The organism is Chryseobacterium pennipullorum (assembly GCF_003384725.1).
In the GTDB taxonomy this organism is placed as follows: domain Bacteria; phylum Bacteroidota; class Bacteroidia; order Flavobacteriales; family Weeksellaceae; genus Chryseobacterium; species Chryseobacterium pennipullorum.
This window is the reverse complement of record NZ_QNVV01000006.1, coordinates 1-115,343: the sequence shown is the minus strand read 5'-3', so window position 1 is coordinate 115,343 and position 115,343 is coordinate 1. Positions and strand designations below refer to the sequence as shown.

Sequence of the window (115,343 nt, the reverse complement as noted above, 5' to 3'; positions counted from 1 at the left end):
TGCATACACTGCCATAATCCCGGCAAGGAAATAGCCCAGATACCGGTGTGTAATTCTCATGAAACTCCTGGTGTCTTTAATCTTATCCATATTTTATTTTTGTTTTTTTTACTATCAAAAGCAGAAACTGCTGAAATGCCTCTAGGGTTTTCTTGCCATAGCCATTTAATTGCTGATAAAACAGGACTCCATATCTTGTTTCGTAGCTGATCAACCACAATGAGTAGAATATAACCAGTAACTTGGAATTAACCTTAGATGATCAGAATATCCTTGGTTTATCAGAGCATTTCTGTACTATTTATATAGAATAGGCGCAAATGTAAGTAATTGACCACGATAAACATAAATGTATGACTTTTGTCATGCTCTTAAAAGCTGACTGATGGATTGTTTCTATACTTCCTGTGAAAGGGAAATGGACCGGATTTTATGAATATATTTGTTGAAAATATAAAGTATGCAATTGGTAAAAACAGGACTTTGTGCCTTTGGGATGAGTGGGAAAGTATTTCACGCTCCCTTTTTAAAAGAACATCCGGGCTTTTATATTTCTGCTATCGTGGAAAGAAGTAAGGAGGAATCTAAGGAAAAATATCCTGAAGCGACCATTTATCGCAGTGTAGAAGATATGCTTCAGGACGCAGACATAGAGCTGGTTATCATCAACACTCCTGTACAAACTCACTATGAATATGCAAAAAAAGCTTTGGAGGCAGGAAAAAATATTATTGTTGAAAAACCGTTTACAGTGAATGTTTCAGAAGCTGAAGAACTGGTGAAGCTTGCTGACGAAAAAGGCTTGTTTGTAAGTGTCTACCAGAACAGGAGATTTGACCGTGATTTTTTACAGGTGCAGAAAGTATTGCAGGATGGAAAATTGGGAAATATCAAAGAAGTGGAAATCCGCTTCGACAGATTTCGTACAACACCCAGTGGAAAGCCACATAAAGAAAATCCGGACCAAGAAGGATCAGGATCGCTTCATGATCTGGGAGCTCATCTCGTAGACCAGGCACTCTATAGTTTCGGTTATCCGGAAAAGCTGTTTGCCGATGTGTTTTCTATGAAAGGGGCAGAGTTTGCCAACGACTACTTTGAAATTCTTCTTTTTATAAAGATCATTTAAGAGTACGGCTGAAATCCTCGGTTTTCAGCAAAGAAGCCCATTATGCATATCAGCTTTACGGAGATAAAGGAAGTTTTTTACAGGAAAGGACAGACAGTCAGGAAACTGAATTGGTGGCCGGAACTATTCCGGTTTATGGAAAAGAATGGACCAAGCCGCTAAATGAACCGGATGGAATTCTCAACTTTCTGAATGAAAATGGAGACACGGAAAGAATCTTCACTTCCAGTGACTCCGGAAATTATATGGACTATTACCAGCAGATTTATGAGTACATCGTTTTCGGGTATGCTTTACCCTCGCCCGGAGAAGAAGTTATCCAGAATATGAAAATCATTGATGCTTCCATGGTAAGTTCGAATGAAAGGAAGGTGATTGATTTATAAAATATCAGTGATGAATTATGCATTGAAGGGCATAACAGTTTTGGGGTGATAAAATTCCTGTCAAATGCAAAACCTTGTTTTTAAAAGCAATGCATAATTCATACCTTTATATTATATGACTACAGTATTTCCTGCAGCTCCAGCCATCTCATTTCATGGTTTTCCAGCTTTTCCGAAATTGTTTCAAGCGCTGCAGAAAGCCTGGCAATCTTTTCATAATCTGCTTCATTATTCAGCTGATCTAAAATTTTTGCACGTTCCTTTTCAAGTTCAGGCATCTCCTTTTCAATCGTTTCCAATTCCCTTTGTTCTTTAAAGGTGAGTTTTCTTTTTTTAGTATTGCTTTCCGCAAGAGCCTCGGGTTCCTTTACCGGTTCCTGTTTTATTACAGTGTTCTTTTCTAAAGTCTCTTCGCGGCTTTTGGCTTCTCTGTATTCTGAGAAAGTTCCTACAAAATCTCTGATCTTTCCATTTCCTTCAAATGCCAGCACATGGCCTACAATTCTGTCCATGAAGTACCTGTCGTGGGAAACGATAATCAATGATCCCTGAAATTGCTGCAGGAAGTTTTCAAGAACTGTTAATGTAGGAAGGTCAAGGTCATTCGTTGGCTCATCAAAAATCAAAAAATTAGGGTTCTGATAGAGAATATACATCAGATGCAGCCTTCTTTTTTCACCGCCCGAAAGCTTTGAAATAGGTGAGTACTGGGTCTGATCATCAAATAAGAATAGTCTTAAAAACTGCGATGCAGAAAGACTTCTTCCATTTGCTAAAGGATAAAACTCTGCAATTTCCTTAATAAAATCGATCACACGTTCGTCCTCTTTATAAGCAAGTCCTTTCTGGGAAAAATAACCGAAAGAAATCGTTTCTCCGATTTCAATTTCTCCTTTGTCAGCTTTTTCAAGTCCCTGGATAATGTTCAGTAAAGTAGATTTCCCAGCTCCGTTCTTACCCACAATCCCTACTTTCTCTCCTCTTTGAAACTGGTAGCTGAAATCCTTCAGAAGGAGCTTGTTTCCAAAGCTTTTATCAATATGCTTTAGCTCAAGAACTTTGTTGCCAAGGCGTTTCATTTCAAAATCAAGTTCCAGACCATCTTTTCGGGTATCGGTTTTCGCTACTTTTTCCGTTTCGTAGAAAGCATCGATCCTGCTTTTGGATTTAGTGGTTCGTGCCTTCGGTTGTCTGCGCATCCATTCCAGTTCTTTTCTGTAAAGATTGTTGGCCTTATCAATGGTAGCATTAAGGTTTTCCTCACGGATCATTTTATTTTCCAGATAGGTTGCATAAGAGCCATTGTGAACATACAGATTCTGATCCTCCATTTCCCAGATAATGTCGCATACACTGTCCAGGAAGTAACGGTCGTGGGTAACCAGCAGTAGCGTGATTTTTGCTTTGTTCAGATAATTTTCAAGCCATTCCACCATATCCACATCCAGGTGGTTGGTAGGTTCGTCCATGATGAGCAGAGTATGTCTGTGTTCTGCCCTTGTCTCTGTGAGCAGCTTGGCCAGCGCCACACGTTTGATCTGTCCTCCCGACAGAGTCCCCATCTTCGCTTCAAGATCCGTGATTTTGAGCTGTGAAAGAATCTGCTTCATTTCATTTTCAAGATCCCAGGCCTTATGAAGTTCCATGTCAGCAAGTGCCTGTTCTATGAAGACGGAGTCTGTAGAAAGAAGAGACTTATGGTAGTTTTTCAGAGCAAGGATCGGTTTAGAATCCAAAGTCATCATAAATTCGTCAATGGTAAGGTTGGGATCATAGTCGATTTCCTGATCGAAAAGAACAACCTGGATATCTTTATTAATGATCGCGTTCCCGCTATCTGCTATTTCTTTACCCATTAATATTTTCAGAAGGGTAGATTTTCCGCTTCCGTTTTTGGCAACGATGGCAATTTTGTTCCCTTCATTGATATGGAAAGAAATATTTTTGAACAAAACTTTGATGCCGTAAGATTTGGTAAGATTTTCTACAGAAACGTAATTCATTGGAATTATGGTTTGATTTTATTGTTGAATTGAACGGCAAAAGTACAAAAATGTAACCACAAAATTTCTTGCAGTAGCTTTTATAAAAATGAATATTTATAATTTTTTAATAGACTGTGTCCGTTGGGTGAAAGAACTATTCATTAATTTTGATATAATTAAAATAATAATGAAAAACCGATTGAAGCAATGAAAAAAGTAATCGTAGATATGGACGGGGTTATGGCAGATGTATACCATCAGCTGATACAGTTTGAGAAGAGAGATACGGGAAGAGAAGTAGAAATCAATGATGTGGTGGGCCGGCCGGAAATAGAAGCTTTTCCCAACGGTAAAAAACACGTCAACGAAGTCGGCTTTTTCAGAACACTGCCGGTAATGAAAGGGAGCAGGGAAGCGATGGAATACCTTAACAGTAAATATGAACTTTATATCGTGTCTGCCGGAATGGAGTTCCCGAACAGCTTAAGAGAAAAATATGACTGGCTGGAGGAGCATTTTCCATTTATCACCTGGGAACAAATTGTTCTTTGCGGGAGTAAAAGAGTTGTTTCGGGAGATATAATGATTGACGATTATCCGAAAAATTTAAATCACTTTTCAGGACAGCGATTGATTTTTACCCAGCCTCATAATGAGCTTGTAGAAGATGATACCTATGAGAGAGTAGATTCATGGGAGGAAATTATGAACATTCTATAGAAGAGCATTATTAAATTTTTTAGAATTAGCGCTAAATCACAAATAATTAGAATAATTTTAACTGAAAAGGCATTAAATTTAATAAGACCTTATGAATAATGATCGTTCTAAATAGATAAGTTTGCAGCAAACTTTTAACATGAAAAAAATTAGCGTTTTCTTCTTTCTGATGGCAGTATCTGCCTTTAAAGCACAAACGATTTCCGGAACTATTATTTCTAAAAATGAAAACCAGCCCGTTCCTTATGTAAAAATTGGAGTAGAAAAGAAAACTACCGGAACAATTTCTGATGGAAAAGGAAAATTTTCAATAGACCTTTCCGGTCTGGATCCACAACAGAAGGTGAAAATCGCAGTGCCGGGGTATGAAGTATACGAAGAAACCGTCCAGGATTTTAAAATGCATAACCTGCAAAAAATATTTTTAATTGAGAAAACTAAAAATATTAAGGCCATCGCAATAAAGCCTAAAAAATTGGTAGATAAAAACTGGGGTGTTAATACTAAAACCAAAAATGTTTTATATTCAGTAAATCCTGCAGTACATCAAAATAATTTTCTGGGAGAAACAGCATTAGCATTTAATGCAAAGAAAAGATCTAAAATCAAAAATATCAACCTGAATATTGCTCACTTCACTTCTACAGAACCGGTTTTGATGCGATATAGTATTTATAGTGAGAAAGGCGGTTTTCCGGATAAAAATATTTTGGATGAAGAAATTACTGTTCAGCTTACTGAAGATATGATCAAAGACGGAACTTATACACTTGATGTCAATGATCGTGACATCTGGATTAATGGAAAGTTCTTTGTTGGAATTCAATTTTTAAAAGCATTTAACGGAAATATTAAGATTAGTGCGGCGTTATTGAAAACAGGGTTTATAAGAGAGTTTTATGGCGACTGGAAAAAAATGACGATTGCAGCACCTGCTATTAATATTGATGTGAAAATGGATAAAAACGGAAAAGAGACTAAGGACGATAATGGCTTTGCAGATGATGATGTTCCTCAGGGTTGGATAGCGGACAACTCAAACAATATACAGGAAGCAGATCAATCGATATACGGGAAAAATGAATCTGCAGGGAAGTATATGAAACTGAAGGATACAGATCTTTATTATGAAGTATATGGTGAAGGCGAACCTTTGGTATTGCTTCACGGTAATTCGGGAAGCATAAAAGATTATTATCAGCAGATCCCGGTGCTTTCTAAACAGTATAAAGTAATTGCAGTAGATACAAGAGGGCAGGGAAAAAGTAAAGATATTTCCAAAAGAGATTTTAGTTATCAATTATTTGCAGATGATATAAAAGCGTTGTTAGATCATCTGAAGCTTGATAAAATCAATATTGTCGGTTGGAGTGATGGCGGAAACACAGGACTCGAATTTGCCTTGAAATACCCCGATCATCTTAATAAACTGGTAGCGATTGGAGCTAACGCCTTTCCTGAAGGTGTAGAAAATAAACTTATTGAACATTTCACCAGTCAAATGACACAGCTGAATCAATTGGGTTCTGCTGAAACCATCAATGAACGTAGGCTCTTAAAAATCATGATTACGGAACCTAACATCAGTAAAGCTGATTTAAATACAATAAAAAGTCCGGTTCTGATTATTGCAGGAGACAGAGATGTTATAAAACAAGACCATACCGAGTTTATTTCTAAAGAAATTCCTAATGCAGAAATGAAAATATATAAGGATACTACACATATGGTTCCTTTTGAAAAACCGGATCAGCTTAATGCGGATATTCTCAATTTTCTGGGAAAGAAGTAAAGCAGGAAGTTTAAAAATTTCCTTTTAATCTCAACATTGAAATTAAAAGGAGCTTTTTTTGAGTCATTAGAAAATAAATGTAAAGTTGGTGTTTGGGATTTAGGAAACTTTCCTCTCCCGGCATCCATCTTCCAGCCTTATTAATCTAATGTAAGTCTTTTCAGAGACCACGAATTACCATTATAAATATTAAGATCAATCTTGGTATTGATGCCATAAACAATCCCGTTTTCCGTGAACTGCCAAAAATCCCAGTCATCGTTGGGAGATGGAGCGGGAACATCATTGTAATTAGCCAGCCAAAGCGGATATTCTTCAAATTCACCTTTCAGAAAATCTTTATAATAATGGTAGTACGTGTAAATAATGGGTTTCTCACCGTAGGTTTCCTCTACAATTTTACACCATATTTTAAGATCTTCAATCAGTTTTTTATTGGTTTTACGTTTAGGTATTTTTTCGATATCCAACACAGGGGGGAGGTCTCCGCTTTCTAGTTTTACATTCGCCAGAAAATTATTCGCCTGAATAATGGGATCTTCATCCGCCCTGTAGAAATGATAAGCACCGCGGATAAGGTTGTGCTTTTTTGCTTTTTCCCAAAATTCAGCAAAGTGTTTATCAGCACTCCTGTTTCCCATGGTAGCCCGCATGACAACAAATTCCAGTGGAATGGTTTTGTTTCCAATGCTCAGGCTGTCCCATTTGATATCTTCTTTGTTTTGATAATGGGAAATGTCAAAGCCGTAGGTCTTGTCGAGATTGCCGGAAAGAATTCTCTGAATCCTTAACGTTTCTTTTTCGCTGTTATGAAGTTTTTTGTGGGTGAACTTATTAAAGTACAGCGCATAATAATAACTGACAGATTGTTTCAGGTAAAAACCGGTCCCTATCAAAGCGATAATCAGAATAACCAATATGACCTTTCTGCGGAAAAAATAATTGTTCCGTCGGTGTTTATGGACTCGTTTGGCAGTTTTTTTGGTGTACTTTTTTGGTGTCATAAAGTTTTGCAAAACTAACTTTTTTCACTGCTAAATGCTAAATAAAATCAGTAAATTTGTGTATTATGGAAACACGCGAAAAAATCATCATTATAGGAGGAGGATTTGCGGGGCTGCAGCTTGCAAAAACATTGAATAATAAGAACAAAAAAGTTATTGTTCTGGATCGGATGAATCATCATATGTTTCAACCGCTTTTTTATCAGGTTGCCTCAGGAAGGATAGAACCTTCCAATATTTCTTTTCCCTTCAGAAAGATTTTTCAGCAGTCCAGAAATACACAGTTCCGGATGACCGATGTAAGGGAGATTGATCCTGTCAACAATAAAGTGATTACGGATGAAGCCGAATTTACCTATGATAAACTGATCATTGCAACAGGTTGTAAAACTAATTTTTTCGGTAATAAAGAGCTCGAAGGAAAAGCCTTCGGAATGAAAAATACCCAGGAAGCTATCAGTATCAGAAATCATGTGCTGATGACGTTTGAGAAACTCATCATTGAGAAAAGCCGCAGCGACGACGGAAACTGGAATATCGTTATTGTAGGAAGCGGACCCACGGGAGTTGAGCTGGCGGGTGCTTTTGCTGAAATGAAAAAAGATATCCTTCCCAGAGATTATCCTTATATGAACTTTGACCAGCTGAAGATAATACTGGTAAGCTCTACCGAAAAACCCCTTGCCGTAATGAGCAGTGAAGCCCAGGAAAAATCCGAAAAATATTTGAAAGATCTTGGTGTTACTTTTCTGAGCGGAGAGGTAGTGACAGATTATGATGGCGATAAGGTGCACTTGAAAAGCGGCCGCGCGATTCCGTCTAATAATGTGATTTGGGCAGCCGGAGTAACCGGGAATGTCATAGCTGGTTTTCCTGAAGAAAAACTGGTCAGGAACCGATATATAGTAGATCGATACAACAAAATAAAGGGTTACGATACTATTTATGCAATTGGAGATATTGCCTACATGGAAACCCCAAAATATCCACAGGGACATCCACAGGTAGCCAACGTAGCTATTAATCAGGCCAAAAATTTAGGTAAAAATCTTTTAAAGAAAAATACAGAGGAGTGGAAGGAGTATGAATACGACGACAAAGGCTCCCTGGCAACAATTGGAAAACACAGAGCCGTTGTTGATCTGCCGTTTATAAAGTTTCAGGGATTCCTGGCTTGGTATTTCTGGATGTTTCTCCACTTAATGCTCATTTTGAGCGTTCGAAATAAGCTTGCCATATTCTTCAACTGGATGTGGAGCTATATCAACAAAGATTCTTCTTTAAGATTAATTATATTACCTAGTAAGAAAAACGAAACATTACAATGAGAATTGATATCATAAGCGTACTTCCGGAACTGATGGAAAGTCCGTTTACAACTTCTATTTTGAAGAGAGCAATGGATAAAGGTTTGGCAGAAGTGCACTTTCACCACCTCAGAGACTGGGCTGTCAATAAGCACAGACAGATTGATGATGAACCTTATGGAGGCGGTGCGGGAATGGTCATGATGGTGGAGCCTCTGGACAAATGTATTTCTGAACTTAAGTCTCAGAGAAATTATGATGAGATCATCTATCTGACTCCTGATGGGGTCACCCTTAATCAGAAAATAGCCAATTCTTTATCTATTAAAAATAACCTGATATTTCTTTGCGGACACTATAAAGGAATAGATCAGCGGGTGAGAGATCTTCATATTACCAAAGAAATTTCAATAGGCGATTATGTCCTTACCGGAGGAGAGTTGGCAGCGTGTGTTCTTGCTGATTCCATTATCCGTTTGCTTCCTGGAGTTCTGAATGATGAACAAAGTGCATTGACTGATAGTTTTCAGGATGACCTTCTTTCTCCACCCATTTACACAAGACCGGAGACGTATAAAGGACTGGAAGTTCCCAAGGTTCTGCTAAGCGGAAATTTTGGGAAAATTGAAGAATGGAGACATGATGAAGCCGTAAGAATTACAAAAGAAAAACGTCCGGATCTGCTTTAAAACTAACGAAAATAATTTTTGCTTCAAACACATATTCCATCAGGCTTTTTGTCGAATGGAATAATATTTGTTGCATGACTATAAAATACGGAAAAAATCGTGTGATTTTGCTTGTTTTTGAAATTTTATTTTAAATATTTTATTTTTCATGATATTTTATTTGATTTCAATATTTACGGTATATTTTTGAAATAATTGAATATTTAATTCATGGTCATTGGTATTATTGATATTTTTTAATATATTTGAATTGTTTATTACTGGAAATTGATTTTAGTATATATTAGGCCCTCAATGAGATTTGAAAAAAAATAATAAATTTACATTTTAAGGAAAAGAACATAATAAATTAAAGTATAGAAATTTGTGCTGATGGAGTTGTTCTCTTTTTATAATGTCGAAAATTTATTTTTACCAGATCCAAAACCTATCCATAAACTTGATCCTACAAAGTCAGGTTTGAGAAACTGGGACGAGAGAAGATATAAAAACAAGCTTTTTAAAATTTCTCACGTTTTTCAATTAATGAAGGAGGATAATGGTACACTGCCATTCATCATAGGATTATCTGAAGTTTCCGGAAGGAAAGTTTTAGAAGATCTTGTCATGATGGACCCTTTTAATTCTGAATATGGAATTGTACATTACAATTCTATGGATGAGAGAAAGGTAGATGTAGCCATGTTATATAATAAAAATAAAGTAGAGGTGATCGATTCTGAAACCATTACTTTCTTTTTTGAGATAATAAATAAAAACACAGGAAATTACGACACAACCAGAGACGTACTTTTTTCAAAAATAAAATATAAAGGGGAAATTATTAATGTCTTTATCGCCCATCTTCCCTCTAAGCGCGAGAAAGATATCAATAAACCAAAAAGAGCCTTTATATTGAGTGAGATTCGTGAACGAATCATGAAAATAGTAGATGATGATAAAGAACATGTGATATTGTGTGGTGATTTTAACGAAAACCCGGATGATGAAAATTTAGTACAAATTCTCTATGACAATGATCATGAGAAGGTTTTGATGAACCCTTTTCAGGAATTGTTTTCTACAAGAAATTATTCTACTTTTCATTATAAATCTGGACTGCTTTATGATCAGATTATGATGTCGAGATCCCTTCTCGATAATAGTGTTCTGTCTTTTCAGAGTGCTCATATTTTTAATTCTGAAAAAATCAGCAGCAGGGTCAGAAATTTTGAAGGACGTCCCTTCCGAACATATGCCGGTACGCGGTATTTGGGCGGATACAGCGACCATTTTCCGGTTTTTGTTAAATTTAAAAGTTTACGATAAAAAACATAGATAATAAAAAAGTAGAAAATGAAAAATTCGAGTAACACAAGCTATCATTTAGATTCGATTGACAAAGAAATCATCTACATGCTGATGGACAATGCTAAAACTTCTTTAGCTCACATTTCAAAAAATGTAGGAATTTCCACTACAGCTGTACATCAACGAATCAAAAAATTGGAACACGCCGGAGTCATTGAAAACTCAATCTCATTCCTTAATCCCAAAAAAATCGGGTACAAGGTCATCTCCTATATTGGCGTATTTCTGGACCAGCCCAGTCACTATCCGGATGTAGTAAAATCTCTGCATGACATCAATGAAGTAGTGGAAGCCCACTATACTACAGGAAATTATACCATATTTCTAAAGGTGCTATGCAAAGACAATGATCATCTGATGCAGATTCTCAGCAAAATTCAGAAATTAAAAGGAGTAACAAGAACAGAAACCTTTATATCTTTAGAACAAGGTATTTACAGACAATTGAAAGTATAATTATTATGAACGTAGCCCACTATTTGGATTCCACATATCTGAAGACACCACAACAGTCAGGTATTTCAAACGAAGAAACTCTTCAAAAAGATAAAGAACTTGCTCAGGAAGCGATTGATCATGGCATTTTTGCTGTAATGATCCGCCCGGACTATGTAAAGGAGATCAGGAAATATATCCAGGAAAGAAATTCAAATGTTGTAGTGGGGACTGTAATTGGCTTTCACGAAGGAACTTATTCAGTGGACGAGAAGCTTACAGAAGCCTCAAAAGCCATTGAAGACGGAGCAGATGAACTGGATTTTGTTATTAATTATAGTGCCTATCTTGAAGGAGATACCGCATTGGTAAAAGATGAATTTATACAATGTACACAGCTATCCCTTAACCATCATAAAGTTGTAAAATGGATTATTGAAATTGCTGCTTTAACTGATGATCAGATTGCTGATCTTACCCAAAAGATTTCCACCTGGGCAACAGAGAATTTTTCAGAAAGTGATCTGTCCAGAATCTTTGTAAAATCTTCAACGGGATTTTATGAAACCACGGGTGGAAAACCGAACGGAGCAACCTTTGAAGGGATAAAAATCATGCTCGACAATGCCGGGAAACTTCCTGTAAAGGCTGCCGGAGGGGTAAGAACCCCTGAAGATGCTGAGAAAATGATCCGTATGGGTGTACAAAGAATTGGTACCTCATCAGCACTTGCATTAATAAAGAACCAGACCTCGTCAGAAGGATACTAAATTCTATTAAAAGGAAAAAAAAACCATCAATTCAATTGATGGTTTTTTTGTTTATACCTGTTCCTGATATTCTTCGTAAAACTGTTGAGTCTCTTTAATTAAGCTGTCCATTTCCACTAGAGTGAAAACTTCAAGGAATTTTTTCCTAAACTCTTTGAAATGTGGAATTCCTCTGAAATAATTGCTGTAATGCTGTCTCATTTCTACCAATCCCAATCTCTCGCCTTTCCATTCTGCACTCCATTCCGCATGTTGGCGCACAGCTAGCAGACGGTCAGCAATGGTGGGAGCGGCCAGGTGTTCTCCGGTTTTAAAGAAATGCTTGATTTCATTAAAAATCCATGGATATCCGATGGCAGCTCGTCCGATCATAATTCCGTCACAAGCGTATTTCTGTTTGTATTCCAAAGCCTTTTCTGGAGAATCTATATCACCATTACCAAAAATTGGAATTTCAATATTAGGATTCTGTTTGATTCTTGAGATGTGTTCCCAGTCTGCTTCCCCTTTGTACATTTGTGCACGGGTTCTGGCATGTATCGTTAATGCTTTGATGCCTGTTTCCTGAAGACGTTCCGCTACCTCATCGATGTTAATGGAGGTGCTGTCCCAGCCCAAACGGGTTTTAACGGTCACAGGAAGATGAGTAGAACTCACCACTGCTTTAGTAAGGCGAACCATCAGATCAATATCTTTTAAAACGCCGGCACCGGCACCTTTGCAGACAACTTTTTTTACCGGACATCCAAAATTAATATCAACCAGGTCCGGATTTACGGTTTCTACAATCCTGGCGGACATAGCCATTGCTTCCTCATCCCCACCAAAAATCTGTATGCCAACCGGTCGTTCATAATCAAAGATATCCAGTTTTTTACGGCTTTTGATCGCATCGCGAATTAAGCCTTCAGAAGAAATAAATTCTGAATACATTAAATCTGCACCATGCATTTTGCACAAACGTCTGAACGGAGGATCACTTACATCTTCCATTGGGGCTAGCAAAAGCGGAAATTCCGGCAGTTCTATGTTGCCTATTTTTATCATGGTGCAAATTTACAAAATTCTAATTATAAGAAAATATGATAATATCTATCAGTATGATGTAGAGTCTGGTGTACGATGAATGAAAGAAGCTAGACTTAAAAATGTTGTGGTGTGAGAGTAAGTTGTTAGAAGCTTGCCTTTACCTGCATGCTGCCAATATGGATGGTTCTGTCCCCTGAATTTCGACCTTCATAATTCAGATTAAGCTGAATAAAAGAGTTGATGGCTTGCTGAATGAATACACTCCATACCTGGTTTTTTCCAGGCTTAAGACCATCCAGCATCTGGTTTCCTACGATACTGAAGTTATTTCCGGTGAAATTATTGCTGATGAAGGAAAAATTACCCCGGATGGAAGTTTTTCTGCGTTCCCACTGTACGGTTCCTGTAATGTCGAATGCCTTTAACAGCTCTTCCCCGTCTAACCTCTCCTTCTGACGGAAGGCAGAAGAAAGTTCGGCCTGGATGGCATCGGTGAATTTATAGGTTGCTTTGGGCTTGGTTTCAAAATTATTTAACCGGTAATCCCTTGTTGTAAACAATTGGGATGAATTTTTAATATCATGTACCGAATTCTCCCAGTCGATTCTGAATTCTTTATTGAACCAGTAGCCGATATTCAGGAAATGAGAGGTCTGCTCGCGTTCCTCATTACTGAAGTTGGCATTGATCAGATTGTCATTGGAAATAAACCGGTAGTTTCCGTTCCAGCCGGATTGATCTGTGGGATTAAACTGTACTGAGGTCAGAATGTTCTGGTTCTTAAGAATCTGATCACTGTTTTTTTCAAACGGATTCAGCACCAGGACTTTATCTTTTTTATAGAATGAGTTCTGTGAATTTAATGAAATATTAAAGTTCCATCGCTTCAAAAATGCATTTTCAGAATTGAAAACAATCGCCGGATTGACAAATAAGGCCAACTGGAGTTTATTTTTATTGGACGGAATATAGCGTACGGAATTGGTGTACACACGGATATACTGAGCAAGGTCGGAATACTCAGCAATTTCAAATTCATCCAGCTGCTGAATACCGTCACCATTATAATCGGTCCATTTATATACACCTTGTCCATCTGTCACTTTAAGGTATTGGAATTCCCGCTGCGCTTCCTGCCCGTTCCCAAGTTCATAAAAAGCCTGAAGGCGCATCCCGTTTCTGAAAAGCTGTTGATTATAAAGAATATTTCCAACCACGAAGTCATTGTTTCGTATGACATCAGATTCGGCACCGGAATAGAAAAATTTTCTGTAATGAATCAATGCATTTAAAGTCGTTCGCTCAGTCTTGATGATCTGGCTTTCAGCCATGATTCCCAGGATATTATTCATGTTCTGGAGCCTGTTATCCCGTACGGAATCATTATCACGCATATACACTTTTGCCAATAGCTTTGTCCGGGTACTGTCCCCGATTTTCTTCTGTACAAAAAGTTCTTTCCAGCTGAAGCTCGTCACATCCATGAGTTGGGTATCGTTGTACTTTTTTTCATTATGCTCCATGCTTCCTCCTATCGCCCAGCTTCCTTTTTTACCGGTAAACTCCGTAGAAACACCACCGCGGATGAATTTGGTATCTTGTAACGTTGCGGTTGTATTCAGGTAAGACAAGTTTCCTTTTGTGAAGAACTTTCCTGTGATCCAGCCAAAATCCAGATCATTTTTAATGCCCTTATAAGAATCCTGCTCATTCAGATAGTTGACACGGTAGTTGATTGTGGATTTATTATTCCATTTGTTCAGGAAACTGAAAATAAATCTGTTTTGCGTTCTTTTGTTGAATTCCTGGGCAAGGTTAAAATCCCTGGAGAATTCCACATCATTGATACGATCCAGGATATGAAATTGTCTGTCGATATATTGATATTCAAAACTCGGCGTTCCTTTCCATGCATTTTTTGTAAAAGTTTTATTTCCAAAAACCCTCCATGCATACCCGATATTCTGATCCGCATCTTTCGATGAAAATAAATTGACATCATAATTGCTTAATGAGATATCTGTACCGATTTTTCCGTCGTTCAGCAGATATTCGGAATTTAAGGTGTAGACCTGCGATTTTTGGGGTGAAGGTAATTTTCTTACAGCGCGGTAATCACCGGCATTCTGACCTACATACTCAAAGACACGGCCATTATTTGTAGTCTGAGAAGTTTTATAATCTCCCTTGTTTGCCCCAAAATAGGTAAAAGAAACCTGGTAAAGCGTATCATTCTGATCCGTTGAGAATTCATAAAAATTTCCGGCAGGATTAAGACGGTATAAAATTTTATTAACGTCATATTCAGTAATCACGCCAGAGGGTGCATACATCAAATTAGGATCATTACCTGCATCAGCTAAGATCTGTTCATCTTCTTTGGATAAGTTTAATGAGAGGGGCGCATTTTTGTTATCATTTTCCATGAACCAATTCAGGCCCACTTTAAACCGCTCTCTCTGATGCTCAAGCTTTCCCGTAAACAGGTACCTCGAATAATTCCTGTTGGCGTAATTATAAGAAATGGTAATAAAGTTCTGTTGGAAGATAGGGCGGAAACTGGTAAAAGTCACTTCTCCCGTATTGTAGTTGATGACATAATCCTGGTTTTCTCCTCTTTTCATCAGGATTCCATCGATGAAAACCTGTTCAGAGCCTGAGATCAGGGTGATAAACTGTTCACCGTTTTTACCGGTAAGACGGTATGGCCCCTGGTTCCCTTCCACCCCCTGGAAACGGATCCTGTGAAATTCACTTCGTGCAACTCCTGCAGAGACATCAATAAGAGTTTTGTTTTCTTTCCCCAATATAGTCTGGAACTGGATTCCCATACTTCTCCGCTGATATTTGGCAAAGTAATTCTTGGCCTCTACAAGATCAAGGTGACCTGCCCTCAAAATAGATTTATCTTTTATATTGAGCTGCATATAGATCTTGTCAAATTCCTCTAAAGTCTGGGTATAACCATCAGCCTGAATAGGCAGGTTGTGATCCGAAATACTGGCCAGAATTGTGACATCCTTTGAAAGTCTTCCGGAAATCTGGAGATCCATAGAACTTTGTACGGACTGACCCTGGTTGTTCCCAAAAGTAATTCCCCTGATAATAGACCCTTTGGAATTAAGTTCTCCCAGAAACCTCTTTTTGTCATTTTTTGCGAGCACCGCCTCGTCAATAATGATCTTATTATTGGTTCTGATGAAGTCCAGAGTATCTTTGGCGAAGATATCCTGCTCAAGTCTGGCCGCTAAAATACTGTCCTTTTTTATGCTGTCTTCGGGAACGTTGGGATTCTTCCATGAAAAAACCTGGGCATTTCCTGAAAATATGCCTAGGAAGAATAACATGAATAGAATAATACAATTCCGCAAGTCCTTAAAATAATTCGTAAAAATAATTAAAAAATGTTAACAGTAAGGGATCAACTATTATTAACAGAAATTTAATTCAAATATTGTGAGGGCTTTAGAGGTAAGAGTCATGTTAATCCTGAAATTATAAATAATACAAGGTAAGATCTTGAAAATTTTAAGCAGATGTAATTGACAGGAGGTTCGCATACGGAGTACAAATAGGGTAGTATGTGTAAGGTAACTTAAACTGTAAAAATTTCAGCTGACTGTGATTTTTCGATGGTGGAATTGCAAAAAAAATCTACTAAATGGGATTTATTTCGTTACTGTGAACGCCTATGATTAAGCCATCTCTGAGAAATCTGTAACAGGCTACTTTAATTAATTGTTAAATATACAATGCTACTTTCGGTGCCTATCGGTTTTTTTGTATTTTTACTTTAGAACTTAAAAAAAAATTATTTATGAAAAAGATCTTTACTATTTTAGGAATTGTAGCTGCTACAGCTTTTGTAAGCGCACAAAATTTAGTTAACAACCCTGGTTTTGAAAACGGAACCACAGGTTGGACAGCAACTAACCCAGGCTCTGGCACAGCATACTATTTGCCAACTATAACAACAACTGATCCGCATGGCGGAATAAATTCTGTGCAGTATACTGGTGCAACTGCCACAACTGGATTTGAGCAGGAAATAGCGGTAAACCCTGGCTCCACATATACAATATCTTTTTGGTATAAGGCTAGTGGGGACAATACAGATGCAAGAATATGGGCGAATTATTTAGATGCGGCAAATGGAGCAATATATCAGGGTGCTACTGCAGCTACAGACCCTCTTAGAGGACCAAATAACGGTTATTTACCAACCAGTACCACCTGGACTCAGTATTCTGTTACAGTAACAGCTCCAGCCAATGTTGTTAAATTACGTTTACAGGTACGTGCTTACAATAATTCTACGCTTGTTGCATTTGATGATTTCTCTGTAACTACAGGAACTTTAGCAGTTGGCGAAGTTTTGGCTTCAAAATACAGAATGGTTAAAAATACTTTCGTTACAAACAATGAAATTGCTTTCGGGGCTGATGTTAAAGATGTGAAAGTATTTAACATGTTTGGACAGATTGTAAAAGAAGCTTCTGTAAAACAAAATGGAACCCTAAACGTTGCTGAGCTGGCAAAAGGGAATTATATCGTTACAGGTACAGTAAATAAAGAAGCAGTATCTCAAAAAATTCTAAAAAACTAATCTAGATTGAGATCAATTATAAAAAGTCCGGCCATTTCGAAGAAATAGCCGGACTTTTTATATTAAGGACCTTGTTTTTGTGGATTATTATATAGCCTATTTGTGATGTTTTTTTTGTAAATTTCCCAAGGCCGTGGTACCGTTTTTGATGTTTTTACCACAGCTTAGTTCTAAAATTATTTAAATGAAAAAAATTTTTACTATTGCCGGTTTAATAATGATGGCTGCCTTTACAAACGCCCAGATTATCATCAGTGAGATCTATGGGGGCACCGAAAATGCCAGTACATTACCAAAGAACAGTTATATTATTCTCAGGAATACCGGGACCAATTTTGTTTCGTTAACGGGAGCCAGTATACAATATGCTCCGGCAGTAGGAGCTTTTACCCAATATCATACTTTGCCCGATCTTACTTTGGGACCCGATCAGACTTATCTTATTCAGGAAGCTGCAATTGCCAATGGGGTTGTAGACCTGCCGACACCGGATTTTATTGCCACTGTTGTCAACAATTTTGACGGTACACCCAATTCTTTATCAGGAATACAGTTTTCAGGTACATCCGGTAAAATTGCTCTTGCAGGAAATATTGTCCAGGTAACAGGGCCTACAGCTCCCAATGTACTTGACTTTATTGGATATGGCCCCAATGCAGATCAGTATAAAGGAAATAAGCCTGCACCATCTCCCACCATAACGACCATTATCAGGAGAGCAGAAAGTACTGATCAATTGGCAGACCTTCTTGAGGGAGCAGTACTGTCGGGTTTCGTACAGAACCCTTTTGTTAAAGATGGAAGAATTATTTTCGGAACTGATGTTCAGAATATAAAAGTATTTGATTCCTACCGGCAAATTGTCAAAAAATCACCTACAAAGTTTGCGTCTTTTCTGGATATTGAAGAACTTCCAAAAGGAACTTATATAGTGACGGGAACTATAAATAACGTTCCGATTTCACAGAAAATCGTTAAAGATTAGTTTTAATAATAGGATAATAGATGGAGAACAGCTGGCACAGCTGTTCTTTTGCTTTCACTAATACCAGCCTCTCCGGGCAGCATTGATGATAGAACCAAGATTCAGAACGAGTGTGTACCTGATCCGTTTTGCATAGTCTTTAAATGCCGGCTCGAATCCTAATGATGATTGTATCGGGAAATAAACCTCCAGAAAATCCGGAATAATTCGTACTTTAATACCACTGTCCCATATAAACTTAGCGGGCATATCTTTATTTTTATAGATTCCTGCATCAGCATACACATGGAAGATTTTCCATACACTGGAATCCACATTCATAGAGGTGATCCATTGATTGACCGTTCCAGGGATAAAAGATTTAAAACCACCGTCAGCCAGAATAAACTGTTGTGAAAGAAGTCCGCTGCTGGCACTTTCACCTAACAGACTGTAAGAGAAGGCATAGTTTGAAACTCTTGAAATTCCGTAATTAAAAAGGTTGTTTCTGGTGTCGTTTCGAAGAAAATAGCCCGCAAACAAACGAAGGCTCAGTTTTTGTCTTGGGGCAAATTCCCATCTGTAAAAACCTTCTGCGGTTACTTTATTGAAATCCTCCATTCCCTGAGTACTGAGGCTTAGACTTTTTTCATGAATCATCTGGCTATCGCTGTACCCGTAACCTGCACTCCACAGATTATATTTACTGTAATCGTTATTGGCAATCATTTTTGCACTCAGATCTCTTTCAAAATAATTATAGGAAATTCCGATGCTTCTGCTTACCGTGCTTCTCGGGTCTTTTCTGAAACTGAGTGTGGAAGCAATTGATGCCTTTCTGTAGGCCAGACCATAATCATAATGGAAATAGGCTCCCGAAACTCCAAAAGTAAGGCTTCGGATAAAACTTTCTGCCGGAAGAAAAGAGTAGGAGACTGCTCCGGAACCGGTCAGTTTTCCTGTTCCTGTACTGTAGGTAGGTGTGACCGAGTACAAAAACTTCTGATCAAATAAAGATTGATTTTTTAAGTTGACGCCCAGAAGAAATTTATCGTATGTATTGTTGAACCGTACCCTTGGGCTTACATAGATCTCATTGTATTCCGGATTAGGGATATCCTTTATTAATTTAAACTTTATTTTTTTAGCATTTGAGAATAATCCTTTGGCATAAAGAAAATTGTCCCTGTAACTCGATTCAGGAAAAATATAGCCGCTGTTTAGGGTTACCTTATAAATATTATCCGAAGCAGGAACAGATAGGCTGGTCATACGCTTATCTTCCTCTGTATCTATCCAATATACTTTTTTTTCTCCTTCTCTGGTTTCAGTTTCCAGTTTTACAGGTATGGAAGCATTGGTGTTTTTTGCAATTCTGATCTGTAGGGAATCGTTTTCTTTGTCAATGTGTTTTAACCTGAAATTTACCCTGTTTTTCTGTTTAAAAAAATCTGTCAGATAGCTTGTCGAGGTATCTTTTTGCGAAAGATCTTTGAGGAAGTCTTCAGGATGAGTTCTTTTACCTGAATTGCGGGAGACATAGTTTTTTACGATCTCATTAAAACTGTCACTTCCCATTTTTTCAGCAGAATAGCTGAACAGACTTCCCGTTTCAAAGCCGCTGATGGCCATATCATTAAAGTTACTCAATGCGCTGAAGTCTTCACCGATTTTCTGATCCAGATTCTGCAGCATGATATACTGATATGCCAGTCCGTAGCGGTCCAGAAGTTTTACTTTGGAGGCATGAAATAATTTTAAAGGCTTTAATCCAAAAATTCTGGTTTCCGGCAAATTTCCCAGAATCTTTGTGTCTCTGTAGAATTTTTTCAGATATTGGATTTCAAGATAAGATTTTAACCCGTTTTTAAACCAATGGTCCTTTTCCTTATCGGCAATGATGTTTTGATCAAGGACTTTCTTGGTGATGATCCCAAAGTAGTCAAGATCGGTTTTCTCAGCATCTGTAAACAGCCTGAATCTGAATTTCCAGAAAGTGATATCATTGTTACCGAAAAAATCCTCATTATTTCTGAACTTATCTGAAATGAAAATTCTTCCAGGAAGGGCTCCTGTTTTTTCCTTTAGAAACTTCAGATGAAGCGGAAGATAGAATTCAAGATTTTGTTTTTCTTCCGGTTTTAATGTGTAACCAAACTTAATCTCGGTATCTATCCCTTCATTGTTAATTTTTATGGAGGGATATTGGGTTTGTGAAATTAAAAATTCGGGATCAGAATCCAGGTAGCCTTTAAAAGAATTCATCTGGATTTGGGGTAAATTACCTTCAATAAAATGGTTGACCGGGATGTCAAAATTGATAGTCCAGTACGTGTTGAAGCTTACCGACTCTTCGATATCATTGTAACTTCTTGGAGATATATTGTCCGGATCAAAATGATCCGGAACAATAAAGAAATATTTTAAAGCAGTATTCTGTCCGGAAGTTCCGTACCCTGTAAATCTTTTATCAGGGAGCTGCATCGTGTATTGTAACTGTAAAGTAATACTTTCACCAGGTTTTACCACCTTTTTCAGAGGAAGGAAAAGATTTTCATCAGCTAAGGTATTGAGAGGGATATTCTCATTTTCTGAATTTGTGATGTTCAGTTCCAGAAGTTTTCCCACTTGGTCGCCTTTTGCAAAATGCAAATCATTATTTCTATCTTCCAGTTTTCTGTAGACCAAAGACGTTCCACGTCTGTTGTATGCAGAAACCCAATTCAGAAGCTTTACTGTATTGAGGTCTTTGTCAGAATAATTGTAATAAACAATTTTCTGATTGACTTCAAGTATTTTTCGGTCTGCAGAAAGTTTAGCTTCAATATGAATACTGTCTTTCTGTGCAGAAACCTGTAAGGTTCCCCAAAATAAAATAAGGCAAATGCTGATCTTTTTCAAATAGTGGTGATAAAGGCTCAAATATAACTTATTTTGTAAACACTTTAGAGAGTTTTAATTCTTAATCTCCTTTTTTTCCAAAGAATTAATATACGCGTTCCAGCCTTCAGTTTTATAAGTTACTGCAGAAGCTTCAGGATCCTGTGATTTGTAGATTCCCCTTCCTACAATAATAAAATCGGTATGCAGTGTTTTGAAGACATGCCCGGGGGTATTATACTGCTGTCCTTTTCCATCTCCCGAATCTGCCAGGTTTACACCGGGTGTGAATAACAATAGATCTTCAGGAATTTTATTCTGGGACACTCCGCCGATTACGTTAGGATGAGACAGTGCTATTTTTAAAGCTTCTTCACGGTAGCTGGCAGTAGTAAGCGTGCCTTTGGATGACATACCTACAATGGCTACCACCCCTACATTGCTGAAGCAGTCCAGAGACTCGAATCCACCAATGACCTGTGAAGTTACAAAATCTGCCCAATTGGTAATTTTGAAAACACCACTGGTAAACTGTAGCTCCTGAGTATTTCCGATATCTGCAAATTTTCTGTCTTCCATCAGTAAAAACTGATGTCTTGCCGCAATTTCTTTTAAAGGAGTGATTGTATTTTCGTAATTGAAGTCTGAGATAATATCGATATGGGTTTTTAAAGCGATGATATGCGGGCCTACTTTTTCAGCAAGATCCAACAGCTCCTGTGTTGTTGTAACATCAGCAGAGGCAATCAGATTGGATTGTTTTGCGAGAGCGGTTTCCAGTAATTTTTTTGAAACCGAATGCTGGGCATTTTGAAGTTTTTGCTCATAAGAAAGTCTGATTTCCTCTTCAAACTGAATATGGTTACCCTGAAGGAAATCCTGAATTCTTGCCACCTCCTCATCAGATAATTCTCCGTTCTCCTGAAGAATTCCACAGACTTCAGAAATATTGAAAAGAGTGTGTACTCTGTATCCTTTGCTTTCCAATAATTGTTTTCCGCCCTGTTCTCTGTCCAGTACGACCACAATATCCGAAACTTTAAGGTCTTCCTGCTCCACTTCGGCAATGGTTTCTACCAACGATTTCCCCGAAGTGATCACATCTTCTACCAACAGGCAGTTCTGTCCCTTCTGGTAAATCCCTTCAATTAGCTTTTTGGTTCCGTAGTTCTTCGCTTCTTTTCTTTTAATAATTAATGGAATATAGCTTTCCAGTGACATTGCTGTCGCCATAGGAAGAGCAGCATAAGGAACTCCACAGATTAGATCAAAATTATCCAGCGGAAGCATCTCCAACAGATAATTAGCAAGATTTTTTAAAATTTTAGGATCTGAGGCCAAAGGTCTCAGGTCTACATAGAACGGGCTTTCAATTCCACTTTTTAATGTAAATCTCCCGAATTTAATGATCCCCAGCTTGTAACACTCTAAGAAGAACTCTTTTTTACTTTCCATTATTTTTTATTAGATTTTGCAAATTTAAGAATTTGAAATAAGGCTTAAAAATTTATCACTCATTTGTAAATAAAAAAACCACCCCGGATCTCACGGGATGGCTTGATACTATATAAATTATTATTTTACGATTTCGGCATCAATAACCTGGGTGCCCTTATATTTCAGTTCGGCTTCCCATAGCAGAAATTTGTCTACTTCTTTTACCAGTTTAGGGATGGTAAGCGACAATACTGCCAGGTCATCCATGACACCGAGTACCGGTATGGCAAACTCGGGAAGAAGGTCTATTGGAGAGATCACGTACAAAACTCCCAGTAAAGGAAGAATGATGTCAATAGATCTCATAGGATAAATTCCTTTTCTCCACATTTTGACCATTCTGAAAATATCAGGGATCTTTTTTATAAAGCCCTTGTGACTGATAGCTTCTTTTGCAAGATTTAATTTTGAATATTTCATTTTGTGTTTGGATTAAATAAATTTTTCAATGCTATAAATTTCGCAAATCCTGTACCAACAAATTATAAAATAAGTTAAAAAATTATTTTATGATGTTGTCAATGAACTGATGCACAGTCTCTGTATCCCAATCCTTTGATGCATCCTCCTTGATCATGATCCTTCCTGTTTTGTCCAGCAGGAAAGTGGTAGGAAAAACTTTCGGGAGAATTTTTTCAGAAATGGGGCTTTGGGCAATATACACCGGGACGGTATAATTGTTTTCTTTTAAAAACTTTCTTACATCTTCCTCCTTATCATTCATGGCGATGAGCACAAAATCTACATTCCCTTTTCTGGAATCATACAGTTTCTGAATGCTTGGCCATTCTTTTCGACATGGTGGACACCAGGTCCCCCAGAAGTTCAGAAAAACGGCTTTATTCCCCTTAAAATTTTTGAGATTGGTGCTGGGTGCATTGATTCCTTTCAGGTCTACATCGTAGTCCTCTTCATTTACATGTACAGCATTTTCAATAGTTGCAATTGGGAAGAACTGCTCCCTCAGAAAATCTTTTACGCCCGGTATAAAGGCTATAACACCGATAATGAGGATCAGTACAATATAAATAAGGCTCTTTTTCATATTCTTTTTTTATAGCAGATCTAAAATTTCCTGAACTGCATCCTTACCTCTGTTTTTAGCATAATAGATTTGCAGGTCATTATAAAAGCTGTCTTTCGGGTACCCCTCAGGATCAGCCTTGTACTTCATAAGAAGCTCATACCCATATCTCGGGCGAGGTCCCCATGTATTTTTTACGGTGAAGTCCTTATCCAGAATAAGAACTTTAGGAATAGACTCTGTTCCGTTAGTCAAAAACTGATTGATAAGGCTTTTATCACTGTCTCTCAAAAAGACGCGCACTTTATTATGGCCTTCAAAAAAGCGGAAGAGTGCAGGTACTGTTGCACTTGCATCACCACACCATGCTTCGGAAATAATTAAAATTTTTCCGTCAAAGTTTTTGGCAGCCAGTTCTTTTAGCTGTTCTTCATCGGGAACATACTTCTTTACAGTTCTGTCCATTCGCTGAAGTCCCAGCTCGTAATATTGTTTATATTCAGATTCTTGCGGGTTGGCAGGATGCTCTAATCTCTCTTTTGCTATCTGAAGGTATTTCTCAAATGAAATCCCCTGATCCCAGTAATTTTTCATTACCAAAATATATTTATGTTAAAAATTATTGATGTTTCTTGTTTTATTAATCAGGAAGAGGTCTGCCAGTACAAATGCTGCAAGGCTTTCCACTACGGGCACTGCTCTTGGAACTACACAAGGGTCATGACGGCCTTTTCCTTCTACAGTGACAGGATTTCCTTCCTTATCTATGCTGTCCTGCGGTCTTAAGATGGTGGCTACAGGCTTGAAGGCCACACGGAAATAAATATCCATTCCATTGGAAATACCTCCCTGAATACCTCCGGAAAGATTGGATTTTGTCGTAAAATCTGTGTTGAAGGCATCGTTATGCTCTTTTCCGGTCATTTTTGCACCACAGAAACCGCTTCCATACTCAAATCCTTTACAGGCATTGATATTAAGCATTGCCTTAGCCAGTTCGGCCTGAAGTTTCGAGAAAATAGGCTCTCCAATTCCTACAGGAACATTTTTGATGACACAGGTAATGGTTCCGCCGATGGTATTGCCTTCTTTTTTGATCTCTTTGATTCTGGCAATCATTTTTTCTGCGGTTTCAGCATCAGGGCAACGAACATCATTCGTTTCTGTTTTAGAAAAATCTAAGGCCTGATACGGCTTTTCACAAAAAATATCACCTACCGAAGAAACGTAGGCATTGATCTGAATATCCGGTAACAGCTGTTTTGCCAATGCACCGGCTACCACCCAGTTCATTGTTTCTCTTGCGGAAGATTTTCCACCCCCACGATGATCCCTGAAACCGAATTTCTGATCGTAAGTGAAATCAGCATGGCTGGGACGGTATGCTCCAGCAATATGGTCATAATCCTTTGATTTCTGATTTTCGTTTTCAATGATAAAACCGATGGGAGTTCCCGTGGTTTTTCCGTCAAAGATTCCTGAAAGAAACTTTACAGTATCACTTTCTTTCCTTTGGGTAACGATTGCTGACTGACCCGGTTTTCTCCGGTTCAGTTCGTACTGAACCTGATCCAGATCTACCGTTAAGCCCGCTGGGAAATTATTGATGATACCGCCATAAGCCACTCCGTGACTTTCTCCAAATGTTGTAAGACTAAGAAGATTACCTAATGTGTTGAACATAATACAAAATTACCTTTTTTTCTCCACATAATAAAGTTTGAGGATTTGTTCTATTTATCATCCTTTTTTATAGTATAGATCACCTTTTCAGCTTCCTTTTTTTCTTCTGGCGTCATTTTTTTCCAGATAAATCCTTTTTTTATGTCATTTTTATCCAAAAGCTGAGGGAAAATTCCTGCTTTTACATCATCGGAAATATATTCAGGAGAAATAGAAGGAACAGGGGTGTCAAAGTTATAGGGATAATTTTTAGAGACATTAAAGTATAGATTTCCGGTTTTAAAAGAGTTGAATTTTAAATATTTATATGTTAGTGGCTTGTAAAACTGCTCTTTTTTTATCCCAGCCAAAAAGCTTCCCAGTCTGAAACTTGGAATATACTGCCTGATCATAACAGGGAAAGAGAGTGCTGAAATAAAACATACACTCAATACGGTAAAAGCTGCAATGGATGTTCTACGGTTGAAATACTCGTAGAACAGAATAAAGAATATGACAAAAAACACATCGATAAAAAATCTGTACTGTGCTGAAAAGATCAGAACGATGATGCTTTTTATGAATATAGAAATACAGATAAGATAAATGAGCTTTCTTTTTTTTATCCATGCAAACAGAGAAAAAACAAGTAAACTCAGAATAAATAAAATATTAATTTTAGATTTAATACCATCTAAAAAAAGCCAGTTTCTGATTGATTGAAATGTTGAAAATTTTTGAATTTCTTCGTAAGAATACTGCATATCATAGGTCTTCTGAACAGCATACTGCGACGATATTTTTAAAACTTCTGGATTGGGCTTCCAGGATAATTCCAGATCTCCTGTGGCAACCGGAAAAACAGGATACCCAAATGTCCAGAGATTCTTGATAAAGAATAAAAGGAGAATGAGAATTCCAAAATACAGTTTTTTATAATCTGATTTTAAAATCAATACAGCCCATAAGAAAACAAGAAGCGGAAGCCAGATCATTGTAGGTTTTATGGCAAAAACGAATACTGAAAATGCAAAAAGAAGAAACGTATTTTTATTTTCAGACAGAATTTCATTGACAATAATTAATGCAAAGACAATCACCGGAAGATCAGGGCTTGGTGATTGTGAAAACATGAATAATACAGGAAGAAAAAAAAGGTGAATCCAGTGTTTCTTTTCGATACTGTATAAGGTATATATTATCAGGAGTACGGTATTGATCCTTAAAAAAGGATCTGAGAAATGAGAAAAGCCTGCCTGAAAGATATGCCAGACCGACATTTGCCCCAGAGTGAGGTCCAGATTGGAAATTCCTTTTATTAATCCATATTCTGTAAGCCATTTAATGGTAGGTACATAATAACCGAAATGGTCCAGGATATAAGGATAAAATGAGCCTGCCAGAAGAATAACCATTGAAATTCCAGCGAAGAGCAGAGAATCATTTTTAGTCAACAGATAAAGATCCATGTAGAGTTTACTCCTGAAGAAGAAAAACAGCCCCAGCAGAAGGGTTGGAATTTCTATATAAATATTGAGGGGAAAAAAAAAAGAGATTACCGTCCATAGCAGGCTGATTGCCAGGATTCCGGACAATACTTTTCCACTGATCCCTTCAAATAAAATCCCGAAAACAGGCTCCACGAGTTTTCCCCAGCCTATAAGAACCGGAATAATAAAAACTGAGGAAATCAGAAGTAATACCATAAAAAAAGATTGCTTAAAAATAAGCAATCTTATAATATGTTCCTGTTAAAATATATTAGCGGGGTTGTACTCTTCCGTCTTTTCTATCCTGGGATCTACCGATGGTATATCCTGTGGCTCCTCCTACAACGCCACCAATCACAGCACCGAGTCCTCTGTTTTTCTTAGCAATAATAGCACCTGCTGCTGCACCACCTACCGTACCGATAATAGTTCCTTTAGCGGCCTTACTCATTCCTTTTTTCTGAGTGGTTCCCTGTGAAGTGCCACTTCCGTTGTTCGCGTAATTTCCATTGCTGCTACTTCCGGAATTCGAGTTCGATCTTCGGTCTCTATATACCGTTCTGGTTTCTCTTATCACTTGTGGTCTTGAATTATTTTCAGCAGTCGCTTTTGTTTTTCTTTCCGCAATGCTGTCTGCTTTTTTCTGGGCTTCATACACCAGCTTTTCTTTTTCAATAGCCAGTTTTTGTTTTTCTATTTCAAGCTGTCTGGCCTGAAACTCAAGCTTTTGTTGTTCCAGAGATTTTTCAGCAGTTCGGTCATCTTTTTTGCAGGCCGTCATTAAAAAAACGGATAAAAAACCTGCCAATACAATCTTTTTCATAACTCAAATTTTAATAAGCTTAAGCCATTCGACTTAGTTTTAGTTTTATTTTCAATTATGAAGCCAAGTTTAGTTAAAGACTGTTAAAGTTGAAATTTATGATTTCAAAATATATATTCTCCATGATCAGAATGAGCAGGTATGCTCTGAAACACTTTGTTTTTATCAAGCGCGTTTACGGCCAATTCTGGAATTATTCAATGTAATTTTTTGTTAATCAATTATTTTCATTCAATTCATATAAGTTAGCTATATTTGAAATATCAAGTTATCTTAATATGAAAAAAGTAATTTTTACAGCATCAGCGGTTATAGGACTGCTGACTGTTACAACATCGTTTTCCTCCGGGAATTTAGTAGAAGGAAAATCTGATACCCGTTCAGAAGTATCAGATAAGCAAGTGAAAACCCAGACGTTTAAAGTTCGTTATGGATTGCTTTCACAGACTGGAACAAAAATTCTTTCAGGTTCCGGATATGATTTGGGTGGTTTTGTCGCAGAAAATACGGTTACTGGCGAAACTTATTACAGCAATGGTTATAACAGATCACTTCCACAGTATTCAGAAGAAGATATCCCTGCAGGAACCTATTCTTTCTCCGGGATACAGGGGCAAGGCGGCTGGGTAGGTTATGGAACGGTAATTGCTACTGTTTCTGAAGCCAATGTGGACGCGGATGGGTATATTACGATCTATGTTCCTATTGCATGGGAAGAATAACTTTGTGAAAACAAAATATTTCCTTACATTTACAAATCCTCAGCACGGGGATTTTTTATTAGACGTCGTCATAAATCAAAAACTGACTATATCCGGTTAGCGTGACAGCAGCCGATTAAGATACTCTGTTTGGATTTTTCTAAATAGATTTTTTTCATCATTTGTGTTTTTTAGGCCTCCGTAAGGAGGCCGTTTCTTTTCTGTTACCTGAAAATGTATACAGATTATGATTCCGCTCATATAACAACGGTAAAATTTGATCTACTTTTGATATAAGAATCTGATAGACTTGTTCAGTATTCTTATCCATATATGCATCCAGATGATTAAAAACTCCTCAAAAATTGGGGAGTTTTGCGATTATAGGTGTTAAGCAGTTTATATTGTATTACATAGATATTGTAATGGGTGTAGGATATTTTAAGTATAAACTGTTATATTTTGTATTATTTTATATATAATAGTGCTTTTGTAAAATAATCATACCAATAATTATTTATGAAAATAAAATTAATTTATGATTCTACTCATAAACTAATTAAATACATGAATATAACTTTGAGGAAGAATTAAACGATTAATTTATTTCTGATATAAAATTTTTTTTTCATCATTTGTGTTTTTTGAGGCCTCCTTCTTGGAGGCTTTTTTATTCTTCAAATATGATCCTTCCATCGAATGGCTGATCCCAAATGATGAATATGCTATCATTGGATCTGGTGATCTGTGCCTGAATTGTTTCATATTCATGTTTTTCATTCAGTCTTTCTACAATAAGGTTGATTCCTTCACCTACCAGCTGTTTTTTAAATTCAATCTGATATTGCTTTTCGTTGTTTTGTACGAAATCTTCTTTTCTAAAATTTTTATGGGCCATGATATTAGATTTATACATTTCTGTAATAGCAGAATAAATTATGCCAAATTGCTCATTCTATACTTTTCTTTTAACTCCGAATCACGCTGGAATATTTTATGAGTATAGATCGTTCAACTTTAGTTCATTTTAAATTATTGATTTTTTAACAATACAGCCTTAATTTGTTTTTATTTTGTAATCAGTATCATTACCTATTGTACGATTTATTTTAATATATGTTAATTTAAGACTAATATCTCAAACTAAAATTATCAAAAAATGAAAAAAAATTGATTTTTTTTCATAAAAATGAAATTCTTGGCACGATTTTTCAATATACAAATGCAACTCATGTTTAATTTGAGTTTTCATGGTTATTAGTTTTTATCCTCGGAATTTCCGAGGATTTTTTTTTACCCTGATATGATGCTACTCATAAAATTGGTGGCGGATCACGTTTTATCTTTGGTATAAATAATTTTCAATCCATCATTACTTTTTGCATTATCTATCAGCTCTTCTATAAAGGAAGAGCTTTGTTTGATTTTTGAATGTAAGCCACATAGTTTGTTGCTTCTACAATTTTACGATCTCTTTATACTCGTGAATGCTTTTTCTTTAAGAGAGAAGCGGATAAAGTCATCTGTTGATAAACCGGGGAAATAGGCATGAAAATTATGACGCTGAAAAACAGGAGAAAAGCGAAATTGAGGACCTTGGAAAGAAAGAAATTGCGTAAAAACTTTTGTTCATAAAGAATTTTTATTATATTTGCACACCTCAAAAATGGTAAGACATGGTACTTTGGCCGAGCGGCTAGGCAGTGGTCTGCAACACCATCTACAGCGGTTCGAATCCGCTAGGTACCTCAAAAACCTCTAATTCAATTAGAGGTTTTTTTATTGATTTATCTGAAAATAGTAATAGGATCAGATTCAACCTATGAGACCGCCAAATGGTAAGTCCCAAGGTTGGTTTCTTATTACTACTGAAGTAGAAGGAAGAAGTCTTGAATCCGTTATAACGTATTATCAGGCAGGGCTATATTCATCATACTTTTCATTTATAACCTTTATTTAATTTAAAATCCGTTGACGATCAGCTTTAATTGGGCATTCGTGTCGATGACAGCTGTAATCCCTGTGCTGTTCAGAAGAATTTTGCTCGGTTTAAGATTGAATACTTTTCCACTCATTTTTAATCCTTTATAATATTCTTTGTTGAAAGCATCTTCAATACTTTTTCTGGAGGCTTCTTCGAGCTCCTGGGTGGGAATACCATATTCTTCTTCAATCATCTTGACGATCTTTCCCTGAAAAAGAACGGATGCAGTCTTCTGAAGAATATTGACGGTTTTAAGTTTGAATTTGGTATCAGACAAAACAATTTTCCTCTTGGCTTCATCATAAACCGGAATTCCTGAAATAATGGCAGTCCCCTTTAAATATCCATCGGTCTGTGCTTCGATGACAATTCTGTTGTCAACGCCATAGACTCTGATGTCTGTCACTTTCACTTTGGAATCCCTGATATCAAATTCCTTGTTTAAGAACGTTTTTCTTGCCATACCGCTCGCTTCTGTAAAGGGAATATTGGCTGTAGTCTGTAAAAGAAATTTATCTGCTACGGTTGGAGAGAAGTTGAAATTGGCGGCTGTACTTACCGGTAAAGACGCTGCTGGTTTACTTCCTGTGAAGGTTTCCGAATATATATCTATTCCCAGGGTTGTATTAATCTGGTTTCCGTAGAATTTTAGGGGTGTAATATTCACTCCAACCGGGCTTATTTTCAGCCAGGTATTGTATTCTTCGGAAATATTGAAAGGCTGCAGAAAAGTATTCCAGGCCATCAGGGCATACTGCTGAAAGTTCAGTTGCGTAGTCATCTGCTGATCTATGGTTTTAGAAAACTTTTCCTGCTGTTCCCGCAGGCTTTTCTCTACAATAGAGGTGATGGGGATCTGTATTTTCCCATAATCGAGAACAGGCTTGGTGACCCATCTGAAGCCGTTCGGCCGGGTAGTGGTTGTAATGGTCCAGTTATTTTTAAAATTGACGGTCGTATTAAAAGACATCACCGTTTCAAAAGTTGTATTCTGATACGTATAAACGCCTAATGTTCCAATACCTTTTTCTGCCCAGATTTTCAAAGGAACTTCAATCAGGAGATTCTGACTGGTACCTCCTACGAGGCGGATGGGCCTTGTTTTCCAGACCTTAACTTTAAACTGGTCGTTATTATTATCTGTGTAAGAGTCATCCTGATAAACCAGATCTTTTACGGAAGCATTAATCATATTGCTTATTTCCGATAGAGGAATGGTCACGGGCATAGTAATACTAGACCTTATCTTAGGAAAATTGTAATTTATCAATTGATTGTCAGCATCCGTCTGACCGAAGGCATTGACGAATAGTATCAAAAATAGTAGGTTAGCGAGTTTCAATTTTTTATGTTTTTGATCAACGAAAATAAGAATTTTAATTTTCCGGTTTGAAGCCTTTTTCCAGTTCTATGCTGGCGCCTTTCATTTCTCCCTGCATGGGTGGGGCGGTCTTTGTTATTTTAAGCTTCATATAATCGATCTGTGGAAAACGGTCATGGATTTTTGTGATAATTCTTCCGGCAACATGTTCCAAAAGCTTGGATTTGATCTTCATTTCATGATGAAGAATATCGTTAATATCTGCATAACTTATGGTATCATTCAGATCATCAGATTCTGAAGCTTTCCATAGATCGGTATGAAGCTCTGCATTTAAAATATAATAGGTACCGATCGTATTTTCTTCAGGCAGAACCCCGTGATAGGCATATATTTTTACGTCTTCAAGATATATTTTGCTCATTGTTTCAATTTTTATGAAGCAAAAATCGTTTTAATTCTTCGAAATCTGAATTTATTTCAACAGTTTTTTTCTCCTTTTTCATCAGGGCTCTTAATGATTCTGGGATTTCAACCTGTATGGCAGTCGATTTTTCTACCGCATCAGGGAATTTCACAGGATGTGCGGTTCCCAGAATAAATCCTTTTTTGTCCTGGTTTTTCTGAAGATAGAGGTTCAAGGAGGCAAATGCAACGGCACTATGAGGCTCAAGCATATACCCGTACTTATTGTATACTTCCGTAATGGTTTCCATGGTTTGGGAATCGTCAATTGAGAACCCTGAAATTTTCTTCTGTAAAAGGGTAAACTGATGTCCGAAAAGTTCCAGAATTCTTACAAAATTACTTGGGTCTCCCACATCCATTGCGTTGGACAAGGTAGATACAGATTTTCTGGGTTTAAAATCTTGAGTCTGCAGGTAATCCGGTACGGGATCATTCTGATTACAGGCGGCTATAAAATGTTCTGCAGGAAGCCCTCTGAAATGGGCGAGCAGTCCTGCACAGATATTTCCGAAATTACCGCTGGGTACTGCAATTACAGGATCTGAGCTTTCAGACTGCTGCCATTGCTTTAAAGCTAATAAATAGTAGATCTGCTGAGGAAGCCATCTCGCGACATTGATGGAATTGGCTGATGTTAAAAATAGACTTTTATTAATTTCCATATCTGAAAATGCCTGTTTAACCAAGTCCTGGCAATCATCAAAACTTCCGTTGACTTCCAGGGCGGAAATATTTCCGCCAAGTGCGGTAAGCTGCTTTTCCTGCACAGGACTTACTCTGCTTTTGGGATAAAGGATGACCACGTCAATTCCTGGGAGGTTATAAAAGCCATGAGCAACAGCCCCACCAGTGTCCCCAGAAGTGGCTACAAGAACGGTGACATTTTGATGTTGGTCTTTAAGAAAATAGGATAGGCAACGGCTCATAAACCGCGCCCCGATATCTTTGAAAGCGAGGGTAGGGCCGTGAAAAAGCTCCAGGATAGAAATTCTATCACTGATCTTTTTCAGAGGGATTTCGAAACTGATCGTTTCCTGTACAATCTCCTGCAGTATCTCCGGAGGAATTTCACTGGATGTGAAATCTTTCATGCACCTGTAGGCAATCTCATGGTCGGAATACTGACTTAGGTTATTGATAAACTCCTGTTCAAAATGAGGAATGTGATCCGGAAAGAATAATCCTTTTTCCTTCCCCTGTCCTTTTATGGTGGCAGCTGCAAAATCAACTTTTTCACTGCTGTCTTTTAAATTATAATATTTCATCTTTTTTCTGTTAACAATTTTACGACTCTTCTACAACTTGAATACCTGCCGGATTTATTTTTGAAACATATACAAAGCTTTCCACTTCAATTTCGTCATACACCGATTTCATCATCTGTGCTATTTTTTTTGCGGTTTCCTTTTCTGCAGCCAGCATGAAAACCGACGGCCCCGATCCGGAAATACCTCCACCTAATGCTCCGATTTGTAAGCTCTTCATTTTGACCTCATCAAATTTCGGAATCAAAATACTGCGGACAGGTTCTACAATGACATCATTGAGGCTCCTGCCGATCAAAGCGAAATCATTTTTCTGAATTCCTGCTACGAGTCCGGCAATATTTCCCCATTGCTCCACTGCGCTCTTCATGGAAATATTTTTCTTTAAAATCTGTCTTGAATCCGAGGTTTTTACTTCAACCTGGGGATGAACTGCGATTACAAAAAGGTCAGGAGCATTCAGGGGAATAATATCAATAGGATGGGTAGATTTTACCAACGTAATTCCGCCATAAATACAAGGGGCAATATTATCTGCATGCCGGACTCCGGAGGCAAGTTCCTCACCAAACATGGCAAAATGGATCATCTCCTCCCGGGACAGGATGTTTCCCAGTAATGCGTTGGCTCCAAAGGCGGCTCCTGCGGCACTTGCCGCACTGGAGCCGAGCCCGCTGCCCGGTTTGATATGTTTACGGATGATGACCTCAAAACCATGGGTAAGCTGAAAATGCTCCTTGATTTTCATAAGCACAATGCCCGCAACATTTTCAGAGGCTTTCTCAGGAAGCCCGAATGGGTCTTCATGTTGTATCGTGATCTCCGGACCTTTGGAAATTGTAATCTCCATTTCGTCATAAGGCTCATGTACAGCCATTCCTAATATATCAAATCCGCACACCAGGTTGGCTACGGTAGCAGGTACTTTTAATTTTATTTTTTTCATATTGAAGTGTTTAGATAGAACGTATGATATCAGCAAATACACCACTTGCTGTGACCTCTGCACCGGCACCGGCGCCTTTCACCACCAGCGGCTGTTCAGAATATCTCAATGTTTTGAAAATAACAATATTATCTTTACCATACAGATGGAACAGGTCGCTGCCAGGTGCGATATGCTGCAAACCGACTTTTGCTTTTCCATCTTTAAATTCTGCGGTATATTTTAATATTTTGCCATCACTTTGAGCGCTTTGTAATAAGTTTTTAAAATGACTTTCATGCTCGGTAAGTTTTGCATAAAAATTTTCGACGGTTCCCAACATGCAATCCTCAGGGAGGAATCCCGTGTTTTCAATTTCTTCAAACTGCAGGGGATAGCCTGCTTCCCGTGCTAAAATTAAAATTTTTCTTGCTACGTCCGTCCCGGACAGGTCAAGCCTGGGGTCCGGTTCGGTATATCCTTCTTCCTGGGCCTGCGCAACGACTTCAGAGAAAGTCCGGCTTCCGTCATAATTATTAAAGACAAAATTCAGTGTTCCGCTTAATACAGCCTGTATAGAAGTGATCCGGTCACCACTTTTTATCAGATCACTGATGGTTCCTATGACAGGAAGTCCAGCCCCTACGTTGGTTTCAAAGAAGAAACTACAGTTGTGATTTCTAGCTGTATTTTTTAATGTCCGATACTTTTCATAGTCTGAAGAAGCCGCAATTTTATTGCAGGCAACGATATCAATGCTTCTTCTCAGTAAACTTTCATAAACCTTTGGAAGGTCCCGGCTTGCTGTAATGTCAACAAAAATGGAGTTCCTTAAGTTGCGGGTGATCATTTCTTCTGCAAAATTCTCCGGTGATGCTTCTGTTCCCATTTTCTGCCAGTTCAGATAGTCTTCTTCAGAAATTCCCCGATCTGAAAATATCATTTTGCGACTGTTTGAGAGTCCGGAAATCCTGATATTCACGAAAAGATGTTCTCTCAGATAAGGATTTTGTGCATAGATCTGTTGGATCAGCTTTGTGCCTACATTGCCAGTTCCACAGATGTAAAGGTGAACCTGCTTGACCTCTGATTCAAAAAACTCTTCATGAAGGACATTAACGGCTTTTTTGGTGTCATTTTCGGAGATCACAATGCTTATATTTCGTTCTGATGAGCCCTGGGCAATGGCTCTGATATTAATTCCATTATTTCCCAGACATCCAAACATCTTAGCGCTTACACCACTCCTGCTTTTCATATTTTCTCCAACAATGGCAACAATGGAAAGAGCAGTTTCAATTTTTACATTCGAGACCCTTTCCAGGTTGATATCATCTGCAAAAGCAAAATTTATTGCGTGTTCTGCATGAACAGCCTCTTTTTCATCAATTGCAATCGTGATGGAATGTTCTGATGATCCTTGGGTAATTAAAATAACATTGATCTTTTCATGACTCAGACATTGGAATAATTTTGCAGAAATGCCGGGAATCCCTACCATACCACTTCCTTCCAGTGTTAGAAGGGCAATGTTGCTCATGTTTGAAATTCCTACGGCAACCTGTGATTTTTCCTGCTCTGAATTGTTCAGATTGTGGGTCACCACAGTTCCTTGTGCTTCAGGATCAAAAGTATTTTTTATGATCAGATCAATATTCTTGACCATGACCGGCTGAATGGAAGGTGGATACAGAACTTTAGCGCCGAAATGAGAAAGTTCCATAGCTTCGTGGTAAGAAATTTCTGAAATGGGTTTTGCATAAGAAGCAAGCCTCGGATCTGCAGTCATCATTCCGCTTACGTCAGTCCATATCTGCAGCTCCCTGGCATCGAGCGCTGCCGCTATGATTGATGCTGTATAGTCTGACCCACCTCTGCCTAAAGTAGTTGTGTTTTTTTTCTCATCACGGGCTACGAAACCGGGACCAACAGTGATTCGGTTCTGATGCGCTTTGAAATAATTTTTAAAATTGTTTTCAGTACGTTCAAATTCTACCTTGGCATGTGTGAAATTACTGTCTGTTCTGATAAGATCAGCAGAATCCATCCAAAGACAATCAAGGCCTTCATACTGAAATCTGGCAGCAATAATGTTTGAAGACAAAAATTCACCATAACCGGCAATCCTGTCTTTTATTTTATCGGTAAACTCACCCAGTACAAAAATACTGTTGTAAAGATCTTCCAGATCGTTGAAGTGTTTTTTTACAAAGCTAAGCCATGAGCTTTGTTCTAAAAGCGGAATAAGTTCTTTGACAAGATTAAGATGCTTTTCTTCAAGCTTTTTTACAATCTGCACGTAGGTGTCGTCCTTTCGGGATGCACATTCTGCAGCCTGAATAAGACTGTCTGTAACCCCGTGAAGGGCTGATAGAATGACAACAACTCTGTCCTGTGAAGATTGCTTTTTTATGATATTTTCTGCCAGCAGGATATTCTGGGCGTTGGCGACGGATGTACCGCCAAATTTTAAAACTTTCATCAATTATTTTTTTGAGTTAGGGTAAAATGAAACAGTTACTCTTTAAAAAAAGAGTACGGGTACCGGAAAATAATATGTGAAAATTTACCCCGTTATGGGGTTGACGTTGTAGTTGTAAAAGTAGAAACAGCAGATAGGCCCGAAATAGGTAATTTCAGGTCAGAGATATCTGATATGTTTCTTAGAAAACTCATTGTTGTGAGGCAAATGTACAAATTATTTTGAATTAGCAAAATGTATATCAGCTTTTTCTTAATTCAATTTTTGGAGATGTAATTGTTAAAGTTCTTGGATTAACTGGTTAAAAATCTTACATTTAGCTTCTTAACTAAAACCTACTTAATATGAAAAAATCAAAAAAACTACAAAGGCAGAATCTAAAATCAATTCATGGAGGTATAGGTCCATGCTATGAATATTGCCACCCCGGACCATATGGCCCCAACCAGCCTAAATCATGCGCAGATTATGATGCTTTACCGGAATGCTGTAAAAAAATGGTACTGGTAAGTTTTGAATGTTCCGGCCCATACTAATAAAAAAAGAAGAGTATAAAAGAATTCTTCTACATTTCTAATATTAAAAAATAACCATTATGAAAACAATTAAAAAATTATCACCTGAGGAAAAAAAAATGATCAGTGGGGGTATTACACAATATCAGATTGATGCATGCGGTGGAGAACAGTTTGTATGCTTTATGGGTGGTGGCAGATGGGGATGCTGGCTAAAACCTGGTGGGAAATGTTACATGCCTATGTATTAAACTTAATTTTAACCGTGACAAATCTATAACCATGAAAAAGATCCCAAGAGCAAAACTGAAAACTGTTACAGGAGCTGTTGCATCCATCTGCAACGGATGTCCCACTCAAAATCATTATGGCCCCGGACCTGAATACGACGGAACGTGCGAAAATTATTTTGCGTTACCAGATTACTGCAGAACCAGGAACTGTATTGGTGTAAGCAGGTTGTGTTTCGGAGATGTATAAAAATCTTTTCGTAAAAAATACACCTATCAAAAACTATATGAAAAAATTATCGAGAATCAATTTAAAAGATATTCAAGGTAAAGGAGTACAGGGCTGCATCGGATGTCCTACCGGAGGTAACTACGGAGATGGCCCGGAATATACCCATACCTGCTGGAACTATTGGAGTTTGTCTGAAAGCTGCAGAAATTGTGTAGATGTGAGTGCAGACTGTTATGGTCCGGATTATTCGGACTTTTATAAGTAAAAAAAGCACTGTGCAAACAGTGCTTTTTTACATTTTAAGAAAGATACTATTCCCTCTTGAAATAAATAGGGTCTAAGATATTTTGTTTTCTTTGATTTAGTGATCAAGAAAACGTTATTTAATACTTTTTGAAAGATCAAGCATCGCTTCGATAGGTTTAAGTGCCTTCAATCGTAATTCTTCGTCAATGAGAATTTCCGGAAGCTCATACTTCATGCACAAATACAGTTTTTCCATGGTATTACGCTTCATATAGAAACATTCCGAACAGTTACAGCTTTCATCGAAAACCAACGCTGGAATAAGTTCTTTGTGGGGAGCACGTTTTCTCATCTCATGCAGAATTCCTTCTTCGGTGGCAATGATGAATTTCTGACAGTCATCTTTTTCCACAAAATTTAGCAGGGCAGAGGTAGAACCAATAAAATGGGCAAGCTTTAAAACGGCTTCTTCACTTTCAGGGTGGGCAATAAGTTTTGCATCAGGGTTATCTGCCAGCTGCTGGGCAATTCTCTCCATGGAGAATGCTTCGTGAACTACACAGCTTCCGTCCCACAGGATCATATCGCGACCCGTTTTTTTAGACAGATACCTTCCCAGGTTTTTGTCAGGCGCAAAAATGATGGGTCTGTCTTTTGGCAGAGCCTCAATTACTGTTTCTGCATTGGAGCTTGTTACGATAATATCACTTTCTGCTTTAGTTTCCGCATTACAGTTGATGTAAGTGGCAATTAATGCATTGGGATGCTGTTCGCGCATTTTTCTTAGCCCTTCTCCTGAACACCCGTCTGCCAGAGAGCATCCTGCCATAGTATCTGGAAGAACTACTTTTTTAGTTGGGTTTAGAATTTTAGCTGCCTCTGCCATAAAATGTACTCCACAGAATACAATCATGTCAGCATTCGTATCTTTGGCCTGTCTTGCCAACTGAAGAGAATCTCCAAGGAAATCTGCAATATCCTGAATCTCTCCCGGCTGGTAATAATGCGCAAGAATGATTGCGTTCTTTTCTTCTTTCAGTTTCAGAATAGCTTTCACTAATTCTTCTCCTTGAGGAATTGCTATATCTCTGATATCCAGAAATCCTTTTACAGGAATTGCAGATTTAGCTTTTTCTAATGTTTCGGTACTCATATCAACCTCAATTTTTTATTTTATAGAAGTTAGAGATTAGATATTAGAGGTTAGTGTAAAACAAGGATAATTTTCCTGAACTTTAAACTAACTTCTAATTTCTTTCTATAAAACTTTTTATTAAACTTTCTATTTCTATTTTTGCTTTATTCAGATCACTGTTAATAACCACTCTGTCAAATCCTTTTGCGTAGGTCATTTCTTCCTCTGCCTTGGCAACACGGGTTTTAATAGTTTCAGCATCATCTGTATTTCTTGAAATCAATCTTCGTTCCAGTTCTTCAATAGATGGCGGTTCTATAAAAATAGACAATGCTTTTTCTCCAAAATATTTTTTTAAAGAAATACCTCCTTTTACATCCACATCAAAAATAACAACTTTTCCCTGATTCCAGATTTTTTCCACTTCAGATTTCAAAGTACCATAATATTTATCAGTATATACTTCTTCATATTCTACAAAGGCATCTTCTGAAATTTTCTGTCTGAACTCGTCAGGAGATAAGAAGTGATAATCCACAGCATGTACTTCACTTCCTCTGGGCTGTCTGGTTGTACAGGAAATTGAAAATTCCAGTTCAGGAAATACTTGCAGTGAATGTCTTACCAATGTAGTTTTTCCGCTCCCCGATGGTGCTGAAAATATAATTACTTTATCCATGTTTTTGGGTTTCAAATTTCGGGTTCAAGACATGGGTTCACTTTTATAAGATGTGATTACCCTGCATTTTGTATCCCTTGCTACAATACGTTTAACGTTTGTTCTTTTATTTTTTCTAGATCATCTTTCATTTTGACCACCAGTTTCTGAATTTCAGCATGGTTGGCTTTCGAACCTAATGTATTGATCTCTCTTCCGATTTCCTGGGAAATAAAGCCTAGTTTTTTTCCATTATAATCTTCATTATCCATTACTTCTTTATAGTACTTCAGGTGTTGGGTAAGCCTTACTTTTTCCTCAGAAATATCAAGCTTTTCAGTGAAGTATGCCATTTCCTGATAGAAGCGGGTTTCGTCTACATTTTCAAATTCTTTAAGGGATTTCTGATAACGTTCTTTCACACTGACGATCCTTTCTTCCTCAAATGGAAGGACCTCACCCAGATATTGATCAATATTCTTAATGTTGCGGTCTAATTCTTCGTGCAAAATCCGGCCTTCTGTTTTTCTGAAGTCCTCGAAACGGTCTACTGCAGCATTAACGATTTTTGCCAAAGCTTCCCATTCACCTTCTGTCAGTTCATCTGGTCTTGAGGTAATGGCGTCAGGAAGTCTCACTGCCATTTTCAGATATTCGAAATCGGGACCATCTGATGCAATATTTTTAAGTTCATTGACGTAAGAATCAATTAAACTTTTATTGATTTTCACATCATTAGATTCTTCTAGATTCTCCAGATTGATGTAGCAGTCTACTTTTCCACGGATAATTCTATCATTAAGAATTTTTCTGATTTCAAATTCTTTTTCTTTGTAACGTAAAGGAATTTTAATATTCAAATCAAAGCTCTTGCTGTTCAATGATTTAATATCGATTGTAATTTTCTTTCCTTCAAAAACATTTTCGGCTCTACCAAAGCCGGTCATTGATAAAATCATAGTTTTTTATTGTTCTACAAAGATAAGCATTTAAGTGTATAATGCAGTAAGATGAAACTTTAACGTAAAACGATCTGATTATTCATTCTAAAGTTATTTTCGAACCATTAAGAAGATGTAAGCCGTTAAGTTTAATTAAGAAAAATCTAATAGATTTTGATAAGCGTTATACTAAAAGCGAAGCTCATCTTACTATTCTCAATTTCTTCATAAAATCTTAATGGTTCAAAATAACAGCAGCTTTCTTTTGCAGAAGAAAAATTCAAATGAATGCATTTTCGTAAATTAGCGCTGTGAAAAAGAAAAATTTGATTTCTGTAGTAGGCCCCACCGGAATTGGTAAAACAAGATTGGCCATTGATCTTGCTCAGCACTTCAATACGGAAATTGTTTCCTGTGATTCCAGACAGTTTTTTAAAGAAATGAAAATCGGAACGGCATCGCCATCTCAAGATGAATTGGCAGCAGCTCCTCATCATTTTATCGGAAATTTATCCGTAGAAGAATATTATTCAATAGGGCAGTACGAAGAAGATGCTCTGGAAAAACTCAATGAACTTTTTAGCATGCATGATACTGTTATTTTAGTAGGGGGCAGTATGATGTATGAAAAAGCAGTGATTGAGGGGCTTCATGATTTGCCTGAAGCTGATGCCGGAAATCAGGAAAAACTTCAGAACATTCTGGATCAGGAAGGTATAGAAAAACTTCAGGAGATTTTGAAAGATCTTGATCCGGATTATTATGAGGTAGTAGATATCCATAATCACCGAAGACTGCTAAGGGCCATAGACATTATCTGGCAGACGGGTAGAAAATATTCTGAGCATATTGCTGTTTCTCAGGACGGCAGAGATTTCAATGTGATCCGTATCGGAATTGAAGCATCAAGAGAAGAACTCTACGACAGAATCAACCGTAGGGTAGACCTTATGATGGAGAATGGGCTTTTGGATGAGGTGAAAAGTCTGGAAAAATTCAAAGGTCTTACCGCGTTGAATACGGTTGGCTATTCTGAATTATTCAAATATTTTGATGACGAATGGGATCTTGATTTTGCTGTTTCTGAAATTAAAAAGAACAGCCGGAGATATGCAAAACGTCAGCTGACCTGGTACAGAAAAGCGGATGACATTCATTATTTACAGCTTGGGTATTCTCAAAATGATTTTGAAGATTTGCTGAAATGGATTGGAGAGCAATTTCAGTGATAAATTTTACCTGAATCATTTTAAACCATGAAGAAGCTATTAAGGGGTTAAGAATATTAAGAAAGCTTCGCCTATGAAGTATTCTTAAAAAATCTATTTGATTTTTCTTAATTAAACTTAACAACTTACCTATTCTTAATGGTTAAATGATCATTTATTTCAGCAATAAAAATCGTAAAAAATGCGGCTCTGAAAAGAACCGCATCTTAAAACAAATATAATTTAATTTACTACTTCCAACCGCCGCCTAAAGCTCTGTATAGATCTACTATACTGCTTAATCTCTGTCTCTTAATGGAAGCAAGATTCAGTTCTGCCTGAAGAGAATTCCCCTGAGCGGTGATTACTTCCAGGTAATTGGCTGAACCTCCTTTGTAAAGAAGCTGTGCACTTTTAATTCCGTCTTTCAAAGTCGTAGCCTGTTCAGCTGCTTTTTGTTCCTGCGCTTTTAAGTTCTCGTTGGATACCAATGCATCAGAAACTTCACCTACTGCATTTAATACCGACTGGCGAAATGCAAGAACATTTTTCTCCCGTTGAATTTTAGCTACTTCCAGGTCTGTTTTTAATTGTCTTTTCTGAAAAATAGGCTGAGTAAGCCCTCCCAGTACAGATCCGAATAACGAAGCCGGAATCTGAAACCAGTTGTCAAACTTAAAGGAGTTGACACCTCCATTGGCCGTAATTTTTAATGCCGGGTACATATTGGCCTGGGCAATCCCTACGACCGCATTTGATTCCAGCAAAACAAGTTCCTGCTGTCGCACGTCCGGTCTTCTGCTTACCATGGCGGCAGGGAGCCCTGCAACGACATTCTGAGGTAGAGAGGTGTCAGACATTTCAATCGTTCGGTTTACTTTATCTGGCATTTCACCCACAAGAATGCTTAAAGCGTTTTCCTGAATGGCAATATTCTGTTCCAGCTGAGTGATCAGAAGTTCTGTTGCCTGTTTCTGAGCTGCAGCTTGCTGTACCCCTAAAGAGGTGTTGTCCCCACTTTCCCACATTTTTTGGGTAATGAGTAATGTGTTACTGCTCAGCTCCAGATTAGATTTTGCAATACCAAGCTGTTTATCGAGCATAAGTAGATTGTAATATCCCTGCGCAATGGCTGCCACTACCTGGGTTTGAATCGCTTTCGATCCTTCATAAGTCTGCAGATACTGCATTCTTGAAACTTCCTGCTGGTTTTTAATTTTCCCCCAAATGTCAGCTTCCCATGAAAGGTTGAAGGCGGCATTGTAATCTTCAACATGGCTTTGTCCTAAAAATGAATTTAAGCTTTTTCCGTTCATGCTGTTTTCAGAAGGTTTTGAAATTTGTGCAGAAACAGCAAATCCTACGTCCGGATATTGCATATATTTTGCCTGTTTCAATTTTTCCTGTGATGCGGCAACCTGTTTCAGGGCGATCTGAAGATCTAAATTATTTTTAATTCCTTTTTCTATCAGTGCCTGTAAAATAGGATCGCTGAAAAACTGTTTCCATTCCAGATTGGCAATACTGGCGGTATCAGCAGTTGCGGTGTACTGGAATTTTTCCGGAAGCGCAAGATCAGGCTCTGCGTATGCAAGCTTAGACACGCACGAAACAGATCCTATAGCGATCGCAAATGTTAATATAATATTTTTTACTCTTTTCATAGTTGTAATAGACTTTTAATTGAATACAAAACTCAGAGAGGTTTCGTTCAGGCAAAATTGTCTTTAGTAGGAGAAAATATTTAGCTTGTAAAACCATTAAGAACAATAAGAGAATAGTTAAATCTTTGGTGGTCTTAAAATTTTCTCTAAGTTTTTGTTATTCATTTTTTATTAATGAGCAGCCCCTAAAAGCTCTTCTTCCATCTGCTTTTTCAGAAGTCTTTTCTTTTTTCTGCTCGGCATTTTTTCATGCAGGTACTGGAAAATCACATACATTACCGGAATGATAAAAATTCCGAATACTACTCCTGTCAGCATTCCTCCTACCGTACTGTATCCGATGGAGTGGTTTCCTTTTGCGGAAGCCCCCTGTGTCCATACCAGTGGAAGCATTCCCACGATAAAAGCAAATGAGGTCATCAGGATCGGTCTCAAACGTAGTCTTGATGCCTGGAGTGCTGATTCTATCAATGATTTACCGGCTTTTCTTCTCTGTACAGCGAACTCCACGATCAGAATGGCATTTTTTGCCAGAAGCCCAACAAGCATGATAAGCCCGACCTGTACATAGATATTATTGTCTATCCCCGCTAATCCTGTAAAAGCGAATACTCCGAATACTCCCGTAGGAATAGTAAGGATGATGGCAAACGGTAGAATATAACTTTCATATTGTGCTGCCAGCAGGAAGTATACGAACAGAATACTTAGCAGAAAGATAAATACGGTTTGTCCTCCTGTCTTGATCTCCTCACGGGTAATCCCTGTCCATTCATATCCATACCCTCTTGGAAGTGATTGCTGGGCTACTTCTTCCACTGCTTTGATGGCATCTCCGGTACTGTATCCCGGTTTTGGTGTTCCGTTAATTGTTACTGCATTGAAAAGGTTATTTCTGGTTACCGTTTCAGGTCCGAAAGATCTTTTGAGCGTTACCAGTGTTTTCGCAGGAACCATTTCTCCCGATTTGTTTTTGACGTAAATTCCTTCGAGAGAATTGACATCGGTGCGGTACGGAATATCAGCCTGCGCCATCACACGATAATATTTTCCAAACCTGTTGAAGTCTGATACGAAGCTGCTTCCGAAATAGATCTGCATAGTCTGCATCAGCTCTGTTACCGAAACTCCCAGCTGGTTGGCTTTATCAGTATCTACATCAATAGTATACTGAGGGTTTCCTGCAGCATAAGTAGTAAAGGCAAATGCAATTTCCGGACGTTTCATCAATTCACCAATGAACTGCTGAGTGGTTGTTCCCAACTGTTCAAAAGAACCATTCGTTTTATCCTGAAGCATGAATTCAAATCCGGAGACGTTACCGAATCCCTGAACAGTAGGGAAGTTGAAGAAAAATGCATTGGCGTCTTTCACCTGGCTTACCTTTCCTGTTAAAGTTCCCGCAATCTGATCCGGATCTTTCATTTCGCCACGCTTGTCATAATCTTTAAGTTTAATGAAGCCGGCAGAATACGGAGAAGCATTAGCATTACTGATGAAGTTCATCCCATCGGCTACCCAAAGGTGATTGGTGGCTTTCTCACTGTTGATAATTTTATCAATTTGTGCTGTTGCTCTGTGTGTTCTTTCCAATGAACTTCCCGGAGGAGTATTCACGGCATACAATACAAATCCCTGGTCTTCCGTAGGAATGAATCCTGACGGTGCTTTTTTGATCAGAAAGACACTTACTGCTGTAATGACTACAAGACCTCCTACAGCAACCCATTTGTTTTTAATTAAAAACTTAAGGCTGTAAATATACTTTCTGGTCATGGTATTGAAGCTTGCATTAAATGCATTGAAAAATCTCGCTCCAAAACCTTTTTTGTGGCCATGCTCACCATGTTCTCCCTGAGGATCATTTAAGAACATTGCACATAATGCAGGACTCAATGTCAATGCATTAACAGCTGAGATTAAAATTGCAATGGCCAATGTGAAAGCAAACTGTCTGTAGAATACCCCTGCAGGTCCCTGCATAAAGCCCACCGGGATAAACACGGCACACATTACCAGGGTGATGGATATAATGGCTCCAGAGATTTCACTCATGGAGTTCATCGTAGCATTTTCCACAGGCATTCCCGTCTGTTCCATTTTGGAATGGACGGCTTCCACCACCACAATTGCATCATCCACTACAATACCAATGGCCAGAACCAGTGCAAACAGCGTAAGCATGTTAATACTGAAACCAAACAGCTGAAGGAAGAAGAATGTTCCGATGATCGCCACCGGTACCGCAATAGCAGGGATTAACGTGGATCTGAAATCCTGGAGGAAAATATATACTACAATAAATACCAGGATAAAGGCAATGACAAGTGTTTCCACAACCTGATGAATAGAGGCATCCAGGAAGTCTTTGGAATTATACATGATGATGGGTTTAACCCCTTTTGGAAGAGTGGTTTCCATCACTTTAACCTGATTCTCTATTTCAGTAAGAATTTCATTGGCATTAGAACCGGCGGTCTGCAAAATAGCAAATCCGGCAACCGGTTTCCCGTCTACTCTGTTGGTGGCGGTATACGTATAAGAACCAAATTCTACTCTTGCCACATCCTTTAATCGTAAGAATGAACCGTCACTATTCGCTTTAATAGCAATGTTTTCATAGTCTTCATTCTTATTCAGTTTTCCTTTGTATTTAAGGATATATTCATACGTTTCCTTGCTTCCCTGTCCCAAACGTCCCGGAGCTGCTTCGAGGTTATGATCTTTAATAGCTCCAAGAACCTCCTGTGGAGACAAATTATTGGCAGCCAGCCGGTCCGGTTTCAGCCAGATTCTCATAGAGTAATCCCTTGTACCAAATACCTGAGCCTGTGCTACTCCCGGAATACGCTGTATCTGAGGAATAACATTGATCTTCAGGTAGTTTTGAAGGAATAATTCATCGTATTGTTTTTCATTTTCACTGGTCAGACCCATGAACATGATCATACTGTTCTGCACTTTCTGTGTTGAAATACCGGCCTGTACCACCTCCTGGGGTAATTGGCTCATCGCTTTCGATACACGGTTTTGTACGTTTACTGCTGCATTATCAGCATCAGCGCCCTGTTTGAAGAAGACACTCAGTGTCATTGTACCGTCGTTACTGGAATTTGAGGTCATATACGTCATGTTCTCAACCCCGTTCACGGCTTCCTCAATCGGGGTAGCCACCGAACGTGCTACCACTTCTGCGTTGGCTCCCGGATAGAATGCTGTTACCTGTACACTCGGTGGAGCGATGTCCGGAAAGAGGGCAATCGGTAAATTAAAGAGAGACAGGGCTCCCAATAATAAGAGTATTATGGAGATGACCGTTGAAAGGACCGGTCTTTCTATAAATTGTTTTAACATAAGAAGTTTATTTTTTTAAGTCTTCTGTATTCAGGATATTCCTATAATGGTTTTGCTCTTAAGAGACTGTCAGAAGAAATGGCTTTCGGTTGTATGGAAGCTCCGTCTTTAAGGTTCCCAAGGCCGGTGAATACGATTTTTTCTCCTCGTGAAAGGCCTTCGGAAATAAAGTAGTAACCGTCTGTTTTTCCGGAGATCTTCACCGGTCTTCCCGTTACTTTCCGGTCTTTGCCCATCACATATACGTAGGTTTTGTCCTGAATTTCAAATGTAGATTCCTGAGGGATCACCAATGCTTCTGAGATCAGCTGCGGCATGCGCACTCTTCCTGTATTTCCGGTTCTTAAAGTTCCGCCCGCATTAGGGAAAACGGCACGTACACTGATGGCTCCGGTAGTTTTGTCAAACTGTCCGTCCACAATGCTCAGCTTTCCCTTTTCAGGATAAGTGCTGTTGTCAGCAATTACCAGCTCTACCATCGGCATATTTTTCAGTTTTTCCTCTAAAGTAGCTCCGGGATATTTGTTCTGGAAAGCAATGAAGTCCAGTTCGCTCAAAGAAAAATAAGCATAAATCTCGCTGATGTCCGATAATAAGGTCAACGGATTAGGGTCTGTTCTTGAGATCAGGCTTCCTTTCTTATAAGGAATTCTTCCAATATAGCCACTTACCGGTGCTGTAATCGTGGTAAATCCTACATTGATTCTTGCATTTCCTACGGATGCTCTTGCCTGTGAGGCAGCTGCAACAGCTGCTTCATAATTGGCTTTTGCAGTTTTAAGCTGTACATCAGAAACTACCTTTGCAGCAACGAGGGGCTGAAGCCTGTCGACTTCTACTTTTGCCTTCTGTATATTGGCGTTGGCAACCTGAAGATTGGCCTGAGCCATATTCATCTGTTCACCATAGCTTCTGGAGTCTATCTTAAATAATGGCTGTCCGGCTCTTACATAAGCCCCTTCTTCTACATAGATCCTATCCAGATATCCATCTACCTGGGATCTTATTTCCACATTGTTTTTTCCCTCCAATGCGGTAGGGAATTCCTGATAAGTGGTAGCAGGAGAGGTGATAACGGTATAAACCGGAAGTTCAGGAGCTGGCGGAGCGGCATTGGATCCTTCTGCTGCTTTGGTGCAGCTCTGTAAAAAAATGATACTTGAAATAAGTACAATTAACCTTGTTTTTCCAGGTATTTTCATTTTAGTTAATTTTTTTAATGAAGTGTTAGATTTAAGTAAAGTTTCTTTTAATAATTGCTGTTTTTTTTCCTAACAGTGTTAATATTTGTTCAAAAAAAATTACAGAATTTTTAATGTCCGATCAGATCGATTGTTTCCATAAATGAAAATTGTTTTTAATGTATTTATATATAAAGGTGTGATATAATGTCTGTTATTTTTACTAACAGTGTTAATTGTAAGAGAAAATTAAGTACCTTTGGTAATTGAATGGATGGAATTGTACATAAATGGTTTTTGTTTTTTTTAAGGTTAACATGAATTATTAATATTAATTCAGTGTTAATTTTCCTAACGGTGTTAATTTTTAATTCAAAAAAAATCATAAAGACTTAATAAAAGCCGAAACAGTTTCGTCTAAAGTCGTTTTATTCATGGTAGCCGGAATATCTGCAGTACGCATCATCATAATGGAGATCATTCCGTGAACAGCTGAAAATAAAGCATGAGACATATGACAGGCATTATCCGGATTGGATCCGTTTTTCTTAATAATGTCATAGGTACATTCATAAATCATTTCCTGGAACGAGGAAAATTCTTTTTTCATCTGCCCCTTTCCACAACACTGCATTCCTAAACCAAACATCAGCTGGTAATATTCTTTATTCTTAAAAGCGAAGTTCCAGTAGGCATCCACAATAGCAACAAGCTGATCTTCCGGGCTGTCATGTTTCTTCTGTGCTTTTAATAGTTCTATATGTAAATTGTGAAAGCCGTCTAATGAGATTTCAAATAAAATAGCTTCCTTGTTTTCAAAGTAATCATATACTACCGGTGCGCTGTATTCAATAGCATCTGCTATTTTCCGCATGGAGAGTGATGCCCATCCTTCCGTTTTAGCCAAAGTAAAAGCCGCCTGCAAGATATTTGCACGGATAGATTCTTTTTCTCTTTGACGACGTTCATGTAAGCCCATGATGTAATTTCTAACAGTGTTAGCAAAACTACAAACTTTTTAATATAACTTCCAAAGAATATTATGAATTTTATAGATATGTCAGCAGTTTAAAGTAAAGTAAATTGAGAAGGAAAGCTGGAAGGATACCAGCTGGAAGTAATTTTTAGGGTTGAATAATGCAATAATAGAATTTGACTATAACTATTTTGGAGGGTCTAATATCTTCGCTCTCTAGATTCCTTGCCCGACTAAAAAATAGAAATCTCTTCTTCCTAATTAATAAAAGAAATTTTTATCTTTGTGAACAAAGTTAAAAGGATATGAATACTCCCTCAAATATGCTGGCATTAGGAACGAAAGCTCCGTTTTTTGAACTTCCTAATCCGTCAAAAACCAATGAAATTCAATCTCTGGAAGAACTGAAAGGAGAAAAAGGAACATTGGTGATCTTTATGTGCAACCATTGTCCGTTTGTTCTTCATGTAATTGACAAGATCAATGAATTGTACGAAGACTATAATGACAAAGGAATCGAATTTATTGCGATCAATGCTAATGATATTGAGAAATATCCGGCTGATTCTCCAGAAAAAATGATTGAGTTCCAGATCGAAAGAAATTTTGATTTTCCCTATTTATTTGATGAAAGCCAGGCAGTAGCCAAAGCTTACGATGCAGCTTGTACACCGGATTTTTATTTCTTTGATGATAAACTGGATCTTATCTACAGAGGCCAGATGGATGACTCAAGACCAGGTAATAATAAAGATGTTACAGGTGAAGATCTGATTATTGCTTTTGAAAATCTTTTGGCCGGGGAGGCTCAGGAAGAAATTCAAAGACCAAGTATGGGATGTAATATCAAATGGAAATAATTACTAATCAGTTGCCGGTTATTTAGCTGCTGGTTTCCTATAATAATACAAAGCTACTCTTTTTTGAGTGGCTTTTTGTTTAGGATATTTAACTGTGCATGACTATGGAAAGACAATACGAAAGTATGATCTGTACATAACTTTTTCACTCCGCAGGTGGCTGATCATGATTTATTTGTTAAAAAGTTACCTTAGATTTTGCCTCTTTCTCGAACTTCAAATCTATATTGACTTTATTATGAGAATGATTTCTGATAAATTCTGAAGGCGTTTTCCCTGTATATTTTTTAAACATTCTATTGAAATAGGTGACATTATTGAACCCGCATTGATAGCTGCATTCTGAAATAGACTTATCCTGTGCCATCAGCAGGCATGCCTTATTGATTCTGTACCTATTGACAAATTCTGTAAAGGTGATCTGGGTAGCTTTTTTAAAGAAATTGCAGAAAGCCGGTAAAGTGAGATTGGCCAGTTTAGCAACGTCTTCAATATCTATTTCCTTATCGTAATGATGTTCTACATAGGTGAAGATATTTTCGAGCCTGGCTTTATTCTTTGAAATAATGGTATACGGCATGATCTCTTTATTCAGAAGATTATAATCTTCACATTTTGAAAGTTCGAAAAGAATCTCAAGCAACAGTAAATATCTTTTGTAACCTTCACATTCCAGCATAAGCTTAAGTTTGGGAAGCATTGCATTTTTCACTTTGTTATGGAATTGAATCCCATATTTTGAGAGTTCCAGCAAATTTTTAATAGATCGGGCTTCCACTTCCTGTTCGGGAAACTGAAGAATTTCCTCTTTGAACTGAAGGACAATTTCTTCGTGCGGATCAATGGAATTCAATCCGAACCCTGAATGTGGGATATTGGATCCGATCAATACCAGATCTCCATTCGTATAGTTACTTTTATGATAGCCCACATGGCGTGTTCCACTCCCTGAAATGACACATACCAGCTCAATTTCCGGATGGTAATGGTATTCCCATTTGAATTCTGAAATCGGGGAATTGTTGTGAATTGTCCGGAACGAGCTTTTCTCATTTGGAACGACTCTTTCAAAAGTGACTTTCATTTAATTAATCATATTTATCCATTAAAAATACTAATTATATTAATATTGTTCAAATATTGATTTACTGTGTTAAATTATCGTTAACGGAAATGCCTCTATCTTAGCCAGCAAGAAATGATCTGCATGAAAAATTTCAACATAAAGGCTGTTTTATTTTTGAACTATTTTGTTTTCGCTATTCTTTTGAATTCTGTGGGGACGGTAATCCTGCAGGTTCAGCAGAATTTTGGGATATCAAAATCTTCTGCCAGTGTGCTGGAAGGATTTAAAGATCTTCCTATTGCTATATGTTCATTCATTCTGGCCTCATTTCTTCCAAAGATCGGGATCAAAAACTCAATGCTGATCGCCTTATTTTTAGTGGGCTGTATGTGTTTTATCATGCCGTTCGCTGATGGTTTCTGGTTCTTTAAACTGTTATTTGCGATTGTCGGAGTTTCTTTTGCGTTGATTAAAATATCAGTTTTTACGTCGATCGGTCTGGTGACCAATACCGATAAGGAACATTCCAGCTTCATGGGGTTTCTTGAAGGATTTTTCATGATCGGAGTATTGGCTGGAAATCTGTTATTCAGTCTCTATATTGATGATCATAATCCGAAATCTACCCGTTGGCTGAATGTTTATTGGGTGTTGGGAGGGCTCTCTGCTCTGTCATTCTTATTTTTATTCTTTTCAAAACTCAATGAGAAAGAAGCTAAAAGTGAAAAAACCGATTTGCTGGGTGATTTGAAAAACAGTGTCAGCCTATTCAGCTATAAGAAAGTATTGTGTTTTTTGTTGTGTGCTTTTCTTTTTGTATTGGTAGAGCAAAGCTTTCAGACCTGGACCCCTACTTTTTATAAAGAGATTTTGAAATTACCGACCTCGATGAGTATTCAGGCCGGAGCGGTTCTGGCCGGAGCTTTTGCGTTGGGAAGATTTTTATCAGGCTTTTTCTCGAAAAAGTTCAGCTGGATATATGTCGTTTCCTTTTGTGTGATTGGCTTTGCCATAAGTTTGATTTTAGTGTTGCCATTAACTCATCATATTCACATTGATGCGGATACGGGATGGCTGAACGCGCCTCTTGTGGTGTATTTGTTTCCTTTGATGGGAGGATTGCTGGCTCCGATCTATCCAAGTATCAATTCTGTGATCCTGGCCTCAATTCCTAAATATTTACATAGCGCAATGTCTGGGCTGATTGTGGTTTTTTCAGCAATCGGAGGAACGATTGGTTCTGTTATCACGGGTTTTGTCTTTCAGGAATTCAGTGGGCAGCAGGCATTTTATCTGTCGCTGATTCCTCTTTCATTGCTGATTATTTCAGCTGTTTTCATGAACAAATTAAAAATAAATCCTAAGAAATAAATGAATAATTCCCTTTACATCAGCGAAATTCAAGCCCTCTTTGATGACGTACAAAAGTCGAAAATTTTTGAAGATCAGAAGATGATGACTGATGCTGTTCCCCTGATTCCGATTTCAGAAATCAATTCGAAATATGAAGAGGAGAGGAATACAGACGGCTTTAATCTGAAAACTTTTGTGATGGATCATTTTGACTTTCTTGGAGCAAAAATCTCTATTCAGAGAGAAGATCAGCTTCCTATTCAGGAGCATATTGAAAAGTTGTGGGACGAGCTTACCCGAACTGCATATGAAGAAAAAGGAACCCTGTTGAAATTACCTAAACCCTATATTGTTCCGGGAGGACGTTTCAATGAGTTTTTTTATTGGGACAGCTATTTTATTATGTTGGGATTACAGGTCTCCGGAAGAGTGGAAATGATGGAAAATATTGTTGAAAACTGTTCTTACCTGATTCATACAGTTGGTTTTGTACCGAATGCGAGCAGAACGCATTTCCTGAGCCGTTCGCAGCCGCCTTACTTTTCACTGATGCTGGATCTTCTGGCAGAAACAACAGATAGTAAAGACTTCTATATAAAATATTATGACAGCCTGGAAAAGGAATATGCTTTTTGGATGGATGGAGAAGAGAGGCTGGTAGATGGCTCCAGTGAAAAAAGAGTGGTCAAAACAGCATCAGGAGATATTCTGAACCGATACTATGACGAGGAAAATACGCCCCGCCCTGAGAGTTATCTTATTGATATCGAGGATTGCGAAAATGCTTCAGGGAATGAATTTTACCGAAACATAAGAAGTGCCTGTGAATCCGGCTGGGATTTCTCCAGCAGATGGTTTGCAGATGAGAAAAATATACAGACCATAGAAACACTGAATCTTGCACAGGTGGATCTCAACTGCCTTTTATGGCATCTGGAATCTACCCTGGCCAAATCTTCAGCACTTCAGGGTCTGAGTGAAAAAGAAAATTATTTTGCTGAAAGAGCAGCTAATCGAAGACAAAGGATAAACCAATACTTCTGGGATGAAAATACAAAGTTGTATAAAGATTATCACCTTAAAAAAAACACAAACACAATGTCTGAACACATAGCTGCTCTTTACCCTTTATATCTTGAAATTGCAGACAGAAAACAGGCAGAGGCCATCGCTGAAGCACTTGCTGAAAAGTTTCTCTATCAGGGAGGGCTGGTGACGACCACCGAAAACTCGGGCCAGCAATGGGACTTACCCAATGCCTGGGCACCTTATCAATGGCTAGGTTACAAGGCAATGAAGAATTATGGCTTTCATGAACTCGCAGAAAAAATTAAGGATAATTGGTGTTCCAATGTGGAAAGAGTCTACAACAACACTGGAAAACTGATGGAAAAATACAATGCATTAGACACAGAAACAATAGCAGGCGGCGGGGAATACCCTAATCAGGACGGATTCGGATGGACGAATGGAGTGTATTTAAAATTACAACAAAACTGAAACTAACAATAAAAAATAGGGCTATGAAAAAAAGATCGATATTTTTAATCGCTGCTACAGCTACATTGTATTTCAATAATGCGTATGCTCAGGAAACGCCACAGGACTCTGTGAAGGTTTCCTCTATCGACCAGATTGTGATTACAGGGAACTCCAATCCGAAGAAAAAAATAGAATCCAGTACCGCTATTTCCACTTTTAATGCCAAAGAGATTCAGAAGCAGAATCCTATCAGTGCTGCGGCTTTACTGCAGAGAGTTCCAGGGTTTGCCGTGGAAACATCCGGTGGGGAAGTGGGAAACAATCTTTTCGCCAGAGGAATTCCTTCTGCCGGAGCTTATGAATTTGTGCAGGTACAGGAAGACGGGCTGCCGGTTTTTGAAGACGGGGCGCTACAATTTGCCAATGCTGATAATTTCTTTCGCGTAGACAACAGTGTAAGCCGTCTGGAAGCCTTGAGAGGAGGGTCAGGATCTATTTATGCCAATAATTCTCCCGGAGGTCTTATCAACTTTATTACCAAAGAAGGAACAAATGATTTTAAGGGAACTGCTAAAATAGAGACCGGTACCTATGGCCTGATGCGTGCGGATCTAAATTTGGGCGGAGCTTTGGTGAAAGATCAGTTGTTTTTTAATGTAGGCGGTTTTTACAGAACAGATGACGGAATAAGAAAAACTGGCTTTAAGGCTAACAATGGAGGTCAGATCCGGATGAATCTTAAGTATGTCTTTGATAAAGGGTATGCAAAAGTATACTATAAAAAACTGGACGACAGAAATACATTTTTCCTTCCTATTCCGTTGGTGCAGAACGGAGATGACTTAAAAGGATTTCCCAATTTTGACCCTAACTACGGAACGTACAGTTACCGGGCAATCAGTCAGTTGAATATACCACAGGCGGGAGGCGGCTTTTTCAGCAGAAATCTGGAAGATGGAATTCATCCGAAGGTGGATGTGCTGGGTGCGGAGTTCAAATACGATCTCGGCAGTAATTTCAGCGTGCTGAATAAAACGAGGTATACCAATATCAATATGAATTATACAGGGATTTTCCCGGCTGGCGGCCCTCAGACCTCTGGCGACTTTGCAAAGGTTAACGGGATTTCTGGAAATACCTATCAGTATTCATTGGTAAGCAATGGTGCGGTGATCAATCCTGATCATGTTCAGGAATTAGGATTTTGGGCTATCGATAAGCAGATGAATAATTTTGTGAATGATTTGCAGTTCAATTACAAATTTGACAACGGAAATGTAACAGCAGGTTTTTATAAATCAACATGGAAGTCTCATCAATATTGGAACTGGAGTAATATCCTGACAACAGCTACAGACAGACCCCAGCTGCTGAATCTTGTAGACACCGCTTTGAATCCTTCGGATGTTGGGTATTCCAAAACCTATAATGGGGTAACGGATATGACATTTTTACAGCGGGATACCCAGACCCAGGGAAGTTTAAATAATGTATATGTTAATCTGGATTATAATATCACCGATGCGTGGAGTGTGAACGGAGGTCTCCGTTACAGCCGTGATTATTATAAAGGGAACTTTGCCAATACAACCACTGCCAACTTAAATAATTCGGGACTGACAACAGATGGTACACACGGTTTCGAAACCACCACAGCGGATGATAATATGAGTGTGCTGGGGAACAAATTTACCTATTGGAACTACAATATTGATAAGGTTTCTTTTACCTTGGCTACCAACTACAAGATCAACAGAGAAAATGCAGTGTATGCCCGTTTCTCCAATGGATTCAGGTCTCCAAACGAAGAGGCTTACTATAATTATTTCTCCAATCCAAATCCTGATAAGCCTTTAAAATCAGTGTCAACGAACCAGTTGGAGGTAGGGTATAAATATTACTCCCGTACTTTTGATGTGGCAGTGATTCCGTTTTATTCATCATTAAAGAATCTTTCGTTTACCGATATTTTTTCCAGCGGAAAATCAGAAAATACTTTTGCCAATACAGAGAATTATGGAGTAGAGCTTGAAGGATATGCCCGTTTGTTCAACAATTTGCTGGAAGTTACCTTCAATGGAACAGTGCAGAATCCTAAATATAAAGACCTTGAAGAAGGAAGTCTTCTGGAGGGAAATACCGTACGAAGAATGCCGAAATTCTACTTCAATATTGCTCCTGCAGTGAATATTACAAAATCATGGAGAGCATATGTCAGCATGAACTATTACGGAAAACGTTTCCAGGATGAGCTGAATGTACAGACATTGCCTTCTTTCACAGAATTTGGGGCAGGAATGTCCTATCAGCTTGGCAAAATACGTTTTGCTGTTGACGGAACCAACATCTTTAATACCATTGGAATTACTGAAGGAGATCCAAGAGCCGGATCACCGACAGGAGATGGTACGATCATGGCACGGCCTATTATGGGAGCTGCTGCCAGGGCTTCTATCACTTTAGATTTCTAAACTCTATTTCTTTATAACTTGAAACCGCCAGGATGAATTTTCCTGGCGGTTTTTTTATGTATATATCGATAAACCTAAATAATCTGGCAGAAAAAAATTCTTTTGTATAGGTTGATAAACCTTGACAGATGCATAAAATCTGCGTTATCTGCCAGATCAGCAACGAAACAAATATCCTTTACTTTCAAACTTGAATCCCTATTTAAAAAATGGGTTATACTGCTTCTCAAAACCAATACTTGTAGGATTTCCATGGCCGGAGAAAACCTGGGTATCAGGATCTAAAATGAAAAGTTTTTTGGCAATTCCGTCAATCAGCTGTTCATAGTTTCCTTTATACAGATCTGTTCTGCCGATGCTTCCTTCAAAAAGAACATCACCGGAAATCATGAATTTCTGGTTTTCGTTATGATAAACAACACTTCCGGGAGAATGTCCGGGAACATGATAGATCTTAAATTTTTCCCCATCCAGATCCAGTCCGTCTCCTTCCTTTATATATTCAATATCTACTTTTGCAGGATCAAGCTTCATCCCGAATCTTACCCCACTGGCCTGCAGCATATCCAATACGTCCTGATCTTCCTGATGCATCGTAACGGGAACCTTAAATTTGTCAAAAGCCCATTGCAGCCCAAGAACGTGGTCTATATGTGCATGGGTTAAAAGAATCTTTGTAATCTTTAAATCATTTTTGGTAATAAAATCATCGATAGCCTGGGTTTCCCGCTCATTCATATTTCCCGGATCAATCAACCATGCATTTTTATTTTCATTATAGATGATGTATGTATTTTCGCTCGCAAAATTAAATACGAAGCCTTGAATCTGAAGCATATCCGAATATTTTTTATTTCAAAAATACGATATTATTAAGAAAATGGCTATTTTTCGTTATCTTCGTCATAATGAAAACTTTGCGAATACTCTTACTCTCTCTGGGCGGACTGGTTTATGGACAAAATATCCAGAGTATCCAGTTATTTAACCCGCAGACGAATGACGAAACACCGGTCATTAAAATGGGTGAACAACTGGTATTAAGCTTCGATGATCTTACCAATGGCAGTGAGATTTATCGTTATACCATTAAACATTATGACCGGAACTGGAATGATGATAACCTGTTTTTTACAGAGTTTGCTACGGGAAATAAGAATGCTCTTCTGGATCAGTTCCAGTATTCTTTCAATACCCTCCAGGCCTACACCCACTATAAACTGGTTTTTCCGAATGATAAGATACAGCCGAAGATCTCAGGAAATTATGAGCTGATCGTCTATAAGGATTCTGTAGAGAAGCCTCTTTTCAAAAGAAGATTCTACCTGGTAGAAAATGCAGCTTCGCTGGCATTGAATATTTCAAGATTTGCAGATGCAAAAAAACCTGATCTCAATCAAAGGGTTGAGGTGAAGGCAGTCTCGGCAGGAGGAGATCTTTCTTCCAATGTGAATTCCATGAGCCTTTATGTGATGCAGAATAACAACCCCAACATGATTATTCCTAATCAGAAACCCAGTGCAACTTTAGGTAATCAGCTGCTTTTTCAGCAGATGAATCTTGTTTTTCCGGGAGACAACGAATTTTATTACTTTGACAATAAAAATATGAATATGGCCGCCGATATGGTTCGTGCCACTGAACTGAAAGACGATGTGAACCAGACGTACCTGCATCCGGTATGGGCATTTCCTTTGAATTATCAGTACCAGCCTGATGTCAACGGAGCGTGGTATTACAGAAGAAATGATTTAGGAAGAGAAAGGGATGCGGAAAGAGAAGCTGATTATGCGTGGGTACATTTTTATCTAGAATCAGATCCTGTAGATAAGGAAATTTATGTGCTGGGTGGATTCAATAATTTTAAGCCAAGCAAAGAAAATCAGATGCAGTATGATCCTGCCACAAAGCAGTATGTAGGGCGGATCTATCTGAAACAGGGTTTTTATAACTACGTTTTAGCAACAAAACAAGGCGATGGACCTCTTAATTTTGGAGAAGTGAATGGTAATTTCTGGCAGACAGAAAATTTATACCAGGCATTTTTATATTATGCTCCTTTTGGAAGAAATTATGATGGATTGATGGGATACGGCGAATTTAGAACGCCCATAAGCAAATAGCAAATACTGTGTATCAGCATAGAATGAGAGAAGGTTGTCTTGATAAAGACAGCCTTTATTTTTTTATAAATATGCGTTATGACTGGTGCAAATTTTTGTAAATCGCAATATTAATAAAAAATAATTCACAAAATATTGATTTTTATTTATATTTTTAGTTTAAAGTTGTGTTGTTTGTAATATTATTATTGATTATTTCCTTTCTTTTTAAAATCATCATTATGGTTTGTTTAATGATTTATAATATCAATTGAATTTTATACAATAATTAATCCCTTTTATGTGAAAAAATTATAAATTCGTTTGACACATTTAACAGATATAATTATGAAAACAAAATTTATTCTGGCGGTAAGTATTGCTGCCTTCTCATTGTCTTATGGGCAAAACGCTCCTGACAAACTCAACCCGGGAAAAAATGGATTACACGCAGATTTCATGCGTTTTGAAAAAAACGGACCAGCCTTCAAGGGAAATCCTGTGTTGTTCGATGAAACCTCACAGAGATTCATTGAGGCCAAGGGCCTTAAACTGGGTGTAGAAAAAGACCAACTTGGATTTGTAACCCACAGGTTCCAGCAGACTGTCAATGATATTCCGGTAGAATATGGAATGATGGCCGTACAGACCAAAGATGGAAAAATTGTTGGAGAATCAGGCAAATGGGTGCTTCAGGTTCCTTCAGGAATAGAGAAGAAAGCGAATATTTCTGAAAGCATTGCCTTGCAGAATGCCCTGTCTTTTGTAGGAGCAGCTTCTTATAAATGGGAAAACAGGGCAGAAGAGGAGTTTATCAAAAAAGACATGAACGATCCCAACGCCAGTTTTGCTCCTAAAGGCGAGCTGGTCTACTATTCGGACCCGTCAGATGAGAGGCTGACCCAATTACAGCTGGCCTACAAATTTGATATTTATTCAGAAAAACCATTGGGAAGACAGCATGTATTTGTGGATGCCAAGAATGGGAAGGTTTTGGGAGTGAATGCGCTGATTCATGATGTGAATACTCCCGGAACGGCGGTTACAGCTTATAGCGGGACACGCAGTATTATGACGGATTCTTATAACGGAAGCTATAGACTCAGGGAAACAGGAAGAAGCGGAGGAACAGCAGTAGAAACCTATAATCTGAAAAAAGGAACCAGTTATGCTTCAGCAGTAGATTTTACTGATACGGATAATAACTGGAATAATGTAAATGCAAACAAGGACCAATATGCTACGGATGCCCATTGGGGCGCAGAAATGACTGTAGACTATTTGTATACTAAATTTGGAAGAAAAAGTATTGACAATAACAATTTTGCCATAAAATCCTACGTTCACTATTCAACTAACTTTTTTAATGCATTTTGGGATGGATCAAGGATGACGTATGGGGATGGAAGTTCAGGGACTAATGGAGGGAAGCCTTTAACGGCTCTGGATGTCTGTGGCCATGAGATCACCCACGGGATGACTACAAAGACAGCAAACCTTGTCTACCAGAGAGAGCCGGGAGCCTTAAATGAGGGATTCTCAGACATCTTCGGAAATACCATTGAGCGATGGGCAAGACCAACACAGGCAAGCTGGACATTGGGTGAAGATTTCAGTTATGTTATCAGAAATATGGCTAATCCTAATGCCTACAGTCAGCCGGATACCTATATGGGAACCTACTGGAAAGCAACAACACCCTCAGGTTGTTCCACCCCAAGTCAGGCTAATGACTATTGTGGTGTACATACCAATTCGGGAGTTCTTAATTTCTGGTATTACTTACTGGTAACGGGAGGATCAGGAACCAATGATAAAGGCTTTGCCTACAATGTGTCCGGAATCGGGCTGGATAATGCGGCGGCTATTTCTTACAGAACACTGACTACTTATCTTACCTCTACGTCCACCTATGCCAACGCAAGAACCTATTCTCTTCAGGCAGCAACGGATTTGTATGGGGCCGGCAGTAATGAAGTAACTCAGGTAACCAATGCCTGGAACGCAGTAGGTGTTGGCGGCGGTACTTCTCCAGCAGGAAAAGCTACCGTAGTAGATACACCGGTTTATACCATAAGCCCTAATCCGGCTAAAGACAGATTTACAATAATGTTCGAAGGGAAAGCGGGAAATGGAACTGTAGAAGTGATCAGCCTGACAGGGAAAAGAGAAATCTCAGAGAAAATCGAAACCTCGGAAGGAGTGAACAAACTAGAGATCCAGCTTCCGGCTAGCATGCTTTCAGGAGTATATATTGTAATGGTCAACGGCCTGAAAGCAGGAAACCTGATCAAAAAATAACTTACTTTAATATATTTTTCATAGGAAGGCCACAGGAAAAACTCCTGTGGCCTTTTTATGTATTATTTTGATTACAGCAGGCTAAACCAGATAAAAATCATCCAGCTTTTCTTCGCAGAGTGTTTTTACGACTTCAATCCATCGGTCCTCATCATTCAGGCACGGGATATAGTGGAATGTTTTACCTCCACCATGCATAAATTGCTCCTTTCCTTCCACAGAAATTTCTTCCAATGTTTCAAGACAATCAGAAACGAATGCCGGACATACAATGGCAAGGTTTTTAACTCCTTTTTCAGGAATGGTTTCCAGTGTTTCATCGGTATAAGGCTCGATCCATTTATCTTTCCCCAGTCTTGACTGGAAAGAAACAATGGTTTTTTCTTTGGGCAGTCCCATTCTGGCAATAACAGCCTCTGTGGTTGCATAACACTGGTGTCTGTAACAGTAGGCATTGTGAGTATCCACCTGACTGTGGATACAATTCGCCTCATCAATTTTACAGGTCTTGGAAGGGTCTGTTTTATAAATATGCCTTTCCGGAACACCATGATAAGAAAACTGCAGGGCATCAAAATTTTCAGGAAGCTTTTCCTTAATGCTTTCTGCCAGACAGTTGATATAAATATCCCTGTTATAAAAAGGCTGAATATAATTGATCTTTACTTTCGGGAATTTCTTTTTTCTTACTTCCTCTGCTTTTTCGATTACAGTTTCTGTAGTACTCATTGCATATTGAGGATACAAAGGAAAAAGAACAATCTCTGATACTCCTTGATCCACCAGCTTCTGGATTCCGGTTTCAATGCTCGGTTCTGCATAGCGCATACCAATTTCAACCGGTACATCCACCAGCTTTTGAAGTTTCTTCTGAATCTTCTCAGTAATCACAACGAGTGGTGAGCCCTCCTCAGTCCAAACCGTTTTATAAGCTTCAGCAGATTTTGCAGGTCTTGTTTTTAAGATAATTCCACGGACAAGAAGAGCACGGAAGATCCAACGATAATCGATCACTCTCTCATCCATTAAAAACTCATCAAGATACTCTTTTACATCATTTACCGCAGTTGATCTTGGTGATCCAAGGTTTACCAGTAAAATTCCTTTCTTATTCAATATTCTAATTTTTAATGATGAACAGAAGTTGTAAAATCTGTTACTAATTTTGATACTTTAGCAAAGGTATTACTTTCCAGTAAGCCATTACTATCAAATTTGCCTTTTATCCCTTTTATTAATGCCTGATGTTTATCATCTGCTGCAGCCCCCAGAGTCTTTAAAATTAATAATAAATCTTCATGGCCTTTTTCTCCACTGGCAGAGGCGGTAATTACAGCAACAGGCTTTTCAGAAAAAACGGTTGTGGAGACGCACCATTCCAGAAGATTTTTCAACCTGCCCGGAACACTGAAAATATATTCCGGAGTTGAAAATATTACCCCCGACGAATTTTCAATATCTTCTCTTACGTTCAGAACTTCTTCCGGAGTATTGCAGTCAGTTAAAGCGGTATCAAAATGAGGAATAACAGAAAGGTCTTCATATACCTTAAAATCTATGTTATTTATCTTTTGAAGTACTTGCTCTATCAGTTTCTGGTTGCTGGAATTCTTTGAAGCACTTCCAATAATGACAATCACTTTTTTACGGGGAGGCATCTCAATTGTTTTATCCGTTTACAGCTTCCACTCTTTCTACTAAATCGGGAACGAATTGCTTTAAAATATTTTCGATTCCGTTTTTCAAAGTAGCGGTAGAGCTTGGGCATCCCGAACATGCTCCCTGTAAAAGCATTTTTGCTGTTTTGTTGGCCTCATCATACTCCATAAGAGAAATTTTTCCACCATCATTTTCCACAGCAGGTGCAACATACTCGTTAAGGATGTCGGAGATCTTCTGCTCAACTTCTGTGTAATCTCTGTTGATAATCTTTTCAACAGGATTTTCATGTTTCTGAGGTTCTACTTTTGAGATTTCACCACCATTCTGAAGGTACTCAGCAATAAGTGCCCGAACGGCCATCATTACCTGATGCCATTCTACTGAATTGTCTCTGGTCACGGCAACGAAATTATCAGAGATAAAAACTTCCGTAGCAAAATCAAACTCTTTGTATATGGCCTGCGCTAAAGGAACTTCTTCCGCAGCTTCTCTGGATTTTACTTCCACGAAGCCTTCCATAAGCAGTTTGTTCGAAACAAACTTCATGACATTCGGGTTAGGAGTCATTTCTGCATAGATCTGATACATTTCTTTTTTCTTCTGAAGATAAATTCTGGGATTGGCCAGTAATTCATCTTCAATGACGTTTTTCAGACTTTCAGCTACATGTTCCCACTCGATGGTATCCTGCTTGGCAACCGCTACAAAATTAGCTGTAATGAAGATTCTCTCTACAAAAGGATAATTAAAAAGCTCCTGAGCCAAAGGGATTTCCGATATATCTGAATTTCTGTCCAGCTCTAAAGACCCCGGAATCAAATTGTAATCGGTTACAAATTTCATCACTTTTGGGTTTTCGGTTGGTTCTATAAGTACGGTACGCATTTTTTCGTTAAATTTGAGAATACAAAAATACGCATTAGAAGTTAGAAGCTGGAATTTGGAAGTTAGATTTTTGCTATCACTGTAATTTAGAACTTAGATACCTGAAAAGATAGTATAACATAATTTTCAAACGGGCACATTTTCAAATTTTCAAATTAATATTATGGCACTTGTAAAAGAACTTTTAGGAAAGATTCCACAGATAGGAGAAAATACCTTTTTAGCTGAAACAGCTACGATTATCGGAGACGTTACCATGGGAAGAGACTGCAGTGTTTGGTACAATGCAGTAATCAGGGGAGATGTACATTATATCAAAATGGGTGATAAAGTGAATGTACAGGACAACGCAATGCTCCACTGTACCTATCAGAAGCACCCTCTGAACATTGGAAACAACGTATCTATAGGCCACAATGCCATCGTTCATGGATGTACAATTAAAGATAATGTCCTGATTGGGATGGGAGCAATTGTAATGGATGATTGCCTGGTGGAAGAAAACTCCATTGTAGGGGCTGGTTCGGTAGTAACCCAGGGCACACATATCAAATCCGGAGAAGTATGGGGCGGGGTTCCTGCGAAAAAAATAAAAGATATCAATGCACAGCTTCTTGAAGGAGAAGTCAACAGAATTGCAGATAATTATGTGAAATACTCCTCCTGGTATAAAGAAAACGTAAAGGATTATGAACTGTAGATGAAAGTCTGATTTGTAACCCGAAACGGGTAAATAAATACAAAAAGCTATGTTTACGGACATAGCTTTTTTCGATTTGATTAAAAACCTTTGCTTTATTTTTCTGTGTCATCATTAGTGATGAGCCGTATTTTTCCTTTAATACATTTAAGCGCAACGGGTGGCATTACCATCATACAATCCGAGACAATATTATATTTTTCATTAAACACCCTTACCTTATCGTTATAATCAGTGATTCTCTGCAGAAAAGCAGTCTCTATTTTTTTGGGATAGGCAATATATTGCTGAGGTCCGCCGCAGGCTTTTACTCCCATGGGTGCAAATTTCCATTCGCTGGCATCAGTACACTTTTCTCCGGAAACTTCCGATTCAATAGAGGCTTTTAATTTATCCAGTTGAGCCTGATCGTATTTCTGGCTGTCTTCATCTGCGGGCCTGTCTGCAATATCCACAGGAAGATTGTTGTTAGCATTTTTTGATGTATTACAGGAAATCAGGCTAAAAAGAGTACACAATACGACCAACGGAATAGGTATGAAAAATTTTTTCATCATAAACTTAGTTTTTTTAAGAATTTTCAAAACTTATGCCAAGGTAAGAAATTCAATTCATTTCCGTATTTTTGACAACGATGAACAATCATTTTTTTGACTTAATAGAGTACACGAACAGAAGCGTATTCCTGACCGGAAAAGCGGGAACAGGAAAAACGACCTTTCTTAATGATTTTGTAAGACGGACAAAGAAAAAACATATTGTAATAGCTCCTACGGGAATTGCAGCCATTAATGCAGGCGGGGTTACTATTCATTCTATGTTCGGATTACCGTTGAGAACTTTTCTGCCTACGACAGATAGAATAGACACCAGCCTGGCCAATAATATTGCCGATCTGATGCCGCATTTCAAATACCGTAAAGATAAACTCAAACTTTTAAGAGAGGTGGAAATCATCATTATTGATGAGGTTTCGATGTTGAGAGCTGATGTCCTGGATATGATGGATTTTTCACTTCGTTTCATAAGAAGGAATAATCAGAGGTTCGGTGGGGTGCAGATGTTGTTTATCGGTGATTTGTACCAGCTTCCACCGGTGGTAAGGGATGAGCATATTCTGAAAATGTACTATCATTCCCCATTCTTTTTTGACAGCCACGCCATTAAAGAAATTCCTTTGGTTACTATCGAACTGACGAAAGTATACCGACAGTCTGATGAAAAATTTCTTGAAATTCTGAATGCAATCCGGGACGGTGATGTAGCGAATATTGACTTTGGTCTGCTGGATGACAGATATGATCCTGCTTTCGATATGGGTAAGGAATCTTATGTATATCTCTGTTCGCACAATAGAATGGCGGATGAGATCAACCAGGAGAAGCTGAAAGAAATAAAAGTAGATGCCCAAACGTATGAAGCAAAGCTTATTGGTGATTTTAAAGAAAATCAGTTTCCCAATGAACAGTTTCTGGAATTGAAAATCGGGGCCCAGATCATGTTTATCAGAAATGATGTTTCCGGAGAAAAAAAATACTTCAACGGGAAGTTGGGAGAAATTATCGGTCTTGATGAAAATGAGATCCGGGTGGTTCTGGACGAAAGCGAAAGAGAAATCGTTGTGAAAAGAGAAGTCTGGGAACAGAAAAAATATTTTCTGGATTCTGATAAAAATATCAAAGAAGAGGTGCTGGGAAGCTTTGAACAGTTTCCGATAAAACTTGCCTGGGCGGTAACCATTCATAAAAGTCAGGGGCTAACCTTTGATAAAGTGATTATTGATGCCGGAAAGAGTTTTACTGCAGGTCAGGTGTATGTTGCCTTGTCACGTTGCAGAACCTTGGAAGGGATTGTATTAAAATCAAAGATTACCCCTGAAGTTATTTTTAAAGATAACAGAATCCTCAGTTTTCATACGGATACAGTAGCTAACGATCATGTAGAAGCGATTCTGAACCAGGAAAAGTACGACTACAGTATCAGGAAGGTTCTCAGGACACTGGATTGTGTATGGTTTCTGAAAGAGGTGGAACAATGGAATAATCTTTCTATTGTTACCAGAAATATCGATCACGTTAAAACGAATCAGCTTTATCTTCAGTTGAAGCACGAAGCCGTTACGCTTGGGAAAATCTTTGAAAAGCTGGAGCGGGTCATTTCTCAAAAGGTGAATAATTTTATTGAGCAGAAGGAGGAATGGTCAGAAATTGAAAGTAAGACGAAAGGGGCGGTTAATTTCTTTTTTACCGAAACCCGGAATAAGATTTTTGATCCTTTAAAAGAGTTTTATGCTGAAATTAAAGGAGCCAAGGGACTTAAGCAGTATAATGAAGAATTCAGAAACTGGCTGGAAGATATGGAAGAATACCTGAACAGTCTAAAGGAAATTCATCTTCTTGAAACCAAACTTCTGGATGACAAAAATGATAAAGAAATCAGTCTGAAAATAGCTAAAGTGCCGTCACAGGTCCTAACTTTTCAATTGTTTGAACAGGGGAAAACGATCGGAGAAATTGCTCTTGAACGGGGATTAGTGAAAGAAACGGTCATAGGACATCTTGCGAAGTTTGCAGAGCAGGGATTGCTGGATATTGCCAGAGTGATCACTACCGATAAGATCAAAGCTTTTGAAACGGAATTTTATAAAAATCCCCACGAAACTTTGACGGAGTGGAAAAGTGCATTGCCTGCCGACTTTGAGTTTAATGAAATCAGGATTTTAATTAACCACTATAATTATAAAAAGGAAAAGAATTCGTAGAGAATTCTTTTCCTTTTTTTTAATGATGGCGCTATGAGGTTCAGAATTATGGATACATAGCATTGATGGTATTGATATCTCCTGTTGTAAAGCCTGTTCTGTTATAGGTAAAGTTCGTGTTATCCGCTCTTTTAATGGTAGGCTGTCCGTTTTTAGAATACGAATTTGGCCAATACATCATCACCGAGTTGATATTGAATGGGCCGATATCTGTTCCGGAAGTATACATATTAAAATTATAAGCCTGTCCGTTCTGAATGTTATTCCACTGGATGCTGAGGTACTGATCTCTGTCTTTACGGGAATGCTCGTGGTAAAGTCCCACCGTATGCCCCATTTCATGAATGACAGATCCTACAGAAATATACTGGTCCAGAGAAACAGTCTGTCTTCCACCCTGATATCCGATATGAGCCCATCCGTCTGATCCGGATGAACTTCCGAAAATAAACTCTACATAATTACTCTGATTCGTACGGGGAATCCATTGGGTATTGGTTTTGGCGTTGTACTCATTGACAGCAGTCGTAATTTTATTCGCATTTATTGATCCCATATTGCTGGCGACGGTATAATAAATTTTGCCGCCTGGCCATCTTGAAAAACTGGCACCCCCCTTAGAGGCTGTGCCTCCTTCGGCAAGTTGCTGATCAGACAAAACAATATCCCCCTGGAAAAAGTTCATCCCATTCTTTCTTTCGTAGGTAATTTCCTGGCCTCCCAATAGACCTTTTTTGAGATTTTCAGCAGGGTAGGGAGTATCCCGAGCTTCTGGCATCATCTCATCACTGTTTTTACTGCAGGATGACAATGCAGCAATCATCATAAAGCTTACAAGAATTGTTTTTTTTGTCTGGGTTTTCAGACTTAGGAATTCATTAATTTTTTTGTTCATAATACTATTTTTAATGGTGTTTTTAGTTCAGTGCTTCAACTACGAATGTACTATTTTATTTCTATTATTTGTGATTTATTATTACTGTAATATTTGTTTTTCTGAATATATTGCAAAATTCATTACCAATTATTTTGAGGCAATTTCAAATTATCCAATAGTTTTTCCCTGAACTGACCGATCGGTTTTATTAATTACAAAAAGTAACTAATGCAGTTTTTATGTTTTAAATTTGTTTGGTTTTATTGAAGCCAACAATTTATAATTATGAAATCAATAAAGGAGATTCTTCATCACCTTTAAAAAATGAATATCCCGATATGAAAAATTTTGAAATTTCTGTTTTAGACCTTGCACCGGTAAAGCAGGGAAAAAGCATTCATGATACGTTTCAAGACAGTCTGTCACTTGCCAATCATGCCGAAAATTTACATTATAAACGATTCTGGCTGGCCGAGCATCACAATATGGAGAGTATTGCCAGCTCCGCTACTTCCGTTCTGATCGGATTTATAGCCAACGGAACAAAAAAGATAAGAGTAGGATCCGGAGGGATTATGCTTCCAAACCACAGTTCTCTGATTATTGCCGAACAGTTTGGAACTCTGGAATCTCTTTTCCCGGGAAGAATTGACCTTGGACTGGGCAGAGCTCCCGGAACAGATGGATTGACTGCCCAGGCACTGGGAAGAAACCCTGCTATAATCAATGAACAGTTTCCTAGACAGATTCTGGAACTTCAACGCTATTTTTCCAAAGAAAATGCTGATGCGATGGTACGGGCTATTCCGGGAGAAGGACTGGATATCCCGTTGTATATTCTGGGTTCCAGTACAGACAGCGCATGGCTGGCTGCGGAGCTTGGCTTACCGTATGCTTTTGCAGGACATTTTGCTCCCGAGCAAATGGAAATGGCCTTTAAAATATACAGAGAGCATTTTCAACCGTCAGAATATGCGGATAAACCTTATATCATTGCCTGTGTAAACGGGGTTGCAGCAGAAACCTCAGAAGAAGCGTACAAAATGTCCACGACCTTGTTTCAGGCATTCATCAATATTGTTAGAAATGACAGGAAACCATTTGCGCCACCTGTGGATGATATGGATGAAATATGGTCACCGATGGAGAAATCTATGGTGCTCCAGAAACTCAGATATACCTTTATCGGAGATCATGCTGAAATTAAGGAAAAAATTAAGGATTTTCAGGAAAAGTTCAATGTCGATGAGCTCATGATCAACTCACATATCTACGACCATCAGAAAAGATTAAGGTCTTATGAAATCATACGAGAAGCGGTCAACTCTTTATCCGAAGCGTAATAAACCAACCATATTAATTGGCAGATGCTTATTTTTATGAGTATCTTTGCACAAATAAAAAGTAAAAATGTCTGATATTAAATTAAATACTATTCCGGAGGCTATTGAGGACCTTAGAAATGGTAAAATAATCATAGTAGTGGATGATGAAGACAGAGAAAACGAAGGCGATTTTCTTTGTGCGGCGGAACTGACAACGCCGGAAATTATTAATTTTATGGCGCTTCACGGAAGAGGGCTGATCTGTATGCCGCTTCCTGAGAAAAGATGTGATGAGCTTGGTCTTGAAGTAATGGTAAGCAGAAGCAGCGACCCTAAAGAAACTGCTTTCACCGTATCTGTTGACCTTCTGGGTAACGGAACTTCTACCGGAATTTCAGCAGGGGACAGAGCCAAAACCATTCTGGCCCTGATGGATGAAAAATCCAAACCTACAGATTTTATGAGACCTGGACATATTTTCCCGCTTCGTGCAAGAAAAGGCGGTGTATTGAAAAGAGCAGGACATACTGAAGCTGCAATAGATCTTACCCACCTGGCAGGTCTGAAAGAAGGAGGGGTGATCTGTGAGATCATGAATGAAGACGGTACTATGTCTCGTCTGCCCGAACTTCATGCTTTTGCTCAGAAGCACGATATGAAGATCGTTTCTATCGAAGATCTGATCCATTATCAGCTTAAAAAAGGAAATCTTGTAGAAAGGCTGGAGGAGAAAAAAGTAAAAACGCATTACGGTGAGTTTGATTTTTATGCTTTCAGAGAAACTTCCAATGATCAGATCCATTTTGCGCTGACAAAAGGAGCGTGGACAGTAGATGAACCGGTTTTGGTAAGGGTACAGTCGTCAGATTCTTATTTTGATGTCCTGACACGATTAAATAACGGAGAAAAACCTTTACTGGAAAAAGTAACGAATATGGTGAATGAGGCCGGCAAAGGTGCCATCATCTTTATCAACAATGTTTCCAGTTCTGAAAATACATTGCGAAAGCTTCAGCAGTTCCTGAACTATCAGGACGGGCAGGAGCAGCATCCTACTTTAGCCTATAACTATAGAGATTATGGTATTGGGACACAAATCCTGAAGAACTTAGGAATCAATAAGTTCAAGGTAATTACTCAAAACCCGAATATCAAACCACAGGTCGGAGGATATGATGTGGAAGTAAGTGAGATGGTGCAGTTATAAGAAATTAAAGATCAGCGGTTAACTACTATTACCGAAGATTTATTGTCATAAAAAGGTAAAAGGTTTAGGATTTTTCTAAACCTTTTTTTATTTTTAAGTCATGACAGAGCTTTTGAAGAAACATATCCGGCAGTACATAGATATTTCAGATGAAAAGCTGGAAAGATATTGTAATGCATTTACCCTGCAGGAAGTCAAAAAGAAAGAATTTCTTCTGAGAGCAGGAACAATTTGCAACTATGAAGGTTTTGTCACGAATGGCTGTTTCAAAGTCTTTCATACAGACCGCAATGCTGATGAGCAAATATTATACTTTGGCATTGAAACCTGGTGGATCTCGGACATTGACAGTTTGGTAAACAGTATTCCCTCAAAGCTCAACATCCAGGCTCTTGAGGATAGTGAAATTCTTATTCTCCAGAAATCAGATAAAGAAAGATTATGCGTAGAAATACCTGAAATTGAAAAGCTGATGAGGCTCAAGATGCAGATGTCGATTATATCGCTTCAGCGACGGGTTATTGACAATTTAAGCAAATCCTCTGAAGAACGCTATCTAGAGTTTTTACAGAAATATCCTGAAACAGCCCAGCGTCTTACCAATATTCAAATTGCAGCTTACCTTGGAGTAACCCCTGGGTCTTTAAGCAGGGTTCGTCGAAATATTGTTGGCAAAGACTAATCATCAACTGAAAAGTCACAAAAATCTAAACAACTCTTGTGACTTTTGAAATATGAAATGTATATTTAGTCTCTTAGTGTGATGTTGTCAAAATTGCGAAAGCCATTCAGAAAATCTTTTACAGTCATTCTTTTTTTACCTTCCAGCTGAAGTTCCTCCGGATAATAAACTCCGTCTTGCGTATAGATTTTAAACCCGTTCTTTGAAATGTCCAGGGCTCCTGATTGCTTTTCGTGATCCGAAAGCTCATATGTACCCTTGAATATTTTTAAGCCCTTTTCTTCTTCTCCAATTTTTAAAGTAGTGAAAGCGGCAGGGTAGGGAGACATTCCCAAGACAAACTGGTGAATGGTTTTAGAAGAAGCATGCCAGTTGATTCTGGTATCCTCTTTAAATATTTTATATGCATTTTTAGGGTGCTCAACCTGAGGTTGAGGCTGTTCCTCAATTGAATTTTGAGCAAGCGCATCCAATGTTTTTACTACCAAATGTGATCCCATCTCCATAAGCCTGTCGTGAAGACTTCCTGCATTTTCGTCCGGCAAAATTGCTATTTCTTCCTGAAGTAGTATATTTCCTTCATCGATCTTTTCATTAATAAAGAAAGTGGTAGCTCCCGTTTTTTCTTCACCGTTGATGACGGCATAATTGATGGGTGCAGCGCCTCTGTAGTCTGGCAATAAAGAGGCATGAAGATTGAACGTACCCATTTCAGGCATTTCAAAAAGAACTTTTGGCATCATTCTGAAGGCAACCACAACAAAAACATCTGCGTCAAGACCTTTCAGTTCTGCCAAAAACTCTGGGTTTCTTAATTTTTCCGGCTGAAAAACAGGAATATTATGTTCTGAAGCATAGACTTTTACGGGAGACTGGTGGATCTTTTGACCACGGCCGCTTGCTTTATCAGCAACAGTAACGACACCTACTACCTGGTGATGGGATTGATGGATAGCCTCCAAAGAAGTTTTTGCAAATTCAGGAGTTCCTAAAAAAACAACTTTTAATGATTTCATGATGCAAAGATAGTTTTTTGGTTTGAGAGTCCGGAAGGGTTGAGGAAAGAGTGTTTAAGAGCCTGAAAATTTTGTTATAGATATTTAAGAAATAACCACCAGAAACCTGAAACGGTAACTGATTGCAGTGTATAAGCCCGGTGATGGATGATATAGAATACCGATGGTGTCACTCCCGGTTAAGCGCATACGTTCTGAAGTTCAGCATTCTTACTTTCCCTGAATCCAGAAGGAATATCAGGTTTTCGAGAATATTCTCTTTAGAGTGATAGCTTAGCTGTACAGAAAGCTCCTCAATGGTGGAAGATTTTTTAGCCAGCAGATTAATAATTTGCTGAGAAATATTTTTTCCGAAAATAGACTGTTTATTCTTTTCACATACCGAGCATTGGCCACAGTTTTTTGAATTCTTTTCGCCAAAATAAGCAAGGATAAGTTTCATTTTACAGTAGTCGTTGCTTTCTGTATAGAATTTCATTTCCTCCCACTTCTGGATCTTATTTCTCTGGATATGCTCAAACAGTTTCCAGTAGGTACTGTTTATAACTCTTTCATCACGGGGTTTTAAAAATTTTATGCTTGATAAAGCCCCATCTATATATTCAAGATAGTTTTTCTGCTGCAGTTCTTTGAGACGGTCCTTGATCAATGGGCCGCTGACTCCGATCTTATTGCTTACCTGCTGCTCGCTGAACATTACTTTATGGGTCGTGATCCCTGAAACTGTTCGGAAAAGCTGTTCCAAGAAATACGCATCTTTCTGTGGCAGCTGATCGATCTCATCAGCCTTAATGAATAGTTCAAGGGAAGAAAGGCTTTTATTGTCGTTGTAATAAATGATTTCCTGGTTGTGAAGGAAGTTTAAGACATTGTTTATTTTTGATTTCGACAGTTTTGTGAAGTTCTGTATTCCTGTTATATTCAATTGGAATGTCTTTTCAGGCAGTTCAAATTCGGCTACCTGGAAAATGGAGTAGAGGTAACTGATGATTTTTAAAAATTCTGCTTTATTGGGAATCTGATTTTTTAAGATCTGATCAAAATTCACGAGCTCCTGCTTGTTCCAGAGCATATAGGCAAAACTGTCTTTTCCATCTCTTCCTGCTCTTCCGATTTCCTGGTAATAATTTTCAATAGATGCTGCAGGAGAGTAATGGATGACAAAGCGTACATTATCCTTGTCGATTCCCATTCCAAACGCATTCGTAGAAATCAGGACGTGCTGATCACTGCTGTTCCAGAGATTCTGCCTTGCGTTTTTTTCTTTATGAGTTAACCCTGCATGAAAGTAATCTACATTTTTGAGATGATTTTTATGAAGAAATTCAGTCAAAAGCTCTGCTTCTTTTCTTGTTCTTACATAGACAATTCCCGAATCGGTATTGTATTTTAGAATATCCAGAACACGTTGAAATTTATCCGAAACCTCCTCTGCAAAAATCCTGATGTTGTCTCTTTTAAAACTTTTCTGGAAAACTGAAGGCTTTCTGAGGTCAAGTTTATTTTTAATTTCGTCCAATACTTTAGACGTTGCAGTTGCTGTGAGTGCCAGACAAGGAATTTCAGGGTTGTTGCTTCTGAAACCTTTGATATTCTGGTAGCTGGGTCTGAAATCCTGACCCCATTCTGAAATACAGTGCGCTTCATCAACGGCAATAAATGAAAGCTGAATTTCCTCCATATTCTGAAGAAACTGAGTATTGGTTAATCTTTCCGGAGATACATACAGTAGCTTGGTTAACCCTTCTTTGCAACGGTTGTAAATGGCTTCTGCATCATACTCATCAAGTTCTGAGGATAGATATTCAGCTTCTATACCCCGGAATTTAAGCTGATTCACCTGGTCTTTCATCAGGGCAAGAAGAGGAGAGATGACGAGGCATGTTCCTTCTTTCAGCAAAGCGGGAAGCTGGTAACATAAAGATTTTCCTGCTCCTGTAGGCAGCAGAACAAGGGTGTCTTTTTCGTTAATAACAGCATTGATAATGTCCTCTTGAGCATCTCTGAAGTCAGTATAACCCCAGAAATATTTAAGAGTGTCATATTTTAGCTTTTGAAAGTCCTGCGGAGAAATCATAGGGTAAAAATAAAAAAAGTATTATGAAAAAAAAAGCCACGCGATGCGTGACTTTTCTATAATAAATTAATAAGCTTATTATTTAGCTTCAAAGTATACTCTTCTGTTAGCTCTGTTTTTCCATTCAGGGCACTTGGTAGCTGGTTCACACTCAGGGTATTTAAGGTCTTTTTCACCTTTACCTACTGCGTTTATTTTACCAGACTGAACACCGTTTTTGATCAGGTAACTCTTAACGTTATTAGCTCTTCTTTGAGATAGTTTCTGGTTGTAAGCGTCAGTACCTCTTGTATCAGTAGCTCCGATTACATTGTAAGAACCCGTTGAAGAATTGATATAATTAACGGCATTATTCAGGATTGGAGTATTTGAAGGTAAAATTCTGTCAGAATTTAAGTCAAATTCAATCCCTTCCAATTTAGTTTCAGTTTCTATTACCGGTCCTGTAGTGGTTGTAGGACATCCATTGTTTTCTACTGGTCCCGGAACGGTTACACACTTATCGTAAAGGTCAATTACACCATCAAGGTCTGTGTCAAGAGCAACACCGGCACCGTCCACTCTCGCTCCTGCAGGAGTGTCAAGCTGTCTGTCCCAATCGTCACAAACTCCGTCGTTATCAGCATCTCCTTTTTTACATACTTCAATATCCTGGTTTTTGTTAGCCAAAACATCAAGCTTGTAATAGATTTCCTGAAGTGGGTCATGCCACATGACGTGAGATTCATGTTTTCCTAATTTCAGAGTAAGACCTAAAGTCGCGTTGAAGAAATTATCAGAAGTCTGCTCAGATCGCTGATTCACAGCACTGTAGGCTCTGCCTCCACCGTCGAACTCATCGTCACCGGTTATTACATACATCAGTCTTCCTTCGATGTCAATTCTTCTATTCACTTTATATTTCAAACCTGTACCGGCCTGCATAAACAGTGATCCTAGACTGAAAGGTTTAATCTCTGTCATCAGTTTCTGTCCACGGGCATCTTTCTGAAATGCTTTGTAAGCAAGAGTTCCGACACCTGCATATCCGTGTAGTGCCCATCGGTAAGGAGAGTGATTGTCTACTCTTCTTAAAAGGTTAGAGAAGTTGATATCTCCCAAAATAGAGATCGCATCATACTGTGTTCTTCCTGCTACAGCTTTTGCGTCAGGCGCAGCATCTTTGGTATTGAAGAACCCTTGTCTGGTTTCTCCTCTGTCGTATTGTAGTTTTAAACCGAAAGCATGAGAAATAGCTTTGTCAATACTTACATAAGCAGAATATCCGATAAGGTTTTTACCATTACCATTCTTAATGGAAGTCAGGTCGGCTGACTGCATTAATGGAACCCCCGCACCTACTGAAACAGACCAATCATTAAATCTTTTGGATTGATTCGTGAATGGGGATACATTGGCAGACCCTGAAGAAAAAGTATTAGGATACTCTCCAGTTGAAACTGCCGTAGAGTCTTGTGCATATGTAGCAGTAGGAACTGCCAAAGCTAATGCAACAATTGCTAAACTTAATTTCATAGTGTTATTTTTTTAAGTTAAGTTATTTTAAATGATTTTTTTTATAATAAAAGTGAGTTACATTAATTTTTTTCAGAACAAAACCAATTTTACTTTGCGTATTTGATATATATTGCCCGGAAAATGATATAAAGGTATGTAAAATATTCCGTAGTAGAAAAAAAATAACCGAAAAGAATAATACTTTTCGGTTAAGATGATAATAAGAAATTATTTTTTCTTTTTCTTAGTTGATACTTTTTTGATGGTCTTCTTTGCAGGAGCATCATCGTAGTCCTTCTTTTGGATAGAATTCCATTCAGAACTTTCTACAAATCGTACCGTTACTTTTCTATCTGCCAATCTTTCGGCATCGGAAGCTGTAACCGGAATGGTTGCTTCTGCAGAACCTACACCTCTTGATTTCAGTATATTTTCATTGACACCTCTGCTTTCCAATGCTCTTACCACAGCGGCAGCTCTTTCTTTTGAAAGTCGCAGGTTATAAGCTGCATTTCCTTTACGGTCAGTATGACCTGTTAAAAGATAGTTACCTCCGTTCTCTTTGATGATTGAAGCGGCAACATCCAGTTTACTGTTAGATTCAGGTCTGATCGTAGCCTTATTGAAATTAAAATAAATATCTTTAAGAGTTTGTTCAACTTCTACAGCAGTCTGATTGTTGTCTTTCTTCACAGGACATCCATTGTTTTCCACTGGCCCTGGAACGGTTACACACTTATCGTAAAGGTCGATTACACCATCAAGGTCTGTGTCAAGAGCAACACCAGCACCGTCTACTCTCGCTCCTGCAGGAGTGTCAAGTTGTCTGTCCCAATCGTCGCAAACTCCATCGTTATCAGCATCTCCTTTTTTACATACTTCAATATCCTGGTTTTTGTTAGCCAAAACATCAAGTTTGTAATAGATTTCCTGAAGTGGGTCATGCCACATGACGTGAGATTCATGTTTTCCTAATTTGTAAGTAAGACCTAAAGTTGCATTGAAGAAATTATCTGAAGTCTGCTCAGATCTTTGGTTGACTGCGCTGTAAGCTTTACCTCCACCGTCAAATTCATCATCGCCGGTTATTACATACATCAGTCTTCCTTCAAGGTCAACTCTTCTGTTTACTTTAAACTTCACCCCTGTACCTGCCTGCATAAACAGTGATCCTAGACTGAACGGTTTAATCTCTGTCATCAGTTTCTGTCCACGGGCATCTTTCTGAAATGCTTTGTAAGCAAGAGTACCGATACCTGCATATCCGTGTAATGCCCATCGGTAAGGAGAGTGATTGTCTACTCTTCTTAAAAGGTTAGAAAAGTTGATGTCTCCCAAAATAGAGATCGCGTCATACTGGGTTCTTCCTGCTACAGCTTTTGCGTCAGGCGCAGCATCTTTGGTATTGAACCATCCTTGTCTTGTTTCTCCTCTGTCGTATTGTAGTTTTAAACCGAAAGCATGAGAAATAGCTTTGTCAATACTCACATAAGCAGAATATCCGATAAGGTTTTTACCATTACCATTCTTAATGGAAGTCAGATCGGCTGACTGCATCAATGGAACTCCTGCCCCTACTGATACAGACCAGTCATTAAATCTTTTGGATTGTTGTGTAAAAGGAGATACATTGGCAGATCCTGAAGAAAAAGTATCAGGATACTTTCCAGCAGATACCGCCGTAGAGTCTTGCGCATAGATCACAGTTGGTACCGCGATTGCTAATGCTGCAATTGCTAAGTTTAATTTCATCTTGTATTTATTGATTCTTTTGAAAAATAATGTCTTTTGAAGTGTTATTTGGTCGGGCATCCGTTGTTTTCAACAGGTCCAGGCACAGTTACGCACTTGTCATAAAGGTCGATAACTCCATCAAGATCCATGTCCAAGGCAACACCAGCACCATCTACTCTTGCTCCTGCAGGAGTGTCAAGCTGTCTGTCCCAATCATCACATACTCCGTCATTATCAGCATCTCCTTTTTCACAAACCACAAAGTCTGTAGCTGTATTTTCCAGAACATTGGTTTTGTAGTATGCTTCCTGAAGTGGGTCATGCCATGCTAAATGAGATGTCTGCTTCCCAAGTTTGAAAGAAAGTCCTAAACTTACTGTCCAGATATTATCTGATCTTCTGTCGTTAATCATATTGTATTTGGAGCCTGGTGTAGAAGGGTCATAATCATGAGGACCAGCCCATCCACCGCCATCGAACTCATCATCACCACTGATGATGTACATGGTTCTTGCTTCAATATCAATAAGTTTTGAAACGTTATATTTTATACCTAGACCTCCCTGATAGAATATGGAGTTGATATCAATGTCTTGTTTGATGAATAAAGGAACTCTTTTTGGGGCATCACTCCATCTGAATTCATTGTTATCATGCAATGATGTTCTGAATCCCTGTAGCCCGATTCCCATATACCCATGGAAAGCCCATCTGTATGGCGAATGATTGTCTACTCTTCTCAACAGGTTAGAGAAGTTGATATCTCCCATAAGGGCAATCTGGTCAAACTGCGTTGTTGCAGTAGCAACTCCTGCCAGCTTTCCTGCAGCTCCTGCCAGTTGGCCGGTCTGTTTTGTTTCTCCTCTCGTATACATAAGGCTTACACCGAATGCATGCGAAATTTGTTTGTCAACACTCACGTAAGCATTATACCCCCATTTCACATTGTCCTTACGAAGAGAAGTAAGGTCAGCATGAGTCATAAATGCGGGACCACCTCCAACAGAAATAGACCAGTCTCTGAAACGTCTGGCTTTGTTGTCGAAAGGTTGTACGTTAGCGGAACCTGAGGAGAATGTATTAGGATATTCTGAAGAAGAATTTACTGTAGTGCTGTTGTCCTGAGCGAAAGCTGCAATTGGCAATGTCGTAGCCAGTAATAATAAACCTAATTTCATACGATATGTTTTATGTGTTAAATAAAATCTTTTAATAATATTCTGGAAAAATCCCTTTCAAAAAGATGTTTTTTGTGAGGGATAATTAATCTTTCTGATGTAAAATTTAATTTATTAAATGTAATGATATCAATGTCTATTACCCGGTCAGTATAGCCTCCCAGGACTTTTGAATCATTAATTCTTCCCATTTCCACCTCAATTCCCTTCATACAATCAAGCAACTGAATTGGTGAAAGATGCGTGAATATTATTGCTGCAATATTACAAAAAATATTGGAACTGGCAAATTCTACGGGTTCAGATATTAAAAATTCGCTAGTTTGTGAAATGATGTTTCCGGCATCCTTGATTTTCTCTAAGGCGAGCTCTACATTTTTTTTTTGGTCTCCAAGGTTACTTCCTAGTAACAAAACTACCTTATGCTGCGACATATTGGAAAATTGATTGATTTATGAGAAGTTTTTTCAAAAATGTTTTGGCAAATATAGTTGCAATTGTGATACTTTGCGCTTTATTTTTCATCTTTTTCATTATGATGCTTGTGTTCAGTTCTATGGGAAGTGATAAGTCGGTGGTGGTGAAAAAGAATTCGGTTCTTACGATTAATTTAAAGACCAATATCATAGATAGTCCTACTGAAGAAGAGATGGGGTTGTTCGGTATAAGCAGCCAGAATAAAAGTATTCTTTTGTATGATGCGCTGGAGGCTATCAATAAAGCTAAAACAGATGATAATATTAAAGGGATCAGTATTGAGGCAGATGACCTGAATGCAGGTCTTACTCAGATCGATGACCTTCGAAATGCGATCGAAGATTTTAAGAAAAGCGGAAAGTTTGTGTACGCTTATGGAAATGCTGTTTCTCAGTCTGCATATTATCTGGGGTCTGTAGCAGATCAGTATTACTTGCATCCTGCGGGTGGAATAGAACTGAAAGGGCTTGCTACTGAAGTTACATTCTTTAAGGATTTTGCGGATAAATACGGAATCGGGATTGAAGTGATCCGTCATGGTAAATTCAAGTCGGCGGTAGAGCCTTTCTTAAGGAACGATATCTCTCCTGAAAATAAGGAACAGCTAAGTACTCTTCTGAACGATCTTTGGAAGAATACCTCTAATAAAATGGCGGTTTCCAGAAAAATTGATACCGCTCAGTTCAGAACAATTGTGGACAGCTTATACGGAATGATTCCTGAGCAGGGATTAAAATACAGACTTGCTGATAAGCTTATTCAGAAAACTGAATATGAGAATCTGGTTAAATCGAAATTAAGCATTAAAGAAAAAGAAAAGCTCAACAAGATCTCCCTTACCAGCTATATCAGTTCATATGCTGATGAGGATAAGTCCGGAGAAAAAGTTGCTGTACTCTATGCCTCGGGGTCCATTAATAATGGAGACGGATATAGCGATATCTATTCAGACAAATACGTAAAGTATATTAAGAAGCTTCAGGAAGATGATAAAGTAAAGGCTGTTGTTTTCAGGATCAACTCTCCGGGCGGAAGTGCTAATGCTTCAGATGAAATTTTATTTGAGCTTCAGCAGCTGAAAAAGAAAAAACCTCTTATTGTTTCCTTTGGGGATTACGCGGCGTCCGGCGGATATTATGTGGCTATGGCAGCAGACAAAATTTATTCTGAGCCCAATACATTGACTGGTTCTATAGGAGTTTTTGGAGTATTGCCTTATTATAAGGATATCGCCAATAAAAATGGAATACGTGCTGATGTAGTCGCTACCAATGCCAATTCAATGTTTTATTCCGGACTGAATGGAGTAACTCCTTATGGGGTTAATATGATGACCAAAAGTGTGGAAGGTACCTATAAGAGATTTGTGCATTTTGTAACGCAAAACAGAAAGCAGACTTTCGAACAGATCGACAGTGTAGGCGGTGGTAGAGTATGGAGTGGCGTACGGGCCAAGCAGATTGGTCTGGTAGACGAATTGGGAACATTAAATGATGCCGTGAAATTCGCTGCGCAGAAAGCCGGACTGAAATCCTATCATGTAGACTCTTTTCCTAAAAAGATGTCTCCTCTTGAACAGATTTTCAAAGACCTGAATGAAGAAGATGTTTCTGCAAGGATCATTAAAAATAAAATAGGGAAATCCAATTATGAGATTTTACAACAGATTACAGATAAAAAACTGCAGTCTGACATCAAGATGGAAATGCCTTATCAAATTAGAATCGACTAACTAAATTATATTGTAAACAAAAATCCCGGATCTGAATTTCAGATCCGGGATTTTATTTTTTTATTACTGTCAGTTAGCTTTTCCTTGTCGCCATTCCATAAATCCAGAGCACGATAAGTGATCCTCCTATAGCAAGCAACATACTTCTGAAATCAAAATTGTCAACTGTTCCCCAGCCCAGGAAACTTCCTATAAATCCTCCAACAAATGCTCCAATGATTCCAAGGATAATTGTGATGAGCCATCCGCCGCCCTGTGTTCCAGGCATAATTAATTTTGCAATAGCTCCCGCGATAAGACCAAATATGATCCAAGTTAAAATTCCCATAGTTTTAAGATTTTAATTATTAATATTTAAAGTGATTATTTCTTAATGTAAGGGAAAATATGATATAAATCATCTTTTCTTGAAGAATGAGTCTACAAATTCCGTACCATTAAAAAGTTGCAGGTCCTGCATCTTTTCTCCGACACCGATATATTTTACAGGAATCTGAAACTGATCGGAGATACCAATAACGACACCGCCTTTGGCTGTTCCATCAAGTTTTGTCACCGCCAAGGCGTTCACTTCAGTGGCAGCAGTAAACTGTCTGGCTTGTTCGAAAGCATTTTGGCCGGTAGAGCCGTCAAGAACAAGCAGAATCTCATGAGGAGCATCAGGAATTACCTTCTGCATAACTCTTTTTATTTTCGAAAGTTCGTTCATCAGGTTGACTTTATTATGAAGTCTGCCTGCAGTATCAATAATGACCACATCAGCATTTTGTGCCACAGCGCTTTGTACCGTATCAAATGCAACGGAGGCGGGATCAGATCCCATTTCCTGTTTTACAATAGGAACACCCACTCTTTCGCTCCAGATTACAAGTTGATCTACTGCAGCGGCTCTGAAGGTGTCAGCCGCTCCAAGAACTACTTTTTTACCCTCTGATTTAAACTGGTGAGCCAGTTTTCCTATGGTTGTTGTTTTTCCCACTCCGTTTACCCCTACTACCATAATGACGTATGGCTTTTTGGAGGCATCAATATTCCCGGTTCCTGCATGAGGATTTTCGAGAAGCAATCCGGAAATCTCTTCACGAAGAATCTTATCCAGTTCGTTTACCCCAACATATTTATCTTTGGCAACGCGCTCTTCAATTCGTTCTATAATTTTAATAGTGGTAGAGGCCCCCACGTCGGAGGCAATCAGTATTTCTTCAAGATCATCCAGTACCTCGTCATCTACTTTGCTTTTGCCGACTACGGCTTTCGTCATTTTTTCAAAGAATCCCTGACTGGATTTTTCCAATCCTTTATCCAGAGTTTCTTTTTCTTCCTTTTTAAAAATATTTTTAAACCAACTCATAGTTTTAGCTTATTCTAATTTGTTTTTAATCACTGCTGTGGCTTCCACTTCGATAAGCACATCATCTCTGAAAAGCCTGCTCACTTCTATAAGGCTGCTTACGGGAGGGTTTTGGAGATTGATATGTAAATCCCTGACTTTTCTGAAATCAGGCGTTTTTGTGATATCTGTGATGAAAATACCCAGCTTTATAATATCCTTACCTGTAGCACCATATTCTTTCAGGATATTTTCAATATTTCTGAAAACCTGATGAGTCTGTTCTTCTACATTGTTTCCCACCAGCTTTCCTTCAGCGCTTAAAGGAACCTGTCCGGATAACAAAATCATCCTGGAATTGCCACAGTCAATGCTTACTGATTGAGACAGCCCTTTAATGCTGAAAACTTTTGGTGAACTTTTATATTCTATTGGATCCATTGTTTTCTGACTGAATGAAAATAGAAAAAATATCGTACACCCAAGAGTAAGAATTTTTTTCATATTTAATTGATTCATAATCCGGTGAGCAAAGATAACAAAAAAACTACCCAAAAGATCAGTGTTTTTTTTACATTACACATAAATTATGGTCTATTTTGCAGGTAGTGTGCGGCTTTGCACATGGGTATTGTTTCTCTTATTTATGTTATAATTCTACCTTATCTCCAAGTCTGGCGATACGGAAACCATTTGCCAAAACAGCTTTTGTTTGCGGGCTATCCGGAAGTAAAAGTGCGTTCGTATGATTGAAATGAATAAAATATACTTTCTTTTTGTCTTGAGGGGACAAACTCTTAAAAAGTTCCATACTCTCCGTTACCAATGGATGTGGAATTTCTGCAATATCTCTAAACCCTACTTCTTCTGCATCGTAAAATGTAGCATCCAGAAACGCATAGTCAACAGTCTTGATGAGATCTGTGACTGTATGCTTCCATACGTTCCATTTATCAATGTCAGGGATGAACAGCGCTTTTTTATTCGGGCCTTTGATCAGGTATCCTACCGTTTCCGAGTATTCATCCCGGTGAGGAACCTGAATAGGGGTTACCTGGAGATGCGTGTTAATTTGCAAAGGCACTTCATTTTGCATTTCCTGGAGCGAAATATTTTTTAAATGGGTCAATTGTGACCATGGACCATTGTTTTCAACATACTTCTTAAGTCTTGGCATAGCATAAACCGGAACGTTTTTGGAATTCATGGCTTCTCTTCCTAAAAACATCAAGCCGGTATAATGGCCAATGTGTGCATGGGTAATAAAAATTCCATCCGGTGCTGTCTTATCTGCTGTACCGGATTGTTCTTGTAATAATTGAAGTTGGTGAGGGAAATCCGGACTGGCATCAAAAATATAGTTTTTCTGAAGATCATAATCTATGATTCCCAGTGATGTTACTTTTCTGTCCTGTTTTGGATGCTTCCAAAGATCTGCACAGCAGCTTTTTTTGCAAGCTGCCTGTGGTGAGCCTGCATCCTGTACATTTCCCAGGACAATGAGTGTAACTCCTTTGTGTGGGCTTCCTTTTTCTTGGTTCTTGCTATTTTGGGCGTCTATAGAGCCTTGGAGGCCAATGCCTAATAACAGAATGACTAACGATTTCATTTGTGTATCCTTTTGAGATATAAAAATAAAAAAACTACCCAAAATATGAGTAGTTTTTTATATTGTAAATAAAGTACTGATTATTTTTTTAAATAACCATCTACTTCATCAGCATTCATTACTTTTTCTTCGAAAACGTAAGCTCCTGATTTAGAAGACTTAACCATTTTCACCACTTTAGTCATCTTTTTAGACTGACCGCTTTGTAGGGTTGCTACTACTTTCTTTGCCATGGTAAATTATTATTTATAAATTACTTGATTTCTTTGTGAAGGGTAGATCTCTTAAGAACAGGATTATACTTTTTAAGCTCTAATCTCTCTGTAGTGTTCTTTTTATTCTTTGTAGAAATGTATCTAGACATTCCTGGCATACCACTTTCTTTGTGTTCTGTACATTCAAGGATTACTTGAACTCTGTTTCCTTTTTTTGCCATGATGTATTAATTCTTTTTAATCAATCCGTTTCTAGTAGCTCTTTCAATAGCTTCTTCGATTCCAATCTTGTTAATCACTCTCAATCCATGAGCTGATACTTTCAGTGTTACGTGCTTATCTTGCTCCGGAAGGTAAAACTTCTTCTCCAATAAGTTAATTTCAAAACGACGCTTCGTTTTGTTATTAGCGTGAGAAACGTTGTTACCAACCATTGCACGCTTTCCTGTTATTTGGCAAATTCTTGACATATCTCGATGTTCTTATTTGTATAATATTTGAGAGTGCAAAATAACGAAGAATTTTTTAGATAGACAAATCTTTTGGAAAATATTTGCAAATAAGTGGCTGATTAATAATATTGAATTTTAAAATAAGCGAATCCCCGAAATGGCACAGAGAATCAGGGCTGATATATTTCATACAGCCATTTTTGAAGGAAAATAATTTAAAATTCTATCTTTGTTTTTAATTAATCTAAATAAGAATAACATGAAGAGGATCTATATTCTTTTATCTATGCTTCCCGTCGCTGCTTCTGCACAAAGTTTCACAGAGATACAGACCGGGATGAACAATTTCTACTATTCAGCGGTTGATATTGCTGATATGGATAACGATGGGACACAGGATATTGTGATAAACGGAGCCATTGATTCGGATGGAGATGGAAATGTAGACAAGACCTTTAATGAAGTATATAAAAATGATGGGGCGGCATTATCGGCATATGCAGGTTTGGGTCTGGATGCAACCCATCTTGGGGATATAAAATTTATTGACTACAATAATGACGGGCTGATGGATATTATTTCCACCGGACTTAGTTATATGGATATTGTTAATTATAAACATTACAGATTTAAGAATACCGGAACAGACTTTGTAAAAGAAGAGGAGCTGCCGGGAAAAGTTTACGGATCGATGGAAGTCTTTGACTTTAATCATGATGGTAAGCTCGATTATGCCATTAATGGAACTCAGTTTGGTCATACTGGAGGAGGTTTTGTGAATACCCTGGATCTATACCGAAATACAGGGTCGGGATTCGATATGATTGAGAATTGGGTAGAGGGAACTCAGAACGGAAGTTTTAAGGTCGTGGATCTTAACAATGATCATCTTTTGGATCTTGTCCTGATTGGGTCAGATATCAATTCCGATCCGATATCCAAGGTCTACATAAATCAGGGCGGGACACTTGCTCTTGCCCAGACTTTCGATCCTGTAGCAGTAGGGAAAATAGAAACAGCAGACTTCAATGGAGATGGTTTCCAGGATGTCGTAGTAGTAGGAAAAGACCAGAATGATGACGGGTATTTTGCTGTTTTAATGAATGATGGTACCGGAACATTGGTTACTCAGCAGATCAGTATGCCTGATTTTTCTGATGCTTCGGTAAGTGTTGGGGATCTTAATAATGATGGGTACTATGATATGATTGTATCCGGAAATGTAGATTACAATGCTGTAGTAAAAACTTATCTCTATAATGCAGCAAGCCAGACCTTCACCGAAAGCACTGTTACGGGCTTGCATCAGCTTGGAGGGCCTGGTTTCGTACAGCTGTTTGACTTTGATCATGATCGTCACCTGGATGTTCTGCTGAGCGGATTTGACTGGTCAGCTGCCGACTTGCCATCACTGACCAAAGTTTTCACAAACAACTCCACAGAAGTCAATTTGGCGCCAACGCCACCTACCTCCCTGAATATGACCAAAAATGGAAACCGATTCAATTTCTCATGGAGTGGGGCAACGGATGATAAAACACCTGTCAATGCACTGCGTTATGAAATTAAGGTAGGATCTTCACAAGGAGCTCAGGATATCGCCAAATATATAGTGACAACACCGTCATGGTTCCTAGAGCTTGACCCTTCCATTCAGAATGTTTACTGGAGTATAAGGTCTATTGATGCGTCTAAAGTGTATTCTGCTCCTTCTGACATAAGCGGTACCCTGGGAACAAAAGATGTTCGGATAAAAAACGAACTTGTCGTTTATCCTAATCCTGCTTCTGATAAAGTATACATCAAAGGAGAAAAGGTTTCAGAAGCTGAATTGTATTCAGCGGACGGAAGAAAACTGAATGTTGTCCTACGCAGCGACCAATCGATTGAAGTCTCTCATCTGCCAAAAGGAGTTTATATTTTAAAACTGAAGATAAAAAACGAAATAACCACGAGAAAACTTACGATTAAATAATTGAATTATTCTATCTTCTATCATGAGAAAAGCCAGACGTCCAGCTGGCTTTTCTTTTTTTATGGAATAAAAATCTGCGTGATCTGCAAAATCAGCGAGAAGACTAATCGCTCGCAAATCCTGCTGATCAGCAGATATTTGTTATTATTTATATGAAGATTAGCGCAATTTGTGTTTAAAAACTACGCTTTCTTTGTTTTCTTTTTGAACCATTCAATCAGGAAATAAAACAATAAAAATCCCAAAGCAAAAATTGAAAACCTTGAAAGAAGGTCTCCGGCTCTGCTATAGAAGGTCATGTTTTCATACAGGTTTACCTTTGCGAACAGAGTGGTCTGGTCGCCATAGAAAGTATCCGCTGTCACTTCTCCTTTAGCGTTGATATGGGCAGAGATGCCGCTGTTGGCTGCTCTTGCAATTTCACGACGGGTTTCTATCGCTCTCAGTTTTGCATAGGCTAAAAGCTGTTTGTGGCCTTCCGTTACGCCCCACCAGGAATCATTGGTCATAATCCCCAGAAAGTTCGCTCCTTTTTTTACATAGTCTGTAACGAATTCCCCATAAATACTTTCATAGCAGATAATAGGTGCCATCTTTCCTTTGTTGTAAGGGTTTGAAAAGGCAATTCTTTCTTTATCAGTACCCAAAGATGCTACCGTACCACCCAGATTCAGCATGGCATTCCCTAGAATAGGTTTCAGGACATTAATGTAAGGGAAGATTTCAACTCCCGGTACCAGCTTTCCTTTATGGTATACCTGTACTTTCTGACCAGGTGCAAGCTGCACAGCGGTATTGTAGCTCGCTATCCACAATCCCGGATTGATCTCATAAGCTTCCTTGGGTCTGTCGGCTCCATTGAGGTAAAACTGATGTGATGAAATCCCTGTTGCAAAAACTGCCCGCGGATGTTGGGTTAGGAAATTTTTGACGTTGTTGAGCAGTAAGCTTTTCTCAAAAGCGGTTTCTGAAATCGATCCTCTTCCCGGAAGTGCTGTTTCCGGGGCGATATAGTAATCTATTTTGCCTGTGGAGTTCTTCTCTGCCAGCGCCAGTAGATCCTGTTCAATGGTCAGGCTGTCTTTGGAATATTTTTCGGCATACGGATCCAGGTCCGGCTGTAACATCAGAACGTTAACCTGTCCCGACGGTTTCTCGTCAAAATTATAATATTTGATGACGGAAATAATCATGGGAAGAATAATTAAAGCCCCCGCAATTGAGCTGTTTTTAATTAAATCTTTTTTCTTTCTTCCTGCTTCCCATGTTCTTATGGTGTAAAATATCAGAATGTTAATGGAAAGAATCCAGAAGCTTCCACCGGTTGCTCCCAGAGTATCATACCATTGGATAAGCTTTGGATAATCTGCAAATGCGTTACCCAGATTCAGCCATGGCCACGTAAGTTCCCAACCCAGATGGAATTTTTCGAAACTCATCCATATGGCAATGAAAAATGCCAGCCCCCAATACGTTCCCTGAGCATTTTTGTACCAGTGATAACACTGAAATACCAGTGAGTAGAGAAGGGAGTTCACCAGAACAGGGAATACGACGGCCATCAGAGAATGGCTTCCGTCAGGATTTTTAGAGCCATACAGCCATCCCGTTGTGACAATGTTCCAGATCACAAAACAAAGGTAGGAAAGTCCGAAAACAACCCAGTTTTTTCTTTTGTAGCCTGAAAATTTGGACACCCCATGTTCCATCATCAATAGCGGAACGAGCGCGAAGAATATAAAAAACGGAACTCCATAAGTTGGCCATGAAACCGACAGCAGCATTGCTGAAATAAGTGTAAGTAGAACGTATTTCATTAAATTGTTTTAACATACAAATTTAATGTTTTTGAAATGAATATATTAGCACAGGATGTTAAAGAAAGTTTATAAAATTTTAATTGTTCCTTATACGCTGTTTCTGCTCTACCTGATGTTTCTCGGGATGGGCAGGTTTCAGTATGAGGATCACCTGATCCGTGTGGAGCCTGTTTTTTCTACCATAGAGTTTATAAAGAATACCATCCGATGGGAAGATATTATCAGAATAGTCCTCGGAAATATCACTATGTTTATTCCCTTTGGTTTTCTCGGCTGGGCTTTGCCGGCATTAAGGGATCTGAAAACACTAATCTTTTCTTTTGTTTCGGCGATTGTTATTGTGGAAGCGCTTCATTACTTTACAAGAATGGGAATATTTGAGCTCGATGATGTGATGCTGAATACTTTCGGGGTTTATCTGGGGTGGCTGTGTTGTCGCTGGATTGAAAAAAGGATCAACTGTTGAGTTCCTTAGCTCTTTTTTCAGCATTCAAAATGCCCTCCTTTAAAATTTCCTTCAAGCTGTTTTCTTCAAATGTTTTAAGGGCTGCTTCGGTTGTTCCGCCTTTGGAAGCAACATCCTGAATAAGTTCTTCAAGGTTTTTTTCTGAGTTGTTGATCAGATGATACGCCCCAAGCATCGTTTGCTTTACAAACAGTTTAGACAGGTTTTCTTCAATTCCCATTTCCATTCCTGCTTTGATCATAGCATCAATGATATAATAGAAATATGCCGGTCCGCTTCCTGAAAGCGCGGTGACACCGTCCAGAAGTTCTTCATTTTCCAGATATACGGATCTTCCGGTACTGTTCAGCAACCTTTCAATATTGATCAACTGGCTGAAAGAAATACCGTCTGCAGCAGTATATCCTGTAATTCCCATTCCGAGAAGCGTGGGAGAATTAGGCATTGCTCTTACCACAAGCGGATGATTCAGAGATTTCTGAATCTTTTCGATATTGATTCCTGCCATAATGGATAAAATCATCTGGTTTTCTTTTACGCTAAAGCGGATATTCTGAGCTACCCAATGGAAATCCTGTGGTTTTACAGCAATAATGATCAGGTCTGCATCCAGTTCCGTGATCTCTTCGAAAGTAGAAATTTGAGATCTGGGGAATTCTTCAGCTATTTTGTTTTTTTTTGACGGATTTCTGATGATCAGATGAAGGCTCTCAGGCTTGATCAGTTCATATTTTAAGAATGATTTTGAAAAGGAAAGGCCCATATTTCCGGCTCCAAGAATAGCGATTTTCATACGTATGTATTTTGTGTTTTATTTCAGGTATTTTCTGAAAACTTTGGTATAATTGTCGTTAAAATTAATAACGTGTATATTTTTAAAAGAGATTTTATGGGGAGTGGTGAATTTACCTGCAGGATCATAATTTTTAATAACTACAGATTTTTCATCAATTTCTAAAATTTCACCAATCGAAAAAATATCTCTTTTGTTTTTCTTACTTTCGATGCTGCAGTGGAAATCCTGCTTTTTGATTGATTTGAAAAGAGATTCTCCGTTTTCTACATTTGTTTTATCAATGATATTTTGATCAAAACGGACAAGTTTTTCCTCTAAATAAATCGCTTTAGAAATTTTATCATATCTACTGTGGCGTATTCCTCTCACTTTGCTGTAAGGAACAATTTTAACGCCTACCAGAGCAAAGTCATTAGACTCCTCAATCATAAGAAAATGATCAGAAAACTTAACGATAAAACCAAAGATAGCAGAATCGTTATCATGATCAAGATATACTTTGACAAAATCAGTATTCTTAATATGCTTTTGAATAAGCCTTTTAAATTCTTTTTCTGTCAGATTTTTTCCCATTTATTACTTCCTTTTAAATAATATTCACTTCCCGTTCAAGTTCTATTCCAAACCTTTCCTGTACCGATTTGATGATCTGAGTAGAAAAGTCAAAAATTTCTTTTCCGGTTGCCTCTCCGGTAGCATTGATGATTACTAAAGACTGGAGCTTGTGGGAAGCGACGTTTCCAAGCTGTTTCCCTTTCCATCCGCATTGCTCGATCAGCCATCCCGCAGGAACTTTTACCATATCCCCGTTAGGATAACCCTGGATGTTTTCAAATTGCTGCTTTAATGCTTCAAATTGAGCCAAAGGGATGGTCGGGTTTTTGAAAAAACTTCCCGCATTTCCGATTTCTTTGGGATCCGGCAGTTTGCTCTGCCTGATATGGATCACAGCGTTGGAAATATCCTGAATGGTCGGGTTTTTGATACCGAGGTGATCCAGTTCAGATCTTATTGCTCCATATTCTGTTTTTGTGTGGTGATCTTTTCGGGTGAGCTTAAAAGTTACTTCCAGGATGACATACCGTCCTTTTCCTTCCTGTTTGAAAACGGAATCCCTGTACCCGAATCTGCATTGCTCAAGATTGAAAACCTTAAGGGTCTGATCTTCTAAATCCAATACCTGACAATTTACAAAAACATCTTTGATTTCCGTTCCATAAGCGCCAATATTCTGCATCGGTGATGTTCCCACATTTCCGGGAATTAAAGAAAGGTTTTCCAATCCGCCATAATTGTTCTTCAAACAATACATGACCAGCTCATGCCAGTTTTCACCTGCTTTTGCGGTGACCAGAACTTCATTATCATTGATTTCCTCCCGGGAAATTCCTGTCAAATCAATTTTAATGGCCAGGCCGTCAAAATCCCGGGTCAGCAGGATATTGCTTCCGCCTCCCAAAAACAAAAGGGGAAGATGGTGTTGTTTTGAAAAGCTAAGAGCATCCCGCAGTTCATCGATTGTCCTGATGTCTGTGAAGTATTTCGATTTCGCATCAACGCCGAAAGTGTTGTATGGCTTTAAGGAAAAATTTTCTTGCATGTTTTATTTGTATTCTTTTGGAAGAATATTATCTAAGTGTTCTTTAAACTCCTGAAGCTGTTTGTAATGGGTCTGATCTACAAAAGAATTGACAAAGATGTGAGCTTTTTTCGGAGTTCGTATCTGGAATGTTTCATCGATTCCGTCTACCGACTGCTGGCTTGGAGAACTTTTGATATGGTCAAGGTCCTTTACCTGAATGGATGAGATCAGCCGTGTCCAGGTTTCTGCAGTGATGGATGAAGCCCATTCTTCATGAGTTCTGTCTACCGTAGCACCTTTTTCCGCAAAAACAGAATCCCTGGTGACCTTAATGATCCGGTATTCACCCAAAGTTCCGCCAATATGGGAGATGCTGATGTAGGTAATCTCGTTTGGATTTGTAGCAACTTCAGGTTGTTGTTCCTTTTTGGAATCACAGGAAAAAAATGCCGACAGCAAAAGAATGGAAAACAGGATTTTCTGAAGTGTATTTTTTGTTGTCGGCATCATTGTGTATTTACAGGCTAAATTCTTGTCTGTATTGCTTTAAAGCATTTTTAAGAATTTCAGCACTTTTTCTTAAATCTTCTTCTTTCAGGACGTAAGCGATTCTTACCTGCTTTTTCCCTAATTCAGGATCGCTGTAGAATCCTCCTGCTGGAGCTACCATAATGGTCTCGTTGTTAAGAGAATATTTCTCCAGCAGCCATTGTGCAAACTTTTCGGTATCATCTACCGGAAGTTCCGCTACACAATAGAAAGCTCCTCTTGGTTTAGGACAAATCACTCCAGGGATTGCATTAAGAAGGTCAACAAGAACATTTCTTCGGTGCGTGTATTCTTCTCTTACCGCTCTGATGTATGGCCCATCGTTCTGATGTGCTGCCGTTGCAGCAATCTGTCCCAGAAGAACAGGGCTTAGTCTCGCCTGTGCAAATAGCATGGCTGCGTTGCGGATTTTGGCAGAACGCGTTACCATACATCCGATTCTTACCCCACACATCGAGTAACGCTTAGATTCTGAATCTATGATGATGCAGTTTTCACTCAGTTCCGGGAAATCAAGCATTGAGATCTGCTGTTTCCCATCATATACATACTCTCTGTATACTTCGTCTGAAATGATAACAATGTCATATTTTAAAGCAATTTCGGCAAGCTTTTGTAGCTCCTCACGGGTGTACAGGTATCCCGTTGGATTCCCTGGGTTACAAATGATAATTGCTCTTGTTTTTTCTGTGATTTTTTTCTCGAATTCTTCAATGGGAGGAAGGGCAAAACCTGTATCGATCGTAGATGGAACTGCTACCACATTCACATCGAATGTGCTGGTGAAACCATTGTAGTTCGCATAATACGGTTCCGGAATGATCACTTCATCCCCTTCGTCACACAGGGTAGAGATCGCAAAATTCAGCGCTTCAGATCCACCATTGGTAACAATAAAGTTATCAGGAGTCAGGTCTGAAAAGCCAATCGAATGATAATACTCTGTAAGGGCTTTTCTGTATTCTATATTACCTTCAGAAAGCGCATATTCCAATACTTTTAAATCAATATTTTTTAAAGCATTTAAAGCTGTTTCCGGAGTTTCAATATCAGGCTGCCCGATATTAAGGTGATATACTTTTATTCCTTTCTGCTTAGCTTGTAAGGCAAAAGGAACCAGTTTTCTTACCGGCGATGGCGGCATGTGCAGTGCTCTGTTTGAAATATTCGGCATTGTTTAAAAATTTGTATGACAAAAATAAGATTTAATTTCTCAATAATAAAATTAAGAGGTCATAAGAAGAAACTCATCTATAGGGTTTTTATTTCTTTTTAAAAGTTAATGTTGATAATTATGATATTGATATTTAAGTAAAATTAATTTTATTTTAAATATTTATTAAAAAATAATCTTTACGTATCAATATTTTTATTAATTTAACACACAAATGTGAATAAAATGACAATAAATTTATTTTTTAGAGCAATTCCCGCTATTGCTCTTTTTGCAGCCTCAGGTATGATGGGGCAAAATTTTCAGACACTGCCGGTTTCTTCCGGTTATAATGCCGATGTAATTGCTAATGGAGTAGGCCCTGCTTCAGCTTCTACTACCATTGATGTTGACGGCGTTTCCTATGCTTTCGTAGCACGGGACTTCCAGCTTACAGGAACCAGCACACCACTTACATACGGTATTCCTGCCAATGGTATGATCAGTTCGATGGTAGCTTCAACTCCGGGATTAAGCTATCAGCTTGGAGATCTAAGCTCAAATAATTCCTTAAGGATCGATACAAATGCAGCCGGCAGCAATACCGGAACAATGACGTTTTCCAATCCTGTAGCTGCTTTCAAGCTATATATGCTTTCTACAAGCGGAAGTGGGGCTTCTACGGTAGATGTTGTTGTGAACTTTACAGACAATACTTCACAGACCTTTACAGGGCAAAGTATTTCAGACTGGTATGGGGGATCCGACTATGCCATTCAGGGGATTGGAAGAATACTTATCACAAGCAATGGTTTGGAATCAAGCAGCACCAATCCACGGCTTTATCAGACCGTTTTAAATATTGATGCGGCCAATCAGGCTAAGCCTGTCCAGAGTGTAACGGTTACCAAAACCAACAGCTCAGGAGTTGCCAATATTTTTGCATTCTCTGCAGAAGCTTATACAGACTGTCTTTCGCCGGTATTGTCACCTACAGGAACGGTGAGCTCCAATACGGCTGATATTTCTTGGACCATACCTTCGGGAACACCGGGAGTAAGCCATGATATTTATTACAGTACGAGCCCTACAGTACCTAACAGTGCCACGGTTCCCAATCACCCTGATGTGACGGGGACTTCTTATACGCTCAGCAGCCTTTCTCCAAGCACAACTTATTACTACTGGGTAAGAACGAACTGCAATGGAACTACGGCTAAAAGTGCCTGGTCATTCCCTAAAACATTTACCACCCTATGTGGTTCTGTACTGCCATCATATACCAATGATTTCGGCAGCTTTCCGGGGACATGCTGGGTGAATAACCAGACCGGCGGTACTCCTGATACAGGATCTACCGGTACCACATCCAGCCCATACTGGTCGCAGCGTAACTTCTTAAATACATCAGCCAACGGGCCTTCTGCTCACATGAATATATATTCTAACAACAGAACAGGATGGCTGAAAACAGTTCCTTTTGATTTGTCGGCAGGAGGGTATAGAGTAAAATTTAAATACGGTGTAACCACGTATTCCGGAACAGCGGCTTCAGCCATGGGATCTGATGATGTTGTACATTTTATGGTTTCCAATGATGGAGGCAATACCTGGGTCATATTGCAGACGTGGGACAACAGTACCTCTATCTCCAATACGGCAAATGATTATATTTATAATCTAACGGCATACAACAGTGGCAATACAATGTTTGCTTTTTATGGGACTTCAGGAAGTACGTATGATAACCAGGACTATAATTTCTATGTAGATGACTTTACGGTTGAAAGTGCTCAGCTGAGTACCTCAGAGGTAAGCCGTTCGGAAAGAAAGGCTGCGGTACATCCCAATCCTTTTAAAGATATTCTTTATATTTCAGATACCAGAGAGGTAAGATCCATCTCAGTGACGGATGTATCAGGAAAGGCCTTACTGAAAATTGAAGGTTCTGTAAAAGAAATTAACCTGAGCAATCTGAACACCGGATTGTATTTTGTAACCCTTTATTTTAAAGATGGTTCCCAATCTACGGTTAAAGCAGTAAAAAAGTAATTTTTTGAGTTAATAATTACTGAAGGCAGCTATATTCTGTATAGCTGCCTTTTTTTGCACTTATGAGAAATATTTTTCCACACAAGAATTTACTGATGAAAAGAGGTCTGCTGGAAACCTACCTTAAGATTACGGATCAGGTACAAAAGTTGTGGAGAGACGATTTTTTTTCCTATTATACTTTTGCCTTGAAGCAAAAGTATACAAAAGTTCAAGACTGGAATCATCCGCTAAAAATTGACCTTGCCTCCTAAAATTTCCAAACTCGCATGGATTCTACATTGGTTATTCGACTCAATAGGGTAGCCATGCTCAAACACTGGAAATTTTTTAACGGATTCAAGAACAATTTTTTTAACGCTCCTGATTCCTAGGTCGATTAAAGAATACTTACAACTATTTTTCATAGTTCTTATTGGGGGTGAGCCGATTAGAAAAAACCTCTGAAAAATATACTTAAACATCTGTGGTTAATTTTTCTTACTTATACTCTAAAATCGACGATTATCTCTCTTCAGTCGATGAATGTTAGTCCTACGGAGTCAAACAGTGATTGGTATACAATCCCAATATTATTTTTTCTATTCACATTAACTCAACTTTTTGCTTGCCTCCCTAACTTTTGCGCCTGATGTAAGATTACGCTCATAAAACCAACGGGGTTCGGGTTCAGATGTTTACTGTATATAATTTTGTAAAATAATTGTACTTTAGAAAAAAATTAAAACATGCAGATTCAGGCCGCGTCCACAGAAGACTATATTTCTAAGATTCCTGCAGAGAGGCAGGATTCTTTCAGAAAACTTTTTAATACGGTGAATGATAACCTTCCGGAAGGTTTTGAAGAAAATGCCAGCTATGGAATGATAGGCTGGGGTGTTCCATTGAAAACTTATCCTGCAGGGTACCACTGTACACCGGGTATGCCGTTACCATTCATCAGTGTGGCTTCCCAGAAGAATTTTATTGCGTTGTATCATATGGGCATATACGCCAGACCCGAACTTTTAGAATGGTTCGTTGCAGAATTTCCGAAACATTCCAAAAAGAAACTGGATATGGGAAAATCCTGTATCCGTTTCAAAAAGGCGGAGGATATTCCTTTTGACCTGATTGCTGAACTGAGCCGGAAAATGACTCCCGAAGATTGGATCAGTACGTACGAATCGCAATACAAAAAGTAATACAAAGCTCCGGAATCAATATGATTTCGGAGCTTTTTTTTGGATTGGCTTTGTGAGGCTGGGGGCTGGAAGAGGGAAGTGTTGTAAAACTGTCCGGCCCTCCTGCTTCCTGGCTTCCATTTATTCTAAAATTCAATATCCCAGATTCCTGTTTTCCGCTCCAGCTCAATTAAGGCAGAAGCGTTTTCTGCCAGGAGCTGAAAATAGTTTTGTCTCAGCTCATTATAGGTACGCTGGGCATTGAGAACTTCCAGGATTGAACTTTCTCCCCGCTGATAGCTGTAGGTAATTCCTTTCAGAATGCTCTCTGCTTCTTTCAGCATACCGTTGTCAAATTGGCGCAACTGATTTTGGGCCGATACATATTGCTGGTAAGCCTGCGTTACTTCCATCCGGACCCTGTTTTCAATCTGTCTGTATTCGGTTTCCGCTTGTGAATAACCCATTTCAGCGATCTTCAGATCCATATTCCGGCGGTTTGAAAACTTCAACGGAATACTAAGCCCCAGTTTTACGGTGTTGACGGCTGGTGAGGGAGCTATTTCGTTAGTAGCAACGGTATTGCGGCCCGCACCGGCACTTATTCCCAGGTCAATGACACGGTTTGCTTTTTCAAGTTTAATACGGCTTCTGGTGGTATGGATATTCTGTTTAGAAGCTAAAAGGTCTGCTCTTTCATTAAACGCTTTTATAATAAGATCATTTAATTCAAAAGTCCTGTTGAAAGCGTTGAGGTCTCCCATAATCTCTTTTCCTGAGCTATCACTTCCGACAAAATCAGAAAGAGCTGTCACGGACTGTTGGGCGGTACCTTCCAGATGATATACCTCATTAAGTAAAGACGCTGCTTCAAGTCTGCTCTGCTGGGAAGTGACCCTGGAAATATCCCCCAGTTTATACCGGATGCTGTCTGATTTCGCCAGCTTCAGCATTGTCTGGTAGGATTCTTTCTGAACACTTAAAAGAGCCTTTGACTTTAAAGCATCAACATACCCGAGGGTTGCATCGGCAAGAAGATTTCTCAGGTAGTCCTGCAGCTGTAACTTTGAATACTCAGCTTCGTTTTTTGCCGTTTCTATTCTTGCTTTTCTTTTACCACCAAGTTCCAGGGTCCAGCTTACTTCTCCTTCCATGGTGTAGCCCATGTCTTTGGAGACTCCATTGTTGGAACTTTCTATTCCTATCTGCGGATCGGGAAACATCCCTGCGGTAAGAACAGATGCTTCTGCTATACTGATATTATACTTCTGCGCAGCCAAACCAAGGTTTTTATCTTTAACATCCATAAGATATTCATTGAAGCTCAAGGATTGTTTTTCGGTCTGAGCCTGAAGCTCTATGTTTACAAATACACAAAAAAGCAGGCTAAAAAAAATATTAGATTTCATGGGAAGATGCATTTTGTTTTTCAAAACGTTGTTCAGCTAAATAATAGATTGCGGGCAATACAAACAGGGTAAGGAAGGTGGAGAACATCAGTCCGTAGACAATGACGGTTGCCAAAGGTCTCTGAACATCCGACCCAATTCCGGTGGCCAAAGATGCCGGCAGAAGTCCGATGATAGCAACAGAGGCAGTCATCAATACAGGCCGGAAGCGGTCTTTCGCGCCCTGCATAACCGAATTTTTAAGGTCAATTCCATTTTTCCGCAGGGTGTTGATGTGGGAGACCATGATCACTCCATTCTGAATGGCTACTCCGAATAAAGCGATAAAACCTACAGCAGAGGAGACATTCAATGACATTCCACGGATATTAAGAGCCAGCATTCCACCAAATAAAGCAAGGGGAATAATACTCATCAATACAATCGCCTGTCTGAAAGTACCAAATGCTCCATAAAGCAACAGGAACATAATGGCCAGGGCTAACGGGACAATGACGGCCAGCCTGGAGTAAGCTCTGTTTTTATTTTCAAACTGGCCACCCCATCTGATCTGGTATTTCTCATGATCATAGCGTACATTTTTTTCAATGCTTTGCTGGGCTTCGCTGAGGAACGAGGTAAGATCTCTTCCCCGCAGATTCAGTTTTACGGTAAGGTGTCTTTTGTTCATTTCCCTGGTGATGGTACTTTCTCCTGTACTGAGCTTCACAGCAGCAATCTGGGAAAGCGGAATTTTTGCTCCTGAAGATGAAGCCAGCATCAGATTACCGATTTTTTCAGGTGTATTCCGGCTGCTTTCCACATAGCGGCAGGAAATGTCGTAGACTTTGTTACCGATAAATATCTGGGACACTGCTTTTCCGCCGAGAGCTGTTTCGATAAGGTCAGTGACATCAGAGACATTAAGCCCGTACTGTGCGATTTTATTTCTGTCCGCAATAATCTGCAGCTGGGGGAGAGGCGGCTCCTGATCAATCGCCAGATCTGCTGATCCCGGAACTTTTTTGAGTAGAGAGAGTATATTTTCGGCAACATTTCTGGTTCCAGCGAAATCATCACCATATATTTTGACAACCAGCTCACTGTGTGCACCGGATATTTTATCCATTACCCCATCGATCATAGGTTGGGAGAATCCTACCGTGAAACCGGGCATTCCTTTATAATCTTCTGCCAGTTCCCGGATAAGGTCTGCCTTTGTTTTTCCCGACGGCCATTCTTTATAAGGCTTTATTCCTACAGAGACTTCAAAGTGGGAAGCAGTCCATGGATCGGTACCATCATCATTACGGCCAGCCTGCACCATAATATAGGTTACTTCGGAGTGCTTAATTGTTCTGAGGCGTAGAGAATCACTCATTTCCTGTGCTTTTTTCAAAGAAATGCCTGGAGGGAGCTGTACCTGCAGCCAGATAGATCCTTCATCAAGCTCCGGCAGGAAATCTTTGCCCACGTGATATGACAGGATGCCAGCTCCCAGAAGTACTATTCCCACGGGAATAAAGATTTTTCGCGGGGCAGACATTATCTTATCAATCCCCTTTCCGTAAGCTGTGCTTACTTTTTCAAGCCATTTGTTATGATAGATTTTTCTCGGTTTTTTATAGATCATATAGGCCAGTCCCGGGATCAGCAGCAGGGCTACAGCTAAAGCTCCCAACAATGCATAGCCTACGGTGAATGCCATAGGGGTAAACAGTTTTTTTTCCACCCTTTCAAAGGCAAACAGAGGAAGATAGGCGGTGATAATTATAACCCCTGAAAAGAAAATAGGTTTGGCAATTTCAGCCGCTTTCTGAATGATGGTCTTTTCTTCAAGTTCCTCATCCGGATGATCTTCTCTTTTCTTCAAAATAGCCTCCAGCATTACAATAGATCCATCTACAATAATCCCGAAATCTATAGCGCCCAAAGAAAGGAGATTGGCCGGGATATTGGTGAAATACATGAGAATGAAGGCGATAAGAAGAGAAAAAGGAATTGTAATAGCGGTGAGTAAAGCTCCTCTCCAGCTTCCCAGGAAGACAATCAGTATGATGATGACCAGTACAATTCCTTCTGTTAATGTGTGGGATACCGTAGTTAAAGTAGTTTTTACCAGGTCGGTTCTGTCCAGATACGTGTGGATCTGTACTCCGGCAGGCAGAATATTCTTATTGAGTTCCTCTACTGCCTCATGAACTCCTGTCAGTACCTGTGATGGGTTTTGACCTTTCAGCAAAAGAACAATTCCGCCTACGCTTTCATTGTAATTTCTCTGCCGGTCTGTAAACCCCAGGATTCCTTTGCGTTCAAGATTTCCATACTTTAAAGCTCCGATATCGTTCAGGAAAACAGGAACTCCTTTTTCTGTTTTGACAACGGTTTTCCCAAGATCATCAAGATTTTTAATCAGCCCGATTCCGCGAACAACATAAGCGAGATCCCCCCGTGGAAGCATGCTTCCTCCTGCACTGGCATTGTTTTTACTGATGGTTTCAATAACCTCAGCCAAAGAAAGTCCATACTGTTCAAGTTTACCGGGGTCAAGCTCAACCTGAAACTGGGTGGTAATACCCCCGAAATTGGTAACATCAGCAATTCCCGAAACCTGTTTTATCCTGGGGATAATCACGAAATTCTGAAGATCGGTAAGTTCCCGTAAGCTTTGGTTATCACTTTCAATGACATACCTGTAGATTTCCCCTACAGGAGAGGTCAAGGGATCCAGCCCCGGCTGTGCCCCATAGGGTAGTGAAACTTCAGCAAGTCTTTCCTGAATGCGCTGTCTTGCCCAGTAATCATCTATTCCGTCGTCAAAAACGATGGTAATCATGGAGAGTCCGAAGGTACTCTTACTCCTCATGACATGCATGCCCGGAATACCGTTAAGGGCTCTTTCGAGCGGGATGGTGATCTGCTGTTCCACTTCTTCAGCTGCCAATCCCTGTACCTGGGTAACGACCTGTGAAGTTGTATCAGCAATATCCGGATATGCTTCGACGGAAAGTTTTGTCCATGAATAATATCCGAAAAACCCTAATAATATAAAGAGGGCCAGTATCAGCCACTTTTTTTGAATAGAAACGGTTAATAACTTTTTCATATGCTAAGTTTAGCGGGAACATGCTGCTCCCTCATTCGACATTTATTTTACATCCAGCAGGTAAATTCCTCCTGTAGTCATTATTTCATCACCTGTAGTAAGACCTGAAGTAACTTTTACCGTTTTTTCAGAGGCTTCAGCTGTGGTTATATCTCTTTTTGTGAAGCGGTTTTTTCCTGTTTTAAGCCATACATACTGATGGTCATCTTTTTGCATTAATGCAGAGGTCGGGATAATAATTGTGTTTTCAGAATCGGTGGAATACGTAATGGTGGCAAACATGCCAGGTTTTAATGTTCTGTCAGGGTTGTCACACTGTATCAATACTTTTATACTTCGTGTTGCTTCATCTACCCAGTCATTGATGTGATATACCTTGCCGGTAATTGCCCTGTCCGGATAAGTACTTACTTTTACAGATACCTGATCGCCGTTCCTGATGAACCGCAGGTCCTTTTCCTTTACTTCTCCGGAGATCCAAACTTTTGATAATTCTGCAACCACCATCACGGGTTCAGCGTCTTCCCTGAGATATTGGCCCGTGACGATTTTATTTGAAATCACTTCCCCCTGGATGGGAGCTCTTACAATCAGTCCTCCGGAGCTTTTACCCTGGCTGTTGTATATTTTCAATGCAGTAGAAGCATTGGATAATGATATTTTTTTGTTTTTGAATTCTGTTTCTGCTTCCTCCAGCTCCTTCTGGATTCCTACTCCGTGCTTTACCAGGTCCTGCTGGCGTTTGTATTTTTTTTCAGCCAGTCCTGCTTCATTCAGTGCATCAGAATATTCCTTCTGTATATCCAGGTAACCGGAAGAAAGCACTTCAAAAAGAGGACTTCCGGCATTGACCTTCTGACCAATAGTAACGAATGCTTTTGTCACTCTCCCGGAAAACGGGCTTGCTATTTCAGCATAATTATTAGGAATAGCTTCTATGGTTCCTACAGAGGTAATGTCGTGATTGTATTCCTGGTTATTGACCTGCAATGTTGATATTTTTTTTAAAACGGGGCTGCTTTCAGGGATGATTACCTGATCTCCTTCCGCTTTTATTTCCTGTTCTTTCGGGGGTTGGGGTATAGGGTCTTTGCAGGAGACTGTAAAAAGGATAATACTGCATAAGATTATTTTTTTCATGATCTAAAAAAATTGGGTACTATTGCTGATTTTGTTTTTGTTTCACTTTTTTTCTTGCGGACAAGTTTTTGGCTCCGGGCGTCTTTTCGGGACGAGAGTACAGGCCGGAGAAATATATTCGTGGAGACAATGAAGAAGACGGTAATCAGTGCTTCTATGGGATATCCGAGGGCACATAATGCTCCTATGGCAGCGGAACACCATAAGGTGGCAGCGGTATTCAGTCCTCTTACGGTAAGGCCGTCTTTCATGATGACCCCACCACCGAGAAAACCTATGCCACTTACAATATAGGAGGTGATTCTTCCGGCGGCATCACCACCAATTCTGATGGCAATCAGGACAAAGGCAGCGGAGCCTATGCAGACCAAAGTATTGGTTCGGAGTCCCGCATTCTTTTTGCGCCACTGTCTTTCGAAACCGATACCGGCCCCGAGGCAGAATGCCGTGAGTAAACGAAGGGTAAATTCAAATGTATTCATAACTTTTCCTGTTTTGATGAAGCTTATCAGCTGTACGGGAAAAGCGGTACAACTAAAGCTTTGGTTGATAACTACGGGAAGGATCTGGGTCCATATGCTTTATTTTTTACTGTGCAAAAGTAGAAATGAAGTATTTTTTTTACCGTTAGAAAAGCCTTAGAATGTTATTAGAATTTTATTAGAAGGAAAGGTGCTTCACGGTATGATGGCTTAAGAATCTTAGGGTGAGGGCAGGACCTATTGCAAACAATAGTGTTTTTTGGAAGGTAAAATTTCAATACATTTGATCTGTCTTTTGCAGTATGATTCCGGCAGTTCATCGCAGGGAAACAAGATTTTTTTATTTCCCAGACTTCATACTGATATTGTAGGGTGAATTATAAATTTTAGAAATGAAAAAATCAGATGTAGCGGTAGCCGCCACACTTTTAGCGATTATCTGTGTACAGGGTGGAGCTTCTATTGCGAAGCAGCTTTTCCCTGCTATAGGAGCCATTGGAACTGTTACATTAAGAATTGTGCTTTCGGCGGTTCTGCTTACGTTGATCAATCGGCCTAAATTTTTGGAATTCACAAAACAGAAATGGAAATACTGTGCGATATATGGGGTAGGATTGGCAGCGATGAATCTTATTTTTTATATGGCCATCCAAAGAATTCCTCTGGGGCTGGCAGTGACCGTAGAATTTGCAGGACCTCTGTTTCTGGCCCTGGCTTTGTCCCGTAAATTACTGGACGTGATATGGGCCCTGCTGGCTTGTGTGGGAATATTACTTATTGTTCCCTGGCAGAATGACCATGTGGACCTGGTAGGACTTGGTCTGGCTTTCCTGGCAGGGATGTTTTGGGCTCTCTATATCGTAATGGGTGGAAAGGTTTCCAAAATCATGGATGGAAAAGACGCTGTGACTACGGGGATGCTTTTTGCAAGTCTGGTGATTATTCCATTTACCATATGGGATGGAGCGGTCTTCAATCTTACTCCAACCATTTTTATCAAAGGTCTTGGTGTCGCTATTCTTTCGAGTGCTTTACCGTTTTCATTGGAAATGATTGCTCTGAAAAGGCTTCCGGCAAAGACTTTTAGTATTCTGATGAGCTTGGAACCTGCCTTTGCTGCACTTTCAGGATTATTGTTTTTGGCAGAGCAATTAACGTTTTTGCAGTGGGTTTCTATTATGTGCGTTATTGCAGCCAGCATAGGAACCACAGTTTTCAGTAAAGCGGTTAAAGATTAAGCCTGATGGTTGAATAATACGGTAAAAACCGTTTCGTTATTTCCTGATACAACGATAATGGACGCATGATGGAGATGGATGATCTTCTCGGTAAGGAAAAGTCCGATTCCGTATCCTTTTTCTTGTTTAGAGTTTTCACTTCTGTAGAAAGGCTCAAAAATATGCTTTAAATCTTCATTCGAAATAACAATTCCGGAATTGGTAAAACTGATCACAAGTCCTTCGGTATCGATGCCAACTGCGATGGAACAGACGTGTTCTGGCGAATATTTGCACGCATTATCAATAAGGTTGTTAAAAGCAACCTGCAGGAGGTATTCATTGCCCTGCATGATAAGCTGGTGCTCTTCCAAGGTATCATTGATGTTCACGGACACTTTATAATCCGGATTTTCCCTTGTGATGGTAGCATAAGATTCAAGGAGTATTTCATCAAGCCTTACTTCAGAAAAGCTGATTTCATTGGGGTCGTAGCTTGCTTTGGCAAGGTCCATCAGGCTGTTGGAAAGTTTCACCATATTACGGGCGTCACCCAGTGCGCATTGAATCGTCTGTTGATATCCTTCCCGCGTCTGTTCTTTTTCAGAAGCCAGTTCCAGCTCTGTAATCATCGCTGAAAGGGGAGTCCGCAGCTCATGTGAAATATTGGATACAAAATGTTTTTGGGCATCAAAAGAATTTTCCAGCCGTTCCAGCATTCCGTTGAAATTCTGAGCCAGCTCATTAAGTTCATCTTTTTCTTTTGATACCTTCAGGCGGAGCTGAAGTTTTCCGGCAGTAATTTTTTTAATCTGGTCTACCATAGCACTCAACGGACTCAGTGCTTTTTTGGAAAGAAATATTCCGGCCAGATAGGTAAGAATAAGGATGCTGATAAACGCGATGATGCTGATGGTGAGAAGGTGATTGATCGAACGATATCCATATTGGTCGTATCCTGCTGCTGTGATGAGGTAGTTCTTTCCTTCATGAGGATACACCGTTCCTACAGCCTGGAGATCATCAATAAAAAAGCTGATTTCTTTATTTTTTAAAATACGGGAAAGCATTTTCGGATCTTCTTTTACGTAATCTACTTTTGAATCGTCATGATAGATCAGATTAAACTCCTGATCATAGATGGCAACCTGAACCTCATTAATGGTTTTCGTATTGTTTTTGTAAAGGCGGTGCATTTCTTTTTCATTCAGGGTGCTCTGAAAAAAAAGGTTGGCTTTGGCGACGGCTTCATTGTTGAGCTGCGCATAAAACGAATTTTCCCTTGCTTCTACCGAAGAATAATACACTGCAATACCGTAGGAAACCATCAGCATCGCCGTGACAAAAGTAAACAGTAAAGTAAGCCTTGTTCTGACTTTCATGTCTTAATCTTATTGCTGCTGTTCTTCGTATCCTCTCTTTAAAATAAACCCCATTCCTGCTTTTGTGTGAATCAGCTTATTATCAAAATCCCGGTCTATTTTTTTTCTGATGTAATTGATGTAGACATCAATAAAATTGGTGCCTGTATCAAAATGGGTTTCCCATACATTTTCTGCAATTTCAGAACGGGATAAAACCCTTTCCGGATTTTCCAGCATATACTTCATGAGATTAAACTCTTTTGGAGTGAGTTTAATGGAAATGCCATTTCTGCTGACTGATTTCAACTTAAGGTCCATTTCTATCTGTTCGTAACGCAGGACCTGATCCGTATGGGCCTGGAGCGAAAATCTTTTCATCAGGACCTTAGCGCGGGCGATCAGTTCACGCATTTCAAACGGTTTGGTGAGATAGTCATCCGCCCCGGAATCGAAGCCATCAAGCTTATCATCCGTAGTTCCCAGTGCGGTAAGCATGATGACAGGCGTGTTGGGCTTTAAAGCCTTTATTTCCCTGCAAAAATCAAGACCGTTTTTCAACGGAACGATGATATCCGTGATAATGAGGTCAAAATCCTGGGATAATGCCATTTCCATTGCTTTTTCACCGTCATAGACAAAGCTTACGTCCATATCCTGCTCCAGAAGTCCTCTGCCGATAAGCCGTGAGAGTCTTTTGTCATCTTCGAGAAGTAAAATATGAGGCATAAAAGATGTATTCAGTGTTTTTGTTGGATGAAAATAGCTCTATATTCCCACAAATGTAATGAATTCTATTTTGTAATTTTGATCGAAATAAAAATCAGATGCCAGCATTAAAAATACCAGTTCCTAAAAAATTCAAAAAAACAATCATTCCACTGCTTCTGGTTTTTCTGGTCATTGTATCGGTTCAGTGTCTTTCACAAAGGAATACAGCCAATCTCCAGAATGGTGACCTGCTTTTTGTCACGGCGGAAGAGACCGGACTTTCAGGGGCTATTAACAATGTGACCCAGAAAAAAGAAGTTGCTTCTTTCGATCATATCGGTATCCTTGAAGTAGCCGGTTCTGACAGGTATGTGCTGCATGCTGCTCCCAAAGGGGGCGCTCAGAGGCAGAATCTGAACGAATTTATTAAAGATCAGGAAGTGGAAGGACAGAGGGTAGTTGTTTACCGCTTAAAGCCTCAATATCGGAAATTCATTCCGGATGCAATTCAAAAGGCCCATTCGATGCTGGGAAAGCCTTATAATTTCGATTATATTCTGGATGAAAATTCCTATTACTGTTCGGATTTTGTAGAAAGAGCCTTCAGAAAAAATCATATTTTCATCCTTGAACCGATGACGTTCATTGATCCTAAAACAAGAAAAACCAATACATTCTGGGAAGAATTTTACAATAAGAAAAATATCCAGGTTCCGGAAGGAGAGCCGGGCTGTAATCCGAACGGGCTGGCAGGTTCTGATAAACTGGAGAGGGTAGGAGATCTTTAAGCCGGGAAACGATAAAAAGAAGTACTGTTGATTCTCATTAACTTTATGTCTTTCCAACCTCCTTACATGATTTCTGATCCTGAATTAGAACTGCAATAATTAAAGAAGCTGTAATGGCTTCTTTTTTTATATGTAAATTTTTTTAAAAATATTAGTCTACTAATTTGGTGGACTAATATTTTTTTATATTTTTGTCACAGATTTAAACGCAGAGCGTATATGATCTGAGAATGTTTAACCAAAAATGTTTAGTGATGATTACACCTAATCCAGGCCTGCAGGTCTTGCAAAACAAACTGAACCTGCCTAAAAAAGAATTGTTATTGGAAATAGAGTTGAATGGGAAAATGAAATTTGAACATTTAATGAATACCATCTATAATCAGTTGGGCATCTGTCATAGAGTGTTGTCAGCCAATGTAGAATATGTGAACGGATACAGTTTTGGTTCGGTACAGTTATATATTAATGTCAATTCAGAGGATTATCAGCATCTGGAATCCTACCTGAATAAAAATAAACTTTTAAATACAACAGTGGAGTACATCTGCAGAAAATATTTATAAGTGAGATTCATATAGTTTTAATTACTCGAAGTGTCCGGTTTTTATCGGGCACTTTTTTATACCTGGAGATCATTATAACGGCAGATGATAGAGCTTGTGGTTTTCCAAGCAATAAAAAAAGCGTCCAGATGACTCTGAACGCTCATTATTGATAAGTAATTTTAAATTCTTTCGATATCGGCACCGATAGCTTTCAGTCTGCCATCGATGTTCTCGTATCCTCTGTCGATTTGCTCGATATTGTGGATAATGGATTTGCCTTCTGCAGACAGTGCTGCAATAAGAAGAGCATTTCCGGCTCTGATATCCGGGGAAACCATGGTGGTTCCTCTTAGAGGAGCTTCCTGGTTCAGCCCGATTACCGTAGCCCTGTGCGGGTCGCACAAGATGATCTGCGCTCCCATATCAATTAATTTATCGACGAAGAATAATCTGGATTCAAACATCTTCTGATGAACCAGAATACTTCCTTTGGCCTGAGTAGCTACCACTAAAATAATAGACAGCAGGTCCGGAGTGAATCCCGGCCATGGAGCGTCTGAAATCGTAAGGATAGAACCGTCTATAAATTTCTGGATTTTATAATGTTCCTGAGCAGGAATATAAATGTCATCATTGCTCTGCTCAAGCTCAATTCCTAATTTTCTGAAAGTGTTCGGAATAACCCCCAGCTGGTTCCAGTTTACATTTTTGATGGTGATCTCAGATTTGGTCATGGCAGCAAGCCCGATCCAGGATCCGATTTCTACCATATCCGGAAGCATGGTGTGTTCTGTTCCTCGAAGGGATTCTACCCCTTCAATAGTTACAAGGTTTGATCCGATCCCTGAAATGTTGGCTCCCATGCGATTCAGCATTTTACACAATTGCTGAAGGTAAGGTTCGCAGGCAGCATTATAGATTCTTGTCTTTCCTTTAGCCAGTGCTGCAGCCATTACAATATTAGCGGTTCCGGTTACAGAAGCTTCTTCCAAAAGGATAAACTTTCCTCTTAGCTCTTTAGCTTTTAAAGAGTAGAAATATTCATCCTCATCATAGTTGAATTCTGCGCCAAGTTCTACCAGCCCCTGGAAGTGCGTATCCAATCTTCTTCTTCCGATCTTGTCACCACCCGGCGTCGGCATATAAGCTTCACCATAACGGGCAAGCATAGGCCCCATCAGCATGATCGATCCACGTAACTTTGCTCCGTCCTTTTTGAACTCACTGGATTTTACATAGTCGAAGTTTACTTTGTCAGCTTTGAACGTATAATCTCCCTGTCCGTTTTTAGTCACTTTTACCCCAAAATCTCCAAGAATTTCAATCAGTCTGTTGACGTCATGGATGTCCGGGATGTTTTTGATGCGTACTTCCTCGTCAGTAAGGAGAACCGCACATAAAATCTGGAGAGCCTCATTTTTGGCTCCTTGTGGAGTTATTTCACCCTGCAGTCTTTTTCCTCCTCGTATTTGAAATGTTCCACTCATTATTTTCTGTTTTTATGATTGTTGTTATGTCTTCTTTTGTTAGGTTGGTTTTTGTTATTATTGTTACTGTTGCTGCTGTTCCGGTTGTTATTACTGTTGTTGTTTCGGTTGTTATTACTGGTATAATAGATCTTGCTCTTTTCAAGAGAGTCAATTCCGGTAAGATCCAACCTGTTTTCAGACAGTTCTTTCAGATGGCGGAAGATGACATCATCCGTCACATGTTCTTTATTATAGACATTGTATGATTTCTTCATATTGTTGGCGATCACTTCGATCAGGGCTTCTTTTTCATCGCCCGGTTCCAGTTCGATTGCTTTTTCGATCAATTGAAGAATACTTTTTCCGTAAAACTTAAAGTCTCCCTGAAGTTTCGGATATTCCATCCTTTTAGGTTTTTCTGCCAATTGCTCTCTGGTAGGAAACGGATATGGAGAGTCCACATCCAGATCATAATCTGCCAGAATAAAAAGATGATCCCAAAGTTTATGTTTATAATTGTCCTCGTCGCGAAGTTGTGGGTTTCTCTGACCCATAAAATCGATGATTGCCATAGCCATTTCACTTCTTTCCTCTTTGGTAGGAAGTTCTTTGCAGCGCTCAACCAACTGTTGTATAATTCTGCCGTATTCCGGCATATGAAGCTGAGTTTTTTGGGTGTTGTATTCCATAGTATGCAAATATATGCATTAAAAGAAAAATTGTTCCGAGAATATGAAAAATTTATGATTTTTTAATGAAAATACCCGGAAGGTTTTTCAATTCAATTATTATTAAAAACAAAAATATTTCTCTTAGAACAGACTTTGTTTTTAATAAAATTGTACCTTGGTTATTATATTGATAATTAATTGTTACCATGAAAAAAACATATTTTTTCCTTTCCATGCTGGCTTTAGTATGGCTGGGCTCCTGTCAGACTAATGATGAAATGAATACTGACCCTTCTGCAAAAGCAGAGGTCCACGATAAAATGATACAGGTAACCCGGCATGACGGGCGTCCGTTCAGTACAGGTAACGGATCCGGATCCACAGCAGGTAAGTTTGTGGCCGGTCCAGGTGGCGGGGTTATGATGCAGGGGTTTTATTGGGACGTTCCCGACGGCGGCAACTGGTGGAATACTGTAAAAAGTAAATTAACGGCCTGGTCCGGTGCCGGAATCGGTGCTGTATGGCTCCCACCGGCTTCCAAAGCACAGAATGGGGCATATTCCATGGGATATGATCCTACCGATTATTATGACTTCGGTGATCTCAATCAGAACGGAACTGTGGAAACCCGCTTCGGGTCCCGGGCCGAGCTGGAAGAACTGATCACAAAAGCACATGCTGAAAATATGCAGGTATATGCAGATATTGTCATCAATCATAACAGTGGCGGCCAGTCTGAAGCCAATCCATACACTGGAACCAATACCTGGACGAATTTTTCAGGAGTGGCATCCGGAAAGTTTACCAGGAATTACAATGACTTTTATAAAAATGCTTATGGCAACAATGATGAAGGTTCATTTGGCGGCTTTCCCGATCTGTGCCATGCCAACCCTCATGTGCAGGACTGGTTGTGGGGGAGAGATGATTCTGTAGCAAAATACTATAAGAATGTTATGAAGTTCGACGGTTGGAGATTCGATTATGTTAAAGGCTTTGGCCCATGGGTGGTGAATACCTGGAATTCTAAAGTGGGTGGTTTCTCCGTAGGTGAATTGTGGGATTCCAATGTCAATACCCTGGAATGGTGGGCCAATAACGCCAACAGCTCCGTGTTTGATTTTGCAGCCTATTACAAAATGGATGAGGCTTTTGATAATGGTAATTTAAATGTTTTGAATGATGATATGATGTGGAAAAGAAACCCGTATAAAGCCGTCACTTTTGTAGCCAATCATGATACGGATATCATCTATAATAAAATGCCGGCCTATGCTTATATTCTGACCCATGAAGGCTACCCGACAATCTTCTACAGAGATTATGAAGAGTGGCTGAATAAGGACAAACTGAATAACCTGATCTGGATCCACAACAACAAAGCAACCGGAAACACCTCTATTTTGTATACCGATAATGACGAATATATTGCAAGACGAAACGGCTACAACGGTAATCCGGGGCTGGTCGTCTATATCAATACATCATCCAGCTGGCAGGAAAGATGGATTGAAACCAACTGGAGCAGCCAGCAGATAAAAGATTTTACAGGAAATTCGACCTGGTATCCTACGACACAAGGGGATAAATGGGTGAAAATTCAGTGTCCGCCGAACAGCTATTCGGTGTGGTCTTTGAATCAGTAAGTTCCGAATCTGTACCTTATCTACATCTATAAAAACCGCTGGGAAGCCCCGGCGGTTTTATAATTTATATTCTTTCGAAAATCAGATAAAGCTGCTGATTAAATCTGAATAAATTTTTTCTTCTGATGCTGATCCGGCAAATAGCACTTCTGGTTGGCAAGTTTCATTCTGTTTCTGGAAATAACGTCATACAGTTTATCACTTAAAAATCCAGGCAAAATATTTCCAATCGACAAAAGTTGATAGATGCCTCCTAATAAACCTGCAATTTTCAGTACCGCTCTTGATTTTATAAGATAAAACTTACCTGGCTTCCACAAATACATGGTATTGAATTCTTTCGTTTCCAATCCCCGTTCTGATAAAAACTGCTGCCCGAAGTCAGACTGTAGAGATGCAAACATGAATTTATCTTTTGTATCCCTTTCCAGGATCCATTGTACCCAGAAATTGCATACTCCACAATCTCCGTCAAAAAATACAATATGTTTATTTTCCCAGTTTTCCACGATTTTATTTATTAAACATGATTCCTCTTTCTGTATCTTGCTTTACTTTCCTGAAATACTGAACAAGTGCTGTACGCTGCTCATCCGAGAGTTTTGCGTCCTGATGGCCTATATAATAAGACTCCAGCGGCATTTCTTTTTTCTCAACCATTTCTATACATTCTTCAATCTTATGAAGCTGTCTTTTAGGTTCATACACTGCAAAGGTAGAAAAATTAAGGTGTTTTCGACCTTCATTGATGTGATTTTTCAGAAACCATGAGGCTGGTGAAATATTGGCATACCATGGATAGACGGTTTCATTGGAATGACAGTCATAGCATGACGTCTTGATGATGGCTGCAATTTTTTCCGGACTGTTTTTAATTTTAAGAAAATCCATACCGGGAGTAGGGGGCGGATTGGTTTTGTCAATCGGAAAAAACTGAATCATGATAAAGGCAACCAGGATGATAACTAATACTTTTTTCATAGGTGTTCATGTTTTCTAATAGAGATAAAGATAAGTAAATTATTTGAGGTTGTATATGCCGGAATTTTAAAGAACGCATACAATATTCTCATATCTCCATTCGTATTAGGTATTATAAAGTGACCATATTGCCCGCAAAACTTCCTGCTTCCAACCCCCGTCTTCCATCTTGATACTCTTACGTTGACTTATTCTAAATAGAGCATCTCCTATACAGGTTGATTTAAAAAATGCCTAACTTAATACCACAATTATGTAGTAAGCCGGATGGTGCCTCAACTTATTTGTTTATAGTTTTTAACTATCGTTGAAATAAAAATTAATAGATTGTATTTATTAAATAGACGTTGTAAGTTTGTCCTGTTCTTACATCGGATGATGATTTAAACGTATTAATCAATATAAAAATAAAATAAACGACAATGGAAAAAGATTTGAATGACATCAGTAAATGCCCGTTTCACAACGGAACCATGAAGAAGAATAATGTTGCCGGTGGCGGAACTCAAAATTCGGACTGGTGGCCGGATCATCTGAGAGTCGATCTTTTGCGCCAGCATTCTTCCCTTTCTAATCCTATGGATAAGGATTTTGATTATGCCAAAGCATTCGAAAGCCTGGATCTGGAAGCTGTTAAAAAAGACCTTCATAACCTGATGACGGATTCACAGGATTGGTGGCCGGCAGACTTTGGCCACTATGGTCCCTTGTTTATCCGTATGGCGTGGCACAGTGCCGGAACTTACCGTGTAGGGGACGGTAGAGGAGGAGCCGGAGCGGGACAGCAGCGTTTTGCGCCGTTGAACAGCTGGCCGGACAATGTCAGTTTGGATAAGGCAAGAAGGTTGTTATGGCCGATCAAACAAAAATATGGAAGAAATATATCATGGGCGGATCTTCTGATCCTGACCGGAAACGTTGCCCTGGAATCGATGGGCTTTAAAACATTTGGATTTGCAGGTGGGAGAGAAGATGTATGGGAACCGGATTCCGATGTATATTGGGGATCTGAGAAAACATGGCTGGGTGGCGACATCCGTTATGCTCATGGATCTGAAGGAGTGGTAGAAGGCAGTTCCGCAGTTCTGCCTACCGATGACGATGCTGATGGTGATATTCATTCCAGAAATCTTGAAAATCCACTCGCCGCTGTACAGATGGGGCTTATCTATGTAAATCCTGAAGGGCCGGATGGAAATCCTGATCCTATTGCTGCAGCCAAAGATATCAGGGATACTTTCGGACGGATGGCTATGGATGATGAGGAAACAGTGGCTCTGATTGCGGGGGGACATACCTTTGGTAAAACCCATGGTGCAGGTCCCGCAGATCATGTGGGTAAAGAACCTGAAGGAGCAGGAATAGAGCAGCAGGGACTCGGATGGTCCAGCAGCTATAAATCAGGAAGCGGAAGAGATGCGATTTCCAGCGGACTGGAAGTAACCTGGACCGAAACTCCAACCCAATGGAGCAATTATTTCTTCAAAAATCTTTTCGAAAATGAATGGGAACTGACAAAAAGCCCGGCGGGAGCGCACCAATGGGTGGCCAAAGATGGCGCAGAAATCATTCCTGATGCATTTGATGCTTCTAAAAAACACAGACCCACTATGCTTACCACAGATCTGTCATTGAGACTGGATCCTGTGTATGAAAAAATATCAAGACATTTCTACGAAAACCCGGATGCCTTTGCAGATGTCTTTGCAAGAGCCTGGTTTAAGCTTACCCACAGAGATATGGGACCAAAGGCCCGTTACCTGGGACCGGAAGTGCCACAGGAGGAGCTGATCTGGCAGGATCCTATTCCGGAAGTTAACCACGAATTGATCGATGAGAACGATTCTGAAGCTCTGAAAGCAAAAATTTTAAATTCCGGAGTATCGATTTCCGAACTTATTTCAACTGCCTGGGCTTCGGCTTCTACCTTCAGAGGAAGTGATAAGCGTGGCGGAGCCAATGGAGCCAGAATCAGACTGGAGCCTCAGAGACACTGGCAGGTAAATAACCCCTCACAGTTGCAGAAAGTATTAGGCATACTTGAGGGAATTCAAAATGATTTTAACGGTTCTCAGAGCGGTGGTAAAAGAATCTCTCTGGCTGATGTCATCGTATTGGCAGGAAATGCAGCCGTTGAAGCTGCTGCAAGAACAGCAGGTCATGAAGTAAAAGTTCCTTTTGCACCTGGAAGAATGGATGCTTCACAGGAACAGACCGATGTGGAGTCTATGGGATATCTGGAGCCTGTTGCTGATGGATTCCGTAATTATCTGAAAAGAAAATTCACGGTTTCTACAGAATCTTTATTAATAGATAAAGCACAGTTATTGACACTTACTGCTCCTGAACTTACTGTTTTGGTAGGAGGAATGCGTGTCCTGGATACTAATTTTGACGGGTCCAAGCATGGTGTATTGACCACGCGCCCGGGAGCCCTTACCAATGACTTCTTTGTCAATCTTCTGGATATGGGAACCCAATGGAAAGCAATGTCGGAAGATCAGGAAACGTATATGGGCAGTGACCGTTCTACAGGCCAGCCTAAATGGACGGCAACCCGTGCTGATCTTGTCTTCGGATCAAACTCTGAATTGAGAGCAATAGCTGAAGTATACGGAAGTGCAGATGCACAGGAGAAATTTGTAAATGATTTCATCGCTGCATGGACAAAGGTGATGAACCTTGATAGATTTGATCTTGCTTAGTCATGATCCTGATTTAATATAGAAGGGCTGTCTCACATGTTTGAGACAGCCCTTTTCTATTTTAGAGCTGGTTCAATATTTTCTGATCTGTACACTGGTTACATTTTTAATTTTTATTCTCTTTCCCACCTTTTTTAATAATCCTGTTTAGGCGTCACGCCTGAAAACAAATGCATCGCCACTCACCACATTGGTGACAATCATGAACTTTCCGGTCTCATCAAGGGCGAATGTTCTGGGATGTTTTCCCCGTGTTGATTGATAGCCTGCGGTTTTCAGCGTACCATCATTCTGAATAGAAAATATGGCAATATTGTTCTCACTACCGCGATTTGAAGCATATAAAAACCTGCCGTCAGGAGAGATATGAATGTCAGAGCCTTCAAAATTGTTTTTATATTGTTCAGAATGCGTGTAGATTCTCTGGAGGTTGTTCAGCTGTCCGTTTTTGTAGGCATAAGCGCTTACTGCTCCTCCCATTTCTTCAATACAGTAAGCAAATTTACCGTTAGGGTGAAATGTAAAATGTCTTGGGCCGCTTCCAGGGGTTGTTGCCGTAAAAGGTTTTTCTGCAATGACTGCAGGCTCGGATTTTTCACTTTCAAATTGGTAAGCCCGGATCTTGTCTGCTCCAAGGTCTGGTAAAAATAGATAGTCAGATTCAGGAGAAAAAACAGCAGCATGGATATGGGCCCGCTCCTGCCTGCCAGGATCCACACTTCCCTCTGAAAACCGGAAATTCTGCACAGCAGGCTGGATCGTTCCGTCCGCACCCAAAGGATATACTGCAAAACTACCTTCAGTATAATTTCCATTGACCAGCCATTTGCCGCTTTGGTGAACCGTAAGGTATACCGGATTTTCACCACCACTTTTTTGACTGTTGATAAAACGCAGGGTTTTCTTTCCTGGATCAAACGCAAAGCTGCTCACACTTCCTGCATTTTTTGTTTTACTCTCTGTACAGGCAAAAAGATACTTTCCATTGGGAGATAACGCAAGGAATGAAGGATTCAAAACCCCTCCAGCAGAACTTACTTTTGAAAGCTTGCCTTTAAGGGTATCCAATTGATAAACGTAAATACCTTCCGTGTCTTTGTCCCAGTTGAAGGAACCAAAAAATACATAGGTATCCTGTGAATATAATTTTAAACAAGATAACGCTATAAGCAAAAAGCAGAAAATTTTTTTCAATGGTGTATGTTTATGGAGTGTTCTTAGAACGTAAAGTCAAGAAGAGAACAAATGTACAGATTTGTATCTATTGTTGTTACTTCTGATTTTTTAATTTACACACTTTACGGGATAGTGTCTCTTAATTATTATTTTTTTTCTACTTTTTATCTTGAAGTAGTATAAAAACCGGTAAACTTCCCTGTTTTGAAGACTTCCCTTTTTTGAAGACTTACCCTTTTTCAAACAGTTTATAAATATAAAATATTCTCTAATTGATCAAAAACTCTTTAGCATATAGCCATGGACTAAGTCCATTTAA

At 39.0% G+C, this 115,343-nt stretch carries 99 protein-coding genes, 1 tRNA gene and 2 pseudogenes (1 of these 102 running past the window's edge); 39 read left to right on the top strand and 63 right to left on the bottom strand.

Features of this window, described 5'->3' with window-relative positions; all coding sequences use genetic code 11:
- Positions 1-90, bottom strand: the start of a protein-coding gene (locus DRF67_RS08950) for a hypothetical protein (RefSeq protein WP_115927957.1). It extends 426 nt beyond the left edge of the window; only the first 90 of its 516 coding nucleotides appear in the window; its start codon is at positions 88-90; its stop codon lies beyond the left edge, outside the window.
- Between the two features lie 370 nt (positions 91-460).
- On the opposite strand from DRF67_RS08950, the pseudogene DRF67_RS08945 reads away from it, so the two are divergent.
- A pseudogene (locus DRF67_RS08945) lies at positions 461-1,515 on the top strand (Gfo/Idh/MocA family oxidoreductase).
- A 119-nt stretch (positions 1,516-1,634) separates the two neighbouring features.
- Here the strand turns inward: DRF67_RS08945 and DRF67_RS08940 are convergent.
- On the bottom strand, positions 1,635-3,518 hold the full coding sequence (locus DRF67_RS08940; RefSeq protein ID WP_115927956.1) for an ABC-F family ATP-binding cassette domain-containing protein: 1,884 nt from the start codon (positions 3,516-3,518) through the stop codon (positions 1,635-1,637).
- A gap of 189 nt (positions 3,519-3,707) precedes the next feature.
- Between DRF67_RS08940 and DRF67_RS08935 the strand changes: the two genes are divergently transcribed.
- Complete coding sequence (locus DRF67_RS08935) at positions 3,708-4,220, top strand: 5' nucleotidase, NT5C type (RefSeq protein ID WP_115927955.1); 513 nt, start codon at positions 3,708-3,710, stop codon at positions 4,218-4,220.
- A 139-nt stretch (positions 4,221-4,359) separates the two neighbouring features.
- Positions 4,360-6,012 (top strand): alpha/beta fold hydrolase, encoded by a 1,653-nt coding sequence (locus DRF67_RS08930; protein ID WP_115927954.1) that lies wholly within the window; start codon positions 4,360-4,362, stop codon positions 6,010-6,012.
- Positions 6,013-6,152: 140 nt separating this feature from the next.
- Here DRF67_RS08930 and DRF67_RS08925 read toward each other — a convergent pair whose 3' ends face one another.
- Positions 6,153-7,016, bottom strand: coding sequence for a glycoside hydrolase family 25 protein (locus DRF67_RS08925; RefSeq protein ID WP_115927953.1), 864 nt, complete (start codon positions 7,014-7,016; stop codon positions 6,153-6,155).
- 65 nt (positions 7,017-7,081) lie between these two features.
- Between DRF67_RS08925 and DRF67_RS08920 the strand changes: the two genes are divergently transcribed.
- From DRF67_RS08920 to deoC, 5 genes are all read left to right on the top strand, one after another.
- A complete protein-coding gene (locus DRF67_RS08920; protein ID WP_115927952.1) occupies positions 7,082-8,344 on the top strand; it encodes an NAD(P)/FAD-dependent oxidoreductase in 1,263 nt (420 codons plus the stop codon).
- Entirely contained in the window at positions 8,341-9,012 is a 672-nt protein-coding gene (trmD, locus tag DRF67_RS08915; RefSeq protein WP_115927951.1) for a tRNA (guanosine(37)-N1)-methyltransferase TrmD, read from the top strand. Before DRF67_RS08920 ends, trmD begins: the two co-directional genes overlap by 4 nt.
- 372 nt (positions 9,013-9,384) lie before the next feature.
- Positions 9,385-10,320: an endonuclease/exonuclease/phosphatase family protein gene (locus DRF67_RS08910; RefSeq protein ID WP_115927950.1), complete on the top strand. Its 936-nt coding sequence runs from the start codon at positions 9,385-9,387 to the stop codon at positions 10,318-10,320.
- Positions 10,321-10,347: 27 nt separating this feature from the next.
- The gene (locus DRF67_RS08905) at positions 10,348-10,818 is read left to right on the top strand and encodes an Lrp/AsnC ligand binding domain-containing protein (RefSeq protein WP_115927949.1); all 471 of its coding nucleotides are present in this window, start codon (positions 10,348-10,350) and stop codon (positions 10,816-10,818) included.
- 2 nt (positions 10,819-10,820) lie between these two features.
- On the top strand, positions 10,821-11,567 hold the full coding sequence (gene deoC, locus DRF67_RS08900; RefSeq protein WP_115927948.1) for a deoxyribose-phosphate aldolase: 747 nt from the start codon (positions 10,821-10,823) through the stop codon (positions 11,565-11,567).
- A gap of 51 nt (positions 11,568-11,618) precedes the next feature.
- On the opposite strand, the gene dusB is transcribed toward deoC, so the two are convergent.
- Both dusB and DRF67_RS08890 read right to left on the bottom strand, forming a co-directional pair.
- Positions 11,619-12,614: a tRNA dihydrouridine synthase DusB gene (gene dusB / locus DRF67_RS08895; protein WP_115927947.1), complete on the bottom strand. Its 996-nt coding sequence runs from the start codon at positions 12,612-12,614 to the stop codon at positions 11,619-11,621.
- A 125-nt stretch (positions 12,615-12,739) separates the two neighbouring features.
- On the bottom strand, positions 12,740-15,943 hold the full coding sequence (locus tag DRF67_RS08890) for a hypothetical protein (RefSeq protein ID WP_115927946.1): 3,204 nt from the start codon (positions 15,941-15,943) through the stop codon (positions 12,740-12,742).
- Positions 15,944-16,413: 470 nt separating this feature from the next.
- On the opposite strand from DRF67_RS08890, the gene DRF67_RS08885 reads away from it, so the two are divergent.
- The gene (locus DRF67_RS08885; protein ID WP_115927945.1) at positions 16,414-17,202 is read left to right on the top strand and encodes a carbohydrate binding domain-containing protein; all 789 of its coding nucleotides are present in this window, start codon (positions 16,414-16,416) and stop codon (positions 17,200-17,202) included.
- Positions 17,203-17,386: 184 nt separating this feature from the next.
- Positions 17,387-18,187, top strand: coding sequence for a T9SS type A sorting domain-containing protein (locus DRF67_RS08880; RefSeq protein ID WP_115927944.1), 801 nt, complete (start codon positions 17,387-17,389; stop codon positions 18,185-18,187).
- 57 nt (positions 18,188-18,244) lie between these two features.
- Here the strand turns inward: DRF67_RS08880 and DRF67_RS08875 are convergent, their stop codons facing one another.
- From DRF67_RS08875 to DRF67_RS08840, 8 genes are all read right to left on the bottom strand, one after another.
- Positions 18,245-21,088, bottom strand: coding sequence for a gluzincin family metallopeptidase (locus tag DRF67_RS08875; protein WP_115927943.1), 2,844 nt, complete (start codon positions 21,086-21,088; stop codon positions 18,245-18,247).
- Positions 21,089-21,121: 33 nt separating this feature from the next.
- Positions 21,122-22,501 (bottom strand): orotidine-5'-phosphate decarboxylase, encoded by a 1,380-nt coding sequence (pyrF, locus tag DRF67_RS08870; RefSeq protein WP_115927942.1) that lies wholly within the window; start codon positions 22,499-22,501, stop codon positions 21,122-21,124.
- Between the two features lie 120 nt (positions 22,502-22,621).
- Entirely contained in the window at positions 22,622-22,963 is a 342-nt protein-coding gene (locus DRF67_RS08865) for a YkvA family protein (protein WP_115927941.1), read from the bottom strand.
- Between the two features lie 82 nt (positions 22,964-23,045).
- On the bottom strand, positions 23,046-23,588 hold the full coding sequence (locus tag DRF67_RS08860) for a TlpA family protein disulfide reductase (RefSeq protein ID WP_115927940.1): 543 nt from the start codon (positions 23,586-23,588) through the stop codon (positions 23,046-23,048).
- Positions 23,589-23,597: 9 nt separating this feature from the next.
- Positions 23,598-24,161, bottom strand: coding sequence for a thioredoxin family protein (locus DRF67_RS08855; protein ID WP_115927939.1), 564 nt, complete (start codon positions 24,159-24,161; stop codon positions 23,598-23,600).
- Between the two features lie 18 nt (positions 24,162-24,179).
- Positions 24,180-25,250, bottom strand: coding sequence for a chorismate synthase (gene aroC / locus DRF67_RS08850; protein WP_115927938.1), 1,071 nt, complete (start codon positions 25,248-25,250; stop codon positions 24,180-24,182).
- 50 nt (positions 25,251-25,300) lie between these two features.
- Entirely contained in the window at positions 25,301-26,935 is a 1,635-nt protein-coding gene (locus DRF67_RS08845; RefSeq protein WP_115927937.1) for an LIC_10190 family membrane protein, read from the bottom strand.
- 55 nt (positions 26,936-26,990) lie between these two features.
- A complete protein-coding gene (locus DRF67_RS08840) occupies positions 26,991-27,542 on the bottom strand; it encodes a YMGG-like glycine zipper-containing protein (protein ID WP_115927936.1) in 552 nt (183 codons plus the stop codon).
- 278 nt (positions 27,543-27,820) lie between these two features.
- On the opposite strand from DRF67_RS08840, the gene DRF67_RS08835 reads away from it, so the two are divergent.
- Entirely contained in the window at positions 27,821-28,264 is a 444-nt protein-coding gene (locus DRF67_RS08835; protein WP_115927935.1) for a hypothetical protein, read from the top strand.
- A gap of 649 nt (positions 28,265-28,913) precedes the next feature.
- Here the strand turns inward: DRF67_RS08835 and DRF67_RS08830 are convergent.
- Complete coding sequence (locus DRF67_RS08830; RefSeq protein WP_115928029.1) at positions 28,914-29,141, bottom strand: glutathione synthase; 228 nt, start codon at positions 29,139-29,141, stop codon at positions 28,914-28,916.
- Between the two features lie 780 nt (positions 29,142-29,921).
- Here DRF67_RS08830 and DRF67_RS08825 point away from each other — a divergent pair.
- Positions 29,922-29,992: transfer RNA gene (locus tag DRF67_RS08825), tRNA-Cys, on the top strand.
- A 212-nt stretch (positions 29,993-30,204) separates the two neighbouring features.
- Here DRF67_RS08825 and DRF67_RS08820 read toward each other — a convergent pair.
- Genes DRF67_RS08820 through thrA form a run of 5 tightly spaced genes read right to left on the bottom strand, consistent with a single transcriptional unit; the run spans position 30,205 to position 36,688 of the window.
- The gene (locus tag DRF67_RS08820; protein ID WP_115927934.1) at positions 30,205-31,569 is read right to left on the bottom strand and encodes a DUF4403 family protein; all 1,365 of its coding nucleotides are present in this window, start codon (positions 31,567-31,569) and stop codon (positions 30,205-30,207) included.
- 34 nt (positions 31,570-31,603) lie between these two features.
- Entirely contained in the window at positions 31,604-31,972 is a 369-nt protein-coding gene (folB, locus tag DRF67_RS08815) for a dihydroneopterin aldolase (protein WP_115927933.1), read from the bottom strand.
- 4 nt (positions 31,973-31,976) lie between these two features.
- Positions 31,977-33,281 carry a threonine synthase gene (gene thrC / locus DRF67_RS08810; protein ID WP_115927932.1) on the bottom strand — a complete coding sequence of 435 codons (1,305 nt, stop codon included), beginning with the start codon at positions 33,279-33,281 and terminating at the stop codon, positions 31,977-31,979.
- 19 nt (positions 33,282-33,300) lie between these two features.
- Positions 33,301-34,227, bottom strand: a complete 927-nt coding sequence (locus DRF67_RS08805; protein ID WP_115927931.1) for a homoserine kinase — start codon at positions 34,225-34,227, stop codon at positions 33,301-33,303.
- Positions 34,228-34,237: 10 nt separating this feature from the next.
- Positions 34,238-36,688, bottom strand: coding sequence for a bifunctional aspartate kinase/homoserine dehydrogenase I (gene thrA, locus DRF67_RS08800; RefSeq protein ID WP_115927930.1), 2,451 nt, complete (start codon positions 36,686-36,688; stop codon positions 34,238-34,240).
- A 344-nt stretch (positions 36,689-37,032) separates the two neighbouring features.
- Here thrA and DRF67_RS21345 point away from each other — a divergent pair, with 344 nt between their 5' ends.
- The 4 genes from DRF67_RS21345 to DRF67_RS08790 are packed head-to-tail and all read left to right on the top strand — an operon-like array spanning position 37,033 to position 37,930.
- Positions 37,033-37,224, top strand: coding sequence for a bacteriocin-like protein (locus DRF67_RS21345; RefSeq protein ID WP_123912718.1), 192 nt, complete (start codon positions 37,033-37,035; stop codon positions 37,222-37,224).
- Between the two features lie 59 nt (positions 37,225-37,283).
- Positions 37,284-37,454 (top strand): hypothetical protein, encoded by a 171-nt coding sequence (locus tag DRF67_RS21500; protein ID WP_165851764.1) that lies wholly within the window; start codon positions 37,284-37,286, stop codon positions 37,452-37,454.
- A gap of 31 nt (positions 37,455-37,485) precedes the next feature.
- The gene (locus DRF67_RS08795) at positions 37,486-37,683 is read left to right on the top strand and encodes a hypothetical protein (protein WP_115927929.1); all 198 of its coding nucleotides are present in this window, start codon (positions 37,486-37,488) and stop codon (positions 37,681-37,683) included.
- 37 nt (positions 37,684-37,720) lie between these two features.
- On the top strand, positions 37,721-37,930 hold the full coding sequence (locus DRF67_RS08790) for a hypothetical protein (RefSeq protein ID WP_123912717.1): 210 nt from the start codon (positions 37,721-37,723) through the stop codon (positions 37,928-37,930).
- A 114-nt stretch (positions 37,931-38,044) separates the two neighbouring features.
- On the opposite strand, the gene nadA is transcribed toward DRF67_RS08790, so the two are convergent.
- The 3 genes from nadA to DRF67_RS08775 all read right to left on the bottom strand — a co-directional run bounded on the left by nadA (position 38,045) and on the right by DRF67_RS08775 (position 40,663).
- Entirely contained in the window at positions 38,045-39,064 is a 1,020-nt protein-coding gene (nadA, locus tag DRF67_RS08785; RefSeq protein ID WP_115927927.1) for a quinolinate synthase NadA, read from the bottom strand.
- Between the two features lie 94 nt (positions 39,065-39,158).
- The gene (gene gmk, locus DRF67_RS08780) at positions 39,159-39,725 is read right to left on the bottom strand and encodes a guanylate kinase (RefSeq protein WP_115927926.1); all 567 of its coding nucleotides are present in this window, start codon (positions 39,723-39,725) and stop codon (positions 39,159-39,161) included.
- A gap of 80 nt (positions 39,726-39,805) precedes the next feature.
- On the bottom strand, positions 39,806-40,663 hold the full coding sequence (locus DRF67_RS08775) for a YicC family protein (protein ID WP_115927925.1): 858 nt from the start codon (positions 40,661-40,663) through the stop codon (positions 39,806-39,808).
- Positions 40,664-40,956: 293 nt separating this feature from the next.
- Between DRF67_RS08775 and miaA the strand changes: the two genes are divergently transcribed.
- Positions 40,957-41,874, top strand: coding sequence for a tRNA (adenosine(37)-N6)-dimethylallyltransferase MiaA (gene miaA / locus DRF67_RS08770; RefSeq protein WP_115927924.1), 918 nt, complete (start codon positions 40,957-40,959; stop codon positions 41,872-41,874).
- 230 nt (positions 41,875-42,104) lie between these two features.
- On the opposite strand, the gene DRF67_RS08765 is transcribed toward miaA, so the two are convergent.
- From DRF67_RS08765 to DRF67_RS08750, 4 genes are all read right to left on the bottom strand, one after another.
- On the bottom strand, positions 42,105-43,517 hold the full coding sequence (locus tag DRF67_RS08765; RefSeq protein WP_115927923.1) for an efflux transporter outer membrane subunit: 1,413 nt from the start codon (positions 43,515-43,517) through the stop codon (positions 42,105-42,107).
- Between the two features lie 171 nt (positions 43,518-43,688).
- Entirely contained in the window at positions 43,689-46,871 is a 3,183-nt protein-coding gene (locus DRF67_RS08760) for an efflux RND transporter permease subunit (protein WP_115927922.1), read from the bottom strand.
- 41 nt (positions 46,872-46,912) lie between these two features.
- The gene (locus DRF67_RS08755; protein ID WP_115927921.1) at positions 46,913-48,073 is read right to left on the bottom strand and encodes an efflux RND transporter periplasmic adaptor subunit; all 1,161 of its coding nucleotides are present in this window, start codon (positions 48,071-48,073) and stop codon (positions 46,913-46,915) included.
- Positions 48,074-48,434: 361 nt separating this feature from the next.
- The gene (locus DRF67_RS08750) at positions 48,435-49,031 is read right to left on the bottom strand and encodes a TetR/AcrR family transcriptional regulator (protein ID WP_115927920.1); all 597 of its coding nucleotides are present in this window, start codon (positions 49,029-49,031) and stop codon (positions 48,435-48,437) included.
- A gap of 302 nt (positions 49,032-49,333) precedes the next feature.
- Here DRF67_RS08750 and DRF67_RS08745 point away from each other — a divergent pair, with 302 nt between their 5' ends.
- Complete coding sequence (locus tag DRF67_RS08745) at positions 49,334-49,888, top strand: thioredoxin family protein (RefSeq protein ID WP_115927919.1); 555 nt, start codon at positions 49,334-49,336, stop codon at positions 49,886-49,888.
- Positions 49,889-50,066: 178 nt separating this feature from the next.
- Here DRF67_RS08745 and DRF67_RS08740 read toward each other — a convergent pair whose 3' ends face one another.
- Complete coding sequence (locus tag DRF67_RS08740) at positions 50,067-50,972, bottom strand: AraC family transcriptional regulator (RefSeq protein ID WP_115927918.1); 906 nt, start codon at positions 50,970-50,972, stop codon at positions 50,067-50,069.
- 123 nt (positions 50,973-51,095) lie between these two features.
- Between DRF67_RS08740 and DRF67_RS08735 the strand changes: the two genes are divergently transcribed.
- Genes DRF67_RS08735 through DRF67_RS08725 form a run of 3 tightly spaced genes read left to right on the top strand, consistent with a single transcriptional unit; the run spans position 51,096 to position 56,260 of the window.
- Positions 51,096-52,325 carry an MFS transporter gene (locus tag DRF67_RS08735; RefSeq protein WP_115927917.1) on the top strand — a complete coding sequence of 410 codons (1,230 nt, stop codon included), beginning with the start codon at positions 51,096-51,098 and terminating at the stop codon, positions 52,323-52,325.
- Positions 52,326-53,807 (top strand): trehalase family glycosidase, encoded by a 1,482-nt coding sequence (locus tag DRF67_RS08730; RefSeq protein WP_115927916.1) that lies wholly within the window; start codon positions 52,326-52,328, stop codon positions 53,805-53,807. It abuts the gene before it with no gap.
- A gap of 23 nt (positions 53,808-53,830) precedes the next feature.
- Positions 53,831-56,260, top strand: a complete 2,430-nt coding sequence (locus DRF67_RS08725; protein ID WP_115927915.1) for a TonB-dependent receptor — start codon at positions 53,831-53,833, stop codon at positions 56,258-56,260.
- A gap of 198 nt (positions 56,261-56,458) precedes the next feature.
- Here the strand turns inward: DRF67_RS08725 and DRF67_RS08715 are convergent, their stop codons facing one another.
- On the bottom strand, positions 56,459-57,097 hold the full coding sequence (locus DRF67_RS08715; protein WP_115927913.1) for an MBL fold metallo-hydrolase: 639 nt from the start codon (positions 57,095-57,097) through the stop codon (positions 56,459-56,461).
- A 71-nt stretch (positions 57,098-57,168) separates the two neighbouring features.
- On the opposite strand from DRF67_RS08715, the gene DRF67_RS08710 reads away from it, so the two are divergent.
- Together DRF67_RS08710 and DRF67_RS08705 are read left to right on the top strand one after the other, a co-directional pair.
- Positions 57,169-58,383, top strand: a complete 1,215-nt coding sequence (locus tag DRF67_RS08710) for a type IX secretion system plug protein (protein ID WP_115927912.1) — start codon at positions 57,169-57,171, stop codon at positions 58,381-58,383.
- A gap of 327 nt (positions 58,384-58,710) precedes the next feature.
- A complete protein-coding gene (locus tag DRF67_RS08705; RefSeq protein ID WP_115927911.1) occupies positions 58,711-60,663 on the top strand; it encodes a M4 family metallopeptidase in 1,953 nt (650 codons plus the stop codon).
- 81 nt (positions 60,664-60,744) lie between these two features.
- On the opposite strand, the gene hemH is transcribed toward DRF67_RS08705, so the two are convergent.
- The 3 genes from hemH to DRF67_RS08690 are packed head-to-tail and all read right to left on the bottom strand — an operon-like array spanning position 60,745 to position 63,210.
- Positions 60,745-61,779: a ferrochelatase gene (hemH, locus tag DRF67_RS08700; protein WP_115927910.1), complete on the bottom strand. Its 1,035-nt coding sequence runs from the start codon at positions 61,777-61,779 to the stop codon at positions 60,745-60,747.
- 11 nt (positions 61,780-61,790) lie between these two features.
- Positions 61,791-62,321: an NADPH-dependent FMN reductase gene (locus DRF67_RS08695; protein WP_115927909.1), complete on the bottom strand. Its 531-nt coding sequence runs from the start codon at positions 62,319-62,321 to the stop codon at positions 61,791-61,793.
- A 10-nt stretch (positions 62,322-62,331) separates the two neighbouring features.
- A complete protein-coding gene (locus DRF67_RS08690) occupies positions 62,332-63,210 on the bottom strand; it encodes a NifU family protein (protein WP_115927908.1) in 879 nt (292 codons plus the stop codon).
- A 163-nt stretch (positions 63,211-63,373) separates the two neighbouring features.
- Between DRF67_RS08690 and DRF67_RS08685 the strand changes: the two genes are divergently transcribed.
- Positions 63,374-63,910, top strand: a complete 537-nt coding sequence (locus tag DRF67_RS08685; protein ID WP_115927907.1) for a gamma carbonic anhydrase family protein — start codon at positions 63,374-63,376, stop codon at positions 63,908-63,910.
- A 95-nt stretch (positions 63,911-64,005) separates the two neighbouring features.
- Here the strand turns inward: DRF67_RS08685 and DRF67_RS08680 are convergent, their stop codons facing one another.
- Positions 64,006-64,467: a hypothetical protein gene (locus DRF67_RS08680; RefSeq protein WP_228435770.1), complete on the bottom strand. Its 462-nt coding sequence runs from the start codon at positions 64,465-64,467 to the stop codon at positions 64,006-64,008.
- A 77-nt stretch (positions 64,468-64,544) separates the two neighbouring features.
- Between DRF67_RS08680 and DRF67_RS08675 the strand changes: the two genes are divergently transcribed.
- On the top strand, positions 64,545-66,671 hold the full coding sequence (locus DRF67_RS08675) for a helix-turn-helix domain-containing protein (protein ID WP_115927906.1): 2,127 nt from the start codon (positions 64,545-64,547) through the stop codon (positions 66,669-66,671).
- 46 nt (positions 66,672-66,717) lie between these two features.
- On the opposite strand, the gene DRF67_RS08670 is transcribed toward DRF67_RS08675, so the two are convergent.
- Positions 66,718-67,566 carry a M12 family metallopeptidase gene (locus DRF67_RS08670; protein WP_115927905.1) on the bottom strand — a complete coding sequence of 283 codons (849 nt, stop codon included), beginning with the start codon at positions 67,564-67,566 and terminating at the stop codon, positions 66,718-66,720.
- 320 nt (positions 67,567-67,886) lie between these two features.
- Here DRF67_RS08670 and DRF67_RS08665 point away from each other — a divergent pair, with 320 nt between their 5' ends.
- From DRF67_RS08665 to DRF67_RS08655, 3 genes are all read left to right on the top strand, one after another.
- Positions 67,887-68,891 (top strand): LLM class flavin-dependent oxidoreductase, encoded by a 1,005-nt coding sequence (locus tag DRF67_RS08665; RefSeq protein WP_115928027.1) that lies wholly within the window; start codon positions 67,887-67,889, stop codon positions 68,889-68,891.
- Between the two features lie 67 nt (positions 68,892-68,958).
- Positions 68,959-70,080 carry a 3,4-dihydroxy-2-butanone-4-phosphate synthase gene (gene ribB / locus DRF67_RS08660; RefSeq protein WP_115927904.1) on the top strand — a complete coding sequence of 374 codons (1,122 nt, stop codon included), beginning with the start codon at positions 68,959-68,961 and terminating at the stop codon, positions 70,078-70,080.
- Between the two features lie 100 nt (positions 70,081-70,180).
- Complete coding sequence (locus DRF67_RS08655) at positions 70,181-70,762, top strand: Crp/Fnr family transcriptional regulator (protein WP_115927903.1); 582 nt, start codon at positions 70,181-70,183, stop codon at positions 70,760-70,762.
- A 65-nt stretch (positions 70,763-70,827) separates the two neighbouring features.
- Here the strand turns inward: DRF67_RS08655 and fmt are convergent, their stop codons facing one another.
- The 6 genes and pseudogenes from fmt to folK all read right to left on the bottom strand — a co-directional run bounded on the left by fmt (position 70,828) and on the right by folK (position 78,698).
- The gene (gene fmt, locus DRF67_RS08650) at positions 70,828-71,778 is read right to left on the bottom strand and encodes a methionyl-tRNA formyltransferase (RefSeq protein WP_115927902.1); all 951 of its coding nucleotides are present in this window, start codon (positions 71,776-71,778) and stop codon (positions 70,828-70,830) included.
- Between the two features lie 169 nt (positions 71,779-71,947).
- On the bottom strand, positions 71,948-73,855 hold the full coding sequence (locus DRF67_RS08645; protein WP_115927901.1) for a RecQ family ATP-dependent DNA helicase: 1,908 nt from the start codon (positions 73,853-73,855) through the stop codon (positions 71,948-71,950).
- 78 nt (positions 73,856-73,933) lie between these two features.
- Positions 73,934-75,370: an OmpA family protein gene (locus DRF67_RS08640; protein ID WP_115927900.1), complete on the bottom strand. Its 1,437-nt coding sequence runs from the start codon at positions 75,368-75,370 to the stop codon at positions 73,934-73,936.
- Positions 75,371-75,580: 210 nt separating this feature from the next.
- Positions 75,581-77,104: an OmpA family protein gene (locus DRF67_RS08635; RefSeq protein WP_115927899.1), complete on the bottom strand. Its 1,524-nt coding sequence runs from the start codon at positions 77,102-77,104 to the stop codon at positions 75,581-75,583.
- 47 nt (positions 77,105-77,151) lie between these two features.
- Positions 77,152-78,264: pseudogene (locus tag DRF67_RS08630) on the bottom strand (OmpA family protein); the annotation flags it as partial.
- A gap of 17 nt (positions 78,265-78,281) precedes the next feature.
- On the bottom strand, positions 78,282-78,698 hold the full coding sequence (folK, locus tag DRF67_RS08625) for a 2-amino-4-hydroxy-6-hydroxymethyldihydropteridine diphosphokinase (RefSeq protein ID WP_115927897.1): 417 nt from the start codon (positions 78,696-78,698) through the stop codon (positions 78,282-78,284).
- A 20-nt stretch (positions 78,699-78,718) separates the two neighbouring features.
- Between folK and sppA the strand changes: the two genes are divergently transcribed.
- Positions 78,719-80,473, top strand: coding sequence for a signal peptide peptidase SppA (gene sppA / locus DRF67_RS08620; protein ID WP_115927896.1), 1,755 nt, complete (start codon positions 78,719-78,721; stop codon positions 80,471-80,473).
- Between the two features lie 73 nt (positions 80,474-80,546).
- Here sppA and DRF67_RS08615 read toward each other — a convergent pair whose 3' ends face one another.
- The 7 genes from DRF67_RS08615 to rpmB form a co-directional block, all read right to left on the bottom strand.
- Complete coding sequence (locus DRF67_RS08615; RefSeq protein ID WP_115927895.1) at positions 80,547-80,801, bottom strand: GlsB/YeaQ/YmgE family stress response membrane protein; 255 nt, start codon at positions 80,799-80,801, stop codon at positions 80,547-80,549.
- Between the two features lie 69 nt (positions 80,802-80,870).
- Positions 80,871-81,824 carry a signal recognition particle-docking protein FtsY gene (gene ftsY, locus DRF67_RS08610; protein WP_115927894.1) on the bottom strand — a complete coding sequence of 318 codons (954 nt, stop codon included), beginning with the start codon at positions 81,822-81,824 and terminating at the stop codon, positions 80,871-80,873.
- A 9-nt stretch (positions 81,825-81,833) separates the two neighbouring features.
- The gene (locus DRF67_RS08605) at positions 81,834-82,307 is read right to left on the bottom strand and encodes a RidA family protein (RefSeq protein WP_115928026.1); all 474 of its coding nucleotides are present in this window, start codon (positions 82,305-82,307) and stop codon (positions 81,834-81,836) included.
- A 145-nt stretch (positions 82,308-82,452) separates the two neighbouring features.
- Positions 82,453-83,412 carry an MBL fold metallo-hydrolase gene (locus DRF67_RS08600; RefSeq protein WP_115927893.1) on the bottom strand — a complete coding sequence of 320 codons (960 nt, stop codon included), beginning with the start codon at positions 83,410-83,412 and terminating at the stop codon, positions 82,453-82,455.
- An 80-nt stretch (positions 83,413-83,492) separates the two neighbouring features.
- Positions 83,493-83,645, bottom strand: coding sequence for a DUF4295 domain-containing protein (locus DRF67_RS08595; protein WP_002976755.1), 153 nt, complete (start codon positions 83,643-83,645; stop codon positions 83,493-83,495).
- Positions 83,646-83,665: 20 nt separating this feature from the next.
- A complete protein-coding gene (gene rpmG, locus DRF67_RS08590) occupies positions 83,666-83,848 on the bottom strand; it encodes a 50S ribosomal protein L33 (RefSeq protein ID WP_027373683.1) in 183 nt (60 codons plus the stop codon).
- A 6-nt stretch (positions 83,849-83,854) separates the two neighbouring features.
- Positions 83,855-84,097: a 50S ribosomal protein L28 gene (gene rpmB / locus DRF67_RS08585; RefSeq protein WP_002976757.1), complete on the bottom strand. Its 243-nt coding sequence runs from the start codon at positions 84,095-84,097 to the stop codon at positions 83,855-83,857.
- Positions 84,098-84,338: 241 nt separating this feature from the next.
- Here rpmB and DRF67_RS08580 point away from each other — a divergent pair, with 241 nt between their 5' ends.
- The gene (locus DRF67_RS08580; protein WP_228435769.1) at positions 84,339-86,054 is read left to right on the top strand and encodes a T9SS type A sorting domain-containing protein; all 1,716 of its coding nucleotides are present in this window, start codon (positions 84,339-84,341) and stop codon (positions 86,052-86,054) included.
- Positions 86,055-86,236: 182 nt separating this feature from the next.
- On the opposite strand, the gene lnt is transcribed toward DRF67_RS08580, so the two are convergent.
- On the bottom strand, positions 86,237-87,871 hold the full coding sequence (gene lnt, locus DRF67_RS08575) for an apolipoprotein N-acyltransferase (protein WP_115927892.1): 1,635 nt from the start codon (positions 87,869-87,871) through the stop codon (positions 86,237-86,239).
- 55 nt (positions 87,872-87,926) lie between these two features.
- Here lnt and DRF67_RS08570 point away from each other — a divergent pair, with 55 nt between their 5' ends.
- Positions 87,927-88,340 (top strand): VanZ family protein, encoded by a 414-nt coding sequence (locus DRF67_RS08570; RefSeq protein WP_115927891.1) that lies wholly within the window; start codon positions 87,927-87,929, stop codon positions 88,338-88,340.
- Here the strand turns inward: DRF67_RS08570 and proC are convergent.
- From proC to DRF67_RS08545, 5 genes are read right to left on the bottom strand one after another with little or no spacing between them, the layout of a single operon-like run.
- Positions 88,330-89,133, bottom strand: coding sequence for a pyrroline-5-carboxylate reductase (proC, locus tag DRF67_RS08565; protein WP_115927890.1), 804 nt, complete (start codon positions 89,131-89,133; stop codon positions 88,330-88,332). The genes DRF67_RS08570 and proC overlap by 11 nt on opposite strands.
- 18 nt (positions 89,134-89,151) lie before the next feature.
- Entirely contained in the window at positions 89,152-89,709 is a 558-nt protein-coding gene (locus tag DRF67_RS08560; protein WP_115927889.1) for a hypothetical protein, read from the bottom strand.
- A gap of 13 nt (positions 89,710-89,722) precedes the next feature.
- Positions 89,723-90,736 carry a UDP-N-acetylmuramate dehydrogenase gene (gene murB / locus DRF67_RS08555; RefSeq protein WP_115927888.1) on the bottom strand — a complete coding sequence of 338 codons (1,014 nt, stop codon included), beginning with the start codon at positions 90,734-90,736 and terminating at the stop codon, positions 89,723-89,725.
- A gap of 3 nt (positions 90,737-90,739) precedes the next feature.
- On the bottom strand, positions 90,740-91,228 hold the full coding sequence (locus tag DRF67_RS08550) for a hypothetical protein (protein ID WP_228435768.1): 489 nt from the start codon (positions 91,226-91,228) through the stop codon (positions 90,740-90,742).
- Between the two features lie 7 nt (positions 91,229-91,235).
- Entirely contained in the window at positions 91,236-92,441 is a 1,206-nt protein-coding gene (locus DRF67_RS08545; protein ID WP_115927886.1) for a pyridoxal phosphate-dependent aminotransferase, read from the bottom strand.
- Positions 92,442-92,666: 225 nt separating this feature from the next.
- On the opposite strand from DRF67_RS08545, the gene DRF67_RS08540 reads away from it, so the two are divergent.
- The 3 genes from DRF67_RS08540 (at position 92,667) to DRF67_RS08530 (ending at position 95,656) form a co-directional block, all read left to right on the top strand.
- On the top strand, positions 92,667-94,472 hold the full coding sequence (locus DRF67_RS08540) for a T9SS type A sorting domain-containing protein (protein ID WP_115927885.1): 1,806 nt from the start codon (positions 92,667-92,669) through the stop codon (positions 94,470-94,472).
- A gap of 95 nt (positions 94,473-94,567) precedes the next feature.
- Positions 94,568-94,726, top strand: a complete 159-nt coding sequence (locus DRF67_RS21495; protein ID WP_165851763.1) for a hypothetical protein — start codon at positions 94,568-94,570, stop codon at positions 94,724-94,726.
- A 474-nt stretch (positions 94,727-95,200) separates the two neighbouring features.
- The gene (locus DRF67_RS08530) at positions 95,201-95,656 is read left to right on the top strand and encodes a DUF1801 domain-containing protein (protein ID WP_115927883.1); all 456 of its coding nucleotides are present in this window, start codon (positions 95,201-95,203) and stop codon (positions 95,654-95,656) included.
- Between the two features lie 125 nt (positions 95,657-95,781).
- Here DRF67_RS08530 and DRF67_RS08525 read toward each other — a convergent pair whose 3' ends face one another.
- From DRF67_RS08525 to DRF67_RS08510, 4 genes are read right to left on the bottom strand one after another with little or no spacing between them, the layout of a single operon-like run.
- Positions 95,782-97,044, bottom strand: coding sequence for a TolC family protein (locus tag DRF67_RS08525; RefSeq protein WP_115927882.1), 1,263 nt, complete (start codon positions 97,042-97,044; stop codon positions 95,782-95,784).
- Positions 97,034-100,129: an efflux RND transporter permease subunit gene (locus DRF67_RS08520; protein ID WP_115927881.1), complete on the bottom strand. Its 3,096-nt coding sequence runs from the start codon at positions 100,127-100,129 to the stop codon at positions 97,034-97,036. The genes DRF67_RS08525 and DRF67_RS08520 overlap by 11 nt, the downstream gene beginning before the upstream one ends.
- Before the next feature lie 42 nt (positions 100,130-100,171).
- Complete coding sequence (locus DRF67_RS08515; protein WP_115927880.1) at positions 100,172-101,269, bottom strand: efflux RND transporter periplasmic adaptor subunit; 1,098 nt, start codon at positions 101,267-101,269, stop codon at positions 100,172-100,174.
- Positions 101,266-101,751 (bottom strand): MgtC/SapB family protein, encoded by a 486-nt coding sequence (locus tag DRF67_RS08510; protein ID WP_115927879.1) that lies wholly within the window; start codon positions 101,749-101,751, stop codon positions 101,266-101,268. The genes DRF67_RS08515 and DRF67_RS08510 overlap by 4 nt, the downstream gene beginning before the upstream one ends.
- A gap of 392 nt (positions 101,752-102,143) precedes the next feature.
- Between DRF67_RS08510 and DRF67_RS08505 the strand changes: the two genes are divergently transcribed.
- Positions 102,144-102,989, top strand: a complete 846-nt coding sequence (locus DRF67_RS08505; RefSeq protein ID WP_115927878.1) for an EamA family transporter — start codon at positions 102,144-102,146, stop codon at positions 102,987-102,989.
- On the opposite strand, the gene DRF67_RS08500 is transcribed toward DRF67_RS08505, so the two are convergent.
- Both DRF67_RS08500 and DRF67_RS08495 read right to left on the bottom strand, forming a co-directional pair.
- A complete protein-coding gene (locus DRF67_RS08500) occupies positions 102,986-104,350 on the bottom strand; it encodes a sensor histidine kinase (RefSeq protein ID WP_115927877.1) in 1,365 nt (454 codons plus the stop codon). The genes DRF67_RS08505 and DRF67_RS08500 overlap by 4 nt on opposite strands.
- Before the next feature lie 9 nt (positions 104,351-104,359).
- Positions 104,360-105,058, bottom strand: coding sequence for a response regulator transcription factor (locus DRF67_RS08495; protein ID WP_115927876.1), 699 nt, complete (start codon positions 105,056-105,058; stop codon positions 104,360-104,362).
- A 98-nt stretch (positions 105,059-105,156) separates the two neighbouring features.
- On the opposite strand from DRF67_RS08495, the gene DRF67_RS08490 reads away from it, so the two are divergent.
- Together DRF67_RS08490 and DRF67_RS08485 are read left to right on the top strand one after the other, a co-directional pair.
- Positions 105,157-105,828, top strand: a complete 672-nt coding sequence (locus tag DRF67_RS08490; protein ID WP_115927875.1) for a YiiX/YebB-like N1pC/P60 family cysteine hydrolase — start codon at positions 105,157-105,159, stop codon at positions 105,826-105,828.
- Positions 105,829-106,082: 254 nt separating this feature from the next.
- Positions 106,083-106,394, top strand: coding sequence for an NIL domain-containing protein (locus tag DRF67_RS08485; protein WP_115928024.1), 312 nt, complete (start codon positions 106,083-106,085; stop codon positions 106,392-106,394).
- 161 nt (positions 106,395-106,555) lie between these two features.
- Here DRF67_RS08485 and murA read toward each other — a convergent pair whose 3' ends face one another.
- Positions 106,556-107,863, bottom strand: coding sequence for a UDP-N-acetylglucosamine 1-carboxyvinyltransferase (gene murA / locus DRF67_RS08480; RefSeq protein WP_115927874.1), 1,308 nt, complete (start codon positions 107,861-107,863; stop codon positions 106,556-106,558).
- Positions 107,863-108,534 carry a DUF4290 domain-containing protein gene (locus DRF67_RS08475; protein WP_115927873.1) on the bottom strand — a complete coding sequence of 224 codons (672 nt, stop codon included), beginning with the start codon at positions 108,532-108,534 and terminating at the stop codon, positions 107,863-107,865. The genes murA and DRF67_RS08475 overlap by 1 nt, the downstream gene beginning before the upstream one ends.
- 188 nt (positions 108,535-108,722) lie before the next feature.
- On the opposite strand from DRF67_RS08475, the gene DRF67_RS08470 reads away from it, so the two are divergent.
- Positions 108,723-110,162: an alpha-amylase gene (locus tag DRF67_RS08470; RefSeq protein ID WP_115927872.1), complete on the top strand. Its 1,440-nt coding sequence runs from the start codon at positions 108,723-108,725 to the stop codon at positions 110,160-110,162.
- A gap of 98 nt (positions 110,163-110,260) precedes the next feature.
- On the opposite strand, the gene DRF67_RS08465 is transcribed toward DRF67_RS08470, so the two are convergent.
- Positions 110,261-110,671, bottom strand: coding sequence for a thiol-disulfide oxidoreductase DCC family protein (locus DRF67_RS08465; protein ID WP_115927871.1), 411 nt, complete (start codon positions 110,669-110,671; stop codon positions 110,261-110,263).
- A 4-nt stretch (positions 110,672-110,675) separates the two neighbouring features.
- The gene (locus DRF67_RS08460; RefSeq protein WP_115927870.1) at positions 110,676-111,143 is read right to left on the bottom strand and encodes a heme-binding domain-containing protein; all 468 of its coding nucleotides are present in this window, start codon (positions 111,141-111,143) and stop codon (positions 110,676-110,678) included.
- Between the two features lie 422 nt (positions 111,144-111,565).
- On the opposite strand from DRF67_RS08460, the gene katG reads away from it, so the two are divergent.
- Positions 111,566-113,848: a catalase/peroxidase HPI gene (katG, locus tag DRF67_RS08455; protein ID WP_115927869.1), complete on the top strand. Its 2,283-nt coding sequence runs from the start codon at positions 111,566-111,568 to the stop codon at positions 113,846-113,848.
- Positions 113,849-113,995: 147 nt separating this feature from the next.
- Here katG and DRF67_RS08450 read toward each other — a convergent pair whose 3' ends face one another.
- The gene (locus tag DRF67_RS08450) at positions 113,996-115,021 is read right to left on the bottom strand and encodes a lactonase family protein (RefSeq protein WP_228435767.1); all 1,026 of its coding nucleotides are present in this window, start codon (positions 115,019-115,021) and stop codon (positions 113,996-113,998) included.
- Between the last annotated feature and the right edge of the window lie 322 nt (positions 115,022-115,343).

Bases quoted from the DNA above. Each gene is read 5' to 3' on its own strand.
- DRF67_RS08580 (WP_228435769.1), top strand. From the start codon at position 84,339: ATGAAGAGGATCTATATTCTTTTATCTATGCTTCCCGTCGCTGCTTCT.
- DRF67_RS08775 (WP_115927925.1), bottom strand. From the start codon at position 40,663: ATGATTTTATCAATGACCGGCTTTGGTAGAGCCGAAAATGTTTTTGAA.
- DRF67_RS08645 (WP_115927901.1), bottom strand. From the start codon at position 73,855: ATGATTTCTCCGCAGGACTTTCAAAAGCTAAAATATGACACTCTTAAA.
- DRF67_RS08890 (WP_115927946.1), bottom strand. From the start codon at position 15,943: ATGTTATTCTTCCTAGGCATATTTTCAGGAAATGCCCAGGTTTTTTCA.
- proC (WP_115927890.1), bottom strand. From the start codon at position 89,133: ATGAAAATCGCTATTCTTGGAGCCGGAAATATGGGCCTTTCCTTTTCA.
- DRF67_RS08830 (WP_115928029.1), bottom strand. From the start codon at position 29,141: ATGGCCCATAAAAATTTTAGAAAAGAAGATTTCGTACAAAACAACGAA.
- DRF67_RS08635 (WP_115927899.1), bottom strand. From the start codon at position 77,104: ATGAAATTAAACTTAGCAATTGCAGCATTAGCAATCGCGGTACCAACT.
- DRF67_RS08570 (WP_115927891.1), top strand. From the start codon at position 87,927: ATGTTAAAGAAAGTTTATAAAATTTTAATTGTTCCTTATACGCTGTTT.
- DRF67_RS08690 (WP_115927908.1), bottom strand. From the start codon at position 63,210: ATGCGTACCGTACTTATAGAACCAACCGAAAACCCAAAAGTGATGAAA.
- DRF67_RS08485 (WP_115928024.1), top strand. From the start codon at position 106,083: ATGATTACACCTAATCCAGGCCTGCAGGTCTTGCAAAACAAACTGAAC.
- DRF67_RS08735 (WP_115927917.1), top strand. From the start codon at position 51,096: ATGAAAAATTTCAACATAAAGGCTGTTTTATTTTTGAACTATTTTGTT.
- DRF67_RS21345 (WP_123912718.1), top strand. From the start codon at position 37,033: ATGAAAAAATCAAAAAAACTACAAAGGCAGAATCTAAAATCAATTCAT.
- DRF67_RS08765 (WP_115927923.1), bottom strand. From the start codon at position 43,517: ATGAAAAGAGTAAAAAATATTATATTAACATTTGCGATCGCTATAGGA.
- DRF67_RS08940 (WP_115927956.1), bottom strand. From the start codon at position 3,518: ATGAATTACGTTTCTGTAGAAAATCTTACCAAATCTTACGGCATCAAA.
- folB (WP_115927933.1), bottom strand. From the start codon at position 31,972: ATGAGCAAAATATATCTTGAAGACGTAAAAATATATGCCTATCACGGG.
- DRF67_RS08695 (WP_115927909.1), bottom strand. From the start codon at position 62,321: ATGCCTCCCCGTAAAAAAGTGATTGTCATTATTGGAAGTGCTTCAAAG.
- DRF67_RS08860 (WP_115927940.1), bottom strand. From the start codon at position 23,588: ATGAAAAAGAGCCTTATTTATATTGTACTGATCCTCATTATCGGTGTT.
- DRF67_RS08525 (WP_115927882.1), bottom strand. From the start codon at position 97,044: ATGAAATCTAATATTTTTTTTAGCCTGCTTTTTTGTGTATTTGTAAAC.
- murA (WP_115927874.1), bottom strand. From the start codon at position 107,863: ATGAGTGGAACATTTCAAATACGAGGAGGAAAAAGACTGCAGGGTGAA.
- DRF67_RS08935 (WP_115927955.1), top strand. From the start codon at position 3,708: ATGAAAAAAGTAATCGTAGATATGGACGGGGTTATGGCAGATGTATAC.
- DRF67_RS08670 (WP_115927905.1), bottom strand. From the start codon at position 67,566: ATGAACAAAAAAATTAATGAATTCCTAAGTCTGAAAACCCAGACAAAA.
- DRF67_RS08795 (WP_115927929.1), top strand. From the start codon at position 37,486: ATGAAAAAGATCCCAAGAGCAAAACTGAAAACTGTTACAGGAGCTGTT.
- trmD (WP_115927951.1), top strand. From the start codon at position 8,341: ATGAGAATTGATATCATAAGCGTACTTCCGGAACTGATGGAAAGTCCG.
- DRF67_RS08845 (WP_115927937.1), bottom strand. From the start codon at position 26,935: ATGGTATTACTTCTGATTTCCTCAGTTTTTATTATTCCGGTTCTTATA.
- DRF67_RS08470 (WP_115927872.1), top strand. From the start codon at position 108,723: ATGAAAAAAACATATTTTTTCCTTTCCATGCTGGCTTTAGTATGGCTG.
- DRF67_RS08490 (WP_115927875.1), top strand. From the start codon at position 105,157: ATGCCAGCATTAAAAATACCAGTTCCTAAAAAATTCAAAAAAACAATC.
- DRF67_RS08885 (WP_115927945.1), top strand. From the start codon at position 16,414: ATGAAAAAGATCTTTACTATTTTAGGAATTGTAGCTGCTACAGCTTTT.
- DRF67_RS08710 (WP_115927912.1), top strand. From the start codon at position 57,169: ATGAAAACTTTGCGAATACTCTTACTCTCTCTGGGCGGACTGGTTTAT.
- DRF67_RS08640 (WP_115927900.1), bottom strand. From the start codon at position 75,370: ATGAAATTAAGTTTAGCAATTGTTGCATTAGCTTTGGCAGTTCCTACT.
- DRF67_RS08510 (WP_115927879.1), bottom strand. From the start codon at position 101,751: ATGAATACATTTGAATTTACCCTTCGTTTACTCACGGCATTCTGCCTC.
- DRF67_RS08540 (WP_115927885.1), top strand. From the start codon at position 92,667: ATGACAATAAATTTATTTTTTAGAGCAATTCCCGCTATTGCTCTTTTT.
- DRF67_RS08730 (WP_115927916.1), top strand. From the start codon at position 52,326: ATGAATAATTCCCTTTACATCAGCGAAATTCAAGCCCTCTTTGATGAC.
- DRF67_RS08835 (WP_115927935.1), top strand. From the start codon at position 27,821: ATGAAAAAAGTAATTTTTACAGCATCAGCGGTTATAGGACTGCTGACT.
- DRF67_RS08495 (WP_115927876.1), bottom strand. From the start codon at position 105,058: ATGCCTCATATTTTACTTCTCGAAGATGACAAAAGACTCTCACGGCTT.
- folK (WP_115927897.1), bottom strand. From the start codon at position 78,698: ATGTCGCAGCATAAGGTAGTTTTGTTACTAGGAAGTAACCTTGGAGAC.
- DRF67_RS08750 (WP_115927920.1), bottom strand. From the start codon at position 49,031: ATGGGCTTACATGAACGTCGTCAAAGAGAAAAAGAATCTATCCGTGCA.
- DRF67_RS08675 (WP_115927906.1), top strand. From the start codon at position 64,545: ATGAACAATCATTTTTTTGACTTAATAGAGTACACGAACAGAAGCGTA.
- fmt (WP_115927902.1), bottom strand. From the start codon at position 71,778: ATGAAATCATTAAAAGTTGTTTTTTTAGGAACTCCTGAATTTGCAAAA.
- DRF67_RS08855 (WP_115927939.1), bottom strand. From the start codon at position 24,161: ATGAAAAATTACTGGGATCAGGGGATTTCATTTGAGAAATACCTTCAG.
- dusB (WP_115927947.1), bottom strand. From the start codon at position 12,614: ATGATAAAAATAGGCAACATAGAACTGCCGGAATTTCCGCTTTTGCTA.
- rpmB (WP_002976757.1), bottom strand. From the start codon at position 84,097: ATGTCAAGAATTTGCCAAATAACAGGAAAGCGTGCAATGGTTGGTAAC.
- DRF67_RS08550 (WP_228435768.1), bottom strand. From the start codon at position 91,228: ATGATGCCGACAACAAAAAATACACTTCAGAAAATCCTGTTTTCCATT.
- DRF67_RS08925 (WP_115927953.1), bottom strand. From the start codon at position 7,016: ATGACACCAAAAAAGTACACCAAAAAAACTGCCAAACGAGTCCATAAA.
- DRF67_RS08880 (WP_115927944.1), top strand. From the start codon at position 17,387: ATGAAAAAAATTTTTACTATTGCCGGTTTAATAATGATGGCTGCCTTT.
- DRF67_RS08655 (WP_115927903.1), top strand. From the start codon at position 70,181: ATGACAGAGCTTTTGAAGAAACATATCCGGCAGTACATAGATATTTCA.
- nadA (WP_115927927.1), bottom strand. From the start codon at position 39,064: ATGAGTACCGAAACATTAGAAAAAGCTAAATCTGCAATTCCTGTAAAA.
- DRF67_RS08865 (WP_115927941.1), bottom strand. From the start codon at position 22,963: ATGAAATATTCAAAATTAAATCTTGCAAAAGAAGCTATCAGTCACAAG.
- DRF67_RS08920 (WP_115927952.1), top strand. From the start codon at position 7,082: ATGGAAACACGCGAAAAAATCATCATTATAGGAGGAGGATTTGCGGGG.
- DRF67_RS08740 (WP_115927918.1), bottom strand. From the start codon at position 50,972: ATGAAAGTCACTTTTGAAAGAGTCGTTCCAAATGAGAAAAGCTCGTTC.
- DRF67_RS08600 (WP_115927893.1), bottom strand. From the start codon at position 83,412: ATGAAATCGTTAGTCATTCTGTTATTAGGCATTGGCCTCCAAGGCTCT.
- DRF67_RS08930 (WP_115927954.1), top strand. From the start codon at position 4,360: ATGAAAAAAATTAGCGTTTTCTTCTTTCTGATGGCAGTATCTGCCTTT.
- DRF67_RS08605 (WP_115928026.1), bottom strand. From the start codon at position 82,307: ATGAAAAAAATTCTTACTCTTGGGTGTACGATATTTTTTCTATTTTCA.
- DRF67_RS08805 (WP_115927931.1), bottom strand. From the start codon at position 34,227: ATGAAAAAAATAAAATTAAAAGTACCTGCTACCGTAGCCAACCTGGTG.
- DRF67_RS08680 (WP_228435770.1), bottom strand. From the start codon at position 64,467: ATGATGAAAAAATTTTTCATACCTATTCCGTTGGTCGTATTGTGTACT.
- rpmG (WP_027373683.1), bottom strand. From the start codon at position 83,848: ATGGCAAAAAAAGGAAACAGAGTTCAAGTAATCCTTGAATGTACAGAA.
- thrA (WP_115927930.1), bottom strand. From the start codon at position 36,688: ATGAAAGTTTTAAAATTTGGCGGTACATCCGTCGCCAACGCCCAGAAT.
- pyrF (WP_115927942.1), bottom strand. From the start codon at position 22,501: ATGGAAAGTAAAAAAGAGTTCTTCTTAGAGTGTTACAAGCTGGGGATC.
- DRF67_RS08475 (WP_115927873.1), bottom strand. From the start codon at position 108,534: ATGGAATACAACACCCAAAAAACTCAGCTTCATATGCCGGAATACGGC.
- DRF67_RS08840 (WP_115927936.1), bottom strand. From the start codon at position 27,542: ATGAAAAAGATTGTATTGGCAGGTTTTTTATCCGTTTTTTTAATGACG.
- katG (WP_115927869.1), top strand. From the start codon at position 111,566: ATGGAAAAAGATTTGAATGACATCAGTAAATGCCCGTTTCACAACGGA.
- DRF67_RS08755 (WP_115927921.1), bottom strand. From the start codon at position 48,073: ATGAAAATACCTGGAAAAACAAGGTTAATTGTACTTATTTCAAGTATC.
- lnt (WP_115927892.1), bottom strand. From the start codon at position 87,871: ATGAAATACGTTCTACTTACACTTATTTCAGCAATGCTGCTGTCGGTT.
- thrC (WP_115927932.1), bottom strand. From the start codon at position 33,281: ATGAAATATTATAATTTAAAAGACAGCAGTGAAAAAGTTGATTTTGCA.
- DRF67_RS08790 (WP_123912717.1), top strand. From the start codon at position 37,721: ATGAAAAAATTATCGAGAATCAATTTAAAAGATATTCAAGGTAAAGGA.
- DRF67_RS08760 (WP_115927922.1), bottom strand. From the start codon at position 46,871: ATGTTAAAACAATTTATAGAAAGACCGGTCCTTTCAACGGTCATCTCC.
- DRF67_RS08545 (WP_115927886.1), bottom strand. From the start codon at position 92,441: ATGCCGAATATTTCAAACAGAGCACTGCACATGCCGCCATCGCCGGTA.
- ribB (WP_115927904.1), top strand. From the start codon at position 68,959: ATGTCTGATATTAAATTAAATACTATTCCGGAGGCTATTGAGGACCTT.
- DRF67_RS08500 (WP_115927877.1), bottom strand. From the start codon at position 104,350: ATGAAAGTCAGAACAAGGCTTACTTTACTGTTTACTTTTGTCACGGCG.
- DRF67_RS08460 (WP_115927870.1), bottom strand. From the start codon at position 111,143: ATGAAAAAAGTATTAGTTATCATCCTGGTTGCCTTTATCATGATTCAG.
- DRF67_RS08715 (WP_115927913.1), bottom strand. From the start codon at position 57,097: ATGCTTCAGATTCAAGGCTTCGTATTTAATTTTGCGAGCGAAAATACA.
- DRF67_RS08705 (WP_115927911.1), top strand. From the start codon at position 58,711: ATGAAAACAAAATTTATTCTGGCGGTAAGTATTGCTGCCTTCTCATTG.
- DRF67_RS08725 (WP_115927915.1), top strand. From the start codon at position 53,831: ATGAAAAAAAGATCGATATTTTTAATCGCTGCTACAGCTACATTGTAT.
- DRF67_RS08745 (WP_115927919.1), top strand. From the start codon at position 49,334: ATGAATACTCCCTCAAATATGCTGGCATTAGGAACGAAAGCTCCGTTT.
- DRF67_RS08505 (WP_115927878.1), top strand. From the start codon at position 102,144: ATGAAAAAATCAGATGTAGCGGTAGCCGCCACACTTTTAGCGATTATC.
- DRF67_RS08530 (WP_115927883.1), top strand. From the start codon at position 95,201: ATGCAGATTCAGGCCGCGTCCACAGAAGACTATATTTCTAAGATTCCT.
- DRF67_RS08665 (WP_115928027.1), top strand. From the start codon at position 67,887: ATGAAAAATTTTGAAATTTCTGTTTTAGACCTTGCACCGGTAAAGCAG.
- DRF67_RS08910 (WP_115927950.1), top strand. From the start codon at position 9,385: ATGGAGTTGTTCTCTTTTTATAATGTCGAAAATTTATTTTTACCAGAT.
- sppA (WP_115927896.1), top strand. From the start codon at position 78,719: ATGAGAAGTTTTTTCAAAAATGTTTTGGCAAATATAGTTGCAATTGTG.
- aroC (WP_115927938.1), bottom strand. From the start codon at position 25,250: ATGTTCAACACATTAGGTAATCTTCTTAGTCTTACAACATTTGGAGAA.
- murB (WP_115927888.1), bottom strand. From the start codon at position 90,736: ATGCAAGAAAATTTTTCCTTAAAGCCATACAACACTTTCGGCGTTGAT.
- DRF67_RS08520 (WP_115927881.1), bottom strand. From the start codon at position 100,129: ATGAAAAAGTTATTAACCGTTTCTATTCAAAAAAAGTGGCTGATACTG.
- DRF67_RS21500 (WP_165851764.1), top strand. From the start codon at position 37,284: ATGAAAACAATTAAAAAATTATCACCTGAGGAAAAAAAAATGATCAGT.
- DRF67_RS08595 (WP_002976755.1), bottom strand. From the start codon at position 83,645: ATGGCAAAGAAAGTAGTAGCAACCCTACAAAGCGGTCAGTCTAAAAAG.
- ftsY (WP_115927894.1), bottom strand. From the start codon at position 81,824: ATGAGTTGGTTTAAAAATATTTTTAAAAAGGAAGAAAAAGAAACTCTG.
- DRF67_RS08560 (WP_115927889.1), bottom strand. From the start codon at position 89,709: ATGGGAAAAAATCTGACAGAAAAAGAATTTAAAAGGCTTATTCAAAAG.
- DRF67_RS08685 (WP_115927907.1), top strand. From the start codon at position 63,374: ATGGCACTTGTAAAAGAACTTTTAGGAAAGATTCCACAGATAGGAGAA.
- gmk (WP_115927926.1), bottom strand. From the start codon at position 39,725: ATGGATAAAGTAATTATATTTTCAGCACCATCGGGGAGCGGAAAAACT.
- DRF67_RS08615 (WP_115927895.1), bottom strand. From the start codon at position 80,801: ATGGGAATTTTAACTTGGATCATATTTGGTCTTATCGCGGGAGCTATT.
- DRF67_RS21495 (WP_165851763.1), top strand. From the start codon at position 94,568: ATGAAAAGAGGTCTGCTGGAAACCTACCTTAAGATTACGGATCAGGTA.
- DRF67_RS08515 (WP_115927880.1), bottom strand. From the start codon at position 101,269: ATGAAAAAAATAATCTTATGCAGTATTATCCTTTTTACAGTCTCCTGC.
- DRF67_RS08905 (WP_115927949.1), top strand. From the start codon at position 10,348: ATGAAAAATTCGAGTAACACAAGCTATCATTTAGATTCGATTGACAAA.